105 protein-coding genes, 1 tRNA gene and 3 pseudogenes (1 of these 109 running past the window's edge) are annotated in these 112,300 nt (G+C 73.6%); 62 read left to right on the top strand and 47 right to left on the bottom strand.

Annotated features, from left to right (window positions below; all coding sequences use genetic code 11):
- Positions 1-849 carry the 3' end of an AMP-dependent synthetase/ligase gene (locus F1615_RS19655; RefSeq protein ID WP_149550303.1) on the top strand. The gene continues 1,056 nt to the left of window position 1, outside the view, so only the last 849 of its 1,905 coding nucleotides appear in the window; the start codon falls outside the window, past its left edge; the stop codon is at positions 847-849.
- A 151-nt stretch (positions 850-1,000) separates the two neighbouring features.
- Positions 1,001-1,435, top strand: a complete 435-nt coding sequence (locus tag F1615_RS19650) for an ATP-binding protein (protein ID WP_149550302.1) — start codon at positions 1,001-1,003, stop codon at positions 1,433-1,435.
- Positions 1,436-1,484: 49 nt separating this feature from the next.
- Here F1615_RS19650 and F1615_RS19645 read toward each other — a convergent pair whose 3' ends face one another.
- On the bottom strand, positions 1,485-1,856 hold the full coding sequence (locus F1615_RS19645) for a PRC-barrel domain containing protein (protein WP_149550301.1): 372 nt from the start codon (positions 1,854-1,856) through the stop codon (positions 1,485-1,487).
- Between the two features lie 344 nt (positions 1,857-2,200).
- Between F1615_RS19645 and F1615_RS19640 the strand changes: the two genes are divergently transcribed.
- From F1615_RS19640 to F1615_RS19595, 10 genes are all read left to right on the top strand, one after another.
- Positions 2,201-6,199 (top strand): hybrid sensor histidine kinase/response regulator, encoded by a 3,999-nt coding sequence (locus F1615_RS19640; protein WP_149550300.1) that lies wholly within the window; start codon positions 2,201-2,203, stop codon positions 6,197-6,199.
- A gap of 43 nt (positions 6,200-6,242) precedes the next feature.
- A complete protein-coding gene (locus F1615_RS19635) occupies positions 6,243-8,654 on the top strand; it encodes a SpoIIE family protein phosphatase (RefSeq protein WP_149550299.1) in 2,412 nt (803 codons plus the stop codon).
- Between the two features lie 103 nt (positions 8,655-8,757).
- The gene (locus F1615_RS19630; RefSeq protein ID WP_149550298.1) at positions 8,758-9,150 is read left to right on the top strand and encodes an STAS domain-containing protein; all 393 of its coding nucleotides are present in this window, start codon (positions 8,758-8,760) and stop codon (positions 9,148-9,150) included.
- Between the two features lie 70 nt (positions 9,151-9,220).
- A complete protein-coding gene (locus tag F1615_RS19625; protein ID WP_149550297.1) occupies positions 9,221-10,120 on the top strand; it encodes an STAS domain-containing protein in 900 nt (299 codons plus the stop codon).
- Complete coding sequence (locus F1615_RS19620; RefSeq protein WP_149550296.1) at positions 10,117-10,536, top strand: STAS domain-containing protein; 420 nt, start codon at positions 10,117-10,119, stop codon at positions 10,534-10,536. The genes F1615_RS19625 and F1615_RS19620 overlap by 4 nt, the downstream gene beginning before the upstream one ends.
- Positions 10,536-10,976 (top strand): anti-sigma regulatory factor, encoded by a 441-nt coding sequence (locus F1615_RS19615; protein ID WP_149550328.1) that lies wholly within the window; start codon positions 10,536-10,538, stop codon positions 10,974-10,976. The genes F1615_RS19620 and F1615_RS19615 overlap by 1 nt, the downstream gene beginning before the upstream one ends.
- Positions 10,976-12,043: an ATP-binding SpoIIE family protein phosphatase gene (locus F1615_RS19610; RefSeq protein ID WP_149550295.1), complete on the top strand. Its 1,068-nt coding sequence runs from the start codon at positions 10,976-10,978 to the stop codon at positions 12,041-12,043. The genes F1615_RS19615 and F1615_RS19610 overlap by 1 nt, the downstream gene beginning before the upstream one ends.
- On the top strand, positions 12,040-13,755 hold the full coding sequence (locus F1615_RS19605; protein ID WP_149550294.1) for a PP2C family protein-serine/threonine phosphatase: 1,716 nt from the start codon (positions 12,040-12,042) through the stop codon (positions 13,753-13,755). Before F1615_RS19610 ends, F1615_RS19605 begins: the two co-directional genes overlap by 4 nt.
- A gap of 131 nt (positions 13,756-13,886) precedes the next feature.
- Positions 13,887-15,260: an NAD(P)/FAD-dependent oxidoreductase gene (locus tag F1615_RS19600; RefSeq protein WP_167533797.1), complete on the top strand. Its 1,374-nt coding sequence runs from the start codon at positions 13,887-13,889 to the stop codon at positions 15,258-15,260.
- A 79-nt stretch (positions 15,261-15,339) separates the two neighbouring features.
- A complete protein-coding gene (locus F1615_RS19595) occupies positions 15,340-17,571 on the top strand; it encodes an FUSC family protein (RefSeq protein WP_149550292.1) in 2,232 nt (743 codons plus the stop codon).
- Between the two features lie 22 nt (positions 17,572-17,593).
- On the opposite strand, the gene F1615_RS19590 is transcribed toward F1615_RS19595, so the two are convergent.
- The 4 genes from F1615_RS19590 to F1615_RS19575 all read right to left on the bottom strand — a co-directional run bounded on the left by F1615_RS19590 (position 17,594) and on the right by F1615_RS19575 (position 19,823).
- Positions 17,594-18,022 (bottom strand): hypothetical protein, encoded by a 429-nt coding sequence (locus F1615_RS19590; protein ID WP_149550291.1) that lies wholly within the window; start codon positions 18,020-18,022, stop codon positions 17,594-17,596.
- A 28-nt stretch (positions 18,023-18,050) separates the two neighbouring features.
- Positions 18,051-18,293: a DUF5133 domain-containing protein gene (locus tag F1615_RS19585; RefSeq protein WP_149550290.1), complete on the bottom strand. Its 243-nt coding sequence runs from the start codon at positions 18,291-18,293 to the stop codon at positions 18,051-18,053.
- 40 nt (positions 18,294-18,333) lie between these two features.
- Positions 18,334-19,197: a SigB/SigF/SigG family RNA polymerase sigma factor gene (locus F1615_RS19580; protein WP_149550289.1), complete on the bottom strand. Its 864-nt coding sequence runs from the start codon at positions 19,195-19,197 to the stop codon at positions 18,334-18,336.
- Between the two features lie 185 nt (positions 19,198-19,382).
- Positions 19,383-19,823 (bottom strand): ATP-binding protein, encoded by a 441-nt coding sequence (locus F1615_RS19575; protein ID WP_149550288.1) that lies wholly within the window; start codon positions 19,821-19,823, stop codon positions 19,383-19,385.
- 146 nt (positions 19,824-19,969) lie between these two features.
- Between F1615_RS19575 and F1615_RS19570 the strand changes: the two genes are divergently transcribed.
- The 3 genes and pseudogenes from F1615_RS19570 to F1615_RS19560 all read left to right on the top strand — a co-directional run bounded on the left by F1615_RS19570 (position 19,970) and on the right by F1615_RS19560 (position 22,470).
- Positions 19,970-20,200, top strand: coding sequence for a hypothetical protein (locus F1615_RS19570; protein WP_149550287.1), 231 nt, complete (start codon positions 19,970-19,972; stop codon positions 20,198-20,200).
- Positions 20,201-20,252: 52 nt separating this feature from the next.
- Positions 20,253-21,730 (top strand): annotated as a pseudogene (locus tag F1615_RS36860) (aminotransferase class I/II-fold pyridoxal phosphate-dependent enzyme).
- Between the two features lie 284 nt (positions 21,731-22,014).
- Complete coding sequence (locus F1615_RS19560) at positions 22,015-22,470, top strand: cyclic nucleotide-binding domain-containing protein (protein WP_149550286.1); 456 nt, start codon at positions 22,015-22,017, stop codon at positions 22,468-22,470.
- A 78-nt stretch (positions 22,471-22,548) separates the two neighbouring features.
- Here the strand turns inward: F1615_RS19560 and F1615_RS19555 are convergent, their stop codons facing one another.
- Positions 22,549-23,166 (bottom strand): LysE/ArgO family amino acid transporter, encoded by a 618-nt coding sequence (locus tag F1615_RS19555; protein ID WP_149550285.1) that lies wholly within the window; start codon positions 23,164-23,166, stop codon positions 22,549-22,551.
- A 69-nt stretch (positions 23,167-23,235) separates the two neighbouring features.
- On the opposite strand from F1615_RS19555, the gene F1615_RS19550 reads away from it, so the two are divergent.
- Positions 23,236-24,132: a LysR family transcriptional regulator ArgP gene (locus F1615_RS19550; protein ID WP_149550284.1), complete on the top strand. Its 897-nt coding sequence runs from the start codon at positions 23,236-23,238 to the stop codon at positions 24,130-24,132.
- On the opposite strand, the gene F1615_RS19545 is transcribed toward F1615_RS19550, so the two are convergent.
- Positions 24,098-24,832 (bottom strand): TetR/AcrR family transcriptional regulator, encoded by a 735-nt coding sequence (locus F1615_RS19545; RefSeq protein WP_149550283.1) that lies wholly within the window; start codon positions 24,830-24,832, stop codon positions 24,098-24,100. The genes F1615_RS19550 and F1615_RS19545 overlap by 35 nt on opposite strands.
- 135 nt (positions 24,833-24,967) lie before the next feature.
- Here F1615_RS19545 and F1615_RS19540 point away from each other — a divergent pair, with 135 nt between their 5' ends.
- Both F1615_RS19540 and F1615_RS19535 read left to right on the top strand, forming a co-directional pair.
- On the top strand, positions 24,968-26,188 hold the full coding sequence (locus F1615_RS19540; RefSeq protein WP_149550282.1) for a saccharopine dehydrogenase family protein: 1,221 nt from the start codon (positions 24,968-24,970) through the stop codon (positions 26,186-26,188).
- A 105-nt stretch (positions 26,189-26,293) separates the two neighbouring features.
- On the top strand, positions 26,294-26,545 hold the full coding sequence (locus F1615_RS19535; RefSeq protein WP_149550281.1) for a WhiB family transcriptional regulator: 252 nt from the start codon (positions 26,294-26,296) through the stop codon (positions 26,543-26,545).
- A 22-nt stretch (positions 26,546-26,567) separates the two neighbouring features.
- Here F1615_RS19535 and F1615_RS19530 read toward each other — a convergent pair whose 3' ends face one another.
- The gene (locus tag F1615_RS19530) at positions 26,568-26,777 is read right to left on the bottom strand and encodes a hypothetical protein (protein ID WP_149550280.1); all 210 of its coding nucleotides are present in this window, start codon (positions 26,775-26,777) and stop codon (positions 26,568-26,570) included.
- 137 nt (positions 26,778-26,914) lie between these two features.
- Here F1615_RS19530 and F1615_RS19525 point away from each other — a divergent pair, with 137 nt between their 5' ends.
- Positions 26,915-27,265: a DUF488 domain-containing protein gene (locus F1615_RS19525; RefSeq protein WP_149550279.1), complete on the top strand. Its 351-nt coding sequence runs from the start codon at positions 26,915-26,917 to the stop codon at positions 27,263-27,265.
- Positions 27,266-27,287: 22 nt separating this feature from the next.
- Here the strand turns inward: F1615_RS19525 and F1615_RS19520 are convergent, their stop codons facing one another.
- Both F1615_RS19520 and F1615_RS19515 read right to left on the bottom strand, forming a co-directional pair.
- Complete coding sequence (locus F1615_RS19520; RefSeq protein ID WP_149550278.1) at positions 27,288-28,961, bottom strand: FAD-binding dehydrogenase; 1,674 nt, start codon at positions 28,959-28,961, stop codon at positions 27,288-27,290.
- 17 nt (positions 28,962-28,978) lie between these two features.
- Positions 28,979-29,587, bottom strand: a complete 609-nt coding sequence (locus F1615_RS19515) for a TetR/AcrR family transcriptional regulator (RefSeq protein WP_149550277.1) — start codon at positions 29,585-29,587, stop codon at positions 28,979-28,981.
- A 123-nt stretch (positions 29,588-29,710) separates the two neighbouring features.
- Here F1615_RS19515 and F1615_RS19510 point away from each other — a divergent pair, with 123 nt between their 5' ends.
- The 3 genes from F1615_RS19510 to F1615_RS19500 all read left to right on the top strand — a co-directional run bounded on the left by F1615_RS19510 (position 29,711) and on the right by F1615_RS19500 (position 32,477).
- Positions 29,711-30,349, top strand: a complete 639-nt coding sequence (locus F1615_RS19510; RefSeq protein WP_149550276.1) for an alpha-ketoglutarate-dependent dioxygenase AlkB — start codon at positions 29,711-29,713, stop codon at positions 30,347-30,349.
- Positions 30,350-30,456: 107 nt separating this feature from the next.
- Positions 30,457-31,203: an MBL fold metallo-hydrolase gene (locus F1615_RS19505; protein WP_149550275.1), complete on the top strand. Its 747-nt coding sequence runs from the start codon at positions 30,457-30,459 to the stop codon at positions 31,201-31,203.
- Positions 31,204-31,244: 41 nt separating this feature from the next.
- A complete protein-coding gene (locus F1615_RS19500) occupies positions 31,245-32,477 on the top strand; it encodes a DUF4032 domain-containing protein (protein WP_149550274.1) in 1,233 nt (410 codons plus the stop codon).
- 16 nt (positions 32,478-32,493) lie between these two features.
- Here the strand turns inward: F1615_RS19500 and F1615_RS19495 are convergent, their stop codons facing one another.
- Positions 32,494-33,366, bottom strand: coding sequence for a universal stress protein (locus F1615_RS19495; RefSeq protein WP_149550273.1), 873 nt, complete (start codon positions 33,364-33,366; stop codon positions 32,494-32,496).
- A gap of 59 nt (positions 33,367-33,425) precedes the next feature.
- On the opposite strand from F1615_RS19495, the gene F1615_RS19490 reads away from it, so the two are divergent.
- The 6 genes and pseudogenes from F1615_RS19490 (at position 33,426) to F1615_RS19465 (ending at position 38,958) form a co-directional block, all read left to right on the top strand.
- Entirely contained in the window at positions 33,426-33,779 is a 354-nt protein-coding gene (locus tag F1615_RS19490) for a VOC family protein (RefSeq protein ID WP_149550272.1), read from the top strand.
- A 54-nt stretch (positions 33,780-33,833) separates the two neighbouring features.
- A pseudogene (locus F1615_RS19485) lies at positions 33,834-34,024 on the top strand (UBP-type zinc finger domain-containing protein); the annotation flags it as partial.
- A gap of 106 nt (positions 34,025-34,130) precedes the next feature.
- Positions 34,131-35,450 (top strand): CAP domain-containing protein, encoded by a 1,320-nt coding sequence (locus F1615_RS19480; protein ID WP_149550271.1) that lies wholly within the window; start codon positions 34,131-34,133, stop codon positions 35,448-35,450.
- A 68-nt stretch (positions 35,451-35,518) separates the two neighbouring features.
- A complete protein-coding gene (locus F1615_RS19475; RefSeq protein WP_149550270.1) occupies positions 35,519-36,196 on the top strand; it encodes an AIM24 family protein in 678 nt (225 codons plus the stop codon).
- Positions 36,197-36,278: 82 nt separating this feature from the next.
- Positions 36,279-37,238 carry a threonine/serine dehydratase gene (locus F1615_RS19470; protein ID WP_149550269.1) on the top strand — a complete coding sequence of 320 codons (960 nt, stop codon included), beginning with the start codon at positions 36,279-36,281 and terminating at the stop codon, positions 37,236-37,238.
- A 79-nt stretch (positions 37,239-37,317) separates the two neighbouring features.
- Positions 37,318-38,958, top strand: a complete 1,641-nt coding sequence (locus F1615_RS19465; RefSeq protein WP_149550268.1) for a serine/threonine-protein kinase — start codon at positions 37,318-37,320, stop codon at positions 38,956-38,958.
- On the opposite strand, the gene F1615_RS19460 is transcribed toward F1615_RS19465, so the two are convergent.
- Positions 38,917-40,395, bottom strand: coding sequence for a serine hydrolase domain-containing protein (locus F1615_RS19460; protein WP_149550267.1), 1,479 nt, complete (start codon positions 40,393-40,395; stop codon positions 38,917-38,919). The genes F1615_RS19465 and F1615_RS19460 overlap by 42 nt on opposite strands.
- Positions 40,396-40,467: 72 nt before the next feature.
- Here F1615_RS19460 and F1615_RS19455 point away from each other — a divergent pair, with 72 nt between their 5' ends.
- Entirely contained in the window at positions 40,468-41,439 is a 972-nt protein-coding gene (locus tag F1615_RS19455) for an LLM class F420-dependent oxidoreductase (protein ID WP_149550266.1), read from the top strand.
- 107 nt (positions 41,440-41,546) lie between these two features.
- Positions 41,547-41,972: an SsgA family sporulation/cell division regulator gene (locus tag F1615_RS19450; protein WP_149550265.1), complete on the top strand. Its 426-nt coding sequence runs from the start codon at positions 41,547-41,549 to the stop codon at positions 41,970-41,972.
- Between the two features lie 43 nt (positions 41,973-42,015).
- On the opposite strand, the gene F1615_RS19445 is transcribed toward F1615_RS19450, so the two are convergent.
- Positions 42,016-42,513: a DUF6328 family protein gene (locus F1615_RS19445; RefSeq protein WP_149550264.1), complete on the bottom strand. Its 498-nt coding sequence runs from the start codon at positions 42,511-42,513 to the stop codon at positions 42,016-42,018.
- A gap of 144 nt (positions 42,514-42,657) precedes the next feature.
- Here F1615_RS19445 and F1615_RS19440 point away from each other — a divergent pair, with 144 nt between their 5' ends.
- Positions 42,658-42,996 (top strand): hypothetical protein, encoded by a 339-nt coding sequence (locus tag F1615_RS19440; RefSeq protein WP_149550263.1) that lies wholly within the window; start codon positions 42,658-42,660, stop codon positions 42,994-42,996.
- Between the two features lie 9 nt (positions 42,997-43,005).
- Here the strand turns inward: F1615_RS19440 and F1615_RS19435 are convergent, their stop codons facing one another.
- The 3 genes from F1615_RS19435 to F1615_RS19425 form a co-directional block, all read right to left on the bottom strand.
- On the bottom strand, positions 43,006-43,989 hold the full coding sequence (locus tag F1615_RS19435) for an aldo/keto reductase (RefSeq protein ID WP_149550262.1): 984 nt from the start codon (positions 43,987-43,989) through the stop codon (positions 43,006-43,008).
- Positions 43,990-44,053: 64 nt separating this feature from the next.
- Positions 44,054-44,764: a ribonuclease H family protein gene (locus F1615_RS19430; protein WP_149550261.1), complete on the bottom strand. Its 711-nt coding sequence runs from the start codon at positions 44,762-44,764 to the stop codon at positions 44,054-44,056.
- 30 nt (positions 44,765-44,794) lie between these two features.
- On the bottom strand, positions 44,795-45,589 hold the full coding sequence (locus F1615_RS19425) for a VOC family protein (protein ID WP_149550260.1): 795 nt from the start codon (positions 45,587-45,589) through the stop codon (positions 44,795-44,797).
- A 162-nt stretch (positions 45,590-45,751) separates the two neighbouring features.
- Here F1615_RS19425 and F1615_RS19420 point away from each other — a divergent pair, with 162 nt between their 5' ends.
- On the top strand, positions 45,752-46,657 hold the full coding sequence (locus F1615_RS19420; RefSeq protein WP_149550259.1) for an SGNH/GDSL hydrolase family protein: 906 nt from the start codon (positions 45,752-45,754) through the stop codon (positions 46,655-46,657).
- A 174-nt stretch (positions 46,658-46,831) separates the two neighbouring features.
- Here F1615_RS19420 and F1615_RS19415 read toward each other — a convergent pair whose 3' ends face one another.
- Entirely contained in the window at positions 46,832-47,314 is a 483-nt protein-coding gene (locus tag F1615_RS19415; protein ID WP_149550258.1) for a VOC family protein, read from the bottom strand.
- Positions 47,315-47,527: 213 nt separating this feature from the next.
- Here F1615_RS19415 and F1615_RS19410 point away from each other — a divergent pair, with 213 nt between their 5' ends.
- Together F1615_RS19410 and F1615_RS19405 are read left to right on the top strand one after the other, a co-directional pair.
- The gene (locus F1615_RS19410; RefSeq protein ID WP_149550257.1) at positions 47,528-48,184 is read left to right on the top strand and encodes an ATP-dependent Clp protease proteolytic subunit; all 657 of its coding nucleotides are present in this window, start codon (positions 47,528-47,530) and stop codon (positions 48,182-48,184) included.
- Positions 48,184-48,786 carry a ClpP family protease gene (locus F1615_RS19405; RefSeq protein WP_149550256.1) on the top strand — a complete coding sequence of 201 codons (603 nt, stop codon included), beginning with the start codon at positions 48,184-48,186 and terminating at the stop codon, positions 48,784-48,786. Before F1615_RS19410 ends, F1615_RS19405 begins: the two co-directional genes overlap by 1 nt.
- A 27-nt stretch (positions 48,787-48,813) precedes the next feature.
- On the opposite strand, the gene F1615_RS19400 is transcribed toward F1615_RS19405, so the two are convergent.
- Positions 48,814-49,200, bottom strand: a complete 387-nt coding sequence (locus F1615_RS19400; RefSeq protein ID WP_149550255.1) for a helix-turn-helix domain-containing protein — start codon at positions 49,198-49,200, stop codon at positions 48,814-48,816.
- Between the two features lie 243 nt (positions 49,201-49,443).
- On the opposite strand from F1615_RS19400, the gene F1615_RS19395 reads away from it, so the two are divergent.
- Positions 49,444-50,331, top strand: a complete 888-nt coding sequence (locus tag F1615_RS19395; protein ID WP_149550254.1) for an RNA polymerase sigma factor SigF — start codon at positions 49,444-49,446, stop codon at positions 50,329-50,331.
- A gap of 24 nt (positions 50,332-50,355) precedes the next feature.
- On the opposite strand, the gene F1615_RS19390 is transcribed toward F1615_RS19395, so the two are convergent.
- Positions 50,356-50,811: an ATP-binding protein gene (locus tag F1615_RS19390; RefSeq protein WP_149550253.1), complete on the bottom strand. Its 456-nt coding sequence runs from the start codon at positions 50,809-50,811 to the stop codon at positions 50,356-50,358.
- Positions 50,812-50,956: 145 nt separating this feature from the next.
- Here F1615_RS19390 and F1615_RS19385 point away from each other — a divergent pair, with 145 nt between their 5' ends.
- The 3 genes from F1615_RS19385 to F1615_RS19375 are packed head-to-tail and all read left to right on the top strand — an operon-like array spanning position 50,957 to position 53,300.
- Positions 50,957-51,541 (top strand): PRC-barrel domain-containing protein, encoded by a 585-nt coding sequence (locus F1615_RS19385; protein ID WP_149550252.1) that lies wholly within the window; start codon positions 50,957-50,959, stop codon positions 51,539-51,541.
- On the top strand, positions 51,538-51,972 hold the full coding sequence (locus F1615_RS19380; RefSeq protein WP_167533796.1) for a PRC-barrel domain-containing protein: 435 nt from the start codon (positions 51,538-51,540) through the stop codon (positions 51,970-51,972). The genes F1615_RS19385 and F1615_RS19380 overlap by 4 nt, the downstream gene beginning before the upstream one ends.
- 59 nt (positions 51,973-52,031) lie before the next feature.
- Positions 52,032-53,300, top strand: a complete 1,269-nt coding sequence (locus F1615_RS19375; protein ID WP_149550251.1) for a streptophobe family protein — start codon at positions 52,032-52,034, stop codon at positions 53,298-53,300.
- A gap of 24 nt (positions 53,301-53,324) precedes the next feature.
- Here F1615_RS19375 and F1615_RS19370 read toward each other — a convergent pair whose 3' ends face one another.
- Positions 53,325-53,735 (bottom strand): hypothetical protein, encoded by a 411-nt coding sequence (locus F1615_RS19370; RefSeq protein ID WP_149550250.1) that lies wholly within the window; start codon positions 53,733-53,735, stop codon positions 53,325-53,327.
- A gap of 347 nt (positions 53,736-54,082) precedes the next feature.
- On the opposite strand from F1615_RS19370, the gene F1615_RS19365 reads away from it, so the two are divergent.
- The gene (locus F1615_RS19365) at positions 54,083-54,466 is read left to right on the top strand and encodes a nuclear transport factor 2 family protein (RefSeq protein WP_208818358.1); all 384 of its coding nucleotides are present in this window, start codon (positions 54,083-54,085) and stop codon (positions 54,464-54,466) included.
- Positions 54,467-54,485: 19 nt separating this feature from the next.
- On the opposite strand, the gene mgrA is transcribed toward F1615_RS19365, so the two are convergent.
- Positions 54,486-55,478, bottom strand: a complete 993-nt coding sequence (mgrA, locus tag F1615_RS19360; RefSeq protein ID WP_149550248.1) for an L-glyceraldehyde 3-phosphate reductase — start codon at positions 55,476-55,478, stop codon at positions 54,486-54,488.
- 127 nt (positions 55,479-55,605) lie between these two features.
- On the opposite strand from mgrA, the gene F1615_RS19355 reads away from it, so the two are divergent.
- Both F1615_RS19355 and F1615_RS19350 read left to right on the top strand, forming a co-directional pair.
- Positions 55,606-56,490 carry a LysR family transcriptional regulator gene (locus F1615_RS19355; RefSeq protein WP_149550247.1) on the top strand — a complete coding sequence of 295 codons (885 nt, stop codon included), beginning with the start codon at positions 55,606-55,608 and terminating at the stop codon, positions 56,488-56,490.
- A 27-nt stretch (positions 56,491-56,517) separates the two neighbouring features.
- A complete protein-coding gene (locus tag F1615_RS19350) occupies positions 56,518-57,033 on the top strand; it encodes a mycothiol transferase (RefSeq protein ID WP_149550246.1) in 516 nt (171 codons plus the stop codon).
- On the opposite strand, the gene F1615_RS19345 is transcribed toward F1615_RS19350, so the two are convergent.
- The 4 genes from F1615_RS19345 to F1615_RS19330 form a co-directional block, all read right to left on the bottom strand.
- The gene (locus F1615_RS19345) at positions 56,997-58,085 is read right to left on the bottom strand and encodes an adenosine deaminase (protein WP_149550326.1); all 1,089 of its coding nucleotides are present in this window, start codon (positions 58,083-58,085) and stop codon (positions 56,997-56,999) included. The two genes, F1615_RS19350 and F1615_RS19345, sit on opposite strands and share 37 nt — an antisense overlap.
- A 52-nt stretch (positions 58,086-58,137) precedes the next feature.
- The gene (locus F1615_RS19340) at positions 58,138-58,530 is read right to left on the bottom strand and encodes a VOC family protein (RefSeq protein WP_149550245.1); all 393 of its coding nucleotides are present in this window, start codon (positions 58,528-58,530) and stop codon (positions 58,138-58,140) included.
- A gap of 106 nt (positions 58,531-58,636) precedes the next feature.
- Positions 58,637-60,007: a PI-PLC domain-containing protein gene (locus F1615_RS19335; protein WP_149550244.1), complete on the bottom strand. Its 1,371-nt coding sequence runs from the start codon at positions 60,005-60,007 to the stop codon at positions 58,637-58,639.
- 88 nt (positions 60,008-60,095) lie between these two features.
- The gene (locus tag F1615_RS19330; protein WP_149550243.1) at positions 60,096-60,986 is read right to left on the bottom strand and encodes a glycoside hydrolase family 19 protein; all 891 of its coding nucleotides are present in this window, start codon (positions 60,984-60,986) and stop codon (positions 60,096-60,098) included.
- Positions 60,987-61,294: 308 nt separating this feature from the next.
- Between F1615_RS19330 and F1615_RS19325 the strand changes: the two genes are divergently transcribed.
- The gene (locus tag F1615_RS19325; RefSeq protein ID WP_149550242.1) at positions 61,295-61,735 is read left to right on the top strand and encodes an SPW repeat protein; all 441 of its coding nucleotides are present in this window, start codon (positions 61,295-61,297) and stop codon (positions 61,733-61,735) included.
- Between the two features lie 130 nt (positions 61,736-61,865).
- The gene (locus tag F1615_RS19320) at positions 61,866-62,129 is read left to right on the top strand and encodes a GlsB/YeaQ/YmgE family stress response membrane protein (protein WP_149550241.1); all 264 of its coding nucleotides are present in this window, start codon (positions 61,866-61,868) and stop codon (positions 62,127-62,129) included.
- A gap of 18 nt (positions 62,130-62,147) precedes the next feature.
- Here F1615_RS19320 and F1615_RS19315 read toward each other — a convergent pair whose 3' ends face one another.
- Both F1615_RS19315 and F1615_RS19310 read right to left on the bottom strand, forming a co-directional pair.
- Entirely contained in the window at positions 62,148-63,107 is a 960-nt protein-coding gene (locus tag F1615_RS19315) for an NAD-dependent epimerase/dehydratase family protein (RefSeq protein ID WP_149550240.1), read from the bottom strand.
- A 130-nt stretch (positions 63,108-63,237) separates the two neighbouring features.
- A complete protein-coding gene (locus F1615_RS19310) occupies positions 63,238-64,020 on the bottom strand; it encodes a GNAT family N-acetyltransferase (protein WP_149550239.1) in 783 nt (260 codons plus the stop codon).
- Positions 64,021-64,103: 83 nt separating this feature from the next.
- Between F1615_RS19310 and F1615_RS19305 the strand changes: the two genes are divergently transcribed.
- The gene (locus F1615_RS19305; protein ID WP_149550238.1) at positions 64,104-64,589 is read left to right on the top strand and encodes a nucleoside deaminase; all 486 of its coding nucleotides are present in this window, start codon (positions 64,104-64,106) and stop codon (positions 64,587-64,589) included.
- A gap of 54 nt (positions 64,590-64,643) precedes the next feature.
- Here the strand turns inward: F1615_RS19305 and F1615_RS19300 are convergent, their stop codons facing one another.
- The gene (locus tag F1615_RS19300; protein ID WP_244328789.1) at positions 64,644-65,270 is read right to left on the bottom strand and encodes a chaplin; all 627 of its coding nucleotides are present in this window, start codon (positions 65,268-65,270) and stop codon (positions 64,644-64,646) included.
- A 298-nt stretch (positions 65,271-65,568) separates the two neighbouring features.
- On the opposite strand from F1615_RS19300, the gene F1615_RS19295 reads away from it, so the two are divergent.
- Positions 65,569-67,167 (top strand): alpha/beta hydrolase, encoded by a 1,599-nt coding sequence (locus F1615_RS19295; RefSeq protein ID WP_149550236.1) that lies wholly within the window; start codon positions 65,569-65,571, stop codon positions 67,165-67,167.
- A 4-nt stretch (positions 67,168-67,171) separates the two neighbouring features.
- Here the strand turns inward: F1615_RS19295 and F1615_RS19290 are convergent, their stop codons facing one another.
- Positions 67,172-67,576: a hypothetical protein gene (locus tag F1615_RS19290; RefSeq protein WP_149550235.1), complete on the bottom strand. Its 405-nt coding sequence runs from the start codon at positions 67,574-67,576 to the stop codon at positions 67,172-67,174.
- A 109-nt stretch (positions 67,577-67,685) separates the two neighbouring features.
- On the opposite strand from F1615_RS19290, the gene F1615_RS19285 reads away from it, so the two are divergent.
- On the top strand, positions 67,686-68,780 hold the full coding sequence (locus F1615_RS19285) for a chemotaxis protein (RefSeq protein WP_149550234.1): 1,095 nt from the start codon (positions 67,686-67,688) through the stop codon (positions 68,778-68,780).
- Between the two features lie 297 nt (positions 68,781-69,077).
- A complete protein-coding gene (locus F1615_RS19280) occupies positions 69,078-70,502 on the top strand; it encodes a PP2C family protein-serine/threonine phosphatase (protein ID WP_149550233.1) in 1,425 nt (474 codons plus the stop codon).
- A gap of 19 nt (positions 70,503-70,521) precedes the next feature.
- Here F1615_RS19280 and F1615_RS19275 read toward each other — a convergent pair whose 3' ends face one another.
- Positions 70,522-72,012 (bottom strand): hypothetical protein, encoded by a 1,491-nt coding sequence (locus F1615_RS19275; RefSeq protein WP_149550232.1) that lies wholly within the window; start codon positions 72,010-72,012, stop codon positions 70,522-70,524.
- Positions 72,013-72,246: 234 nt separating this feature from the next.
- On the opposite strand from F1615_RS19275, the gene F1615_RS19270 reads away from it, so the two are divergent.
- A complete protein-coding gene (locus F1615_RS19270) occupies positions 72,247-73,374 on the top strand; it encodes an aminoglycoside phosphotransferase family protein (RefSeq protein WP_149550231.1) in 1,128 nt (375 codons plus the stop codon).
- Between the two features lie 251 nt (positions 73,375-73,625).
- Positions 73,626-75,626: a peptidoglycan recognition protein family protein gene (locus tag F1615_RS19265; protein WP_167533795.1), complete on the top strand. Its 2,001-nt coding sequence runs from the start codon at positions 73,626-73,628 to the stop codon at positions 75,624-75,626.
- A 54-nt stretch (positions 75,627-75,680) separates the two neighbouring features.
- Here the strand turns inward: F1615_RS19265 and F1615_RS19260 are convergent, their stop codons facing one another.
- The 4 genes from F1615_RS19260 to F1615_RS19245 form a co-directional block, all read right to left on the bottom strand.
- A complete protein-coding gene (locus tag F1615_RS19260; RefSeq protein ID WP_149550230.1) occupies positions 75,681-76,178 on the bottom strand; it encodes a hypothetical protein in 498 nt (165 codons plus the stop codon).
- A gap of 95 nt (positions 76,179-76,273) precedes the next feature.
- A complete protein-coding gene (locus F1615_RS19255) occupies positions 76,274-76,894 on the bottom strand; it encodes a CGNR zinc finger domain-containing protein (protein ID WP_149550229.1) in 621 nt (206 codons plus the stop codon).
- Between the two features lie 29 nt (positions 76,895-76,923).
- Entirely contained in the window at positions 76,924-77,856 is a 933-nt protein-coding gene (locus tag F1615_RS19250; RefSeq protein ID WP_149550228.1) for a universal stress protein, read from the bottom strand.
- 146 nt (positions 77,857-78,002) lie between these two features.
- Positions 78,003-78,245 carry a DUF397 domain-containing protein gene (locus tag F1615_RS19245; RefSeq protein WP_149550227.1) on the bottom strand — a complete coding sequence of 81 codons (243 nt, stop codon included), beginning with the start codon at positions 78,243-78,245 and terminating at the stop codon, positions 78,003-78,005.
- 231 nt (positions 78,246-78,476) lie between these two features.
- On the opposite strand from F1615_RS19245, the gene F1615_RS19240 reads away from it, so the two are divergent.
- Both F1615_RS19240 and paaK read left to right on the top strand, forming a co-directional pair.
- Positions 78,477-80,261, top strand: a complete 1,785-nt coding sequence (locus tag F1615_RS19240) for a sulfatase (RefSeq protein ID WP_149550226.1) — start codon at positions 78,477-78,479, stop codon at positions 80,259-80,261.
- Between the two features lie 261 nt (positions 80,262-80,522).
- The gene (paaK, locus tag F1615_RS19235; protein ID WP_149550225.1) at positions 80,523-81,824 is read left to right on the top strand and encodes a phenylacetate--CoA ligase PaaK; all 1,302 of its coding nucleotides are present in this window, start codon (positions 80,523-80,525) and stop codon (positions 81,822-81,824) included.
- A gap of 12 nt (positions 81,825-81,836) precedes the next feature.
- Here paaK and F1615_RS19230 read toward each other — a convergent pair whose 3' ends face one another.
- Positions 81,837-82,415 carry a TetR/AcrR family transcriptional regulator gene (locus tag F1615_RS19230; RefSeq protein WP_149550224.1) on the bottom strand — a complete coding sequence of 193 codons (579 nt, stop codon included), beginning with the start codon at positions 82,413-82,415 and terminating at the stop codon, positions 81,837-81,839.
- 204 nt (positions 82,416-82,619) lie between these two features.
- Here F1615_RS19230 and F1615_RS19225 point away from each other — a divergent pair, with 204 nt between their 5' ends.
- Positions 82,620-84,398: a serine hydrolase domain-containing protein gene (locus F1615_RS19225; protein WP_149550223.1), complete on the top strand. Its 1,779-nt coding sequence runs from the start codon at positions 82,620-82,622 to the stop codon at positions 84,396-84,398.
- A 10-nt stretch (positions 84,399-84,408) separates the two neighbouring features.
- Here F1615_RS19225 and F1615_RS19220 read toward each other — a convergent pair whose 3' ends face one another.
- The 3 genes from F1615_RS19220 to F1615_RS19205 form a co-directional block, all read right to left on the bottom strand.
- Positions 84,409-85,977, bottom strand: a complete 1,569-nt coding sequence (locus tag F1615_RS19220) for a phytoene desaturase family protein (protein ID WP_208818357.1) — start codon at positions 85,975-85,977, stop codon at positions 84,409-84,411.
- 48 nt (positions 85,978-86,025) lie between these two features.
- Entirely contained in the window at positions 86,026-88,290 is a 2,265-nt protein-coding gene (locus tag F1615_RS19215) for a serine/threonine-protein kinase (RefSeq protein ID WP_149550221.1), read from the bottom strand.
- 119 nt (positions 88,291-88,409) lie between these two features.
- Positions 88,410-88,781 carry a ferredoxin gene (locus F1615_RS19205; protein ID WP_149550220.1) on the bottom strand — a complete coding sequence of 124 codons (372 nt, stop codon included), beginning with the start codon at positions 88,779-88,781 and terminating at the stop codon, positions 88,410-88,412.
- A gap of 100 nt (positions 88,782-88,881) precedes the next feature.
- On the opposite strand from F1615_RS19205, the gene F1615_RS19200 reads away from it, so the two are divergent.
- The 9 genes from F1615_RS19200 to fdh all read left to right on the top strand — a co-directional run bounded on the left by F1615_RS19200 (position 88,882) and on the right by fdh (position 99,776).
- Positions 88,882-89,262: a DUF6479 family protein gene (locus tag F1615_RS19200; protein ID WP_149550219.1), complete on the top strand. Its 381-nt coding sequence runs from the start codon at positions 88,882-88,884 to the stop codon at positions 89,260-89,262.
- Positions 89,263-89,600: 338 nt separating this feature from the next.
- Positions 89,601-90,107 (top strand): SigE family RNA polymerase sigma factor, encoded by a 507-nt coding sequence (locus F1615_RS19195; protein WP_149550218.1) that lies wholly within the window; start codon positions 89,601-89,603, stop codon positions 90,105-90,107.
- An 11-nt stretch (positions 90,108-90,118) separates the two neighbouring features.
- A complete protein-coding gene (locus F1615_RS19190) occupies positions 90,119-90,634 on the top strand; it encodes a cellulase (protein ID WP_244328788.1) in 516 nt (171 codons plus the stop codon).
- A gap of 135 nt (positions 90,635-90,769) precedes the next feature.
- On the top strand, positions 90,770-92,068 hold the full coding sequence (locus F1615_RS19185) for a bifunctional glycosyltransferase family 2/GtrA family protein (RefSeq protein ID WP_149550217.1): 1,299 nt from the start codon (positions 90,770-90,772) through the stop codon (positions 92,066-92,068).
- Positions 92,065-93,327: a hypothetical protein gene (locus F1615_RS19180; protein WP_149550216.1), complete on the top strand. Its 1,263-nt coding sequence runs from the start codon at positions 92,065-92,067 to the stop codon at positions 93,325-93,327. Before F1615_RS19185 ends, F1615_RS19180 begins: the two co-directional genes overlap by 4 nt.
- 15 nt (positions 93,328-93,342) lie before the next feature.
- The gene (locus F1615_RS19175; protein WP_149550215.1) at positions 93,343-94,446 is read left to right on the top strand and encodes a CapA family protein; all 1,104 of its coding nucleotides are present in this window, start codon (positions 93,343-93,345) and stop codon (positions 94,444-94,446) included.
- Between the two features lie 80 nt (positions 94,447-94,526).
- Positions 94,527-95,411, top strand: coding sequence for a 4Fe-4S dicluster domain-containing protein (locus F1615_RS19170; protein ID WP_149550214.1), 885 nt, complete (start codon positions 94,527-94,529; stop codon positions 95,409-95,411).
- Positions 95,408-96,412 carry an NrfD/PsrC family molybdoenzyme membrane anchor subunit gene (gene nrfD / locus F1615_RS19165; RefSeq protein ID WP_244328787.1) on the top strand — a complete coding sequence of 335 codons (1,005 nt, stop codon included), beginning with the start codon at positions 95,408-95,410 and terminating at the stop codon, positions 96,410-96,412. Before F1615_RS19170 ends, nrfD begins: the two co-directional genes overlap by 4 nt.
- Positions 96,413-96,518: 106 nt before the next feature.
- A complete protein-coding gene (fdh, locus tag F1615_RS19155; protein ID WP_208818356.1) occupies positions 96,519-99,776 on the top strand; it encodes a formate dehydrogenase in 3,258 nt (1,085 codons plus the stop codon).
- Positions 99,777-99,779: 3 nt separating this feature from the next.
- Here fdh and selD read toward each other — a convergent pair whose 3' ends face one another.
- Complete coding sequence (gene selD / locus F1615_RS19150; RefSeq protein WP_149550211.1) at positions 99,780-100,793, bottom strand: selenide, water dikinase SelD; 1,014 nt, start codon at positions 100,791-100,793, stop codon at positions 99,780-99,782.
- A 57-nt stretch (positions 100,794-100,850) separates the two neighbouring features.
- On the opposite strand from selD, the gene F1615_RS19145 reads away from it, so the two are divergent.
- A tRNA-Sec gene (locus F1615_RS19145) sits at positions 100,851-100,943 on the top strand.
- 38 nt (positions 100,944-100,981) lie between these two features.
- Here the strand turns inward: F1615_RS19145 and F1615_RS19140 are convergent.
- From F1615_RS19140 to F1615_RS19105, 8 genes and pseudogenes are all read right to left on the bottom strand, one after another.
- A pseudogene (locus F1615_RS19140) lies at positions 100,982-102,736 on the bottom strand (SelB C-terminal domain-containing protein); the annotation flags it as partial.
- A gap of 5 nt (positions 102,737-102,741) precedes the next feature.
- Positions 102,742-104,061, bottom strand: coding sequence for an L-seryl-tRNA(Sec) selenium transferase (gene selA / locus F1615_RS19135; protein ID WP_244328786.1), 1,320 nt, complete (start codon positions 104,059-104,061; stop codon positions 102,742-102,744).
- 90 nt (positions 104,062-104,151) lie between these two features.
- Entirely contained in the window at positions 104,152-105,981 is a 1,830-nt protein-coding gene (locus F1615_RS19130) for a thiamine pyrophosphate-requiring protein (RefSeq protein WP_149550210.1), read from the bottom strand.
- A gap of 162 nt (positions 105,982-106,143) precedes the next feature.
- On the bottom strand, positions 106,144-107,163 hold the full coding sequence (locus F1615_RS19125; RefSeq protein WP_149550209.1) for a hemolysin family protein: 1,020 nt from the start codon (positions 107,161-107,163) through the stop codon (positions 106,144-106,146).
- Positions 107,160-108,497, bottom strand: a complete 1,338-nt coding sequence (locus tag F1615_RS19120; protein ID WP_149550208.1) for a hemolysin family protein — start codon at positions 108,495-108,497, stop codon at positions 107,160-107,162. The genes F1615_RS19125 and F1615_RS19120 overlap by 4 nt, the downstream gene beginning before the upstream one ends.
- Before the next feature lie 163 nt (positions 108,498-108,660).
- Entirely contained in the window at positions 108,661-109,686 is a 1,026-nt protein-coding gene (locus tag F1615_RS19115; protein WP_149550207.1) for a hemolysin family protein, read from the bottom strand.
- Entirely contained in the window at positions 109,683-111,020 is a 1,338-nt protein-coding gene (locus tag F1615_RS19110) for a hemolysin family protein (protein ID WP_149550206.1), read from the bottom strand. The genes F1615_RS19115 and F1615_RS19110 overlap by 4 nt, the downstream gene beginning before the upstream one ends.
- A 190-nt stretch (positions 111,021-111,210) precedes the next feature.
- Positions 111,211-112,206 carry an Acg family FMN-binding oxidoreductase gene (locus tag F1615_RS19105; RefSeq protein WP_149550205.1) on the bottom strand — a complete coding sequence of 332 codons (996 nt, stop codon included), beginning with the start codon at positions 112,204-112,206 and terminating at the stop codon, positions 111,211-111,213.
- Positions 112,207-112,300: the final 94 nt, after the last annotated feature.

Genomic DNA, 112,300 nt, shown 5'->3' with positions numbered 1-112,300 from the left:
CTCGGCGGCCGGGTGCGGCGGGGCACCTCCGGCGGCTCACCGCTCAACCGCGACCTCTCCCTCTTCTACGAGGGCATCGGCATCTACGTCCACGACGGCTACGGCCTCACCGAGACCAGCGGCGGGGTGACGATGCAGCCGTTCGGGCGGGAGAAGTCCGGCACCGTCGGCCAGGCGCTGCCGGGCACCGGGATCCGGGTGGCCGACGACGGGGAGATCCTGGTGCGCGGGCCCTCGGTGTTCCAGGGTTACGTGGGCGACGAGGCCGCCACCCGGGCCGCGCTGCGCGGCGACTGGCTGGCCACCGGGGATCTGGGGCGGCTGGACTCCGAGGGCTACCTCACGATCACCGGCCGCAAGAAGGACATCATCATCACGAGCAGCGGCAAGAGCGTGGCGCCGGCTGCCCTGGAGCAGCGGCTGCGGATGCATCCGCTGGTCCACCAGGCCGTCGTCGTGGGCGACAGCCGGCCGTGCGTGGGGGCCCTGATCACGCTGGACCCGGAGTTCCTGGCGGACTGGCGGGCGGCGCTGTCCCTGCCGGGCGACGCGCCGGCCCGGGAGGCGCGGGAGGAGAACGCGCTGCGTGAGGAGATCGCGCGGGCGGTCGCGGCGGCCAACAGCAGTGTGTCGCCCTCGGAGTCGATCCGGGTGTTCCGGGTACTGCCCGAGCCGTTCGACGTGACGAACGGCCTGCTGACGCCGTCGATGAAGCTGCGCCGGGACGAGATAGTGCGGCACTACGCGCTGGAGATCGACGCGATGTACCAGTCGCGCACCCGTCCCGGGCGGTCCCCGGCCGCGGACGCCGCCTCGGGCTGGGACGACTCCGACAACGTGTTCCGCTGAGCGCCGGGGCCGCCTCCGGTCGGTCATGTGTTTGTCACCGACGGCGCCCGGGCATGCGGGCGCGTAGGCTCCCGCGTCGCGGGAACCCACAGAGCGGAGGACGCACAGGACGCGAACCACAGCCCCGCTGTGCCGGGGCACGGAAGGCGAGATGGCAGCCGAGCGGCATGGGGACAGGACACTGGCCGGCGAGGAGATCACGAGCCGCATCGCCAGCTTCCCGGGGGAGCTGCACGATGTGACGGACGCACGCATGGTCGCGGAGGAGTTCCTCTTCGACCTGGCCCGCGTGTCGGCGCCGTCGGCTCCGGAGCACTGGGACGACATCCTCCTGGTGGTCACGGAACTGGCCGCCAACGCGGTCCAGTACGCGCCGGGCCCCTTCCAGTTGCGTCTGCGCAGGACGTTCGACGGGGTGCACGTGGTGATGCACGACACCAGCACCACCGAGCCGGCCCCGCGGCCCTTCCATCCGAACAGCGGGGGCGGCGGGATCGGCTGGCACCTGATCCACACGCTGTGCGATCAGGTCAGTGTCGTCGCGGGCGACCACGGGAAGGACATCCACGTCTTCCTGCCGTGGTGAGCGCGCCCTCCCGGACCGCCGGACCGGCCGCCGTCTCCGGCGGCGGGCCTCACCCGGCGGGCTCCTCGCGGGCGGGCAGCCTGTGATAGTAGTCACCGACCGCGGTGAGGTAGCCCGGGTCCATCGTCTCGCTGTCCGTCTGGAACCGGGGGGCCGCCTTCACCTCGGCCCGGGTGCACGACACCGTCACCCTCCGCTCCCCCGGGTGCACCCCGGTGACGAGACCGACCGGGACCAGGACACTGCGGCCGAACACCCACACACCGGTGTCGACGACGAGGTGCCGCATCCCGTGGTGGTCGGCCTGCCGGTCCACATGGCCGATGGTGCCGTCGCTCGCGACGACGGTGTAGTCCGTCAGGTCCTGCTCCGGAACGCCGCTCAGGCCCGGCGCGTACGACCAGATGCTGTCGATGGGCACTACTCGTTGCCTCCCCGGTGGATGTCTGCCGTGCGGAGCGGACGGCGTCGCCGCCCGCCCGCCTCCACAGCAGCCAATACCCTCCGGGCGCCCGTGCATTCGAAAGGTACGGGCCGGATACCGGGCGCGGTCGGGCCGGCTGCCCCGGCCTCCGCGAAATCGGGCCGGGTACCCGTCCGGAACGAAGCCATGCACGTCCGCCGGGTATTTCCCGGACCGGTTTCGGGGTCGCCCCCACGCTTTGTTCCGCACCGGTCGCGTGGGTTAGCCTGCGGCGTATTTCTCATCGCGCACATCCGTGAACTGCGGAAACGTGCACTGACTCTGCCGGAACGAGGGTGCGCATGACCAGCAAGAGCACCGAGGGGACCGACACGGCTCCGGGGGACGAGGAGCTGAGGCGGCTTCTCGCGGGGCTGACGGCGGTACGGGACGGGGACTTCGGCACCCGGCTGCCGGACGACGCGGACGGCCTCATGGGCGACATCGCCAAGGTCTTCAACGGCATGGTGGACCAGTTGTCGGTGTTCACCTCCGAGGTGACCCGCGTGGCCCGCGAGGTCGGCACCGAGGGGGCCCTGGGCGGGCAGGCGCAGGTGCCGGGGGTCTCGGGCACCTGGGCCGACCTGACGGACTCGGTGAACGCCATGGCGGGCAATCTCACCGCGCAGGTGCGCAACGTGGCCCAGGTGACGACGGCCGTCGCCAAGGGCGATCTGTCGCAGAAGATCACGGTCGACGCCCGCGGCGAGATCCTCGAGCTCAAGAACACCATCAACACGATGGTCGACCAGCTCTCCGCCTTCGCCGACGAGGTCACCCGCGTCGCCCGCGAGGTCGGCACCGAAGGACGCCTCGGCGGCCAGGCCGACGTGCAGGGTGTGAAGGGGACCTGGCGTGATCTGACCCACTCGGTGAACTTCATGGCCGGCAACCTCACCGGCCAGGTCCGCAACATCGCGCTGGTGGCGACCGCCGTCGCCAAGGGCGATCTGTCGCAGAAGATCACGGTCGACGCCCGCGGCGAGATCCTCGAGCTCAAGAACACCATCAACACGATGGTCGACCAGCTCTCCGCCTTCGCCGACGAGGTCACCCGCGTCGCCCGCGAGGTCGGCACCGAAGGACGCCTCGGCGGCCAGGCGCAGGTGCGGGGTGTCTCCGGCACCTGGAAGGACCTCACCGACAACGTCAACGTGATGGCGTCCAACCTGACCGGTCAGGTCCGCTCCATCGCCCAGGTCGCGTCCGCCGTCGGCCGCGGCGACCTGTCGCAGCGGATCAGGGTCGAGGCCGCGGGCGAGGTCGCCGCGCTGGCCGACGTCATCAACACGATGGTGGACACGCTGTCGGCGTTCGCCGACGAGGTCACCCGCGTCGCCCGCGAGGTCGGCACCGAGGGACGCCTCGGCGGCCAGGCCCATGTGCCCGGCGTCGCCGGCACCTGGAAGGACCTCACCGACAACGTCAACTCCATGGCCAACAACCTCACCGGCCAGGTGCGCAACATCGCGCTGGTGACGACCGCCGTGGCCAGGGGCGACCTGTCGAAGAAGATCGACGTCGACGCGCGCGGGGAGATCCTCGAGCTGAAGACCACCATCAACACGATGGTCGACCAGCTCTCCGCCTTCGCCGACGAGGTCACCCGCGTCGCCCGCGAGGTCGGCACCGAAGGACGCCTCGGCGGCCAGGCCGAGGTCGAGGGCGTCTCCGGCACCTGGAAGCGGCTCACCGAGAACGTCAACGAACTGGCGGGCAACCTGACCCGGCAGGTCCGCGCGATCGCGCAGGTCACCAGCGCCGTCGCCGAGGGCGATCTGACGCGCTCGATCTCCGTTGAGGCGTCCGGCGAGGTCGCCGAACTCAAGGACAACATCAACGCGATGGTGGAGTCCCTGCGCGAGACGACCCGGGCCAACCAGGAACAGGACTGGCTCAAGACGAATCTCGCCCGGGTCTCCGGGCTGATGCAGGGACACCGCGACCTGCCCGTGGTCGCCGAGCTGATCATGGACGAGCTGGTGCCGCTGGTGTCGGCCCAGTACGGCGCCTTCTATCTCGCCGAGGAGGGTGACGAGGGTCCGGAGCTGCGGCTCGTCGGCTCCTACGGCTACCCCGACGACGACGGCCGGCCCACCCGCTTCCCCTTCGGCCGCACCCTGGTCGGCCAGGCCGCCCGCAGCCGCCGCACGATCACGGTGGACCAGCTGCCGCCGGACTACGTGACGATCTCCTCCGGGCTCGGCCAGGTGGTGCCGAGCGCGCTGGTGCTGCTGCCCATCGTGGTCGAGGGCCAGGTGCTGGGCGTCATCGAGCTGGCGTCGGTGACCCCGTTCACCCAGATCCACCAGGACTTCCTGGTCCAGCTGATGGAGACCATCGGCGTCAACGTCAACACCATCGTGGCCAACGCCCGCACCGACGAACTGCTGACCGAGTCGCAGCGGCTCACCGCCGAACTGCAGGAACGCTCGGCGGAGTTGCAGGCCCAGCAGGAGGAACTCCAGCGCTCCAACGCCGAACTGGAGGACAAGGCCGCGCTGCTGGCGTCGCAGAACCGCGACATCGAGGCGAAGAACCTGCAGATCGAGCACGCCCGGCAGGAGCTGGAGGCGCGGGCCCAGCAGCTGTCGCTGGCCTCGAAGTACAAGTCGGAGTTCCTGGCGAACATGAGCCACGAGCTGCGCACCCCGCTGAACAGCCTGCTGATCCTGGCCCAGCTGCTCGCCCAGAACCCCTCGCGCAACCTCAGCCCGAAGCAGGTCGAATACGCGCAGATCATCCACTCGGCGGGCTCCGACCTGCTGCAGCTGATCAACGACATCCTCGATCTGTCCAAGGTCGAGGCCGGGAAGATGGACGTCAGCCCCGAGCGTGTGGAGCTGCGCCGGCTCGTCGAGTACGTCGAGGCCACCTTCCGGCCCATGACGATGCAGAAGAGCCTGGACTTCACGGTGACGACGGCCCCGGGTGCGCCGGCGGACCTGCTCACCGACGACTCCCGGCTGCGGCAGGTGCTGCGCAACCTGCTGTCCAACGCGGTCAAGTTCACCGAGCGCGGCAGGGTGGAGCTGCGGATCGAGCCCGCGCCGGACGACGAGGTGCCCAGCGGTGTGCTGCGGGGCGGGCCCGTGGTGGCCTTCCGGGTGCAGGACACCGGCGTCGGCATCCAGGAGCAGCACCTGGAGTCGATCTTCGGCGCCTTCCAGCAGGCGGACGGCACGACGAGCCGCAAGTACGGAGGCACCGGGCTCGGGCTGTCCATCACCCGGGAGATCGCGCATCTGCTCGGCGGCGCGGTCACCGTGGACAGCGTCGCGGGCCAGGGCAGCACGTTCACGCTGTTCCTCCCCGTGGCCCGGCCGGACTTCGAGGACCTGCTGCGGCCCGCGCAGACCGCCGACCAGCGTCCGGCCGAGGTGGCGGCCGACGCGTCGTCCCGGCCCGTGCCGGCGATCGAGTCGGGCGGAACCGCGTCCGGGCAGCGCCCCAGGCGCCTGCTCGTCGTGGAGGAACGGCCCCGGGGTCTGCTGACCCTGGTCGCGGAGAGCGTGGTCCAGGACGTCACCCAGGGCGACGGCACCTCCCGGCCGTCGGTCGACATCATCACCGCCGTCGGTGCCCAGGAGGCGGCCGGCGCACTGGCCGCCGACCCCTGTCACTGCGTGGTGCTGGAGCTCGGCATGGAGGCGGAGGTCACCCGGTTCCTCGAGGCGATGCGCGGCGACTCCGCCCTGGCGAGCGTGCCGGTGCTGGTGCACAGCGGCCACCGGGCCGACGCGGCGGTGGAGGAGAGCGTGCGCTCCCATGCCGAGGGCACGGCCCTGGAGTTCGTGTCCAGCCTCGACGAGCTGCGCGAACGCATCGCCCTGCACCTGTCCGCCGAGGAGCCCGGCGACGTGCTGTCGCTGGTGCGCACCGACGAGGCCCACCGGCCGGCCCCGCAGACCGTCGTGGACGGCTCGTTCTCCGGCCGGACCGTCCTGGTCGTCGACGACGACGCGCGCAATCTCTTCGCCCTGAGCGGTATCCTCGAGCTGCACGGTTTCCGCGTCCTGCACGCGGAGAACGGCCGGGCGGGCATCGAGAGACTCGTGGACAACCCCGAGGTGGCGCTCGTGCTGATGGACGTGATGATGCCCGAGCTGGACGGCTACGCCGCCACGGCCGAGATCCGCGCCATGCCGCAGTACGCGGAGCTGCCCATCATCGCCGTCACCGCCAAGGCGATGCCCGGGGACCGGGAGAAGAGTCTCGCCTCCGGGGCCAGCGACTACGTCACCAAGCCGGTCGACACCCAGGCCCTGATCGCCTGCGTCCGCCGCTGGCTGCCCGCATGAGCCCCGCAGCAGGGCCCCGCAGCCGCCGAGGAGCGTGCGCACCATGAGCATCACGGAGCATCACGACGAGCCACGGCCCGATGTCCGGCTCGACCCCCCGCCGAGGGGACCCGCGGGGGTGTCCGCCGACTCGCCCGTGGGCAGGCTCGCGGCCACCGTGGAGCGGCTCAGCCGCGAGGTGCGGGCGGCGCAGGCCGAGGCCGAGGGCCGGGCGCTGATCGAACTCGCCAAGGGCATCCTGGTCGAGCGTCTGGGGTGCGGTCCCGCACAGGCGGCCCGCCAGCTCACCGAGCTGACGGAGCAGGCCGGGACGACCCAGCTGGAGTTCGCGGTCGAGGTCATCAACCAGGCCGCCCGGGACCGGATGTCGGAGGTGACGGACGCGTTCCTGGCCGCCACCCGGGCCGCCGAGCAAGCGGGACCGGAGCCTGCCGCCGTACGGCTGCGGGCGGCCGAGAGCGGGGCGCTGGCCGCGGACGACACACAGGCCGTGGCCGAGTCCCTCCTCGAACAGGCGCTGCGCCCGCTGGGCGCGGTGGCCGTGGCGATCTGGGCGGCCGGTGCCGACGGGTCGCTCAACCTGGCGGGCAGCGCCGGGTTCTCCCCGGCCGAGGCGGCGCGCTGGTACTACGTACCGCCGGACGTGGCGACGGTCGCCCGGTGCGCGCTGGCGGAGCGTGACGGCCTGTGGATCGGGTCGGCGGCCGAGCGGGGCCTGCCCAGCGTGGGCCGGCACCACTTCCCGGACGGGGGCAGGGCGGCCGTGCCCGCCGGTACCGGAGGGCGCGTGTACGGCGTGCTGGAGATCGTCTGGCCCGCTCCTCTGCCCGAGCAGCCGCCGCAGATCGTCCGCCAGGTGGAGGCCCTGGCCGAGCTGTGCGCGCACACCCTGGAGACGTACACCCCGCCGAGCGGCCCGGTCCGGGAGCCGCAGGCGCTGCCGGACGCGGCGGAGCTGATGGACCTGGCCGACGGGCTGTACGACCCGGCCCTCGTGCTCGTGCCGCACCTCGATCCCTCCGGCAACCTGCTGGACTTCCGCATCCAGCACGTCAACGGCCGCTTCCTCGACCCGGCCGGCCGCCCGCGGGCCATGGTCAGCGGGGCGCTGCTGCTGGAGGCGTACCCGATGGCCGCCGGGCAGAGCGAGCTGTTCCAGCGGATCGAGCGGGTGTACGCCACGGGTGAGCCGTTCCGGGCCCGGCGCATGCATCTGACCGCGCTGGTGGACCAGGTGCCGCTGTCGGCGGTCGCGGACATCAGTGTCACCCGGCACGGCGCCGGTCTGCTGTTCATCTGGCGCATCGAGGACGAGACCGCCCGCCTGGCGAGCCTTCTGCAGCACGCCCAGCGGCTCGGCCGGATCGGCGGCTTCGAGGAGAACCTGCTGACCGGGGAGATCACCTGGAACGGGCAGCTCTTCGACCTGTACGGGCGCCCGGAGTCGAGCCCTCCGGTGCCGCTGGAGGAGCTGCCCGCGCACGCCCACCCGGACGACGCCGTCACCATCGGCCGTTTCCTGCGCACGCTGCTGCACCACAGGCGCCCGGCCTCGGCGGCCTTCCGGCTGCAGCGGCCCGACGGGGTGACCCGGCACATCCGGGTCGTCGCCGAGCCGGTCCTGGACACCGACGGACGGCTGCTCACCACCCGCGGCGCCTACCAGGACATCTCCGCGCAGCACTGGACGGAGGTGGCGCTGGCGGCGACCCGCGACCAGCTGGCGCACACCGAACAGCACGCCAGCGAGCGGGACCGGCTGGCGCTGCAGCTGCAGCGCGCCATCATGCCGCCCGCCCAGGCGCCGCTGCAGGTGCCGGACCTCGACGTGGCCGTCCGCTACCGGCCCGCGGAGGCCGAGCAGCTGGTGGGCGGCGACTGGTACGACGCCGTGGTGCTGCCGTCCGGCCTTGTGCTGCTGTGCGTGGGTGACGTCGCCGGTCACGGCATAGAGGCGGCGACCAGCATGGTCGTCCTGCGCAACGCGCTGCGCGGTCTCGCCGTCACCGGCGCGGGCCCCGGGCAGCTGCTGTCGTGGCTGAACATCGTGGCGCATCATCTGACGGGCGCGGTCACCGCCACCGCGGTCTGCGGCCTGTACGACCCGGCCTCGTGCACCCTGCGGTGGGCCCGTGCGGGTCATCTGCCCCCGGTGCTGGTGCGGGGTTCCGAGGCGGCCCCGCTGCCGCTGGTGCGCGGGCTGCTGCTCGGTGCCGTACCGGAGGCGTCGTACGAGGAGGCGGAGGTGCGGCTGGCCGCCGGGGACAATCTGCTCATGTACACGGACGGGCTGATCGAGCGCCGGGACCTCAGCGTGGAGGAGTCCCTGACCCATCTGCTGTCCACCGCCGCCACGGTTCCGGGCACGCTCGACCAGCGGCTCGACCGCCTGCTGACGTACAGCAGGTCGGACACCGACGACGACACGTGCATCGTGGGGATCCGGGTGGGCTGAGAGCGGTCGCCCCGCTCCGGGCCGCGGAGCGAGGCATGAGTGGGCGATTCGGGGGTACGCGCGGCTGCGCGACCTGAAGCTGATCACCTTGTTGGAGGTACTCGTGCACATTGCCCAGGACCCGTTGTCCGTCGAGGTGACACTGCCGCGTGAGGATGTGGCCCTGCTCACGGTGGAGGGGTACTTGGACGTCGACACGGCGACCGAGTTCCAGCACCACCTGGCCAACCAGCTCCACCACGGCCGCCGGCACTTCCTGCTGGATCTGTCGGCGGTCCCCTTCATGGACTCGTCGGGCATGAACATCATCCTCCGCGTGTACCAGGAGGCGCGTGAACTGCCGGGGAGCGTGCACATCATCTCCCCCACCCCCGCAGTACGCCGCATCCTGGATCTGACGGGGGTGAGCATCACCGTTCCGGTCTCGGAGAGCGTCGAGGAGGCCCTCGAGCGGGTCGACGCGCACCCGCAGGGCCCTGACCGGCCGGAGGCCTGACGGCGACCACGTTTCCCGGTGCCCGAGACGAGCTCGGCGCGACACGACGAAGAACGAGGAGAGGACACAGGTGCCGGAGCACGATACGGGCGGAACACTCGGAACGCCGGAGCAGGAGGTCGCCGGCTTCCTGCGGCGCCGGAGCGAGCAGATCGCCCAGCGGTGGGCCGACGAGCCCCTGTTCCGCACGGTGTTCACGGTCTCGCGCGACGAGGCGGTGGAGGCGGGCAAGGTGGTCGCCGACGCACTCGCCCAGGTCGCCGGCACCCAGCGGGTCGAGGACCCGGACGCCGCGGGCTTCACCGGTGTGCGCGAGCAGCTGGCGCGGATGGGGGCGGCCCGCTCCCGCGCGGGGCTGTCCGCCACCCAGGTGTCGTCCGAGCTGGCCGCGCTGCTCCCGCCGGTGGAGAACCTCCTGGTCGCCGATCTGGAGGGGGTGGAGCCCGAGCGGCTGCGGGAGTGTTCGACGGCGCTCAGCGTGCTGATGGGCACCCTGCGCCTGGTGGCGATGCAGACCGCGCTGAGTGAGGTGCAGGCGCTCACCGACCGGCAGCGGCTCCAGCTCCTCGAGGTGGCGACGCCGGTGATCAAGCTCTGGGACGGCATCGTGGCGGTCCCCCTGATCGGGACGCTGGACAGCGCCCGCAGCCAGGTGGTGATGGAGACGCTGCTGGAGGCGGTCGTCGACCAGCACGCCCGGTTCGCGATCCTCGACATCACGGGTGTGCCGACGGTCGACTCGCTGGTGGCGCAGCACCTGATGAAGACGGTCGCCGCGGCCCGTCTGATGGGCGCGGAGTGCGTGGTGTCCGGTATCCGTCCGGCGATCGCGCAGACCATCGTGCACCTCGGCCTGGACCTCGGCACGGTGAAGACCCGGGCGAGCCTCGCCGACGCCCTCGGGTACTGCCTGCACGAGCTGGGGGCGAACATCGTGAACGCGGCGCCCGACGGTGCGGGCCGCCGGTGAGCGAGGGGTTCTCCCGCCCGGTCGCGGGACACGTGCCGGTCCTCAGGCTCGGGGACGTACTGCTGGTCACCCTGCAGGGGGACCTGCACGACACCATGGCCCACCAGCTCCAGCAGGACCTCTCCGAGACCATCGCGCGCAGCCGGGTCAGGGGGGTGGTCATCGACATCTCCGGCGTGGAGATGGTCGACTCCTTCCTCGGGAGGGTGCTGGCCGAGATCGCTGCCCAGACGGAGCTGCTGGCCGCGCGGACCGTGGTGGCCGGCATGCGGCCCGCGGTCGCCATCACCCTGGTGGAACTGGGCCTGACACTGCCGGGGCTGCGCACCGCGCTCACCACCGAGGCGGCGTTGGAGCTCCTCGCGCAGCCCATCGTCCCGTCACGGGCCGGCGGCGTGCGCGAGGAGAGCCCGTGATGCACACCGGCGCGGGCGTGGAGGCCCGCCTGCCCATCCGGTCGGACATGGACCTGGTGTGGGTGCGTCAGCACGTGCGGCAGGCCGCCGCCGGTCTCGGCTTCGGCCTGGTGGACCAGACGAAGCTGGTGACCGCCGCCAGCGAGCTGGCGCGCAACACCCTGGTGCACGGCGGAGGCGGCCTGATGGAGGCGTCGCACGTCACCACTGGCGGGACCGACGGACTGCGGCTCACCTTCAGCGACACGGGGCCGGGCATCCCCGACCTCGACCGGGCGCTCAGCGACGGTTACACCTCCGGCGGCGGGCTGGGCATGGGGCTGGGCGGCGCCCGGCGACTCGTGCACGACTTCGCGGTCGAGAGCGCCCCCGGTTCGGGGACCACGGTGCGGGTGACCTCGTGGGTGTCCCGGCCGCCGCGTCCGCGCGAGGACGCCTGATGCCCCGCGTCTGGGACGTACCGGTACAGGACCCGACCCGGGTGCGGGACGTCCGGGTCGCGGCGGAGGAGGCCGCGGCCCTCGCCGGGCTGGACGGACAGCGCACCGCCACCGCGTCGCTGGTGGCCACCGAGCTCGCCACCAATCTGGTCCGGCACGCGCAGGCGGGTCAGGTGCTCATCGACGTGGTGGACCCGCCCGTGCCGCGGGAGGGCCGGCCGGGGCGGGCCGTTCAGATCAGCGCGATCGACCACGGGCCGGGCATCGCGGATGTGACGGGCGCGCTGCGCGACGGGTTCTCCTCGGCCGGCTCCCTCGGCGCGGGCCTCGGCACGTGCCGGCGTCTCGCCGACGACTTCGGCCTGCACAGCGTGCCCGGCCGGGGCACCGTGGCGCTGGCCCGCGTGGGCGCCGCCGCCGACCACCCCGAAGGGGGCGACGGCTCCCCGCGGTCCCTCGGTGTGCACGCAGGCGGCGTCAACGTCCCGTTCGCCGGCGCGGACCACTCGGGTGACGCCTGGGCCTGGGTCAGGTCCGGCGACCGGGCGACGCTGATGCTGGCCGACGGGCTGGGCCACGGGATCGAGGCGGCCCGCGCGTCGTCCGCCGCGGTCGAGGAGCTGCGCCACTGTGCCGGGCTGCCGCCCGCCGAGACGCTGCGGAAGCTGCACACCGCCCTGGGCGGGACGCGGGGCGCGGCCGTCGCCGTGGCCCAGCTGGACACCTGGACGGGCCGGCTGCGCTTCGCCGGGATCGGCAACGTGTCGGCCCGGCTGCGGGAGGGGGACCGCTGGCGTTCCCTGCTGTCCCGGCCGGGCATCGTCGGGGTGCACCGGCCGCACACGGTGCGCGAGGACGAGGTCCCCTGGTCCCCCGACAGCCTGCTGATCCTGCACACGGACGGGCTGCCCGGCCGCTGGACGCCGCCTCCGGACACCGGCCAGCCGCCGGCCGATCCGGCGGTGACGGCTGCCGTGACCGTGCGGGACGCGGGCAGTCCCGCGCGCCCGGTGCGGGACGACACCGCCGTGGCCGTGCTGGCCCCGATCCCCGCGGAGCATTCATGACGCGCACCTGGCGGATCGGCAGCGTCACGGACGCGGCACGCGCACGCATCGCCGTCGCGCGGCTGGCGGCGGAGTACGGGGTGCCCACCGTGGAGCGCGCCCGGCTGGCGACGGCGCTCAGCGGCCATCTGCGGCAGTGCCTGACCAAGGGCGGTGCCTGGCTGCTCACCCTGGAGGGGCCGGACGCCCCGGGCGGGGCGGCGGCCCTGCGCGCGGTGGTGACGCCCTCCCCCGACGCGGGCGCCGCCGGCCGTGCCCCGTGGACGGTGACCGTCGCGTGTCCCGAGCCGGGCCGGGCGGCCGACGCGGGCCCGGATACGGAGGACGCGGCGGGCCTGGCGGAGGCGTTGCTCGGCGCCGACGAGGACACGGCCGTGCTGCTGGAGAAGCTGGCCGAGCAGGAGGATCTGGTCGTCTTCCACCGGGAGGAACTGCACCAGACCAACCAGGGCGTCCTGGCGCTGCACGCCGAGCTGGACGCGGCCGGACGGGCGCAGCGGGAGGCGTTCGCCGCCGAGCGCCGGGCGCGCGAGGAGGCGGAGAACGCCCGGCGCAGACTGAGGTTCCTGGCGGACGCGAGCGCAGCGCTCAACGCCTCGCTGAACCACGACGAGATCGTGCGCCGGCTGCCGGAGCTGCTCGTGCCGCGGTACGCCGGGAGCGTCGACGTATGGCTGTTCGACCACGAGGACGACCGGCGCCGGCCCTCCGTCCACCCGGGTGCGGCGGTCCTCGCTGCCCGGACCGGACGTCCGCAGTACGCCGCCGACCATCCCGGGGGCCTGCCAGGCGTGGACGACCGGCCGCCGTCGGCCCTCGATCCGGGGCGGCCCCTGATGTGCCTCCCGCTGGCGGCACGCCGCACGCCGCTGGGTGTGCTGACGCTGTCGCCGCCCGGTGAGCGCTGGGACCCGGACGACGCCGTGATGCTGATCGAGCTCGCCCGGCGGGCCGGCATCGCCATGGACAACGCCCGCCGCTTCGAACACAACCGGGACATCGCCGAGACGCTGCAGCGCGCCCTGCTCACGGACCTGCCCGCGACGCCGGGCCTGAGTCTGGCGGCGCGCTATCTGCCGGCCACGCACGGGCTGAACATCGGCGGCGACTGGTACGACGCGTTCCGGCAGCGGGACGGCAGCCTGATCACCGTCATCGGCGATGTGACCGGGCACGGGCTGCACGCGGCGGTGATGATGAGCCAGCTGCGCACCGCGCTGCGCGCGTACGCCGTCGACGGCGGCGGCCCGGGCAGATTGCTGACCCGGCTGCACGGCTACCTGCGGCATCTCCAGCCGGATCTGTTCGCCACCGCGGTCATCGCGCGGTTCCACCCGGACGAGCACACGCTGACGTGGGCCGCGGCGGGTCATCCGCCGCCGGTGCTGCGGCTGCCCGACGGCCGGGTCCGGGTCCTGGACGCCAAACCGGGGGCGATGCTCGGCATTCCGCTGCAGCAGGACATCGCCGACCACACCGAGCGGCTGACGCCCGGTTCGACGCTTGCGCTCTACACCGACGGGCTGGTCGAGCGGCGGGCCCGGGGCATCGACCCGGGCATCGAACGGCTCGCGGCGGCCCTCGGGGCGTACGGTTCCGCCGAACTGGGCGCGGACCTGGAGGAGTCGGCGGACCGGATCCTGCACCCGCTGCTGAGCGACTCCGAGCGCGACGACGACGTGTGTCTGCTGCTGTGCCATCTGCACGGCTGACGCGGCCGCGACAGGTGTGCCCGCCTGTGCCTCCCGGTGCGTTCCTTCGCCGGTGAGGGCATCGTGGTGCTGAACAGGGGCACGCGTCAGGCATCGACGTCCGAGGCGGACGCCTGGAGCCGCGGGAAGGGATGGACACCGTGACACGACCCAGGATTCTTGTGGTGGGCGCGGGTTTCGCCGGCGTGGAGTGCGTACGGCGGCTGGAGCGCAGGCTCGCCCCGAACGAGGCCGACCTCACACTGGTCACGCCGTTCTCCTACCAGCTCTATATGCCCCTGCTCCCCCAGGTCGCCTCCGGCGTGCTGACCCCGCAGTCGGTCGCGCTCTCCCTGCGCCGCAGCAAGAGGTACCGCACCCGGATCATCCCGGGCGGGGCGATCGGCGTGGACCTGAGGGCCAAGGTCTGTGTCATCCGCAGCGTCAACGGCGAGATCATCGACGAGCCGTACGACTACATCGTGCTGGCCCCCGGCAGTGTCACCCGCACCTTCGACATCCCGGGGCTGACGGACCACGCCTTCGGGCTGAAGTCGCTGGCCGAGGCCGCCTACCTCCGCGATCACGTCATATCCCAGCTGGACCTGGCGGACGCGAGCCACGACCCGGCGGAGCGGGCCTCGCGGCTGCAGTTCGTGGTGGTCGGCGGCGGTTACGCGGGCACGGAGACCGCGGCCTGTCTGCAGCGGCTGACGCACGCCGCCGTCAAGCGCTACCCCCGGCTGGACCCGGGCCTGATCAAGTGGCACCTGATCGACATCGCGCCCAAGCTCATGCCGGAACTCGGCGAGAAGCTCGGGCGCAGCGCCCACGAGATCCTGACCCGGCGCGGCATCGAGATCTCGCTGGGGGTGTCCATCGGGAAGGCGAGCGCCGAGGAGGTCACCTTCACCGACGGCCGGGTGGTACCCACCCGCACCCTGATCTGGACCGCCGGGGTCGTCGCCAGTCCGCTCATCGCCACGCTCGGCGCCGAGACCGTCCGGGGGCGGCTCGCGGTCAACGCGGACATGTGCCTGCCGGGCCACGACGGGGTGTTCGCGCTCGGCGACTCGGCCGCCGTGCCCGACGTGGCCAAGGGCGACGGCGCGGTGTGCCCGCCGACCGCGCAGCACGCGCTCCGGCAGGGTCGGCACGTCGCCGAGAACGTCATCGCGACGCTGCGGGGCCGGCCGACGCGGCCGTACGTCCACAAGGACCTCGGACTCGTGGTGGACCTCGGCGGCACCGACGCCGTGTCCAGGCCGCTCGGCTACGAACTGCACGGTCTGCCCGCCCAGGCGGTGGCCCGCGGCTACCACTGGTCGGCGCTGCGCACCAATGTCGCCAAGACCCGGGTGCTGACCGACTGGCTGCTGAACGCGGTCGCCGGCGACGACTTCGTGCGGACCGGGTTCCAGGCGCACCGGCCCGGCAATCTGCGGGACTTCGAGTACCTCGACGCCTATCTGACGCCGGAGCAGGTCCGGGCGCACGTCGAGGAAGCGGGCCGGGCGGCTCGGTGAACGGTCGGACGGGGGGCGGCCCGCGCCGCGCGGCGCGGGGGTCCGTCCCGGACTGTGCGACGGGGGAGGGTGCGGCGGAGTGAAAGCGGCGGGACGCTCGGGCCGGACGCGGCTGCGGGACCACCTGGCGGCGTCCGACCCCGGTCTGCTGCGGCTGACGGCCGGGCTGCGGACGGTGGGCGCCATCGCTCTGACGCTGGCCGTGCTCGCCTCGCTGGGGTTCGGTGTCACCCGTCTGGTGACGGGGGCCATGACGGCGATGGTCGCCACCTTCGCCATCCGGGAGCGGCAGCGCGGCGCCCAGGCGGTCACGCTGGCCGTCGGGCTGCCGGTCGCGCTGGTGTCGGTGTCGCTGGGCGCGGTGCTCAGTGAGCGGACGGTCGTCGGGGACGCCTTCTTCGTCGTCCTGATCTTCAGCGCGGTCTACGGCCGCCGGTTCGGCGACCGCGGGACCGGACTCGGCCTGATCGGCTTCCAGGTCTACTTCGTGTCCCTGTTCGTCGGTGCCTCCGCCGCTCAGCTGCCGGGGCTGTGGGCGGCCATGACGGTCGCGTTCGCGAGCAGTGCGCTGGTGCGGTTCGCCGTCGTCCCGGTGACCCCCGCCGGTCTGCTCCAGCGGCTGCGCCAGGCCTTCCGGGCCCGGCTGGCCCAGCTGGTCTCCGCCCAGCTGGCGCTGCTCGACGCCGGGCCCGGCGAGGTGGACAAGGCGCTGGAGGAGGTGCGGGAGGGCAACGCCCGGCTGCACGAGACCGCCCTGATGATCCAGACCCGGCTGGAGGAGGGCACGCCCGACGAGTCGACGGCGCGGCTGGTGCAGCGCCGGATCGCGGACGCCGAGATCGCCGCCGAGCGGCTCGGGCTGCTGCTGCTGTCCGCCCGCAGCGCCGAACGGGCGGACACCCTCACCCTGCATCTGCCCGGTGCGCCCGCCCCGGAGGTCGGCCGGCTGCCCGGACCGGAGGAGGCCACCGACCGGTTGCGCCGGGACCTGCTCGCGCTGCGCGCGCTGGTGCTGTGGACGGGGGCGGCGGGGACGGCCGTGGCCCGGATGCGCAACCGGCTGCTCGCCTACCGGGACGAGGAGAACCTGCCGCCCGCCTCGCCGGCCGTGCAGGACGTGTTCCGGGCCGTCGGCGAGACGGCCCGCGCCGTCATGGGCCTGCGCGTCGCCCTGGACGGCCCGCAGGACGAGTCGGACGACAGCCCGGCGACGGCCATGTCCCGGGAGGAACTCGACGCCGAGGACGCCGCCATCGCCGGTGAGGAGACCGAGGAGGCGGAAGCGCGCACAGGGCTGCAGCGGCCCACCACACGCGCCGCCGTACAGGTGGCCGTCGGTTCGACGCTGGCCATCGTCGGCGGCGAGCTGCTGTCCACGGACCGCTGGTACTGGGCGGTGCTGACCTGCTGGATCGTCTTCATCAACACGGCCTCGACCGGCGAGATCCTGGTCAAGGGCTACCGGCGGCTGCTGGGCACGGTGTTCGGTGTCGCCGCGGGGATCGCGCTGGCCGCCGTGGTGGGCGGCCACACTCTGGCGGCGTTCCTGCTGGTGCTGGTGCTGATCTTCCTGATGTTCTACACGGCACCGCTGTCCTACACGCTGATGTCGTTCTTCGTGACCGCGATGCTCGGGCTGCTCTACACCCTGCTGCACACCTACAGCTGGGAGGTGCTGGTGCTGCGCCTGGAGGAGACGGCGCTGGGCGCTGCCTGCGGGGTGGTCGCGGCGGCACTGGTCCTGCCGGTGAACACCGACCGGCGCACCAACGAGCTGCTGGTCACCGTGCTGGAACGGCTCGGCGAGGTCACCGAGGCCGCCGTGGGGCAGCTCAGCGGCGGGCCCGCCGACGACCTGCTCGACAAGGCGCGGGAGCTGGACCAGGCGCTGGGCGACCTGCGCTCCGCCACCCAGCCGCTGACCCACCCGGTCACGCCGTTGCGGGCGCGGCGGACGAACGCGCGCTACGTGGTGGCGCTCCTCGAGACCTGCGCGTACCACGCGCGGTCGCTGGCGGCGACGGCCGAGCTGCTGCCGACCCATCCCTCGATCGCGGCGGACCCCCGGCTGCGCGGAGCGGCGGGGCGCACCGTGCGCAACATCAAGGCGATCGCGGCCCGCGTCGAGGGCGGGGACGACAGCGGGCCCGTCGGGACGGGCCCGAGCATCGCGTCCCTCCTGGGTGACGACGGCACCGCGCGGTACGGCCGTATCACCGGCCGGGTCCTGCGCCATCTGGAACGCCTGGACGAGGCCGTGGTCGGCCTCGCCCGCCCGCTGCACGTACCGGTGTCGGCGCCCGACCGCTGACGCGGCGGACTACCCGGACCGGTCAGAAGTCGGTCGGCAGGCCGCTGGCCTCGGCGATGCCGCGCAGCTCCTCGTTCTGGCGGTGGCGGTCCCTGATGAAGTCGGCGATCTCGCCCAGCCGTGAGGGGTCCGCGGCGGTCGCCGCGTCGGTGACCACCCGGACCGGTCCGGTCTCGTCGACCTCCAGCTCGACCACCTCGTTGTCCAGGCGGCCGGTGACGGCGGTGGCGATGACGAGGGCGGCCTCGTCGCGGACCTCCTGGGGCAGTTCCTCGTCGCCGCCCTCCAGCGCGAGGTCCACACCGGCCAGGCGGTGTTCGTCGATCGCCTCGAGGACCGGCTCCACCACACGAAGCAGAAGCCGGTAGTCCTCGGTGTCCATCCGTACGCGCAGGAGGTCGAGGTAGACGTCCACGGGCCGGCCTTCCGGGGGGATCTCGGATTCGCTCATCCGCTACGGGTTCCCCGCAGCCGGCGAGTCATACGGCGGCCGGGCGGGCGGCCTGCGGCACGTCCGTCTCGTGGGCCGCCAGCCAGCGGTGCGCGGTGCTGAGCGCGGTCCGTACGTCGCGTGTGCCGGTCGACACGCACAGGGTGTACGCCAGGTCGCCGACGCGCGGGTCCGCGACCGCGGGTCCGTCGGTGGTCGCGGTCCCGGTGGCCACCAGGGCCTCGTACTCCTCGACGAGGCGGCGCAGCACGGTGGGGTGAGGCTTCAGCATGTGGGTCGCTTTCTCGCAGTCCTGTCCGGGCGGGCGCGGTTCACGCCGTCGCCGAGTGTCCGCCGGTGCCGCGCGGGCCCTTCCGCTGTCCCATCACGTCGGCGCGCACCCGGGCGCAGCTCCGGCTGATGAGACGGGAGACGTGCATCTGGGAGATTCCCAGCCGGTCGGCGATGCGGCTCTGGGTCATGTCCTCGAAGAAGCGCATGTAGAGGATGGCGCGCTCCCGCTCCGGCAGCCGGCGCAGCCCTTCCTTGGCGGACTCGCGGTCGACCACGACGTCGTACGAGGTGTCCGCGGCGCCGAGGGTGTCGGCGAGGCTGTAGCCGTCGTCGTCGGAGGACAGCTCGGCGTCCAGCGACAGGGTGCTGAAGCTCTCCAGCGCCTCCATACCGGCGCCGACCTCTTCCTCGGTCAGCCCGGTGTGGGCCGCGATGTCCTCGACGGACGGCTCCGGGCTGCCGGGGTTCTGGGTGAGCTCGCGCCGGGCCACCCGCACCTTGTTGCGCAGCTCCTGGACCCGGCGGGGGACGCGCAGGGCCCACATCCGGTCGCGGAAGTGCCGCTTGACCTCGCCGGTGATGGTGGGAACGGCGTAGCTCTCGAAGGCGCCCCGGCTCGGGTCGAACCGGTCGATGGCCTTCACCAGGCCGAGGGCGGCGACCTGCCGCAGGTCCTCGATGGACTCACCGCGGTCGCGGAAGCGGCCGGCGATGCGGTGGGCCATGGGCAGCCACGCGGTGGCGAGCTCGTCGCGGACCGCGTCCCGCTCGGGGCCCTCCTCCAGGGAGGCGAGCCGGGCGAAGAGGGCCGCGGTGTCGGGGGCGTCGTCGTGTCGCCGGCGGGGCGGGGCGGCCGTCGTGTCGGAGGAGCCGGGACGAGGGGCGGACGTGTCAATGAGCATGCGGTTTCGCTCCCGAACGGTGGTTGCAGGGGGACTACCGCGGGACGGGCGCCGCCGGGACACCCGGAGGGTCCTCAGCGGACGTACCGATCCCGCTGGCGCGCCTCCGGTCCGAAGCACGAACCTCCGATTGCCCCCACTCCGGCGGAACAAACTCCGCTTCTTTCGCGGAATCCGCCGAGGGCTCAGGCCAGGGGCACGACCGCGGTGATGCACTTGCCTCCGGCGGGCAGGTCGGACACCCGGATGTCACGGGACAGCCGGCACACGATGGGCCAGCCGTGGCCCCCCGGACGGCTGCGTCCCCGCTGGTCGGTGCGCTCCACCACGACGGGCAGCTCGTCGCTGCGGTCGCTCACGGACAGCCGCACCCCGGGCCCGCTGACGTCGACCCTGAAGTCGGTGACTCCCCCGCCGTGCAGGATCGCGTTGGTGGTGAGCTCGGAGGCGACGAGCAGGACGTCCGCCAGGGCGTCGGTGTCGCAGGCGGTGTGGGTGGCGCGGCAGCGTTCGGACACCGCCCGCGTCACGGCCTCGCGCACCTCGGCCGGACGGGAGGGGAGGGGCGGCCCGGCCCCGCGCCTGCCGGGCAACTCGAAAACTTGTTCGGTCATGTACTCACGCATGCCGCGGCTCCCTGTTCGATCAGCATGGTCACTGAGGAACGCCTCGTAGTTCCCTTTTCGGCTCACCTGTCCCGGTACGGGCAAACCTCTCGGCCGCATCCCGCTCCCCTGTCATTCGTACGGCGCACGGGGGTACGCGTTGTCGTATGACCGATGTGGTGGACTCGGACGAACTGCTACGGCGTATTCAGCGGGCCAGGGCCTGGGCGGCACAGGAGGAGCGGACCTGGCGGGCCCGCGGTGACGAGCTGGGGCGGGAGGATGCCGGCGATCCCGGCGCCGCGCGCGACGCCGCGGTGCGCGGCGTGGCCTACGGGGCGGTCGTGCGGGTGCTGGAGGAGATCCTGACGCCGGGCAGACACGCGGCGAAGGGCTGAGCGGCCGGGGCGCGTGGAACGGCACCGCCCGATCCCGGGCACCCGGCGGCCCATGACGGTCGATCACAGCCGGGCGCCGGTTCTGGAAGCACTGGAGGACTACCACCGCAGGGGGCGGCTGGGATTCACGCCACCGGGTCACAAGCAGGCCCGTGGAGCCGATCCTGCGGTGCGCGAGGTGCTCGGGGACTCCGTGTTCCTGGGCGACGTGCTGGCGACGGGCGGTCTCGACGACCGGCTCACCCGGGGCCGGGTGCTGCAGCGGGCCCAGGAGCTGATGGCCGACGCCGTGCACGCCGAGCACACGTTTCCAGCACGTGCGGGAGTTCCCTGTCGGTCAAGGCGGCGATGCTGTCGGTCGCGGGCCCGCGCGAGAAGCTGCTGATCGGGCGCGACGCGCACAAGTCGGTGGTGTCGGGGCTGATCCTGTCCGGGATCGAGCCCGTGTGGGTGGAGCCGCGGTGGGACGCGGAGCCACCTGGCGCACCCTCCGTCGGCCGTGGACTTCGACCGGGCCTTCGAGGCCCATCCGGACGCCCGCGGGGCGCTGGTGACCAGCCCGACACCGTACGGCGCCGCCGCCGGTCTGCAGGCGGTCGCCGAGGTGTGCCACCGGCGGTCACTCCCGTTGATCGTGGACGAGGCCTGGGGCGCGCACCTGCCCTTCCATCCCGATCTGCCGTCCTGGGCGATGGACGCGGGTGCCGACATCTGCGTCACCAGCATCCACAAGATGGGCAGCGGCCTGGAGCAGGGCTCGGTGTTCCATCTCCGCGGCGACTGGTGCCGCCCGCGCTGCTGGGTATGCGGGCCGATCTGCTGGGGACGACCAGTCCGTCGGTGCTGATCTTCGCGGGACTGGACGGCTGGCGGCGGCAGATGGCCCTCCGCGGCAAGGAACTGATGGGGGCGGCGCTCGACCTCGCGGCCGACGTCAGGACCGCCGTCGAGAAGATCGACGGGATGCACGTCAACGACCGGGACGACTTCTGCGGCTCGGAGCTGGCGGACGACTTCGACCCGCTGCCCTGCGTCATCGACCTGGAGGAGCTCGGCGTGACGGGCTACCAGGGGGCGGAATGGCTGCGCCGGCACCGCAGCATCGACGCGCACCTGGTCGACCACCGCCGGATCGGGGCGCAGATCACCCACGGCGACGACCGGGAGACCGCGGGCGAGCTGTTGTCGGCGCTGCGGGACCTGGGCCGGGCGGCGCGGAACCTGCCCGCGGCGCCGCGGGTGGAGGTGCCGCAGCCGGGCGAACTGCGGATGGAGCAGGCGGTGCTGCCGCGGGACGCGTTCTTCGGTCCGGCCGGGGATGTACCGGTGTCGCGGGCCGCCGCCGGGCGGATCGCCGCCGAGATGATCACTCCGTATCCGCCCGGCATCCCGGCCGTCCTGCCGGGCGAACGGCTCACCGGACCCGTGCTGCGCTATCTGCGCACGGGGCTGGCCGCGGGCATGCATCTGCCCGACCCGTCGGATCCAGGTCTGGACACGGTCCGGGTCGTCGACGAGCGCGCCGGCTGAGAACGGTGAAACAGGTCACGCGCCCCGATTACCCGAACGTCATCTGAATGGTTTATCGTTCACTCATACGTGGTGACGGAGTCGACCCCCCCGTCCTCCGGGCACCACCGCTTACGGCCCTGGCTGGCTTCCCCCGTCCAGCCAGGGCTTTTTCATGCCCGGGCGGGACGAGCGGCCGGATGCGGACATCTCCCGTCCGCCGAGGTGCCCCGAACGGCGGCAGCGGCTGAAATGAACGTAGGGAAAGCACCCGGATCCGATTGCCCGGCGAGGAGCCCCGCGCCATGACCAAAGCGATCAAACTCCTGACCGCCCTGCCCCCTCCGCAACGTGCGCGCCTGATGGAGCTGGCGCGGGAGGTGTCCTTCCCCGAGGACACCCGCATCTTCGAGGCGGGCGGGACAGCCGACCGCTTCTGGGTGATCCGCTCCGGCGCGGTCTCGCTGGACCAGCAGGTGAACGATCTGCACCGGGTGACGGTCGCCGGCCTCGGCGCGGGCGATCTGCTGGGCTGGTCGTGGCTGTTCCCGCCCCACCGGTGGGACTTCGGCGCCGTGGCCTTCAGTCCCGTGCGCGCCTACGAGTTCGAGGCGGCGGCCGTGCTCCGGCTGTGCGAGAAGGACCCCCAGCTGGGGCTGACGCTGGTGCGCAACGTCGCCGAGGTCCTCGCCCACCGGCTGGAGACCACGCGCGGCAAGCTGATGGAGCAGTACGCGATGCACCGGCGCGGGGCGGTGTAGCCGGACGGCGCGGGGCGCCCGCGCCCCGGCGGCTCCCGCCGCCCCCCAGGCGGTCCGGGCGATCCGTGTCCGGGGTCCTCAGGCCCCCGCTACGAGCGTCAGGCCGAGGACGATCATGGTGGCGGCGACCAGTCCGTCGAGCACGCGCCAGGCGGCCGGACGGGCCAGGAAGCGGCTCAGCAGGCGGGCGCCGAAGCCGAGCGCGGCGAACCAGCAGAGGCTGGCCAGTACGGCGCCGAGGCCGAAGGTCCAGCGCAGCGGGCCGTGATCGGCGGCGACCGAGCCCAGCAGGAACACCGTGTCGAGGTAGACGTGCGGGTTGAGCCAGGTCATGGCGAGGCAGGTGAGCACGGCCCGGCGGCGGGAGCCCGCCGCCTCGCCCTCCGTCCGCAGCCCGGCGGTGCCCGGACGGAACACCCGGCGGGCGGCCAGGGCGCCGTAGCAGAGCAGGAAGGCGCCGCCGATCCAGCCGACCGCCGTCAGCGCGCCGGGCCACGCCACGACCACCGCTCCGACGCCGCCGACGCCCAGGGCGATGAGCGCCGCGTCGGACAGGGCGCAGATGCCGACGACGGCGAGTACGGCGTCACGGCGGATGCCCTGGCGCAGGACGAAGGCGTTCTGGGCGCCGATGGCGACGATGAGGGAGAGGCCGGTGCCGAATCCGGCGGCGGCGGTGGCGAGCGAGCTGGTCATGCCGAGGACGCTACGGGCCGCCGTAGGTGCAGTACAGCTAAGGATTCTTACGTACCCTTAGCTGTCGTGATGACAGACCTTCCCCTGGACCAGGTGCGGACCCTCCTCGCGGTGGTGGACGAGGGGACGTTCGACGCCGCGGCCACCGCGCTGCACGTGACGCCCTCGGCGGTGAGCCAGCGGGTGAAGGCGCTGGAGCAGCGCACGGGCAGGGTGCTGCTGCTGCGCACCAAGCCGGTACGGCCGACCGAGTCGGGTGAGGTGCTGGTGCGGCTGGCCCGCCAGGTGGCCCGGCTGGAACGGGACGCGTACGCCGAGCTGGGGCTGAGCGGGGCGGGCGAGCCGACCAGGGTGTCGGTGGCGGTCAACGCGGACTCGCTGGCGACGTGGTTCCTCGGGGCCCTCACCCGGCTGCCGCCGCGGGCACGGCTCTGTTTCGAACTGCGCCGTGAGGACGAGGCCCACACGGCGGCCCTGCTGCGGGAGGGGACGGTGATGGCCGCGGTGACCTCGTCACCGGACCCGGTGCCGGGCTGCTCCGTGCGGCACCTGGGGCGGATGCGCTATCTCCCCGTGGCGCACCCGCGGTTCGCCGCGGAGCATCTCGCCGGCCCGCTGCGGGAGGTGCTGCCCGAGGCGCCGGTGGTCGTGTTCGACCGGCGGGACGACTTCCAGGACGGCTTCGTGCGCCGGCTCACGCGAGGACGCGCCGAGGCGTGCGTACGGCGGCACTACGTACCGACCTCGGAGGGCTTCGCCGAGGCGGTCGCCTCCGGCCTCGGCTGGGGCATGGTCCCGGAGGTCCAGGCGGATCCCCTGCTGCGCGCCGGCCGCCTCACGGTGTTCGCCCCGGACCGCGAGGTCGACGCGCCCCTGTACTGGCAGCAGTGGAAGCTGGACTCCCCCGCCCTGGCGGCGGTGACCGAGGCGGTCACGGGGGCGGCGGCGGAGGCGCTGTACCGCTGACGCCACCCCGCAGGGCGCTCCCGGCGCTGGCCAGGAGCATGTCAAGGGCCGTCGGATAGGCGCTGGTGACCATGCGGGTGGCCAGGAGCGGGGCGGCCTCGGCGATACGGGGGTGGGTGGCGGCGGGGAGGCGGGCGTAGGTCGAACGCCACATGTCCTCGTCGGCGCGCCGCGCGGCGCCGGGCAGCGCCAGGGACGCGGCGTCGAGTGCGGCGAAGGCCAGCGTGGTGTCGATGAACGCGTGGTAGACGCGCACCGTCTCCGGCAGGGCGAAGCCCGCCGTGCGCAGCACCTCCAGCACCGCCTCGTCGGCCGCGAGCTCGTTCGCGCGGCCGGAGACCCGGCTCGCCGTGAGGACCGCCGCCTGCGGGTGCGACAGATAGGCGGCGTGGATGCGCAGCCCGATGGCCCGCAGATCCTCGCGCCACTGCCCGGTCGGGCGCCAGCCGCGCAGTGCCCGGCCGATCAGCGCGTCGCCGATGGCGAGGGTCAGCTCGTCCATGCCGCGGAAGTAGCGGTAGAGGGTGCTCGGGTCGCAGTCCAGGGCGAGACCCAGCCGCCGGGCGGTCAGCCCCGCGCTGCCGTGCTCGTGCAGCAGCCGCAGCGCGGTCTCGACGATCAGCGTCCCGGACAGCACCCGGCCGCTCTTCGTCGGCCTGCGGCGCCGCCGCCGCTCCTCGGGGACCACGCGTTTCGGCATCGCCGTCTCCTCCCGCCGGTCTTATGCCAACGCCATTGACCTTACGCCGTCGCGCGGCGTTGTATCTCCCGTCAAGGGGCCCCGCACACATATCGGTCCATGGGGACCTACGAGGACGAAAGGGAGTGCTCCGTCATGCGTGTACTGCTCGTGGGAGCCGGCGGGGTGGGCACCGCCGTCACCCGGATCGCGGCCCGGCGGCCGTTCTTCGAGCACATGGTCGTGGCCGACCACGACCCGGCCCGGGCCGAGGCGGCGGTCGCCGCGCTCGGCACCGACGGCGCCCGGTTCCGTGCCGAGCGCGTGGACGCCGGAGACGAGGCCGGGGTCGGGGCGCTGCTCGCACGGCACCGCTGCGACGTCCTGCTCAATGCCACGGACCCGCGGTTCGTGATGCCGCTGTTCCGTGCCGCGCGGGACGCCGGCGCCACCTATGTCGACATGGCGATGTCCCTGTCCCGGCCGCACGGCGAACGGCCGTACGAGGAGTGCGGGGTCAAGCTCGGGGACGAGCAGTTCGCGCAGGCCGGCGAGTGGGAGAAGGCCGGTGCGCTGGCGCTGGTCGGCATGGGCGTGGAGCCGGGCCTGTCGGACGTGTTCGCCCGGTACGCCGCGGATGAGCTCTTCGACGTGATCGAGGAGATCGGTGTCCGTGACGGCGCGAACCTCACGGTGGACGGCTACGACTTCGCGCCGTCCTTCAGTATCTGGACCACCATCGAGGAGTGCCTCAACCCGCCCGTGGTCTACGAGGAGGACCGCGGCTGGTTCACCACCGCCCCGTTCAGCGAGCCGGAGGTGTTCGAATTCCCCGACGGCATCGGCCCGGTGGAGTGCGTGAACGTCGAGCACGAGGAGGTGCTGCTCGTCCCGCGCTGGGTCGACGCGCGCCGGGTCACCTTCAAGTACGGTCTGGGCCGCGAGTTCATCGACACGCTCAGGACGCTGCACCTGCTGGGCCTGGACCGTACCGAACCGGTGACCGTGCCCGGTCCCGACGGGCCGGTGCGGGTCTCCCCCCGGGACGTCGTCGCGGCCTGCCTGCCCGACCCGGCCGCGCTCGGCGAGCGGATGCACGGCAAGACCTGCGCCGGCACCTGGGTGCGGGGCGTGAAGGACGGGGCGCCGCGCGAGGTGTACCTCTACCACGTGGTCGACAACCAGTGGTCCATGGCCGAGTACGGCTGCCAGGCCGTGGTGTGGCAGACCGCCGTCAACCCCGTCGTCGCCCTCGAACTGCTCGCCACGGGCGCCTGGTCGGGCACGGGCGTCCTCGGCCCGGAGGCGTTCCCCGCGGGTCCGTTCCTGGACCTGCTGACCGCCTACGGCTCGCCGTGGGGGCTGCGCGAACAGTGACCGCATCCACGCGGTCCTTGTTTCACCGCGGTCCGACAGGTGACCCGAAGAGGAGCAGGACATCCGGAAAGGGTGTGTACCGACTTCGATCGCGGGTGACTTTCGATGGACAACTGGCGGAACAGCGCGGCCTGCAGGACCGAGGATCCCGACCTCTTCTTCCCGATCGGCACCTCCGGACCCGCCCTCATGCAGGCGGAACAGGCCAAGGCGGTGTGCCGGCGCTGCCCCGTGCAGGAGCAGTGCCTGCAGTGGGCGCTGGAGACGGGGCAGTCCATCGGAGTGTGGGGCGGCACGAACGAGACGGAACGGCGTGCGCTGAAGAGGCGTATCGCCGCCCGCCGTTCGTCCGGTTAGCCGGCCGCTCCCCGCGCGGCGCTCAGCGGCGGGTCCGGCGCAGTGGCCCCCAGGGACTGTCCTGGCGGGCCACTTGGCGCTGCGCCTCCCCCGATCGCGTCGAGGCCGTTCCAGCACAGCGGGCGGACGCCGGTGACCCGCGGCGCGTCGTCGGCGGCTCCCGGTCGCGCTCGACCAGCGCGGTGAGCCCGGCGAGCGTGCCGACGGCCGGCGGATCGCCCGTCGCGCCCATGGGCCACCTCCCTGACCACCACGTTCCCAGGCGGCCGGACCACCCGCGCGGCGGGCGGGGAACCGGGCGGCGCACTCGCCGTGCCCGGTCCCGTGCGTCGCAGTAGGCTCGCGGGACACGACCGGAAGGGGCGGACCATGAGCGTGCGCGTGCGGCGTGTCCATGAGGCGCCCGAACCGGACGACGGCGTCCGCGTCCTGGTCGACCGGCTCTGGCCGCGCGGTCTGACGAAGGACGCGGCGCGGGTGGACGAGTGGCCCAAAGGGCTGACGCCGTCGACGGAGCTGCGCCGCTGGTACCACGCGGACGGCGGCTCGTACGAGGAGTTCCGCGAGCGGTACGAGGCGGAACTCGCCGCTCCCGAGGCGGCCGAACTCCTGGAGCACGTGCGGGAGCTGGCGGGCAGGGGCCCGGTGACGCTGCTGACCGCGTCCAAGGACACCGGGCACAGCCACGCCGCGGTGCTGGCCCGCCTCCTCGCGGACTGAGGGGCGGGCCGCACCGCTCGGCCTACGCGGTCTGCTCGGCCGCCGCCCGCCCCGCCGCCCGTCCCGAGAAGAGGCAGCCACCGAGGAAGGTGCCCTCCAGGGCGTTGTAGCCGTGTACGCCGCCGCCGCCGAAGCCCGCCACCTCGCCGGCCGCGTACAGCCCCTCGACGGGCCGACCGTCGGCGCCGAGCGCGCGGGAGTCCAGGTCGGTCTGGATGCCGCCGAGGGTCTTGCGGGTGAGGATGTGCAGCTTGACGCCGATCAGCGGGCCCGCCGCCGGGTCGAGGATGCGGTGCGGGGTGGCCACCCGGCCGAGGCGGTCACCGATGTAGCGGCGCGCGTTGCGGATGCCCTGGATCTGGGCGTCCTTGCTGTACGCGTTGGCCAGTTGGAGGTCGCGGGCCTCGATCTGGCGCCGTACGGCGGCCGCGTCGAGGAGGGGCTTGCCGGTGAGGGCGTTCATCTTCTCGACGAGCTGTTCGACGGTAGGGGCGGTCACGAAGTCCGCGCCGTTGCGCAGGAAGGCGTCCACGGGGCCGGGGGCGCCCTTGCCCAGCACGCGTTCGCGGAGGAATCCGGCGCGGTCCTTCGCGGTGATGTCGGGGTTCTGCTCGGAGCCCGACAGCGCGAACTCCTTCTCGATGATCCGCTGGGTGAGGATGAACCAGGAGTGGTCGTGGCCGGCGATGTCCTCGGTGGTGCGCAGGTGCTTCAGCGTGCCGAGGGTGTCGTAGCCGGGCAGACAGGGCTCGGGCAGCCGGCGGCCGAGGGCGTCGAACCACATCGAGGACGGTCCGGGCAGGATGCGGATGCCGTGCCCGGGCCAGATCGGGTCCCAGTTCCGCAGGCCCTCGGTGTAGTGCCACATGCGGTCCCGGTTGACCAGCCGCACACCCGCGCGGGCGCTGATGTCCAGCATCCGTCCGTCGACGTAGGCGGGGACGCCGGTGACCATCTCGCGCGGCGGGGTGCCCAGCCGCTCGGGCCAGTACCGGCGGACGATGTCGTGGTCGGCGCCGATGCCGCCGCTGGTGACGATCACGGCCTGGGCGGTGAGTTCGAACTCGCCGACCGCGTCACGGCTGGAGGCGACACCGCGCGGTGAGCTGTCCTCCGCCAGTACGGTGCCGCGCACGCCGCGCGCCGCGCCGTTCCCGAGGACGAGTTCGTCGACCCGGTGGCGGTGGTGGAAGGTCAGCAGCCCGTCGCGCGCCGTCTGCCGGGCACGGCGGACGAAGGGTTCGACGACGCCGGTGCCGGTGCCCCAGGCGATGTGGAAGCGCGGCACGGTGTTGCCATGGCCGTCCGCGCGCAGGTCGCCGCGCTCGGCCCAGCCGACGGTCGGCAGGAACGTGATGCCGTGGCCGCCGAGCCAGGACCGCTTCTCCCCCGCCGCCCACTCGACGTAGGCCCGCGCCCAGCGCACGGCCCAGGTGTCCTCGTCGTCGAGCCGGTCGAAGCCCGCGCTGCCCTGCCAGTCGTTCCAGGCGAGGTCGAAGGAGTCCTTGATGCCCAGGCGCCGCTGCTCCGGGGATCCCACCAGGAACAGCCCGCCGAAGGACCAGAAGGCCTGACCGCCGAGGTTGGCGGCGTTCTCCTGGTCGACCAGGGCGACCCTGCGGCCCCTGGCGGTCAGCTCGTGGGCCGCGACCAGGCCCGCGAGGCCCGCTCCGACGACGATGACGTCGGCATCCATGGCGACCGTCCCTTCCTTCATCCGGTGAGCAGCGCGGTCAGCAGTTGTTTCAGCCAGGTCCGGGCGGCCGCGACGTCCCGGTCCAGCAGCAGTTGGGTGGTGACGCCGTCGTAGGCGGCGACCACGGCGTGTGCGGCGCCCTCGGCGTCGCCGAGCACGGCGGGCAGCGCGGTGTGGCCGCGGGCGCGGGCCAGCCGGTCCGCGACGGCCCGCCGCAGCCGCGCACGGTGCTCCAGCAGGCCGCGGGCGACGTCCGGGTCGCGGGCGGCGTGCACCAGGAAGTCGGTCTTGACCAGCAGCCAGTCGCGGTCGAGCAGCAGGACGTCGGTGACGCGGTCCACGGCGGCCGTGACGTCGAGGTCGGGGCCGTCCAGGGCGAGGGCGCCGGACACCTGCTCCGCGATCAGCTCCGCGCGCTGCGCGTACAGGGCGAAGAACAGTTCGTCCAGGTCCGCGAAGTTGGAGTAGAAGGCGCCCCTGGTGTAGCCGGCGGCCTCGCAGACCTCCTCGATCGACACGCGCCCGAAGCCTTTGGCGGCGAACACGGTGAACGCGGCGTCCAGCAGGTTCGCGCGCGTGCGCAGACGCCGCCTGGTGACGCGCCCCGCCGTGCCGCCGACCGCCATGTTCGCCCTCTCGTTCGATACGCGAACGTATCCGATACAGCGGTGTATCGAACAGACCCGGGACGCGGGAACTTCACCACGCCGCCTAGAACATATTTTCGAAACAGGGTTTACGCTGGATCCATGACCACGCACCACCCCCCGGCCCTCCAGGGGTCTCTGTTCGACCAGGCCGACGAGCTGCGGCTCGGCCCGCTCGACGGGCTGCGCCGCACCGCGCTGGGCCGGGGCGCCTGGATCGACGTACTGCCGGGCTGGCTCGGCGGCTCCGACGCCCTCTTCGAGCTGCTGGCCGCCGAGGTCCCGTGGCGGGCGGAGCGGCGCCAGATGTACGACCAGGTCGTGGACGTGCCCCGGCTGCTGTCGTACTACCGCGCGGGCGACCCGCTGCCGCACCCGGTGCTGGCCGAGGCGCGCGAGGCGCTCAGCGCGCACTACGCCGGCGAACTGGGCGAGCCGTTCGCCACGGCCGGACTGTGCTACTACCGCGACGGCCGGGACAGCGTCGCCTGGCACGGCGACCGGATCGGACGGGGCGCACGCGAGGACACGATGGTCGCCATCCTCTCCGTGGGCGCGCCGCGGGACCTGCTGCTGCGGCCGACGGGCGGCGGCGACACCGTGCGCCGGCCGCTCGGGCACGGCGACCTCATCGTGATGGGCGGCTCGTGCCAGCGCACGTGGGAGCACTCCGTGCCCAAGAGCACCCGTGCCGCCGGACCGCGCGTCAGCGTCCAGTTCCGCCCGCGCGGGGTGAACTGACCGGCCGGAAGCCCGTCGCCCCGCGCGGCGGACCCGCCACCCGCCTCCGCACCGTCATCTGCTTTCCTTCTCGCGTCGGACTCAGGCGACTCGGACGCGGGACGGTCATGCGGGCAACAGTGCGGCACGTCACGGACGGCACCCACCTGGTGCACGGCGCGAACACCAACTGGGTGATCCTCACCGAGGGGGACGCCGTCACGCTGATCGACACCGGCTACCCCGGCGACCGCGAGGGACTGCTCGCCTCCCTGGCCGAGGTGGGGAGTTCACCCGAGGCCGTCACGGCCGTGCTGATCACCCACGCCCACAACGACCACCTGGGCTCCGCCGAGTACCTGCGCGCCGCGTACGGCACGCCCGTGTACGCCCACCCGGCCGAAGTCCCGCACGCCCGGCGCGACTTCCTGCACCAGGTGACCGTCGGTCAGGTGCTGCGCAACGGCTGGCGGCCCGGCGTGCTGCCCTGGGCGGCGCACGCGCTGCGCACCGGGGGGACGGCGAACGTGGCGGTCACCGCGCCGGAGCCGTTCCCGGGGCCGGGCCCGCTCGACCTGCCCGGCAGGCCCGTGCCCGTGCACACGCCCGGCCACACCGCCGGGCACTGCGCCTTCCACCTCCCGGACAGCGGGGTGGTGGTGTCCGGCGACGCCCTGGTGAGCGGTCACCCCACCTCGCGGACCGGGGGACCGCAGATGCTGACCGACATGTTCCACCACGAGCGCGCCGCCGCCGTGGCCTCGCTGGACGTCCTCGCCGAGCTGGACGGCGACCTGCTGCTGCCCGGCCACGGCCCGCTGCACCGGGGGCCGGTACGGGACGCTGCACGGCTGGCCCGGGAGCGTGCGCACTAGGGTGAGGTGACGATCACCCGCGAGACGAGGACACCGCAGCCATGGCACTGCAGATCAACGCCACCAACCCGGAGCACCCGGCGCTCCTGTTGGAACTGCCGTGGCACTTGCCGCTGGAGGAGTGGCCGCAGGAGTACCTCGTGCCGCTGCCGCGCGGCATCTCCCGGCACGTGGTGCGCTACGCGCGCGCCGGCGACGAGGTGATCGCGGTGAAGGAGCTCGCCCAGCGGCCCGCGCTGCGCGAGTACGAGCTGCTGCGCGACCTGGACCGGATCGGCATCCCGGCGGTCGACCCGCTCGCCGTGGTCACCGGCCGCACCGACCCCGCCGGGGAGCCGCTGGAGAGCGTCCTGATCACCCGGCACCTCGGCGGTTCGATGCCGTACCGGTCGATGTTCGAGACGACGCTGCGCCCGGCGACCATGCACCGGCTGATGGACGCGCTCGCCGTGCTGCTGGTGCGGCTGCACCTGGCCGGATTCGCCTGGGGCGACTGCTCGCTGTCCAACACGCTGTTCCGGCGGGACGCGGGCGCCTACGCGGCCTACCTCGTGGACGCCGAGACCGGCGACCTGCACCCGGAACTGAGCGTCGGCCAGCGCGAGTACGACCTCGACCTCGCACGCGTCAACATCAGCGGCGAGCTGCTCGACCTGGAGGCCTCCGGGGCGCTGCACCCCTCCGTCGACCCGATCGAGTTCGGCACCGAGATCTGCGCCCGCTACCAGGGCCTGTGGCAGGAGCTGACCCGCACCTCCGTCTACCCGGCGGGCAAGTACCACTACATCGAGCGCCGCATCCGCCGTCTGAACGACCTCGGTTTCGACGTGGCCGAGATGCAGATCGAGCACGCCTCCAACGGCGACACGGTCACCTTCGTGCCCAAGGTCGTCGACGCCGGCCACCACCAGCGGCAGTTGCTGCGCCTGACCGGTCTCGACGCCGAGGAGAACCAGGCCAGGCGGCTGCTGAACGACCTGGAGAGCTGGATGGCCAGCCAGGACGACTACGCGCCGGGCGATCCCCTGGGCGCCCGCCCGGAGGTCCTCGCCCACCGCTGGGTGCGCGAGGTCTTCCGGCCCACCGTGCGGTCCGTGCCTCCCGGTCTGCGCGGGCCGATGGACGCCGCGGAGATCTACCACGAGCTGCTGGAGCACCGCTGGTACCTGTCCGAGCGGGCCCAGCACGACATCGGTCTCGGCACGGCCGTCGAGGACTACATCAGGAACATCCTGCCGAAGGCGCGCGAGACGCTCCAGCCGACGGACGAGTGACCCGGTGCCGTCGGGCTCAGGCCGGCGGCACCACGGCCACGGGGCAGGCCGCGTGGTGCAGGACTCCGTGGGCCACCGAACCGATCCGGGCGCCCACGGCCGTGCGCCGGGCGCGGCGGCCGACGACCATCAGCTGGGCGGTGCCCGCCACCGACAGCAGCACCTGGCCGGCGCTGCCCATCTCCACGTGCTCGACCACGTGCACGCCGGGGTAGCGCTCCCGCCACGGCGCGAGCGCCGCCGCCAGGGCCTTCCGCTCGTACGGCTCCAGTCCCCCGGCCTCGTCGAGGAGCTGGAGCGAGGCGGGGCTGTAGGCGAACACCGGCGGCAGGGTCCAGGCCCGCACGGCGCGCACGGTCGCCCCGCGCCGGGACGCGGTCTCGAAGGCGAAGGCGAGCGCGGCGGCGCTGTCCTCCGGGTCGCCCTGCTGTCCGACCACGATCTCGTGCCCGGCCACCTCGTTCGACGGCCGGTCCCCGGCCCGGACGAACACGACCGGCCGGCCCGCCTCGACGATCACCTGCTGGCCGACCGAGCCGACCAGGAAGCCCATGATCGGCCCGTGCCCACGCGAGCCGAGCACCAGCATCTCCGCGTCGGCGGCGACACCGGTCAGCGTCTCCACGGCGTCGCCCTCCAGGACGTCCGTCGTCACGTCCAGGTCCGGGTGCCGTTCCCGGACGGTGCGCGCCGCCCCGCCGGCCGAGTCGCGCACCCACTGCTCCTGGGTGGCTCTGTCCCCCACGTCCACCGCGTCGCCGGCCTCGAACCGCCAGGCGTGCACCACCCTGAGCGGCAGTCCCCGGCGGACCGCCTCCCGGGCCGCCCAGGCCAGCGCGGCGAGGCTCTCCTCGGTTCCGTCGATCCCTGCCGTGATCGGGCGCGTCATGCGGTTCCTCCCGGTGTCGTGTCCATTGCGCGGGGTCCAGTCTTCCCTACGCTGCCCGCATGACTCTGACGTGGGAGCAGGTAGTGATGGACGCCGCCGATCCGGTGGCTCTCGGGAACTGGTGGTGCGAGGCCCTCGGGTGGGTGGTGGTGAACGACGAGCCCGACGAGTTCGAGATCCGGCCGGCCCCGGACCGTCTGCCGGGGATCGTCTTCGAACCGGTGCGGGAGGGCAAGAGGGGCAAGAACCGGCTGCACCTCGACTTCCGGCCCGACGACCAGCAGGCGGAGGTCGCCCGGCTCCTCGCGCTCGGCGCGCGTCACGCGGACGTCGGCCAGGGCGAGCAGTCGTGGGTGGTCCTGTCGGACATCGAGGGCAACGAGTTCTGCGTGCTGTCCTCCCGCCGCACGTGAGACCCGTCCGTACCCGAGCGGACGGACGCGAACGCACATACGATGGGCAGGGCCTTCATGGCCACCGGGCATCCCGTGGTCCGCAGCTACGAGCCGGGCGAGGCCTGGTTCTGGAACTACGCCACCGACGAGCTGTACGAGTCCGGCCCCGGCCTGGCCCGCCCGTGAGCCACGCGGCCGACCAGCCGGCACCGGGCCCGGCGGGCCGGGTGCCGCGTGACTGGGCCAAGACGCTGCGCCGCTGAGCGCCCGGGCGCGGGAGCGGGCGCGGGAACCCCGCGCCCCCTGCTCGTCGTTGTCCGGACACCCCCACCAGGTCCGTGTCTACGACGACTTCATCAGGGCGGCGTGATGAGCGAGTTGGTCCCCGGCGGCAATCTGGCCCTCCCGGGCGGTGCCGTGTCCGTCCGGGTGCCCGGGCCCTTCGACGTGTCCGCGCTGATCACGGACGACGGCGGAAAGGTGCGCGGCGACGGCGACTTCGTGTTCTACAACCAGCCGTCCGCCCCGGGAGCCCGGCTGCGCGGTGACACGCTCACCGTCGAGCCGGCGGCGCTGCGCCCCGGCGCCACCCGGGTCACGGTGGCCGTCAGCCCCGCCGGCCCCGGCACCCCGCTCAGCGCCCTGCCCACGCCCGTGCTCCTGGTCGCCGACGGCGGCGGACGTCCGCTCGCCCGCTTCTCACCGCCTCCGTGCCGGCAGGAGACCGTCCTGCTGCTCGCGGAGGTCTACCGGCGCGGCGAGGGCTGGAGACTGCGCGCCCTGGGACAGGGGTACGCCGACGGACTGGCCGGACTCGCCCGGGACTTCGGGGTGGACGTGGAGGAGGACGACGGAGGCGTCTCCACGCGGACGGCACCCGTCGCCCCGCCCCGCCCTGGCGCCCCGCCGTCCGCCGGGGGCGGCTTCCTCGATCTGGTGAACTCGGCACGGGCCGCCGCCGGTTGCCCTCCGGTCGCCCACGACGCGCGGCTGGCCGACGCGGCGCGGGAGCACGCCGGCATGATGGCGCGGGGCGGACGCCTGGGCGTCGAGGGTGTGGACGGCGTCTCCGTCCACCAGCGCGTCGTGGCCGCCGGGTACCCGTATCTCGCCGTCGGCGAGCACCTGGTCTCCGGCCCTCCCACCGTCGCCCTGTTCCTGGACCACTGCCTGCGCCACGAGGCGGCCCGCCGCACCGTGTGCGACCCGGTCTTCACCCACGCCGCCGTGGCGTCCGCCGGCGGTGACGGGTCCGGGGACACCTACTGGACGGCCCTGTGGGCCAGCCCGCTCACCCCGGACGGCCTGGACCGCACGGTGGGTGAGGTCGTCGACCTCACCAACCGGGAGCGGGCCGGGGCCGGGCTGCCGCAGCTGTCCCGCGACCCCCTGCTGACGGCGGCCGCGCAGGCGCACAGCGCCGACATGGCGGCCCGCGACTTCTACTCCCACACCGCGCCGGACGGCAGCGGGCCGGGGGACCGGGCCGCCGCCGCGGGCTCGGTGAGGCGGACGATCGGCGAGAACATTGCCTGCGGACAGCGCTCGGCCGCCGAGGTGGTGCGGGGGTGGATGAACAGCCCCGGTCACCGCGCCAACATCCTCAAGGCCGACTTCACCCACCTCGGCGTCGGTTTCGCGGGCGGCGGCCGGTCGGGCACGTACTGGACCCAGCTCTTCGGTGGCTGAGGGCCGAGCGCCCGTGTCGGCCGTACATGATCCTGGCGGAGGGCAGGAGTCCGGGCGAGGATGCCTCCATGAAGGGTGACCTGTTTTCCAGTCAGCACATGGTGCGGCCGGCCACGGCCGCCGGCATGACGATCGAGAACGCCAAGTGCGTCCGCTACACGGTCGACGGCGAGATGCTCGCCCGGCAGGGCGCGATGGTCGCCCACCGCGGCAACCTCCGGTTCGAGCGCAAGGGCCAGGGCGTGGGCGGCATGCTCAAGCGCGCGGTGACCGGCGAGGGGCTGCCGCTGATGGCGGTGCGCGGGCAGGGCGAGGCCTGGTTCGCGCACGAGGCGCAGAACTGCTTCATCGTCGAGGTCGACCCCGGCGACGAGTTCACCGTCAACGGCCGCAACGTCCTGTGCTTCGACGCCTCGCTGTCGTACCGCATCGCGACCGTGAAGGGCGCCGGCATCACCGGCGGCGGTCTGTTCAACAGCGTCTTCACCGGGCACGGCCGACTGGGGCTGGTGTGTGACGGGAACCCGCTGGTCATCCCGGTGTCGCCGCAGTCCCCTGTCCATGTGGACACGGACGCGATCGTCGGCTGGACCGCGGGTCTCGCCACCTCGCTGCACCGTTCGCAGTCGCTGGGCTCGATGCTGCGCGGCGGATCCGGCGAGGCCGTACAGCTGATGCTGCAGGGGGAGGGACATGTCGTGGTCCGGCCCAGCGAGGCGACACCGCACAAGGCCCAGCAGCACTGAACCTCGTTGACCCCGGCCGCCCCGCGAGCCAGGGTGGATCACGGCGCGGATCGCCACCCCCCGCGCCGGAAAGGTGGCAGTCGTGATCGGGATCGCCGACATCGAGACCGCGGCCGGGCGGATCGCCGGGCACGTGGTACGGACGCCGACCGTGCCGAGCCCCGGGCTCTCGGCGCTGCTGGGCGCCCCGGTCACGGCGAAGCTGGAGCTGCTGCAGCGCACCGGTTCGTTCAAGGTGCGGGGCGCGGCGGCGAAGCTGCTGTCGCTGAGCGAGGCCGAGCGGGCCGCCGGGGTCGTTGCGGTGAGCGGCGGCAACCACGGGATCGCCCTGGCGGTCATGGCCGCCGCCCTGGACGTGAAGGCCACGGTGGTGATGCCGCGTTCGGCGCCCGTCCGGGCCGTGGAGATCGCGGAGTCCGCGGGCGCCTCGGTGCGCGTGACCGACGACATGGACGGCGCCTTCGCCCTCATGACGCGGCTCCAGCAGGAGGGGCTGACCCTGGTCCATCCCTTCGACGACCCGGTGGTGATCGCCGGCCAGGGCACCGTGGGGCTGGAGTTCGCCGCGGACGCCGGGGACCTCACGGACGTACTGGTGAGCATCGGGGGCGGCGGACTGATCGCCGGTGTCGCGGCGGCGCTGCGGGCGCTGCGGCCCGGGGTGCGCGTCTGGGGTGTGGAGACCGAGGGCGCGCAGGCGATGTCCGAGGCACTGACGGCCGGCGGCCCGGTGCCGGTGGGGCTGACGTCGATCGTCTCCACGCTCAGCGCCCCGGCGGTGTCCCAGCTCACGTACCGGCATGTCTCGGAGCTGGTGACCGAGGTGCTGGTGGTGCCGGACCGGGAAGCGGTGCGGGGCTCCCTCGACCTCGCGGACCACGCCAAGGTGTGGGCGGAGCCGGCGGCCGGCTGTCTGCTGCCCGCCGCGCGGCGGGTGCTGGAGCGGGTCGGCGAGGGGGCCCGGCTCGGTCTGGTGGTGTGCGGCGGCAACGCCACCACCGGCGACATGATCGCCTGGACGGAACACTTCGAGCTTCGCTGACCCCTCCTTTGAACGGATCCCGCCCGCTCCCCCGTACCACTGGGGACAGCGGGATCCAGCGGTTCGACGAGGGATGGCCATGGGCAGGGCGCACGTCTCCACAGACCAGCCGGTCGGCGGCCGGTACCGGCTGGTCGAGATCACGCATCGTGAACCCAATCGCGTCACCTGGTACGCCGACGACCTGCAGACGGGCCGCCCGTGCCTGGTCACCCGCACCGAACTCCCGCAGGACGCCGGTGAGGCCGCCCGCCGCGCCCCCTCACGCGTCCTGCGGGCCACGGAGACCGTGGCCCGGCTGTGCCCCGGCCGGATCGCCACCGTGATCGACACCCTCGGCGAGGACGGCCTCCTGTGGACCGTCACCGCCTGGATCGACGGCACGCCCCTGGACGAAGTCCTCGCCGAGCAGGGCACGTTCAACCATGTGCGGGCCGCGCGCATCGCGCTGGAACTGCTCGACGTGCTGGACGCCGCGCACGCCGAGGCCGTCACGCACGGCGAACTCAGCCCGGGCCAGGTGTTCCTGTGCGAGGGCGGTCCGGTCGTCGTCACCGGGTTCGGCCTGGCCGGGAGCACGTCGGCGCCGCGGCTCACGGCACCGTCGTACGCCTCTCCGGAGCAGGCCCGCGACCAGCGGATCGGTCCCGCCGCGGACCTGTGGTCGCTCGGCGCGATCCTCTACACGATGCTCGAGGGGCGCCCGCCGTTCCGGGACCGCGGCAGGCCCGAGGCCACGCTGAGGGGGGTGGACCGGCTGCCGCTGCGCAGCCCGGTGCGGTCGGGGCCGCTCACCCGGGTCGTCCAGGGGCTGCTGCGCAAGGACGCGCGGGAGCGGCTGACCCGCCAGGTGGTCCGGGAGGCGCTCACCCGGGTCCTGCGCGAGGACCCGGTCGCCGTCGAGGCGGCCGTGCCCGGCCCCCGGCTGCGCGGCGGGTACACCGCCGGACTGCGCCGCGCGGGCCGGGAGCGGAGCAGGAGGACCATGGTCCTCGGCACCTCGCTGGCCGTCGTCACCGTGGCGGTCGCGGTGCTCGCCGTGACGCGGGGACTGCCCGGCTCGGGCTCGGGCTCGGGCTCAGCCGCCGGAGCGCCGCCCTCGTCGGCGTCCGCGCCGACGGGTTCCGCGCCTTCGGGTTCCGCGCCCTCGGGTTCCGGCGCGCAGGACGGCGGGGACGCCCCCGGTGAGCGGGCCCCGGCCCCGCCGTCCGCCGCCGCTCCGCCCGCCCCGTCCCCGTCGGGCACCGGGGGCCTCCCGCCCGGCTACCGGACCTACCGGGCCCCGGAGGGCTTCTCCGTCGCGCTGCCCGACGGCTGGGAGCGGCTGGACACCTCGCGCGCCTCCGGCCTGGCCTACCGCGTGACCTTCGGCGCCGAGGGCGATCCGCGCACGCTCGCGGTCACCTACAGCGAGCGCGTGGGGACGGACGCCGTGGCCGTGTGGCGGGACGACGTGGAGCCACCGCTGGAGCGGTCCGGCGGCTACGAGCGGATCGGCGCGATCGAGGCGAGGACCTATCAGGGGCGCGAGGCCGCCGACATGGAGTGGTACGCCGAGCACGACGGCACCCGGCTGCGCACCTTCGGCCGCGGCTTCCTCCTGGGCGGCGGGCGCGGCTACTCGCTGCGCTGGACGACCCCGGCCGCCGACTGGGAGGAACCCGCGAGCCGCGAGGCGTTACGGACCTTCCTGCGGACCTTCCGTCCGGGCGCGGACTGAGCCGCGCGGGGCGCGCAGCCTGCTCAGCGGCCACGCGTGCAGCGGGCGGGTGAGCCAGCGCGCCCGGAAGGTGCGGTCGGCAAGGGAGCACACGACGCTCAGACGGTGCGGCGTCTCCAGGAACACCACGTCCACGGTGAGGGTGCCGTCGTCGGTCCGGCCGCCGCTCACGGCGGCCGGGACGGGCTGCTCGGTGACGGTCCACCCCTGTCCGTCGAACCGCGCGTCGAACGGCTCGCCGTCCTCCGTGAGGCGCAGGATCCAGCCGTCGCCGTCCGCAGTGACCTCGGCCGCGGTCAGCTTCGGCCGGCCGGCGCAGATCCCGCCCTCGGGGGCGAACACGGCGCCGGCCCAGTCCGCGGCCCGGTGCGGCGGTACGGGGCCGCCGCCGGCCGGGGGCAGGGCGAGCCCGTCGAGACGCTCGCGCAGAGCGGCGTCCGCGGCCTCCCGGCCGGGCAGCGGCGCGGCGTGGAAGGCGGGCAGGAGGTGCCGCCAGACCAGGTCCAGGTACTCCTGCATCTGCTCGGTGGCCGTCGTCGCGGCGATCACCGCGTCGTGCTCGGGCAGGACGAGGCAGAACTGCCCGTACGCGCCGTCGCCCCGGAATCCGTGCCGGGAGATCCAGAACTGGTGTCCGTAGCCGCGGTCCCAGTCCTGCCGGTCCCCCTCCCCCATGGCGCCGGCGGTCGGTATGTGCGGGCGGGAGGCGCGGGCGACCCATCCCTCGGGCAGCAGCCGCTCGCCCTGCCAGACCCCGTCGTCCAGATAGAGCTGACCGAGCCGCGCGACGGCGTCCGTCGTGGCGTGCAGACCGCTGAAGCCGATCTCGCGGCCGGTGCGGTCCCGCTGCCACCCCGTCGCGCCGATGCCCAGCGGGTCGAACAGCCGGGGGCGCAGGTAGTCGGTGAGCGACTGCCCGGTGACCCGCTGCACGATCGCGCCGAGCGTGTACGTGCACGGCTGGTTGTACGCGAAGACGGTGCCCGGATCGCGCGGGGGCGGCTGGAGCAGGAACCCGCGCACCGGTTCGCCCGGATCGGTGCCGAACGCCGCGTCGACGGTCTCGCCCTCGTGGCCGCTGGCCATGGACGCCACGTGCCGCACCAGGATCGCCCGGCTGCGCGGGTCGGTGATGTCCGCCTCGAACTCCGGGAAGTATGACAGCACCGGGGCGTCGAAGTCGATCAGCCCCTCCTCCTCGGCGAGAGCGGCGGCGGTCGCGGTGAAGCTCTTGCTGAGGGAGTACAGCAGGTGGGGGCGCCGCGCGGTGTACGGCGCCCACCAGCCGGAGGCCACGAGGTGGCCGCGGCGCAGGATCATCAGGCTGTGCGGTTCGATGCCGGGGGCGGCCTCGAGGGCGTCGAGGAAGGCGTGGACACCGGACGCGTCGACGCCCTGGGCGGCGGGGGCGGAGGCGGGGAGAGTGCGGGCGGTCATGGGGCCATCCTGCCCGGGTGGCAGGCGGGTGATCCATCGTTTTCCCCGGGCGCGGCCGGGGACCCGGGCGGCATGGTGCACATCGGATACACAATGATGACCGAGCAGGCCGGTCCGCGTGAGCTGGTCGCGCACGTGGTGCGGGCGGAGGAGGCGGGGTTCGACTTCTCGGTGACCTCGGACCACTACTTCCCCTGGCTGGCGTCGCAGGGTCACTCGCCGTACGCCTGGAGCGTGCTGGGCGCCGCCGCGCAGGCCACCTCGCGCATTCCGCTGATGACGTACGTGACCTGTCCGACGTTCCGCTACCACCCGGCGGTGGTGGCGCAGAAGGCGGCGACGGTGCAGCTGCTGTCCGAGGGCCGCTTCCGGCTCGGGCTCGGCTCCGGCGAGAACCTCAACGAGCACGTGGTGGGCGGCGGCTGGCCGGCCGTGAACGTGCGGCACGAGATGCTCGAGGAGGCGGTGGAGATCATTCGCGCCCTGTTCGGGGGCGGGCACGTGAACCACCGGGGCACCCACTTCGACGTCGAGTCGGCCCGGCTGTGGGACGTGCCGGACGAGCCGCCGCCGATCGGCATCGCGGTGTCCGGGAAGCGGTCCTGCGCCCTGGCGGGCCGGCTCGCCGACCTGGTGATCGCCACGGAGCCCGAGGCGGAGCTGCTCGACGCCTTCGACCGGCACGGCGGGCAGGGCAAGCCGCGGGTGGGTCAGCTGCCGGTGTGCTACGACCCCGACCGGGACGCGGCCGTGGCACGCGCCCACGACCAGTTCCGCTGGTTCGGCAACGGCTGGAAGGTCAACTCCGAGCTGCCGCACCCGGACTCCTTCGCCATGGCGACCCGGTTCGTCCGCCCGGAGGACGTCGCCGGGTCCGTCCCGTGCGGCAGCGACCCGGCGGACTTCGTCGAGGCCGTCCGCCCCTACGCCGAGGCGGGCTTCACCGAGATCGCCCTCGTGCAGATCGGCGGCGAGTCGCAGCCGCGGTACCTGGACTGGTCGGAGAAGACGCTGCTGCCGGCCCTGCGGGACGCGTTCGGCTGACACCGGCCGCGGCGCGGGGTACTGCGTTTCACCCGTAGGGCCGAGCATCTTGCGCGGATGCGGGGTACTAGAGGGCTTTACGTCGGTGACTTCCCGGAGGCCTTCTCGTGAACTCGTTCGTGCACAAGACCCTGGTGGTGGAGCTCCAGGCGGGCGTCACGGATCGCTTTCCCGTACTCGCCCACCTGACTTACGACCCGTCCGACCCGTTCGCCGTCACCGTCGTCTTCAGTCATGACGGCCGGGTGCTCGCCCGCTGGCAGCTGGACCGCGAGATGGTCACCGACGGTCTCACCCGCCCGGTGGGGATCGGGGACGTGCGGCTGCGCCCGGAGTCGCGAGGGGTGGGCAGGGAGCTGCGGATGGAGTTCCTCGGTGAGGCGCACGCCGACGGCGGCCGGCACCACGCGGTGGTGTTCGCCTGGGCCGAGGCCGTCGGCGAGTTCCTGCACGAGACCCGCCGGATGGTCGCGCCGGGCTGCGAGGAGGTCCATGTGGACGACTTCCTCGCGGACGTTCTCGCGGGGAGCTGAGCCTTCGGGCGCGCGGGACCCGGGTCCTCGCGCGCCCACGCCGTCATCGCGTCGTGTGGCGGTACCGGGTCCACATCGGCAGGCCGAACCAGCACAGCAGGTACCAGCCCACCACTCCGGCCACCAGGTAGGGGACGAAGCCGTCGTCGGTGGCCACCCGCAGGATGAGCAGCAGCGAGGAACTGGTGGTGGCGAGCAGGAGCAGCAGGCCGAGCAGAGTGAGCCGGGAGGCCCACCGCACGGCCTGCGGTTTGATGCGCCGTCCGGAGACGAGCCGGTGCAGGGAGACCGGGCCTATGAGCGCGCCGGTGGCGCAGGCGCCGAGGACGACGGTGACGATGTAGATGGTCTGATCGGTGTCGGACAGGTCCGCGTACTTCGGGGTGAACACGACGGTCAGCAGGAAACCGAAGAGGATCTGCACACCCATCTGGGCGACCCGGACCTCCTGGATGAGCTCCGTCCACATCCGGTCCGCTCTCTCGTCCTCGGTCTCGTTGCGACCTCGGCGCCTGACTTCGCCCCGCTCCGTGTCCGACACGGTGCCTCCCTACGTGCGTATCGGTGAGTTCACCACCCCGCCTTCCCCGAAAGCCGCCGTCCTCCCAGGCCGGGTGACGGTTTGGGGGCGAGGGGCACGGTTACACGGACGGCGATGACACCGAGGCCAGGAGGTCGGGGACGCATGTCGGACACCCAGCTCACCGTGACGCTCAGCGGCGGGGACGTCGAGGACGCCCGAGCGGTCGTCCGGGCCCTGGAGGGCGCCTTCGGGGCGCCGGACCAGCGTCCCTCCGAGGAACACGCGACGGTCCGCGTGGCGACGTTCACCGGGGAGGGGACCGGGGACGCCGGGGAGGCGGACGCCGGGTCGCTGTCGGCGCCGGTGACCGTCACCGTGCAGGGCACCCCGGAGGCGGTGCGGCGGGCGAGCGACACCCTCACGCGGTCCTTCACGGCACGCGACGAGGGCGTCGTCTCGGGCGACCAGGAGCAGGAGAGGCAACTGCTCCTCCAGCCGTGATCCGCGCCGCTACCAGCGGGACTCCACCTGGTCCTTGATCCGCCGGTCGTAGAGGTCCCGGATCGCCGTGAGCGTCGCGTCGGACAGCTCCGGCAGCCGGGCGGCGGCCGCGTTGGCGCGAGCCTGCTCGGGCGAGCGGGCGCCGGGGATGACGGTGGTGACGCCGGGCTGCTGGATGATCCAGCGCAGGGCCAGCTGGGCCGGGGTGCATCCCTCGGGGGCGAGCGCGGCGAACTCGGCGGCGGCCTCGACGCCGGTCGCGTAGTCGACGCCGGAGAAGGTCTCGCCCTGGTCGAAGGCCTCGCCGTGCCGGTTGTAGGTGCGGTGGTCGTTCTCGGGGAAGACGGTGTCGCGGGTGTACGCGCCGGACAGCAGTCCGGAGGCGAGCGGGACGCGGGCGATGATGCCGACGCCCGCCTCGCGGGCGGCCGGGAGCACGTCGCGCAGCGGCTTCATGCGGAACGGGTTGAGGATGATCTGCACGCTCGCCACGTTCGGCCGGGCGATGGCGGTCAGCGCCTCCGCGCAGGTCTCGACGCTGACGCCGTAGGCGGCGACGCGCTCCTCCTCCACCAGGGTGTCGAGGGCGTCGAAGACCTCGTCGGCGGAGTAGACGGGGGTCGGCGGGCAGTGCAGCTGCACCAGGTCGACGCGGTCGACGCCGAGGTTGCGCCGGGAGCGGTCGTTCCAGGCGCGGAAGTTGTCCAGGACGTAGTTCCCGGGGATCTGGTCGACCCGGCGGCCCATCTTGGTGGCGACCAGCACATGCAGGTCGGGCCGCCCGCTCAGGAACGAGCCGATGGTCTGCTCGCTGCGTCCGTCGCCGTAGACGTCGGCGGTGTCGAAGAAGGTGACCCCCGACTCGGCGGCGGTCTCGAGCACCGCGAGGGCTTCCTTGTCGTCGACGTCGCCCCAGTCCGCCCCGAGTTGCCATGTGCCGAGACCGACCACGGAGGCGTGCTGTCCCGACCTGTCGAATGTGCGCTCGTCCATGCACGTCAGTCTGTCATCCGGAGCCGCCCGGCCGGGGGGCGGCTCCGCCGTCGCGGGTGCCCGCTCAGACGCTCTGGGCGGTCCGGCACTCGGGGTGGCCCCAGCCCTTGTCGTTCTTGGCGATGGGCTCGCCTGCCGCGTAGGACCGTCCGCACGGGCAGCGGCCCGGGAACTTCGCCTTGATGGTGCGGGAGGACGAGCCGCCGCCGCGCTGCCGGGGCGCCCTGGCCCCGCCGGAGCCCCGCTTCGCGGCGCCGCCCGCCGGGCGGTCCGGGGCGGCCGGCGGCTCGGGCGAGCCCAGCGCGCTGCCGGCGTCCTGCTGGGCGGTGGCCGCCTGGCTGGCCGCACGGTCGGCGAAGTCGTTGAGCCGGTCGCCGTCGACCTGGTGGGCGGGGACGTAGCGGAACTCCACCGAGCGGTTCTGCAGGAGGTCGTCGATGCGGACGACGAGTTCCTGGTTGGCGACCGGTTTGCCGGCCGCCGTGCGCCAGCCGTTGCGCTTCCAGCCGGGCAGCCAGGTGGTGACGGCCTTCATGGCGTACTGCGAGTCCATCCGCACCTCGAGCGGCACGGCGGGGTCGGTCGCCGCCAGCAGCCGCTCCAGGGCGGTGAGTTCGGCGATGTTGTTGGTGGCCGTGCCGAGCGCGCCCGCCTCCCAGCGGACCGGCGTCTCGGACGCGTCGGCGACCACCCAGGCCCAGCCGGCGGGCCCGGGGTTTCCCTTCGAAGCCCCGTCGCACGCGGCCACAACACGTTCACGCATGCGCCCGATCATGCCATGAGCGGGCGGGGAGCCCCGCCCCGCTCAGTCCACGTCGGTCGTCTTCGGCGTCTCGCCCGTGGTGGCCGTGATGTCGATCACGGAGAAGTCCGCGCCCTGGGGGTCGCTGATCGCCGCGAACCGTCCGAACGGCGTGTCCATCGGGCCGAAGCGCAGCACCCCGCCGCGCCCGGTCGCCCGGGCCACCGCCTCGTCGCAGTCCGCGACGGTGAAGTAGACGTTGATGTACGGCGGCACCTCGGGCGGGAAGTCGTCCGTCATCCGCATCCGGCCGAGCACGCTGCGCTCCCCCAGATCGTAGATCCGGAAGTCCGGCTCGTCCTCGAACCGCTTGGAGCGGTAGGAGAAGACGGCGGGGAAGAACGCGTCGGACTTCTCCGGCTCCCGGGTGAAGACCTCGGCCCAGCAGTAGGCGCCCGGTTCGGCCATCGCCTGGAACCCCTCGTGGGTGCCGGCCTGCCAGAGACCGAAGACGACCCCGCCCGGGTCGCGGGCGAGGCACATGGTGCCGAGGTCGCCGACCCGCATCGGCTCCATCAGCAGCTCGCCGCCGTTGTCCCGGATCCGCGCGGCGGTCGCGGCGGCGTCCTCGGCCGCGAAGTAGAGGCACCACTGCGAGGTGCCCTCCTGTCCGGGCATGGGCGGTACGACGGCCGCCACCGCCTTGCCGTCGGCGTAGGCCTGGGTGTAGTTGCCGAACTCCGACGACATCTCACCGAAGGTCCAGCCGAGGACGTCACCGTAGAAGCTCTTGGCTGCCTCGATGTCGTCGAACATCGCGTCGGCCCAGCACGGGGCCCCTTCGGGTGGTACGTCCATGGCTGCGGCCCTCTCCGGACGGGTGGTCGGTCCGGTTCCTCACGCTAGCCACCGCACCCACCGCCCGCGCGCCGGGCGGCCGTCGGCGCACGGCACGTCTTCCCCGACGGCCCCGGCTGTGCTTGCCTGGGGAGCCGTTTCGCCGGACGGGGGAGCCGCCGTATGCGCAAGCCGTGGATCGTGTCCGTGGTGCTCGCCGCCGCGCTGCTCGGCGCGTGCACCGACCCGTCGTCCGGGCCCGAGGACGGTCCGCCGGCGCCCGCCTCGCCCAGGCCGTCGTCCACCACGCACCAGCGGCCCGCCGCCACCGCCCCGGCCCTGGACCCGCCCACGGTGTTGTACCTCGGGGACTCCCTGGCGATGGAGAACCAGAAGGTGCTCGGAGCGCAGCTGCGCGGACGGCTCCACGCCCGCTACACGAGCGCCCCCTACTCGGGCACCACGCTCTGCGACTACCTGGAGGGCTCCTCGGAGCGGTCCCTCGTGCCGGCGTCGGACAAGGCCGCGGCGCTGGTGCGGACGCTGCGGCCCGACTACGTGGTGCTGCAGTTCTGGGGCAACGCCTGGGGCTACACGCCGTGCATGGACGGGATCACCTACGACGCCTCGGAGGAGCGGTACCTCGAGCGGTACGCGGCCGACGCGCGGCGTCTGACCGAGCAGATCCGGTCGGCGGGCGGGGGCGATGGGCCGCGGATCGTCTGGGTGCTGCAGGGCCCGGATCCGATCACCCCCGACCGGGTGCGCCGGGTGAACGCGCTCTACGAGCGGCGGGCCGCCGGCTCCGGCGACCTCGTGGCCGACGCGGGAAGGACGGTGAGCCCGGCGGGGGCGCGGTACACCTGGACGCGGTACCTGCCGTGCGACGCCTACGAGCGTGCCCACCCGGAGTACTGCACCCGGCCCGGCGGCGACCGGACGGCCCTGCACCGCAACGACGACTACCTGCACTTCTGCCTGGCCCCCACGACGTCCACCCCGAAGCCGTGTCCGGTCCGGTCACCGGGGATCCTGCGGATCGCGCGGGAGATCACCCGCGTGATCGGGGACCACGCGCGCACGGACTGACCGGGGGCGCGACAACCGTTCGGCCCGGTGCCGGGCGAGGCACGCGGGCGCGGGTGGGGTCCGTCCGCCCGACCGGTGCCGCCGGCGCGGGTCCGGGCACGCCGTCCCCCACTCCCGCGCCGGACGGGCCCCGGCGCGGGAGTGCGCGCCGCCGGTCCCGCTCCGTCCCCGGCCTCACCCGCCCGCGTACGCCTCCTCCAAGGCGGCGAGGTCGAGCTTGCCCATCGACATCATGGCCTTCATGGCGCGGTCGGCCTTCCGCCGGTCCGGGTCGCTGATCATCTCGGTCAGCCGCACCGCGTTGACCTGCCACGAGACGCCGAACCGGTCCTTGAGCCAGCCGCAGGGGCCGTGCTCGCCGCCGCCCTCGACGAGCTTCTCCCAGTAGTGGTCGATCTCCGTCTGGTCGGCGCAGTCGAGCTGGAAGGAGATCGCCTCGCTGAACGTGAACTCGGGCCCGCCGTTCAGGGCGACGAACTTCTGGCCGTTGGCCGTGAACTCGACGGTGAGCACGGAGCCCTCGGCGCCGGGCGCGGCGCCGGTGTTCCGGACGACGTCGCCGAGGGCGGCGTCCTTGAAGACCGAGACGTAGAAGTTCGCCGCCTCCTCGGCCTGGCCGTCGAACCAGAGACACGTGGTGAATCCGTCGGTGGTCATGAGTACCTCCCGGGTGGGGGAACGCGGTCACGGGTGTCGACTTCTCGGCGCCGCGAAACTCATCGCCGCGGGCGGCATCGGGGGCGGGCGGGCCCTCTGCCCGTGGCGAATCTGCCGCGGGCAGAGATCTCCCCGCCCGCCGCGCCGGCCGGTCGACAGTGGGTGACACGCGGTCACCCGGCCGCGTTCCGACGAGCGACACCAGGAGCGCCGATGTCTCCACTCACCGCCGGCCCGTGGCCGGCCCCGCTGCCCCGGGCCGAGGACGGCGACACCCCGCCGGCCCCGTTCGACGACCGGCTCGCCGCCCAGTTGCTGGCCCAGCGGATCGTGCTGCTGGGCACGCAGGTCGACGAGGTCTCCGCGAACCGGGTCTGCGCGCAGCTGCTGATCCTGTCCGCGGAGGACCCGCGCACGGACATCGGCCTGTACGTCAACAGCCCCGGCGGCTCGGTGCACGCGGGACTGGCCATCTACGACACGATGCGGCTGATCCCCAACGACGTCTCCACCCTGGCGATGGGCTTCGCGGCCAGCATGGGCCAGTTCCTGCTCTGCGTCGGCACGCCGGGCAAGCGCTACGCCCTGCCGAACGCGCGCATCATGATGCACCAGCCGTCGGGCGGCATCGGGGGCACCACCGCCGACATCGAGATCCAGGCGCAGAACCTGGAGTTCACCAAGCGGACCATCGAGCGGATCACCGCCGAGCACACCGGGCAGACCCCGGAGACCATCTCCCGGGACGGCGACCGGGACCGCTGGTTCACGGCCGAGCAGGCCCGGGAGTACGGGATGGTCGACCGGGTGGTGGAGTCGCTGGACGACATCCGCCCGGCCGCGACACGGCGCAGGATGGGGCTGCAGTGATGGGGACTTACACGATTCCGAACGTCGTCGAGCAAACGCCGCGGGGCGAGCGGTCCTACGACGTGTTCAGCCGGCTGCTGTCCGAGCGGATCATCTTCCTCGGGACCGAGATCGACGACGGCGTCGCCAACGTCGTCATCGCCCAGCTCCTCCATCTGGAGTCGGCGTCCCCGGAGAGCGAGATCGCGGTCTACATCAACTCCCCCGGCGGCTCGTTCACCTCGCTCATGGCGATCTACGACACGATGGCGTTCGTCCGGGCGCCGATCTCGACCTTCTGCGTCGGGCAGGCGGCCTCGACGGCGGCGGTGCTGCTGGCCGGCGGGGACCCGGGGCGGCGGTTCGTCCTGGAGCACGCGCGCGTGCTGCTCGGGCAGCCGGCCACGGGCGGGGCGCGCGGCACGGCGTCCGACCTGTCGCTCCGGGCCAAGGAGATGGTGCGGATCCGCGCCCAGGTCGAGGAGGTGCTCGCCCGGCACACGCACCACGACGTGGCGACGCTGCGGGCGGACATGGACCGCGACAAGGTGTTCACCGCGCGGGAGGCCGTGGCGTACGGCCTGGCCGACGAGGTGCTGACCCGGCGCCTCGTCGCGGTGTGAGGCGCCGGGCGGTGCGGCGGGCCCGGGTCAGGCGGCCAGGCACAGTCCGTTGTGCGCGGAGCCGGACACGCCCCGGGGGCCGGAAGCCCGCCGGGCGGTGACGCGGACGAGCTCTCCGTGGGCCCGGGAGAGCAGGTCGCCGAGACCGAGGCCGAGCGCCTGGGCGGCGGCCGCGAGGACCTCCGAGGAGGCCTCCTTGCGGCCCCGCTCCACCTCCGACAGGTAGGGCATGGAGATCCGGGCCTCGTCGGCGACGTCCTTGAGCGTCCGCTCCTGGGCGAGCCGCTCCCTGCGCAGCACGTCGCCGACGAGGTCGCGCCACAGGGGTTCTCTGGGCGCGGGGGCCGGCGCGGCCGGGGCCGGGGCCGGTCGCAGGGTGATGACGCGGGCGTCGTTCGGGATGGGATTGGTCATTTCACCAGCCTAGGAATTCCGGACCGGAGGGGAAGGGAGCGGCGTTCCGCCCTGAGTGAAGGCGGTCCGGGACCGTGCCGGGCTGCCCCGCGGGGTCCTTCGGCGTACCCTGGGACGCAGGCGTGACAACCCGTGCGCGCCGTGTTTTCGAGCCACTCGAAAATCGGTGGGCATGGGTCGCTGAGAGCTGGGTACTCGCGAGGCTCAGGCACAGGGCAGCCGTGACGTTCGTGGGGAGAGGTAATGAAGACCGCCGTGATCCGGTCGCAGGCACAGGTAGTCGACGGGCAGACCGAGGCCGGGACCGGAGACGGAACCCCGCGGGGCGTGGTGGACCCGCGCACCGTCGCACCGCGCGACGCCAGGGAGCTTTCCCGCCAGTTCTTCCGTCGCATGGCGGAGCTGGAGGAGGGCACGCACGAGTACCAGTACGCGCGCAACACCCTCGTCGAGATGAACATGTCCCTCGTGCGGTTCGCGGCCGGCCGGTTCCGCGGCCGGGGCGACGACATGGACGACATCGTGCAGACCGGCATGATCGGCCTGATCAAGGCCATCGACCGGTTCGAACTGTCGCGCGAGGTCGAGTTCACCTCCTTCGCGCTGCCGTACATCGTCGGTGAGATCAAGCGCTTCTTCCGTGACACCACGTGGGCCGTGCACGTGCCGCGCCGGCTCCAGGAGCTGCGCGTGGAGCTGGCCAAGGCCCGCGAGGAGCTCGCCAGCCGGCTGGACCGGGAACCCACGGTCGCCGAGCTGGCCACGCTGATGAACATCACCGAGCGACAGGTCGTCGAGGGACAGATCGCCGCGAACGGGTACAACTCCTCGTCGCTGGACGCCGCGCTCACCGGTGACGGCCCGGAGAACGGCGAGTCGGTCCTCGCCGACTTCATCGGGGTCGAGGAGGAGGGCCTGCGGCTCGTCGAGGACTTCCACGCGCTCGCCCCGCTCATGGCGGAGCTCAGCGAGCGCGACCGGGAGATCATCCACCTGCGCTTCGTGGAAGAGGCGACCCAGGCGGAGATCGGTGAGCGTCTCGGCTGCTCGCAGATGCACGTGTCCCGTCTGATCAAGCGGATCATCGCCCGTCTGCGCGAGGGCATGCTCGGCGAGCTCGGCTGCGCCTGACCGGGTGGGGGACGCCGGGGCCGGTCAGCCCGCGTCGAGGCCGATCACCGCGCGCACGCGCTTGCCGACCGGCACCCGCTCCACACCGACGTCCCGGGCCAGCGCCCGGACGATCTCCAGACCGTGCCGCCCGACGCGCTCGGGGTCCCGGGGGAAGACGCGGGGCAGGGTGGCACTGCTGTCGTAGACAGCAACGGTGACCGAGGTGTCCGTGCCCTCCAGCTCGAGGATGTACGGCCCGTCGCTGTGCCGGTCCGCGTTGGTGACCAGCTCACTCACCACCAGCAGCACCGCGCCGTCCGTCCGCGCGTCGACGGCCGCGCACCACTCGGTCCTCAGCTGCTGCAGGAACTCCTTGGCGAAAGCCCGCGCGTCGGCGATGCATCCGGGCTCGCCCGTGAAGTGTGCCGCTCGCCGCAGCGGTTCCACGGGCACGTCGAAACCAGTCGGTATCACTGCCCCGTCCAGGTGGTAGATCATGCGTGTTCTCTCTGCGAAGCCGGATCGGCCGGACGATCTGCACCAGTCCTGGTACCCCGAGTCCGACGGCACAGTCCACCCCGATCGGTGTCCGGCCCGGCGGACGGGGAACCCGCAGTCCCGAGGCCGGCTGGGAGGGCGTGCCATGAACGGACTGACGGCGGTGCGGAGCCTGGCGACGCTGCCCGTGGTGACGCTGGGCGGCGATGTCGTAGCTCATGTCAAGGACACGGTCTTCGACACGTCGGCCGTGCGGGTCGCGAGCTTCACGCTCACCGGCCGGACCCTGTTGTCGGGACCCCTGCCGCGCGACCTGCCCTGGCCCGCGGTGCACTGTCTGGGCCCTGACGCGGTCATGATCCGCGACGCGGGGGCGCTGTGCGACCTGCCCCTGTCGATGGCGCGCCGCGACGCCGTGCGCGGGCGGCTGCTGGGAGCGCAGGTGCTCACCGAGGACGGCGAGGCGGTGGGCACGGTGCTGGACGTGCTGGTGGAGGCCGGCACCAGTGGCCGGCTCGTCGCCTTCCGGCTCGCCGCGAACCGTGAACTGGTGCACGGCTCCCGGCACCGCCGGCACCGGGTGTACGTGCCCAGGGGCGAGGCCCTGAGCGTCACCGGCCGGGCCCTGGTGATCCCCTCCCACGCGCGGACGTACGTCACCGACGACCTGCCGGCCTTCGTGGCCCGCGTCGGCGAGCGGCACGACCGCGGGAGGGGGGTGGCGTCATGATGCTGTTCTCGCGGGTCCGGGGGCTGCCCGTCCTGACGCCGGGTGACGCGGACCGTCTGGGCGAGGTGCGGGCGCTCACCGTCGACTCGGCGCCCTGGCGGGTCACGTCCGTCCGCATGGGACGCGGACGGCTGCGCAGGGGGGCCGTGGTGCCGTGGAGCGCCCTGCGCGCGGCCGGGCCCGACATGCTGATCGTGCGCCCGGCGGGGGGCCCCAAGGAGGTTCCGGCCCACCACGAGCTGATCGGCAGCAGGGTGCTCACGGAGTGCGGCGAGGAGCGCGGCACGGTGCTCGACGCGGCGTTCGATCCGGTCACCGCCCGCATCGAGGCGGTGCTGACGACGCGCGGCGAGCTGCCGCCCGAGCGTCTGCTGGGTCTCGGCGACCACGCCCTGGTGGTCCGCACCGGCCGCGCGCACCACCGGGTGTAGTACGACGCGTACGGACCTCCCGGCGGGCGCCGTCGGCCCGGGCTGCTTAGCGTGCAGACGTGAGCGCACGCACCTCCTCCGGCCCCGCGGTCGCCCGTCATGGCTGGGCGCACGCCCTTGTCGCGGTCCTCTGCGGTCTGGCCGCCATGGGGGTGGTGGCGGCCCTCGGACTGTGGGCGGCGGGAGCGGCGGACCTCCCGGGCGGTGCCTTCCCCCAGGTGGTCGCGGCGACCGTGGTGACGGCCGTCGGCGGCACGGTGGAACTCTCCGGGGACGCCGGCGGGCTGGCCGGCACGGAGGGCGGCCTGGCGGTCATCCCGCTGTCCGTCACGCTCACCGGGGCGCTCGTCGTCGGCTGGTGCTTCCTGCGTCCGCTGCGTCACCGGGCAGTCGCCGGAGCACCCGAGCTGGCCGGGTGGGCCGCGAGGATCGCCGTGGTGTGGCTGCTCGCGCTCCTCGGTCTGGCGCTCGCCGCCCGGCACAGCTTCGAGATCTCCCTCGGGGACGGTCCGCTCGGGGACCTGGGTGAGCTGTTCGGTTTCCGGCCGGTGGTCGGCTTCGCCGCCGATGTGCCGCTGACCCTCCTGATCGGCCTGGTGTGGCTGGCGGGGGTGCTGGTGGTCGCGCTGACGGTGTCCCCCGGCGCGCCACTGCCGGCCGGGCTGCTGCGTCCCGGGGCGTCGGCGCGTCCGGCGGCGCAGGCGATGGTGCGGCTGCTGCTCGCCGCGGTGGCCGTCGCTCTGGTCGTCGCGCTGGTCGTGGCCGCCACCCGGGGCCACCCGGTCGAGACGTTCGCCGTGATTCTGCTCGGGCTGCCCAACGTGGCCTGGCTCGCGCTGACGGTCGGGCTCGGTGCCACGTGGGACGGCAGGGTGGAGGGGCCGTTCGGGCTGCCCATGCCGCATGTGCTCGACGAGGTGCTGCGCACGCCGGACGTCTCGGAGCTGAACCTGGGCACACTCGTCGAGCGCGACGGCGGCGCGTGGTGGTGGCTGCTGGTGGCGGACGCGTTGCTGCTCCTCGCCGTCGCGTTCGTGGCGGCCCTGGCCCCGCCGGACGTACGGGTGTGGCAGCACTCCGTGCGCATGGCGGTGGCGCTGGCGCTGACGGTGCTGATGATCTGCCTCATGGCCCGCGTCTCCGCGCGGGTCGGGCTGTCCGTGCTCGGCATCGGTGATCTGGGCGAGGGGTTCTCCGGGGAGGTGCTGCTGGAGCCCAGAATGTGGAGCGCCCTGGGGCTGGCCCTGCTGTGGGGGCTGGTCACCGGCCTCGCCGGGGCGTCGGCGGCGCGTGCGGTGCGCCGGCGGGGCGGGGCGGCGGACGGCTGACCCGGCCGGGTGGGCCGGATCCGGTCAGGCGACCGGGACGCCGAGCACGCGGGCGGCGCGCTGCATGCGCAGGGCGTCCACCGATTCGGCCAGCAGTTCGTACTCGGTGGTGTCGTCGCCGGTGGCCATGCGCACCATCCGTCCGGCGGCGAGCGCCTCGGCCACCTCCTCCTGCCGGGCGACGTCACCGCACCAGGCGCGCAGCACGGCGGGTACGTCGGGCACGCCGTCGGGCACGGGGACGAGCGCGCCCGGCGGTACGAGCTCGGCGTCGGGCCGCGGGTCGAGCCGCTCGGCGATCCAGGAGGCGCGGTCGCGCAGCCACCACAGGGCGAGGGCGAGCGTGGGCGCCCGGTAGGTGCCCAGGGGTACGCCGATGCGCCGACCGTCGCAGACCCCGTACGCCGTGACGTGGCACAGGAATTCGTCGTGCACGTTCCCTCCCCCGCTGCGTTGCGTGCCTGCCGGTACGGGCCGGCCGCCCGCCCCGTGGGCTCGCGTGCTGTGCGTGAGGGCGCCGTCGCGCGGTGTGAAGCGCTCTCGTTGTCGAGTATGTTCACCGCTGAAACACTGTCACCATGTGTTTCCGGCCAGTCTCCTGGCATATTCACGGCGGCGGCTGGCCGAAACGGCGCGGAGGGCGGCGGAGGGCGGGGCCGGCGGGCCGCATGACCCCGGAGGTAATCGACCGGGGCCGCCCGGCGCGGGCAGGGTGTGCGTACCGGGTCACCGCGACCGGAACCCGGCGCCCACCAGCAGACACGACCTCCCAGGAGATCACCGTGACCACGCACACCCACGACTACGACGCCGTCGTCGCCCGCTACTTCGAGGCCTGGAACGCCGACGGCGACCGCACCCGCGCCGAGACGGTCGCCGAGGTCTGGACCGCGGACGGGCGGTACACCGACCCGCTGTCCGACGCCACCGGCCACGAGGCGATCACCGCGGTGATCGCCTCGGCGCGCGAACAGTTCCCCGGCTTCGTCTTCCGGCTCGTCGGGGACGTCGACGGGCACCACGACACCGCGCGCTTCTCGTGGGAACTGGTGAACGAGGCGGACGGCTCGGCTCCCGTGGCCGGATCGGACGTGGCCACGCTGGATGCCGGGAGCCGGGTCCGTGCCGTGTACGGCTTCCTGGACCGGGTCCCCGCGGGGGCGTGATCCCGGTCGGCAGGTGTGGCTACCGCTGCACGGCCGCGTCGATGCGCTTGAGCTCGTCCTCGGTGAAGTCGAGGTTGCGGGTGGCGGCCACGCTGTCCTCCAGTTGCCGCGGGCTGCTCGCGCCGACCAGGGCGGAGGTCAGGCGGCCGCCGCGCAGCACCCAGGACAGCGCCATCTGCGCCAGGCTCTGGCCGCGGGAGGCGGCGATCTCGTTGAGCGCGCGCAGCCGGCCCACCAGCTCCCCGGTGAGGGCGTCGGTGTTGAGGAACGGGCTGTCGCTCGCGGCCCGGGAGTCCTCGGGGATGCCGTCGAGGTAGCGGCCGGTGAGCAGGCCCTGCTCCAGCGGGGAGTAGGCGATGGAGCCGATCCGGAGCTCGTCCAGGGCGTCCATCAGGCCCTGGTCCTCCGGGCGGCGGTCGAGCATCGAGTAGCGCGGCTGGTTGATCAGCAGCGGGGTGCCCAGCTCGCCGAGGATGCGGGCGGCCTCGCGGGTCTGCTCCGCCGAGTAGTTGGAGACGCCGACGTACAGCGCCTTGCCCTGCTGGACGGCCGTGTGCAGGGCGCCCATCGTCTCCTCCAGCGGAGTCTGGGGGTCGAAGCGGTGCGAGTAGAAGATGTCCACGTACTCCAGGCCCATCCGGCTCAGGCTCTGGTCCAGCGAGGACAGCAGGTACTTGCGCGAACCCCATTCGCCGTACGGACCCGGCCACATCAGGTAGCCGGCCTTGGTGGAGACGACCAGCTCGTCGCGGTAGCGCGCGAAGTCCGCCGTCAGCGCCTCGCCGAAGGCCGACTCGGCCGCGCCGGGCGGCGGCCCGTAGTTGTTGGCGAGGTCGAAGTGGGTGATGCCCAGGTCGAAGGCGCGGCGCAGGATGGCGCGCTGGGTCTCGGCCGGACGGTCGGGTCCGAAGTTGTGCCACAGGCCGAGCGAGAGCGCGGGGAGCTTCAGGCCGCTGCGTCCGGTGCGCCGGTAGGGCATGTCCGCGTAACGGTCGGGGTGGGCGGTGTACAACGCGACTCCAGAGGGGTTGGCACACGTCTTGGCAGTTCCGTCGAACCACCGCCCCACTCTGTCGTGACCTGCGTGCAGTGGTCCAACAGAAGAATCCGATGGAATTCAGCGGATACGCTTCTCAATCATGGAACTGCGTCACCTCCAGCACTTCGTCGCCGTCGCCGAGGACCAGCACTTCACCCGCGCGGCGGAACGGCTGATGGTCTCGCAGTCGGGCCTGTCCGCGTCCATCCGCGCGCTGGAGCGCGAGCTGCAGACGCCGCTGTTCGTGCGGACGACCCGCCGGGTGACCCTCACCGAGGCGGGGCGGGCGCTGCTCGCGGAGGCCGAGCGGATCCTGGCGCAGGTGCGGGCGGCGCACGAGGCGGTGGCCGCGGTGCAGGGTGTGCTGCGCGGCACCCTCGCGCTGGGCACCGAGCAGTGCATCGCCGGGGTGAACGTGGCTCGGCTGCTCGCCACGTTCCGGCGGCTCCACCCGGACGTGGAGATCCGTCTGCGGCAGTGGGGCTCGGCCGCGCTGGCCGAGGAGGTCGCGGCGGGCCGGCTGGACCTGGCCTTCGCCTACCGGACCGGGGCCGACCCGGAGCATCTGCGCTCCGTGCCGCTGACCGGCGAGCCGATGACCGTGCTGTGCCATCCGGACCACCGGCTCGCGCGGGCCGGGGTGCCGCTCACGCCGCACGACCTGGCCGACGAGGTCTTCGTCGACTTCCACCCCGACTGGGGCCCGCGCCGCGCCACCGACGCCGCCTTCGCCGCGGCGGGCGTGCGGCGCACGGTGGCGCTGGAGGTGAACGACGTGCACAGCCTGCTCGACCTGGTCGACGAGAACCTGGGCGTCGCCGTCGTGCCGCGGCACTTCCGGCACAAGCGCGAGGCGCTCACCGCGCTCCCGCTGAAGGGCACGGGGGAGGCGGCGTACGAGACGGTCGCGCTGGTGCCGTCCCCGCGGGCGACCAGTCCGGCGGCGCGGGCGCTGATGTCCCTGTTGCGCGACGGGGGCGCGTGAGGCGCGCGGATGCGCGAGGGTGGACCCATGCATGCCAAGGACATCCTCATCGACGGCTTCGGCCGCATCCACGAAGAAGTCCACGCCGCCGTCGAGGGCCTCGACGCCGACGGGCTCAACGCCCGTCCGGGCCCCGACGCGAACTCCGTCGCCTGGCTGGTCTGGCACCTGACCCGGGTCCAGGACGACCACGTCGCGGACGCCTTCGGCCTCGACCAGGTCTGGCTCTCCGGGGGCTGGGAGAAACGCCTGGGGCTCGGCCTGCCGCGCCACGACACCGGGTACGGCCACAGCTCGGCGAAGGTCGCCAGGGTGCGGGTCGACTCCGGCGACCTGCTGACCGGCTACCACGACGCGGTGCACGAGCAGACCCTCGGTGCCCTGCGCACGCTGACCGCCAAGGACCTGGAGCGTGTCGTCGACGAGCGCTGGGACCCTCCGGTGACCCTCGGCGTACGGCTGGTCAGCGTCCTGTCCGACGATCTCCAGCACGTCGGACAGGCCGCCTACGCGCGCGGACTGGTGCGCAGCGCCGCGTCGTAGCCGGGCAGGACCACGTCCCGCAGGAGCGCGTTGCGCTCGTCGAAGGGCAGGAACGCGCTCTTCACGGCGTTCACCGTGACGGTCCGCAGGTCGTCGAGCGTCCAGCCGGCCTGCTCGGCCAGCAGGGACATCTCCCGGGTCATGGTGGTGCCCGAGACCAGGCGGTTGTCGGTGTTGAGGGTGACGCGGAAGCCGAGGTCCTTCATCGCGGTGATCGGGTGCCCGGCGATCGAGGTCGCGGCACCGGTCTGGAGGTTGGAGGTGGGGCACATCTCCAGGGCGATCCGGCGGTCGCGCACCCAGCCGGCGAGGCGGCCGAGCTTGCCGTCCACGATGTCCTCGGTCAGGCGCACCCCGTGCCCGACGCGCTGGGCGCCGCACACCTGGAGTGCCTGGTGGATGCTGGGCAGTCCGTGGGCCTCACCGGCGTGGATGGTGAACGGCACGTTCTCGCGGCGCAGGTGCTCGAAGGCGGCGAGGTGGTCGGCGGGCGGGAAGCCGTCCTCGGCGCCGGCGATGTCGAAGCCGACGACCCCGGCGTCCCGGAAGGCCACGGCCAGGTCGGCGGCCTCGCGGACCCGGTCGAACATCCGCATGCCGCACAGCAGCGTGCCGACGCGGACGGGCGTCCCGGCGGCGGCCGCCTTGGCCATGCCGGCCGCGAGCCCTTCCTGGACGGTCTCCACGACCTCGCTCATCGTCAGCCCGCCCCGGGTGTTCAGCTCGGGGGCGTAGCGCACCTCGCCGTAGACGACGCCGTCGGCGGCGAGGTCGAGCACGTACTCCTCGGCGGTCCGCAGCAGGCCCTCGCGGGTCTGCATCACGGCGAGGGTGTGCTCGAAGGTGGCTATGTAGCGGACCAGGTCCCCGGAGTTCGCGGCCTCGACGTACCAGGCGGCGAGTTCGTCGGGGTCGGTGGTGGGCAGGGTGTGGCCGGCCGCCGCCGCGAGCTCCACCACGGTGGCGGGGCGCAGGCCGCCGTCGAGGTGGTCGTGCAGGACGGCCTTGGGCAGGCTGCGGATCAGATCGTTGTCTACGCGCGTAGCGGTCATGGGCACGGGCGGGGCCTTCCTTGAGCAGGCGGTTCTGAGCGGCGGGAGGGGGTCAGCCGAGGGGCTGGAGCAGGTCCCAGCGGTTGCCGTACAGGTCCTGGAAGACGGCGACCGAGCCGTACGGCTCATGGCGCGGCTCCTCCAGGAAGGTCACCCCGGCGGCGGTCAGGCGAGCGTGGTCGCGGGCGAAGTCGTCGGTGTGCAGGAAGAAGCCCACGCGTCCGCCGGTCTGGTCACCGACCCTGGCCCGCTGCGCCTCCCCCTTGGCGAGGGCGAGCAGCAGACCCGTGCCGGTGTGCCCGGCGTCCGGTTCGACGACGACCCAGCGGCCGCCGTCCGGCCGGGGCGTGTCCTCGGCGAGCCGGAAGCCGAGGGCCCCGGTGTAGAAGCGGATCGCCTCGTCGTAGTCGTCGACGACGAGGGTGACCAGGGGAATGCGTCTCATCGTGACCTCTCGCACGGGGGGATTGACGGGAGAGGTTATACGTAAAACCACCGTGGGCGCCACTCCCCTTCCGGGGCGGTTTCCCGGAAGGGGACCGGCGAGGCGGCTACGGGTACGTGTAGGTGTTGAGGTCGGCGACGGCGGCCGCGGGGCTGCCGAGGTCGTAGCGGTCCACGGCGAGGTAGTTGGGCTTCTTGCGGGCGGCCGGCAGGCAGAACCGGCGGGCACGGTCGGCGAGCTTGGAGTTGTCCGTGCCGGCCGTGGAGGAGACCGCCGCGTCCCGGAAGTGGTTCATGACGAACAGCGGGCGGAAGCCGGGCTCGGTCCGGGTGAGCGGGACGGGGGTGCCCGCGTCGTCCCAGCGGCTGTAGCAGGACCAGTCGGAGGCGCCGACGCCCGGCCCCATGGACCAGTGGTTCTCGACGGTCCACTCGCGCTGGTACATCACGCCGTAGGTGTCCCGGGTCAGTCCGGCCGCCCGGTCGGCGGCCCGGCTGTGGTCGGTGAAGATCAGCAGCCGCTGTCCGGCTGCGGTCAGCTGCCCCAGGGTCGGCCAGCCGTTCTCGCGCACACCGGTGCGGTCCGGCCGGTACAGCACCTCCGGCAGCCCCTGGACGCGGTCGAGTTCCGCGCGCAGCACGCCCGGGTCGACGTAGTCCTCGAGGAACACGGTGACGAACTGGTCGGGGTGGGCGCGCAGGAAGTCGACGATCCGCTGGAGGTCCACCCACAGGGCGACGGGCCTGCGGACGAGGGTGCAGCTGTTGTGGCAGAGGATCGCGCCGTCGGGGGTCTGGTGGATGTCCAGCATGAAACCGCGTACGCCGTCGGCGAGTTGGCGTTCGATACCGCGGGTCTGGTTGGGGAAGAGGTCGACGAAGGGCGGGGCGAAGCCGCCGTCGGCTCCGTTGGCGTAGGCGTTGTGGGCGGTGAGGAAGGTGACCTGGTCCAGGGTGCGCTGCCCCTGGGGCGGCATCGGGCGGGTGACCGGGTCGACCGGGGTCAGGTACCAGGCGGCGAGGTCGCCCGTGCCGGCACCGACCGCGAGCGGTGCGGGGTGGCCCCCGCCGGGGGGTTTCGGGACGACGGTGAAGCGGCGGTCGGTGCCGGGGACGGTGAGGGTGAACCGGTCAGCGCCCGCGGGGGCGATCTCCCAGCGCGCGTCGGGGCTCGCGCAGGCGACGGTAGCGGCCCGGTCGCCGGTGCGGCCGAGGCAGGTGCCGGGGCTGTCGGCGATCTCCAGGGTGCCGTCGGCGCGCAGGTTCCACTGCTGGTGGTCCTCGTTGCCGCGCGGTCCGTGCTGTTCGACCGCCCCCGAGCCGGCGGCGGCGTTGAGTCCGGTCGTCGCGCTCTGGACGTAGTAGGCGCCGGGCGCCGGAGCGGCGTCCACGGCTGCGGCGGGTGCCGGTGCCACGACCGTCGCGGCCAGCGCGGCGGCCGAGACGGTCGTGGCGATCAGGGCGTGGGGGGTGCGCATGGTGGATGCCCTTCGTCCGGGTACGGCCGGGCGCGCGCCCGGCCGAGCGGATGGTCAGGGGCATGACACCACGGAGCACGGTCCCGCGTCAGCAGTACAGGTTGCCGCCGGGTGACGTTCCGAGGATCTGGGCGAACTGCTGATACTTGGTCACCCTGCTCTGCACCTGCGCCGGGTTCCTGCCGTCGCACTCGAGGGAGCCGTTGATGCTGCGGATCGTCTGGCCGAAACCGGCCTGGTTGACCATGGCGTTGTGCGGGGTCATGGTGCCCGGGCCGGACTGGGTGTTCCAGTACCACAGGGCCGTCTTCCAGGCCACGGCCGCGTCGTTCTGCACCAGCCAGGGATTGTTGAGCAGATCGATGCCCAACGCGTCACCCGCGGCCTTGTAGTTGAAGTTCCAGCTGAGCTGGATCGGTCCGCGGCCGTAGTACGCGGCCTGCCCGGCCGGGCAGCCGTACGGCTGACCCCAGTCGCAGTAGTGCGGGTAGTTGGCGGTGTTCTGCTCCACCACGTGCACCAGACCGCCGGTCTCGTGGCTGACGTTGGCCAGGAAGGCGGCGGCCTCCTGCTTCCTCACCGTGTCGCCGCCCGTGTTGGCGAAGCCGGGGTAGGCGCTCAGGGCGGCGGTGAGACCGCTGTAGGTGTAGAACGGATTCCGGTTCGGGAACATCTGGTTGAACTGCGCCTCGCTCACGACGAAGTTCCCGACGGGCGTGCCGGGGCCGTTGTCACAGGCGTAGGGCTCCCAGTACCAGGTACTGATGACCGGGTCGTAACCCGGGTTGGCGTGCTCGGCGACGTACGCCTTGCCGTCGGTGTAGCGCACGATGTCACCGGCGTTGTACGACTTTCCGGCCACCCAGCTCGGATAGCTGGAGCAGGCGGCGGCGGAGGCGGTCGCGGCGGGGAGCAGCACCGGGGCACTGCCGGCGAGGACCAGGGCGGCCGTCACGGCGGCGATGCGGCGTCTCGACAAGGGATCAACTCCTTTGCGGGAGACGGCCGCTCCCGGGCGAGGACATGCCTGAGTGGGGCCTCGCCCGCACGCGCCGGCGGGGCCGGTCACGGCAGTGGGGGCGGCCGTGGTGGGGGGTGTGGGGCACACTCAACCGCCTTGGTCTGTACCAGTCAAGGGTTTAGACCAGTCATGGGGCGGGACGGTTGGCCGGAAACGGCGCCGAGCTCTACACATAAAAGGGAAATAAGCGCAGAATGAGACGTACGCGGCGCTTACCGCATACCGCATCAGACGCGGTCAGGCCTGCTAGTCAAAGGAGACGACCCATGGCCAACGTCTCGCACACCCGCGGTGACATCACGAGCCACCCCGACGCGCCGGAGATGCGGGCACGGTACGACCGCATGCTCGGCGGTCGTGATGTGGCCCTCGTGGACGGGCCGGTGTTCCTGCTCGGCCTCTACTGTGCGGTGTCCCCGTGGATACTCCACTACACGACGAGCCAGCCCGCCCTCGTGCCCCACAACCTGATCGTGGGCATCGCGATCGGCCTGCTCGCCCTGGGGTTCACCGCGGCCCCGGCCCGCATGTACGGCCTCAGCTGGGCCATGTGCGCCCTGGGCGCGTGGATGATCATCTCTCCGTGGATCGTCGGGGACGGCCCCGACGCCGGGGTGATCTGGAACAACATCGTGATCGGCGCCCTCGCCGTGGTCCTGGGCGCGGTATGCGCCGCCACGGCGGCCCGGAGCACGGCCAAGTCCTAGCCGGCCCGCCCGGGGCACCGAGCGCCGGTCCGCGCCTGCCGCGGGCCGGCGCTCTCCCGTGCGGGGCGACTGTCCTCGCGGCACGGGGGCAGACGCATGGCAGCTTGAGGACACGAGGAAAAGGGGCGACATGGAGATCGACGGCATCATCAGCGCGATCGTCATCGGCATTGTCATCGGTGTCCTGGGACGACTCGTGGTCCCGGGCCGCCAGCGCATCGGGATCCTGTGGACGATCGTCGTCGGCATCGTGGCCGCCCTCATCGGTTCGGCGATCGCCGCGGCCCTCGGCGTGGCGGACACCAAGGGTGTCGACTGGGTGGAGTGGCTGATCCAGATCGGTCTCGCCGCCGTGGGCGTGGTGGCGCTGGACCGCTCCAAGGCGGGTCGCTGACCGCGTTCGACGGCTCCGTCAGCGACCGGACAGCCACTGTTCGTACCAGCCGACGGTGGCGTCCACGGTCTGCTCCAGCGGGGTCGGCCGGACGCCGAAGGTCCGCTCGAAGGCCGAGGAGTCCATGATCTGCGGTTCGGTGTGCTGGTAGAACATCTCGGCGTACTCGGCCATGAACACCTCGTCGAACGGGCCGAAGGGGCGTGGCTCCCGCAGGACCACGACCTCCAGGGGGCGGCCGACCCGCTTCTCGATCATGGCGAGGATCTCGCGGGTGCTGACGGCGGGCGCGGTGGGCAGGTGCCAGACCCGCCCGTCGCCCTCCGGACGTTCGCCGAGGGTGGCCAGCGCCACGGCGACGTCCTCGATCGCCGTGTAGCTGTGCGGCAGGTCGATGTCACCCAGCGCCAGCACCTCGCCCCCGGTGAGCGCGCCCGGGAACACGGCCCCGCCCAGGCTCGAGTTGAGCACCCCGGGGCCGACGAAGTCGGCCGAGCGGCCGAGCACCACCCGGGCGCGGCCCTCACGGTGCGCGGCGAGATACCGGTCGTCCAGCTCCGCCCGCATCCGGCCCTTGCGGGTGGTCGCCCGCCAGGGGGTCTCCTCGGTCATCACCGCTCCCCCGGTCTCACCGTACGGGTAGAGGGTGTCGAGGACGACGAGCCGGGCTCCGGACTCCTCGACGGCGGCGAGCACGGCCTTCTGCACTCCGGGCATCACGTCGGCCTGCAGCTGATAGGCGACGTTGACGCAGTGGTACACGACGGCCGCACCGGCGGTGGCCGCCCGCGCGCCGTCGGCGGTGGCGACGTCGGCGGCGTACCGCCGCACCCCGTCGGGCGCGGGCCCCTCACCCCTGCGGTCGACGAGGCGGACCGGGTGGCCCCGGCGGGCGAGTTCCCGCGCGAGGGCGGTTCCGGCGGGACCGGAGCCGAGCACGGCGTGCAGGGGGCGGGAGTCCGGGGCGGCAGTGGGCATGACGGTCTCCTGGGTCGGGGACGGGGCCGAACACTTATCGACCCTCACTTCTGTTAGAGACTCTAACTCGCGCGATGGGTGATAGCAAGCAGCCCCGGTGCGGCCGCGGGCGGGCAGGAGTCGCGGCGCCCTACGGCGCGGGCACGTACACGTAGGGAGTGGTCGTGGTGAGGGCGGCGAAGCCGAGGCGTTCGAGGATCGGGCGGCTGTGGGCCGAGGCGTCGACCTGGAGGTAGCGACAGCCGTGGTCCGCGGCGACCCGGGCCCGGTGGGCCACCAGAGCCCGGTAGATGCCGCGTCCGCGCCAGTCCCGGACGGTGCCGCCGCCCCACAGTCCGCCGAACCGGGCACCCGGAACCAGCTCCAGGCGGGCGGCGCTCACCGGCTCCTCGCCGGCCAGGGCCAGAACGGCGACGGCGGTGTCCGGGTCGGCGGTCAGCCGGTCGAGCAGGTGCCGGCGGAGCCGGGAGGCGTCGGTCCCGAACACCTTCTCGTGCACCCCGGCCACCTGGCCGACGCCCGCCCGGTCGGTGACGGGCACGACGCGGACGCCCTCGGGCGGCTCGGTGCCGGGGTCGAGGCCGTCCACCTCGGCGATCATCAGCGTTTCGTCCGGCCCTGGCGTGAACCCGGCCGCCACGAGCCGCTGCCCGAGGTCGGCCGGGAGGTCATGGCCGTACAGCTTCCATTCGAACTCGCGGCCGAGCCCGGTGAAGTGCGCGATCTGCTCCGCGATCGCCGCGTCCGCGTCCGCCGTCCCGAGGGCGGACCACACGACGCCGTTCCAGCCGTGCGCGGAGCAGGTCTGGCGCACCACGCCCCCGACGCGTTCCACCCGGGCGCCCGGGCCGTCGGGCCGTGCCCCCTCGCGCATGTCACGGTCGAACAGGGCGAGCACGGCGGCGTGATCCATGCGGGCGAGTCCACCATGGGCCGGAGCCGGGGGCAACGGGATTAAGGTTGCTGTCGATCACGCCGTCGCGAGGAGGCCGGACCATGGTCGTGAAGGATGAGGAACTGCCGTACCTGCGGCGCTGCGTGGAGCTGGCGGCCGAGGCGCTGGAGTCCGGTGACGAGCCGTTCGGTTCGGTCCTGGTGTCCGGCGACGGCACGGTGCTCGCCGAGGACCACAACCGCGTGGCGTCCGGGGACCGCACCCGTCACCCCGAGTTCGAGCTGGCGCGCTGGTCGGCGGCGCACATGTCCCCCGCCGAACGGGCCGCGGCCACGGTGTACACCTCCGGGGAGCACTGCCCGATGTGCGCCGCCGCGCACGCCTGGGTGGGCCTCGGACGCATCGTGTACGTCGCCTCCTCCGAGCAGCTGGCGTCCTGGCTGACGGAACTGGGGGTGCCCGCCCCGCCGGTGCGGACGCTGCCCGTGTCCGAGATCGCCCCGGAGGTGGCCGTGGACGGGCCCGTTCCGCACCTGGCCGAGCAGGTGAGGGAGTTGCACCGGCGCTTCCACCACGGACGCGGCTGACCCGCGGGGCCCCGCCGGGCGGCGCGGGCGGGACCCGTCGTCTCCCCGGGCGGTCTAGAAGTCCGTGCGCGGGCGGGCGCGGCGGTACAGGGCGACTCCGCCCAGGAAGAGGGCGGCGCCGGTGGCGAGCACCGGGAGCGTCCGGTCGGCGCCGGTGTCGGCGAGGGCGACGGCGTCCCGCGGGGCCGTGTTCGGCGCCGGGTCGGGGAGGGTGCGCGGCGGCGTGGACGGCCCGGGCGCCGGTTCCGCCGGGCGGCCGGGCCGCTCGTCCGGGTGGTTCGTGGAGGTGTTGCCGGTGGACGCGTTGCCGGCGCCGATCACGTTCACGCTGTTCCCGCTGACGTCGGCCGGGAGGTCCACCGGCAGCTGCACCCCGTTGCCGGACACCACGCCCGGGGAGTCGTGCGTGTCGCTCGCCGCCGCCGCTCCGGCGGCGGTGCCCGTGGGGCCGCTCCGGTCCCCGGCGTCCTCGTTGACGCAGGTGTTGCCCGCGGCGGGGCTGAGGAGTCCCACCACGTTCACCGTGTTCCCGCACACGTTCACCGGGAGGTGCACCGGGAGCTGGACGGTGTTGCCGGACACCACCCCGGCCGAGCCGGCCGCGACGCCCTCCGCCCCGGCGTCGGCGTACGCCGGCACCGCCAAGGCCATCGCGCCCGACGCGGCGGCGACGGCGATCACACCGTTTCGGGTAACCCGTCCCATAGGTTCCCTGCCCTTCCAGACTTGGTCGCGGGCGCTCGCCCGCACCGGATAGAACGCGGCTGCGGCAATCGGGTTATGGCTCATCCGTATGCCGCAGCCGGTTCACCCCATCGGGGGTCCCGTCGCTCGAACTCCGGGCAAAGGCCGTCGAACTCGCGCCGCACGAACACGCGGCCCGGGCGCCCCCGGTGCCGCCGCCGGGCCGACGGGCGGCAGCACCGGGGCACGCTTATGGTGGGCGAGGGCGCCGGTCGGGGCGTCCCTGGAGGCATCGATGCTGGCCAAGCTGTCCGAGCGACCCCTGGTCCGGCGCTGCGTGGTGCGCCCCTCGGTCCGGCGCTGCGCGGCCGCCGGGGCGGTCGGGCTGGCCCTTCTCGCCACGGGGCTGACCGCCACCGGCCGCACCGGGCCGGACCTCGACCGGTTCTACGACCAGGAGATCGAGTGGTCGGCCTGCGAGGGCACGGAGCTGCCGGACGACCTGCAGTGCGGGACGGTCACCGTGCCCCTCGACTACGCCGAGCCCCGGAAGGGCACCCTGGAGCTGGCGCTCGCCCGCTACCGGGCCTCCGACGAACCGCGCGGCTCGGTGGTGCTGAACTTCGGCGGCCCGGGCGGATCGGGGGTGCTGGGACTCGCTCACGGCCGCAAGGACTTCCTGGGGCTGACCGACGACTACGACGTGGTCTCCTTCGACCCCCGTGGCGTCGGCCGCTCCTCACCGGTCAGCTGCGGCACCGATGCCACCAGCCGGGCGCTGGAGGCGACCGACGGCGAGGAGATGGCCGATCCGCGCGAGGCGCTGCGGCAGTTGCGCGAGGTGGCCGCCGCGTGCGCCGAGCACTCCGGCCCCGTGCTCGAGCACATCGGCACCGTGGACGTCGCACGCGACCTGGACGTGATGCGCGAGGCGCTCGGCGACAAGAAGCTCAACTACCTGGGGTTCTCCTACGGAACCCGGCTCGGCGCGGTGTACGCGGCCCGGTTCCCGGAGAAGGTGGGACGTCTGGCGCTGGACGGCGTCGACACGCTGACGGAGCCGCTGGCCGAGCAGGGGCTCGCCACCGCGCGCGGACAGCAGACCGCGCTGGAGAACTTCCTCACGTGGTGCACCGAGGAGCTGGCCTGCCCGTTCGGGCAGGACGCGCGCGACGCCCGCGAGCAGGTCGTGGAGCTGGTCGCCTCGCTCGACGAGAACCCGGTGCCGACCGACTTCGGTTACGAGTTCACCGGTCAGGACCTGGCCGGTGCCATCGGACAGGGCCTTTACACCAAGGAGATGTGGCCGGTGCTGCAACAGGCGCTCGCCCAGCTGATGGAGGGGGACACCAGCGGGGTGGAGGCCCTGGCGACCGGCGGGGCGGCTCTGCCCGCGCCGCAGCGGGCCGACGACCCCCTCGTCGACCCCGAGGACATCCCGCTGGACAACCTGCCGGCGGCGCTGATGGCGGTGAACTGCGCGGACGATCCCGACCGTCCGGACGCCGAGCGGCTGAGCCGGGACCTGGCCCGGCTGCGGGCCGCCTACGAAGAGGCCTCGCCGGTCTTCGGGCCGTACCGGCTCGCCCAGGTGGTCCTGTGCTACGGCCGGCCGAAGGGCACCGACTACATCCGGGAGAAGGTCAAGGACCTCGACACCCCGAAGATGCTGCTGGTCGGCACCCGGGGCGATCCGGCCACGCCGTACCGCTGGACGGTTCAGACCGCCGAACGGCTCGGCACCCCGGCCGTGGTGCTGGACAACCGGAGCGAGGGCCACACCGGCTACGGCTCGTCCGAGTGCGTCCACCGCAAGATCGACGACTTCCTGCTGTACGGTTCCCTGCCGCCGAGCGGCAGTTCCTGCGGCTCCGAGGACGACGGCCGCCTCTGACCCCCTACCCGGAGGCCACGGACCCGTACTCCCCGCCGCCGTCCCGGCCGAGGTGCCGGCGCAGCGTTCCCACGGCCTGAGCGGCGTCGGGCACGGAGACGGCCAGGCGGACGAACGGCACCGGGTGCCGGAGGTCCACGACCACCGCCGGCACCCCCGCGCGCACGGCCACGAAGTCCCGTCCGAGCGGATGCTCCCGTTCCCCCACGCAGAAGCGGCCCGGACGGCAGCGGCCGGTGACCGGCGTGCCCCGCATCGCGCGCCACCAGTCGGGTTCCACGCCCGCCGCCCGCACCTCGGCCAGGGGGACGACCACCGCACGGCGACGGGCCAGGAGCGCCTCCCGCCACGACAGGCGGACGACGAGTGTCCGCACCTCCGCCCGCCGTTCCACGTCCAGGTGCGCCATGGCGGTCACCTCCCCCACCAGCGTGCACCCGCGACCGTTCCGGCCCCACTCGCGCACCGAGGCCTTTGCCCCAAATGCCCTACCGCGGAATCCGCCCTATGGTGCTGTCATGGAGCACGATCTGAGTCCCGCGACCCTTGCCGAGCTTCGCCGCCCGCGCCCCTACCCCGCGGTGTCCGTGCTGACGCCCACGCACCGGCGCGATCCCCTCAACACCCAGGACGCCGTCCGGCTGCGCAACGCGGTCGCCGAGGCCAAGAAGCGGCTGGAGGCCGATCCCGCGGTCACCCGGGACCGGCGCGCCGATGTGTCCCACCACCTCGACCGGGCCCTGACCGAGGTCGACCTGGCGCACTCCGCGGACGGCCTGGTGATCTTCGCCGCCCCGGGCGAGCACCAGGTGTGGTCCCTCGCCCGCAGTGTGCCCGAGCGTGTGGTCCTCTCGGACACCTTCCTCACCCGCAACCTCGTCTCCGCCCACACGGCGGAACGGCCCTTCTGGGTGCTGTCCGTGTCCGCCGACCGGGCGACCCTGTGGAGCGGCGGTGCGGACCGGGTCGCCGAGGAGCGCGCCGGCGGCTTCCCGCTGATCCGCGAGGAGCGGAACTTCGACCCCGAGCGGCAGGAGCGGGTCGGCGACCAGCCCAGCAACTTCCGCGACGAGGACACCCGGCGGTTCCTGCGCGAGGCCGACGCGGCGATGGGCGCGCTCCTGCGCCGTCACCCGCGTCCCCTGTACGTCACCGGTGAGCCCGCCGCCCTGTCCCTGCTCTGCGAGGCGGGCGGTGCGACCAGGGACGCCGTGCACGTCCCGCACGGCGGGCTGGCGCACGGCACGCACGAGGCGGTGTGGCAGGCCGTGCGGCCGGTGCTCGAGGACGAGGCACGCAAGAGCGCCGAGGACGTGGCCCGGTCCCTGGAATCGGCCCGGGGGCGCAAGGAGTTCGCGGCCGGGGTCGACGAGCTGTGGCAGAGCGCCCGGGAGGGCCGGGTCCGGCTGCTGGCCGTCGAGGAGAACTACCGGATCGCGGTGCGCGACGCCGGTGACCACCTGATCGTCGCCGAGGACGGCGACCTGCACGCCCGCGAGGACATCGTGGACGAGATCGTCGAGCAGTGCCTGGAGACCGGCGCCGAGGTGCGCTTCGTCCCGGACGGCGCCCTCGCGGACGCGGACGGGATGGCGGCGGTGCTGCGCTACTGAGTGCGGGCCACCCGCCGGTCACCACACGAACACACACCTGACCGTCGAACGTGTGAATGAGTGACGCCCCGTTTTCCGACGGGGCGTCATATCGCTTGCGTATCATGGGAGTTGGGGCGCCGATCGCGTCCCTCGCGGATACCCCCGGGTAACCCCGCGAAGACGGTGGCATATGCCACGGGCACCGCCTTATCGTGTGTTGCCGAATCCCTTACGGGCCGTCGCGGGCTGTGCGACAGTCGTAGCGGTCCCTTCCGTCCGTCCGAAGGCCGAACCGTTCCCGCATCGGAGTGCGTCATGCCGTCCCACCTCTCCGCGGACCGTCCAGCCGCACAGCCGCCGGGACACGGCCCGGTCGACGCGCTCATCTCGCAGACCCGGCGACTCAAGGGCGACGTGGACGCCGTACTGCGCGGCACGCCGGCCGACGGGACGGACCCGCGGGAGCGCTGGCAGCGCGCGCTGTACGACCTGGCGCTGCACCACCTCGACGACCTGGACCAGCATCTGGCGCAGCTGCGGGACGACCCGCTGTCCGCGCCCGGTCCGTCCGGTCCCGGCGCCGCCGTACCGCCCGCACGGCGGAACGACTCCCTGCTCAGCCGGGTCGGCAGCGCGGAGTGGAACCTGCTCACGGACGAGGTGAGCTGGTCCGGCGAGCTGTACCGCATCCTGGGCCGCGACCCGGCCGCTCCCCCGCTCACCCTCGACGAACTGCCGTCGCTGGTGCTCGACGAGGACCGGCCAGGACTGACGGCGATGGTCACGGGCTGCCTGGTCGACGCCCGGCCCATCGACGGGGAGTTCCGCGTCCGGCGCCCGGACGACGGTGTACGGACCGTGCACATGATGGGCGAGCCTGTCCTCGGCACCGACGGCAGCACCGCCTCGATGTGGGCGGTGCTGCGCGACGTCAGCGAACTGCGCCGCTGCCGCAGGGAGGTGAGCGAGACCCGTGACTCGCTGCACCACCACCGGCGGGCCGCCGCGCGGACCGAGCACCGGCTCGCGGCCGAACTGCAGGAAGCCGTGCTGCCACCGTGGCGCGGCTCCCTGCGGCTCCCGCACGACGGGCCGCGGGCCCTGGACGTCGCCGCCGCCCAGCTGCCGCCGTCGGCGCACGCCCCGCTCGGCGGCGACTGGTACGACGCCCTGGACCTGTCCGACGGCACCACGCTGCTCAGCGCCGGGGACCTGACCGGTCGCGGGGTCGGTGCGGCGTCCCGCAAGGCGATGCTGCTCGGCGCCGTGCGCGGGATGGCCATGACCGGCACCGAGCCGGGCCCGCTCCTCGCCTGTCTGAACCGGTTACTGGACGCCACCGTGCGGCCGGCCCCGGGCAGCGCCGTCTGCCTGCGCTACCGGCCCGCGACCCGCTCACTGGTGTGGGCGCAGGCCGGACACCCCGCCCCGCTGCTGTTCCGCGGCGGGACGGGGCGGGCGCTGGACGCGCCGCGGGGTGTGCCGCTGGGCGCCGCCCCGGGCTCCTCCTACGGACAGGCCGAGGAGACCCTCGAGGCCGGTGACGTGCTGCTGCTGCACACCGGCGGGCTGGTGCCCGGACACGCCGGAGCCACCGCCGTCCACCGGCTCCTCGGCCTGGCTCCCGGATTCGCCGCGGCCCGCACCGCGCAGGACTGCGTCCGGGCGGTCGCAGAGGAGTTCGGCGAGAGGGAACGCGAGGACCACGCCTGCGTGCTGGTGGCCCGGGTCGCCTCCTAGCGCCCCCGGGACCGGGCCCTCACGCCCGGGTGCTGCCGCCCTTGCCCCGCGGCCTGGGCAGCGCCAGCTCGATCTCCTCCCTGAGTTCCTGGATCCTCGGGTACGACGCGTACTCGGCGGTGAGCCGGTACATCTGACGCAGCCGGTCCCAGGTGCGGCGCGAGGAGTTCTGCCCCATCGACACCAGGGCCAGGCGCGCGAACCGGTCCGCCTGTTCGGGATCGTCCGCGATGAAGCACGCGGACGCCATCGACAGGAAGTCGAAGATCTTCGACCGCTGCTGGGCGTCGACCCGCAGTGCCAGCGCCTTGTCCGCGTAGTGCTGTGCGTGCGCGGCCGCGTCCGGCTCGAACTCCGCGAGCGTCCGGTAGGCCAGGGCCTGCATGCCGTACAGGTCCGCCTCGTTGAACAGCTGCATCCAGTTCGGCGGTGGCACGTCCCCCTTGTCGGAGACGAACAGGTCCTCGGCACGGCCCAGGGTGCGGCGCATCGCCTGCCCCTTGCCCATGGACGCCTGCGCCCAGGCCTCGATGGTGTGGAACATGGCGCGGGTGCGCGGCAGTACCTCCTCGCCCGAGCCGGACTGGGCGAGCTTCATCAGGTCCATCGCCTCGTCGGGCCGCCCGAGGTGCACCATCTGGCGGGCCGCCCGGGACAGCGCCTCACCGGCACGGGGCCGGTCACCGCCCTCCCGGGCCGCGTGGGCGGCGATGACGAAGTACTTCTGAGCCGTGGGTTCCATGCCGACGTCGTGCGACATCCAGCCGGCGAGGACGGCGAGGTTGGCGGCGACGCCCCACAGGCGCCGCTGGAGGTGGGGTGGGTGGTGGTAGGCGAGCATCCCGCCCACCTCGTTGAGCTGGCCGACCACCGCCTTCCGCTGGAGGCCGCCGCCCCGGGCGGCGTCCCACGCGCGGAACACCTCTACGGAGCGCTCCAGTTCCTCGATCTCCTGCGAGCCGATGGGGGCGGCCTCGTAACGGTCGAACCCGGCGGGTTCGGCGTGCAGGGGGTTGTCGAGCCGGGGAGCGTCGGCGGTCAGGGCCGGATCGGTGTGCAGCCAGTCGTGCATGGCGCTGCTGAGTGCGGAGCCCGCGGTGAGCGCTGCGCCCGCGCCCACCAAGCCGCGTCGGTTGAGCATGAGGTCCATTCCCGTGAATTCGGTGAGGACCTCGGCTGTCCGCTCGGGCGCCCACGGCACTCCGTCGGGATGTTCCGCACTCCCGCCGCGTGGCCGTTTCCCCGTACGCCCGTGCCGGACCAGACCGAGGTCCTCGATGGTCACGACACGGCCGAGACGCTCGGTGAACAGAGCCGCCAGCACCCGCGGTACGGGATCGCGCGGGATCTCTCCCATGTCGATCCACCGCCGCACCCGGGAGGTGTCGGTCGCCAGCTGGGGGTGGCCCATGGCCGCCGCCTGCCGGTTGACCAGCCTCGCGAGTTCGCCCTTGGACCAGCCGGCCAGGCCGAACAGGTCCGCAAGCCGGGTGTTGGGTTGTCCGCTCACGTCAAGCCCCCAGGTTCTCGGCTGAGTTGACAGTAGCCCGGTGGGGGTTGCCGGGCGACTATTCGCCAGGGTTCGCCAGGGTGCGCCAGATGGTGTGCCAGGGGCCAACGGGTGTCGAGTAGGAACGCGCCACCACGACCCCGTCGCCGCAGGGACATTCCCCCAGGGTGCGCCGGGCGGCCGGGCCGGGTGGTGCGATGACGTCGCAGGCACACGAAGGGATCTGTATCACCCATGTACGCAGCATCGTCCTCCGTGTCCGCCCCGCCCCGGCCGCTGCGTCCGCGTCCGTCGGACAGCGGCCCCTACCTCTCCCCCGCGCGACCGGCGGCCCCCGTGTTCGGTGCGGGCGGCGCACGGCGCACCGCGGGACCGGGCACCCAGCCGCTCAGCGGGAGGCTCGACCTGTCCGGCCCGCAGGGCGCCCAGTTGCGCACCGCGCTCGCCTCGGTGCACCGCATCTGCCCGGAGTTCGCGCCGGTGCAGGTGCTGCGCCGCACCGGCAGGTCCGTCCTTCTGGTCGGCACCACCGGCCGGACCACCGCGGTCGCCAAGTGCTTACTGGACCACTCCCCCGAGTGGAGTGAGCGAATCCGTCACGAGATAGGGGCATACCGCTCGTTCGTCCGGCACCGCCCGCCTGTGCGGGCGCCCCGGCTGATCGCGGCGGATCCGGACAACTGCACGCTGGTGATCGAGCGGCTGCCCGGCCGGGTGGCGGCGCTGCAGCGGCACCCGGCCGAGGCGCCACCGCGCGCGGACATCAGGGCGGCGCTCGGAGCGATCTGCCGGCTGAACTCCTGGCGGCCGCCGGCCGGGACGTTCGGCGCGCCCCTGGACTACGCGGCGCGCATCTCCCGGTTCCACGAGCTGGGGCTGCTCACCGACCGGGACCTCGGCGACCTGCAGAAGCTGCTGCACGGCATCGCGCTGGCGACCGGGCGGCAGGGCATGGGCCAGTTCTGCCACGGCGACGCCCTGCTCTCGAACATCCTGATCTCACCGGCCGGTCCGGTGCTGGTGGACTGGGAGCACGCGGGCTGGTACCTGCCGGGCTACGACCTGGCGACGCTGTGGTCGGTGCTCGGGGACGCGCCGGCGGCCCGGCGCCAGATCAGCCAGATCGCCCAGGCGGCGGGTCCCGCCGCACGGGACGCCTTCCTGGTGAATCTGATGCTGGTGCTGACCCGGGAGATCCGTACCTACGAGACGGCCGTGCAGCGCTCGATGCAGGAGACCGCACCGGCGGCCCACCCGGGTGCGACGCCGTCCGGCGAAGAACAGCGCCTGATCCTGCGCCGCCTGCACGACGACTGCCAACTGGCCCGCCGGGCCGTACGGGCGGCGGTCGGCACACGCTGACACCGGACGACTGCCCGCAGTGGGCCGCCACGCGGGCAGCCGGGACGCACCACCCACGAACTATTGGCGTACACCACTGACGCACCGCAGGCCCCGCCACAACCCGCCACGAAACAACCGCACACCCCGACTGACAAGGGAATTCACGCCTCCCTGGGCATGATTGACGGATGATCGGCTGACCGGTACCACTACACGCACCGCTCGGCTCCGCACGGCGCATCGTGCCCCGTCCGTCCCAGGAGGCTGCATTGCGACCACCCGCCACCGACCCCGGCCCCACGGCCGGGCCGTCACGACGCGCCACCCTCCCCCACTCTCGGCTTCGCTCGAGCGGGGGGACCCCCATCGCCCTGCGCGCCCTCGCCGCGGCCGCCCTGACGCTGCCCCTGCTGGGCGCGGCACCCACCCCGGCCCCGCCGCCCACCGCCCACTTGCAAGAAGCGTTCGCCGCCGCGTCCGCCGAGTACGACGTGCCGCGGAGCGTGCTGATGGGCGTCTCCTACCTGCAGTCCCGCTGGGACGCGCACGGCGGGGCCCCGAGTGTGACCGGTGGCTACGGGCCGATGCACCTCACGGACGCCCGCGCCGCGCTCGCCGCGGCCGAGCACCACGGCGAGGGCACCGAGGACCCCCGCGGCGACGACGCCCGCCCACCACTGCGCCCCGAGTCGCGGGCCCCGCGCACCGACGAGCTCCCGGACCGGCTCACGACGCTGCCCAGGGCGGCACGACTGACCGGACTGAGCCCCGGACAACTGCGCGCGGACCCGGCAGCGAACGTGGCGGGCGGCGCCGCGCTGCTGGCCGAGGCGCAGCGACGGCTGGGCGAGCCCTCCAGCGAGGACCCCGCGGACTGGTACGCGGCGGTGGCGCTCTTCTCCGGCGCCGACGACAGGGCCTCGGCGGCGGCGTACGCGAACGACGTGTACGAGGTGATCCGGGCCGGCGAGCAGCGGGTCACGGACGCGGGACAGCGGGTCGCCCTGGCCGCCCGCCCCGGGCTCGCGCCGGACACCTCCGCTCTGGCCCGCGCCGGACTGCGCACCGCCTCCGCCGCCGGGACCGAGTGCCCGAGGACGGTGTCGTGCGAGTGGATCCCCGCTCCGTACGAGGAGTTCGGGGACGGCGACTACGGCAACCACGACCTGGGGAACCGCCCCGCCTCGCAGCCGATCCGGTACATCGTCGTCCATGACACGGAGGGCGCCTGGGAGGGCGTCCTCGACATGGTGCAGGACCCCACCTATGTGTCCTGGCAGTACAGCCTGCGCTCCACGGACGGCCACATCGCCCAGCACGTGAAGGCGAAGGACGTGGCCTGGCACGCGGGCAACTGGTACGTCAACGCGGGGTCGATCGGCCTGGAGCACGAGGGCTTCCTGGCGGAGCCCGACGCCTGGTACACCGAGGCAATGTACCGGTCCTCGGCCCGGCTGGTGAAGTACCTCGCCGGGAAGTACGGCATTCCGCTGGACCGGCAGCACATCCTCGGCCACGACACCGTGCCCGGGCCGACCTCGGCGACCGTTCCCGGGATGCACACCGACCCCGGACCGTACTGGGACTGGCGGCACTACTTCGAACTCCTCGGCCGCCCCCTGGAGGCGACGGCGGGCAGGCACTCCGGCGTGGTGACGATCCGGCCCGACTACGCCGCCAACCGTCCGGTCTTCACCGGCTGCGAGAGCGCGGGCGAGCCCTGCGCGACGCACGGGTCCAGCGCCGTGCGGCTGTACTCCGACCACGACGAGAGCTCCCCGCTGATCCGGGACGTCGGGCTCGGCCGGGCCCCCACCACGGGGGTGAACGATCTGTCCTCGCGGGTCTCCACGGGCCAGCAGTACGCGGTCGCCGACCGCTGGGGCGACTGGACGGCCATCTGGTACCTCGGCCAGAAGGCCTGGTTCAGGAACCCGGGGAAGAACCCGGCCGCGGTGCCCGCGAAGGGCGAGGTCGTGACCCCGCGGAAGGGTCTCGACTCCGTGCCGGTGTACGGCAGGGCGTACCCCGAAAAGGAGGCCTACCCGGAGGGCGTGCCGGCGCAGGCGGTGTCGCCGCTGCCGTACACGATGCTCAAGGGCCAGAAGTACGTCACCGGCGGCAAGGTGCCCGGCGAGTACTACTACGCGGTGACCTTCGACGAGGCCTCGCACCGGGTGGTACGGGGCAAGGACCTGTACTACGAGATCCAGTTCGGCCACCGGGTCGGCTTCGTGCGCGCGGCCGACGTGACGGTGAAGTCCTCCTAGCGGCACGGACGGCGCGGCACGGGGGCCGGGTTCCCACGGGATCCGGCCCCCGTGTCAGCCCTGCTGGAACAGTTCCGCGGGCAGCGGCTTGAGGAGGGTGTACAGGTCGTCGGTGATGGGGCGGTCCCAGGCGGCGATGGTCACCAGGACGTTGTCGCTGCGGTCGAACTGCACACAGGAGATCCGGCTCTCGGAGAGCTTGACGCGGCGCACGATCAGCAGGTTGTCGCCCTGCATCACCGGCACGTCCTCGGTGCCGACGACGGTCACCTCCTCGTCGTTCTCCAGCGCCAGCAGCAGTTGTCCGACCTCGAAGGGGACCTCGCCCTCGGGGACGTCCCGGGCCGGGGAGCCCTCGGGCAGATTGCCGATGATCATCGCCGGGCCGCGGCCGCCGAACAGGTCGTACCGCAGGAACACGCCCTGGCAGCTTCCGTCGGGGGCGGGCAGCAGCCCGGCACCCAGGTTGCCGGGCCAGTCGCCCGGGTCCATGGCCAGTACGTCGAAGTCGGGCCCGGCGGGGGTGGCACTGCGGCGGCGGAGGAACGACATGCGGCCATGGTACGTGCCCGGACCGGCGTTCGGGCGCTCGGGCGACGGCCGCCGGGGCCAGGGGAAGTCCGGCACACGCCCCGCGGCGACGCGGCTCATGTGCCGGGCACCCCCTGCCCGGCCCGCCGGTGCCGCTCGTGGTGGCGGGCCACCCGGGCGCGGTTTCCGCAGGACGGCCTGCACCACTCCTGGCGCGGGTGTTCCTTCAGGAAGTAGCGGACACAGCGCGGGGCGTGGCAGGCCCGCAGCCGCTCCCGGTCGGGGCCCGCGAGGAAGCCGATGGCGGCCTGTGCGAGCGTGGCGGCCGGATCGTGTCCGCAGTCCGGAACGGGCCGCCGCCGTTCGACGGGGCCGTCGCCCTCGGCCCAGTCGAGGACCGGGACGGTGGGGGTGCGGGCGGCGGCCTCGTTCAGCCGCCGCAGCGCCTCGGTCACGGGCAGGAGGCGGGCCGCGTCCGCGGGGCTCGGCCGGGCGGGGCGTACGGCGTGCGCGAACAGGGTGCGCAGGGCGGTACGGAGGTCGCGGACGGCGGTGAGGTGGGTGATCCCGGCGACGAAGTGCTCCGGACGGGGGAAGGCGTCCGGGCGGGCGCGCACCCAGGCGGTGAGGGCAGAGGGCTCGGTCAGATCGTCGGTGACTCCGCCGTCGCCGTCGTGGCGGACGGTGAGGGCGAGGTCCAGCGCGAGCCGGGCGTCCCTGGTGATCGAGTCCCGCATGCGGTTAATGATAAGGGGGGCGACACCCATTAGCGCTCCGGTGTGACCGCGCGCGGCTCCGCATCCTCCGCCGGGTTCGGTGGCACGACCACCACGGGGCTCGCCGCGTGGAGCAGTACCGCCTGGGTGACCGAACCCATCATCCGCGCGGGCGCCAGCAGGCGACGGCGATGGCGCCCCACGACGACCAACTCCGCGTCCTGCGACGCCTCGACCAGGTGACCGGCGGCATCGCCCGGCAGCACGTCGGTCTCGGCGGTGACCTGGGGGTGCCGTTCCCGGTGCGCGGCCAGGAAGCCCTCGGCGAGGGTGCGCGTCTCGTGCTCGACGGCGTCCTGGTCGATCTCCGGCGGCGGCATCTCCCCCGGCAGCATCCAGGTCTGCAGCGGCCACGGATACGCGGCGACGATCCGGAGCCGGACACCGCGCAGGGCGGCCTCGGCGAAGGCGAAGGCGAGGGTCGCCTCGTCGGGACTGTCGGCGTGCAGGCCGACCACCACGGGCCGGCCGGACCCGGACGGCGCGCCCCCGCCGTCCTCGCCACGGGGCCGGGGCACCACCACGACGGGACACTCCGCGTCGCGTGCCGCCGACAGTGAATTGGAACCGAGCAGCAGACTGGCGAACCCGCCGCGCCCGCGGGAACCCAGCACCAGCAGCCGTGCCGTCGCCCCCGCCTCCGGCAGCAACGCGCCCGGCGCGCCCTCCAGCGCGACGTACTCCACGGCGGGGAGCGCGGCCTCCTTCGCCAGGTGGCCGCGGACCTGGTCGAGAACCGGGTCCTCGCCGGGGTCGGGCGGCCCGGCGGCCAGGACCTCGGGCTGCGCCCAGGGGGCGTACTGGCGCACGTGCACCACGCGCAGCGGGGCCTCGCGCCGGCGGGCGGCGTCGAGGGCCCACTCCAGGGCACGCAGGCTGTCTTCCGATCCGTCCACCGCCGCGACGACCGGCTGGGTGCTCATAGTTCCTCGCCTCCGGAGTACGACCTTCGCCTTCCCCGGGCCAGCCTGACTCAGGCACGGCGCGGCAACGGCGCTTCAGCTCGCGTGTCCGGAAAAACGCGGGGAACACGTCGCCGCGGCCGGCCGTCCCCCGACGGCCGCCCCGCTCACGTCAGGTCGAACTCGCCTTCGCGCGCTCCCGACACGAACGCGCCCCACTCGGCGGGCGTGAAGATCAGGGAAGGGCTCTCCGGGCGGCCACTGTTGCGCATGGCGATGAAACCCTCCACGAAGGCGATCTGGACATCGCCCAGGCCCCGGCTGCTGGACTGCCACTGTGCGTTGCTGAGGTCCAGGTCCGGCTTGTCCCAGCCCCTGAGCGGGCGCTGCTGGGTGGTGCTCTCGGCCACGTCCGTGCTCCTCCCGATTCGTCGTCCGCGGTCAGCCTAGCGACCGGGTCCTGCCCCCGACAGGCCGCGGGAAGAGTACCGGTGCGTCCCGGGGCGTCCCGGGGGGGCGGGGTAAACAGGGACGGCGCGGCTTGAACCCCTGGCGGCGGGCGTCCGTACTGGTGGGGGCGGGCCCGCTCACCGGGCGCCGTTCGCCATGCCGTCGCAGTACCGCACGGAAGGACCCTCCGGGTGTCGCTCTTCATTCGCTCCCGCCGGCTGCCGGACGCCACCGAGGGCGGAGCGGACCGGGACGGCGACCCGGCCGCGCCGGAGGAGGCCGTCGGGAGCACGCCGGACGCCACGCCGCCGGGCTGGTTCGGCTGGCGCCGCCGCTGGCCCCGTACGGCGCGCGGTGTCACCGTCGGGACCACCGTCCTCGCCGGGGCCCTGGTGCTGGCCGCGCTTCTCCTGCCCAACCGCGTGGAGCGGGTGGGACCGGTGGCGTTCCTCCGGCTGCCCGCCGAGGGGATCCTCCTCGCGGCGCTGCTGCTGGCGCTGCCGCCGAGGTTCCGGCGGATCACGGCGGTCGTCGCGGGGGTGCTCCTCGGTCTGCTCACCGTCCTGAAGGTCGTGGACATGGGCTTCTACCAGGTGCTGGCCCGGCCCTTCGACCTGGTGCTCGACTGGATCCTGCTCGACGACGCGGCCGACTTCGTCCGGGAGTCGTTCGGTCGGGGCGGGCAGGTGCTCGCCGTGATCGGCGTGATCGTGCTGTTCCTGGCCGTGCTGGTGCTCATGACGCTGGCGACGGTCCGGCTGACCGGCCTGATGGTCCGCCACCGTCCCGTCGCCACCCGTACGACGCTGGTCCTGGGCGTCGTGTGGATCACCTGCGTCACGCTGGGAGTGCAGAACTCCGGCGTGCCGGTCGCCGCCCGGAGCAACGCGGACATGCTGGGCAACCGGGTGGAGCAGGTGCGGGCGGGGCTGCGCGACGCGCGGGTCTTCGAGAAGCAGGCCGCCGTCGACGCCTTCGCGAAGACGCCGCCGGACCAACTGCTCACCGGGCTGCGCGGCAAGGACGTGCTGTTCACGTTCATCGAGAGCTACGGCCGGGTGGCGATCGACGACCCGGCGATGGCGGAGCCGGTCGACGCGGCGCTGAGGGACGGCACCAGGAGGCTCGAGGACGCCGGTTTCGCCTCCCGCAGCGGCTGGCTGACCTCCCCGGTGACGGGCGCCGGCAGCTGGCTCGCCCACTCGACCTTCCTGTCCGGACTGTGGATCAAGAACCAGCAGCGCTATCGCTCTCTGACCACCAGTGACCGCATGACCCTCACCAACTACTTCCGCAAGACGGGTGACTGGCGCACCGTCGGGATCGTGCCCGGGGTGCGGCGGGCCTGGCCGGAGGGCGAGTTCTTCGGCCTGGACCACATCTACGACTCGGAGCACCTCGGCTACCGCGGGCCGTACTTCAGCTGGACCCCCGTGCCCGACCAGTTCAGTCTCGAGGCCTTCGAACGCCTGGAACACGGCAGGAAGGACCGCGAGCCGATCATGGCGGAGATCATCCTCGCCTCGAGCCACAATCCCTGGTCCCCGATCGCGCGGATGATCGACTGGGACGATCTCGGTGACGGCTCGGTGTTCCACGGGATCAAGAAGGAGGGCACGGATCCCAAGGAGGTCTGGAAGGACCCGGACAGGGTGCGCACCGAGTACCGGCGCGCGATCGAGTACTCACTGCGCAGCCTCACCGAGTGGGTCCAGCGGTACGGCGACGAGGACACGGTCCTGGTCTTCCTCGGCGATCACCAGCCGGTGCCCACCGTCACCGCGGGGGACACCGGCAAGGACGTGCCGGTCACCATCGTGGCCAAGGATCCCAAGGTGCTGGACCGGGTGGCCGGCTGGGGCTGGACCGACGGTCTGAAGCCGGCTCCGGACGCTCCGCGCTGGGGCATGGACAAGTTCCGCGACCGCTTCATGACGGCGTACGGACCGCGGGGCGAGGACGCCGCCGCGCCGTGAGCGGCTCCGCCACGCGCCCCGCGAACCACTACGCCGGCAGGGGGGTTCGCCCCCGCCGCCCCTTCCCGTCCCCCCGGGGGCGCTGCCCCCGGACCCCCGCTCCTCGAACGCCGGAGGGGCTGACTTCCAGCCCCTCCGGCGCGGGAAGAAGCACGGGCCGCGCTCTTGCCCCGGGCGACGGTGGCCTGACTTACTGATCCCGGAGGATCGACCGAATGATCGGTCGTCCGGCTGTGCGCGACGGTTGAGGGGAAGGTGCTGATGACGGAGGCGGCGGACCTGCTGGACCCGGCGGAACGGCTCGGCCCGGAGGAACTGCGGGCGCTGCAGCTCGAGCGGCTGCGGAGCTCGCTGCGGCACGCGTACGAGCGTGTGCCGTTCTACCGTGAGTCCTTCGACAGGGCGGGCGTCCACCCGGACGGCTGCCGTTCGCTGTCCGATCTGGCCCGGTTCCCGTTCACCACCAAGGCGGACCTGCGGGAGAACTACCCGTACGGGATGTTCGCCGTGCCGCGCGACCGCGTCCGCCGCATCCACGCCTCCAGCGGCACCACCGGCCGCCCCACGGTCGTCGGCTACACGGAGGGCGACCTGTCGATGTGGGCCGACCTGGTGGCCCGGTCGATCCGTGCGGCGGGCGGCCGGCCCGGTGACACGGCGCACGTGGCGTACGGCTACGGCCTGTTCACCGGTGGTCTGGGCGCCCACTACGGGGCCGAACGGCTCGGCTGCACGGTGATTCCGGCCTCCGGCGGCATGACGTCCCGTCAGGTGACGCTGATCCAGGACCTGCGGCCGTCCGTCATCATGGTGACGCCGTCCTACATGCTCACCCTGCTGGACGAATTCGAGCGGCAGGGCGTCGATCCCCGCTCGACCTCGCTGCGCGTGGGGATCTTCGGCGCGGAGCCGTGGACGGAGCGGATGCGGCAGGAGATCGAGGAGCGGTTCGCGATCGACGCGGTCGACATATACGGGCTGTCGGAGGTGATCGGGCCGGGTGTCGCGCAGGAGTGCGTGGAGACCAAGGACGGTCTGCACATCTGGGAGGACCACTTCTTCCCGGAGGTCGTCGACCCGCTCACCGGTGAGGTCCTCCCGGAGGGCGAGCGGGGCGAACTGGTCTTCACCTCGCTCACCAAGGAGGCGATGCCGGTCGTCCGGTACCGGACGCGGGACCTGACGCGTCTGCTGCCGGGCACCGCCCGGGTGTTCCGGCGGATGGAGAAGGTCACCGGGCGCAGCGACGACATGGTGATCCTGCGCGGGGTGAACCTCTTCCCCACGCAGATCGAGGAGATCGTGCTGCGCACCCCCGGCGTGGCACCCCACTTCCAGCTCCGTCTCACCACCCGGGGCCGGCTCGACCGGCTCACCGTCCGCGCCGAGGCCCGTCCGGACGCGGACGCGGCGACGCGGGAGACGGCGGCACGGTCCATCGTGGCGGCCGTGAAGGACGGCATCGGGGTCTCGGCCGACGTGGAGATCGTCGATCCGGAGACGCTGGAGCGTTCGGTGGGCAAGATCCGGCGGATCGTGGATCTGCGCGAGAAGCGGGGCTGACGGCCTGCCCGGCTACGCGGCGTCCACGATCCGTTCGACCGCGGCCGTCACCAGCCGCTCGCGCTCTTCGGGAGCGAGTACGTCCGGCAGGGTGAGCTGTTCGACGATCAGCCAGTTCAGGGCGAGGTACAGGAGCTTGACGGCCGTCGCGTCGCCGGGGAGGCCGGAGGCCTCGTGATAGCTGAGATTGGCCGCGAGGTCGGCACGGACCCGCTCGGTGAGCACCCTGCGCAGTTCGGGCCGGCGGGTGGCCTCCAGGCGGAGCTCGAGCAGTGCGAGGTAGCCGGTGCGGAACGAGGCGATGCGGCTGACCAGTTCACGCATCAGCGCGGCGTAGACCTCCCGGTCGCGCCCGGCGGCCTGCTGCCTGGCCACGGTCTCCTCGTCGGGCTGGAGCCGCTCGTAGACGCGGGCGCCCGCCTGGGTGAGCAGGTCGTCGCGCGAGGTGAAGTAGTTCGACGCGGTGCCCAGGGGCACGGCGGCCTCGGTGTCCACCGCCCGGAAGGTCAGGCCCCGGGCGCCGTCCCGGGCCAGCACCTCGATCGCCGCGTCCACCAGTGCGGCCCGCCGCTGCTCGTTCCGTCTCACCACTGCCACCACTCCGTCCGCCGGCATCCACCACACCACTCCAGGCAGAGTACTACGAGCGGAGTTATCCACCTCGGGGCGGATCTCCCCGGCTGCCGCGCACGCCCCATTGACACATCCGGTACATGACAGGAAAGTTTCACTCCGCACGGCGGTCCCGAAAAATACCTTCAGCCCTCGCAAGGGCCCCGAGACGGGAGGAACCCGATGACGGACGAAGGGGCCGGAGGCATCACCCGGCGGCAACTGGGCGCGGGCGCCATGGCTCTGGGGGGCGCGCTGACCTTCGCGGCCCTCCCGGCCGACCCGGCCTCGGCCGCCCGGCCGGCGCGCGGCCCCCGTACGACGCTGCGGCACGGATCGGCCCGGCGCGCCGGACTGCTCGCCGCTCCTCTGCGCCAACTCGTCACCGACGCCGAGGCGTTCCTCGCACCGTCCCCCAGGCACCCCTGGTACGCGGGCGCCGTCCTGCTCGCCGGACGCGGTGGCACGGTCGCGCTGCACCGGCCCCTCGGCATGGCGGTGCGCTACCGGGCGTACGACGAGGTGACGGACACCGGCGTGGAGTTCCCGGCGGACCGTCAGATCCCCATGACCGAGGACACCGTCTTCGACCTGGCCTCGGTGTCGAAGCTGTTCACCTCGATCCTCGCCGTGCAGCAGATCGAGCGGGGCACGCTGGAACTGGACGCGGCGGTCGCCTCGTACCTGCCGGACTTCGGGCGTGCGGGCAAACAGGACGTCACGATCCGTCAGCTGCTGACGCACACCTCGGGTTTCCGCGCGTGGATCCCGCTGTACAACGCGCCCACGCCGCAGGAGAAGGTCCGGCGCGTCTACGACGAGGCGCCGGTCAGTCCGCCCGGGACCGCGTATCTGTACTCGGACCTGAACCTGATCTCGCTCCAGCTGGTCCTGGAGCGGGTCACCGGCCGCACGCTCGACGTCCTCCTGCACGACGGGATCACCGGCCCGCTGGGCATGCGCCGCACCCGCTACAACCCTCCCGCCTCCTGGAAGCCGCGGATCGCGGCGACGGAGGACGCCCGCAGGCCGTGGTCCGGTCTCGACCGGGGGCTGGTGTGGGGCGAGGTGCACGACGAGAACGCCCACAGCCTCGGCGGCGTCGCGGGGCACGCCGGCGTGTTCTCCAACGCCTGGGACCTGGCGGTCCTCGGCCGGACGCTGCTCAACGGCGGTGCCTACGGCCGGGAACGGATCCTGACGCCGGAGTCGGTGGAGCTGATGTTCACGGACTTCAACACCGCCTTCCCGGGGGACGAGCACGGTCTGGGCTTCGAGCTCTACCAGCACTGGTACATGGGCGCGATGGCCACCCCGCGCACGGCGGGCCACACCGGTTTCACCGGTACCTCCCTGGTGCTCGACCCGACGACCGACTCGTTCCTCGTCGTGCTGGGCAACTCCGTCCACCCCGTGCGCAGTTGGCGCTCCGGTTCCGCTCCCCGCGTGGCCGCCGCGAACCAGCTCGCCCGCGCGGTGCCGGTCCGGCCGGCCCGGGGCCGTACCGCGTGGTTCTCCGGAATGGCCGGATCGGCGACGGCGACCCTCACCCTGCCCGCGCTGGACACCTCGTCCGGCGGGGCCCGGCTGCGCTGCTCACTGTGGTGGGACACCGAACCCCGCGCCGACGTCCTCGTCCTGGAGGCCGCCGCGGACGACGGCACGGCCTGGCAGCCGGTGCCGTTCACCACGAAGCGGCGGGGCGGGGAGACCGAGCACCACCCCTCGGGCACGGCCACCGGCTGGTCCGGCCGCGTCTGGCACGACCTCACCGCGCACCTGCCCGCCGCGCGCGGCCTCACCGTGCGCTGGCGGTACACGACCGACCGGCTCTACGCCGGGCGCGGCGCCTACGTCGACGCGGTGCGCGTCGAGGCGCCCGGCGGCCGGCTCTTCGACGAGACACGCCCGGCGGACGCGGCACGGGTCCGCGCCGAGGGCTGGACCCGGTCGGCCGACTGAGCCGGGGCCGTCAGCCCTCCCCCGCCTCCAGGACCGCCATGGCCGCGTTGTGGCCCGGCACGCCGCTCACCCCGCCGCCGCGCACCGCGCCCGCGCCGCACAGCAGCACGTTGGTGTGCCGGGTCTCCACGCCCCAGCGGCCGGTGCCGTCCTGGGCGTGGGGCCAGGAGAGTTCGCGGTGGAAGATGTTGCCGCCGGGCAGCCCGAGATCGCGCTCCAGGTCCAGCGGGGACCGGGCCTCCAGACACGGGCGCCCGTCGGCGTCGGTGGCCAGGCAGCCGGCCAGGGGCTCGGCCAGATGGGCGTCGAGCTGGGCGAGGGTCGACGTCAGCAGTTCCTCACGCACGGCGTCGTTGTCCCGCTCGAACAGCCGGGCGGGGGTGTGCAGTCCGAACAGGGTGAGGGTCTGGTAGCCCCGGGCGGCCGGCTCCGGGCCGAGGATCGTCGGGTCGGTGAGCGAGTGGCAGTAGATCTCGGAGGGCGGCGCGGCGGGCAGCTCGCCGGCGGCGGCCTGGGCGTGGGCGGCGGCCAGCTGCCCGTACCCCTCGGCGATGTGGAAGGTGCCGGCGAACGCCTCGCGCGGGTCGACGGAGGTGTCGCGCAGCCTGGGCAGCCGCTCGAGGAGCATGTTCACCTTGAGCTGGGCGCCCTCGGCCCGGGGCGGGGGCTCGTCGCCGGTGAGGGCGGCGAGTTCCTGCGGGGACGCGTTGACCAGGACGTGCCGCGCGGTGGCCACGCCCTCGCCGTCGGCGGTGCGGTGGGTGACCTCGGCCGTACGGCCGTCGGTGTCGATGCGCACCGCACGGTGTCCGGTGGCGATGACCGCGCCGGCGGCGCGGGCGGCGTCGGCCAGCGCGTCGGTGAGGGCGCCCATGCCGCCGACCGGGACGTCCCAGGCGCCGGTGCCGCCGCCGATGACGTGGTAGAGGAAGCAGCGGTTCTGCTTCAGGGACGGGTCGTGGGCATCGGCGAAGGTGCCGATGAGGGCGTCGGTGAGGACGACACCGCGCACCAGGTCGTCGGCGAAGTGGTCCTCGACGGCGACGCCGAGGGGTTCCTCGAAGAGGATGCGCCAGGCCTCGTCGTCGTCGACCGTGCGGCGCAGCTCGTCGCGGGTGGGCAGCGGTTCGGTGAGGGTCGGGAAGACCCGGCGGGCGACCCGGCCCGTCATCTCGTAGAAGCGCTGCCAGGCGCGGTGTTCACGGTCGGAGCCGGTGAGGCGGGCGAAGGCCTCGCGGGTGCGCTGCTCGCCGCCGCCGACGAGCAGCCCGGTGGGCCGCCCGCCGCGTTCGGTGGGGGTGTACGAGGAGATGGTGCGGGTGCGCAGCCGGAAGTCGAGCCCCAGATCCTGGACGATCTTCCGGGGCAGCAGGCTGACCAGGTACGAGTACCGGGACAGCCGTGCGTCGACGCCGGCGAACGGGCGGGTCGAGACAGCCGCCCCGCCGGTGTGGTCCAGCCGCTCCAGCACCAGCACGGAGCGCCCGGCCCGGGCGAGGTAGGCGGCGGCGACGAGGCCGTTGTGGCCCGCGCCGACGACGACGGCGTCGTACGTCCGGGAACCCTCGGGTGCGGTCATGGTTCTTCGTAACACGTGATGATCCGCACCGGCCAGACGCGGTCCGCGTCACGCGCCTCCGGCCGCCCCCTGCTGCCGCAGTGCCGCCACCCTGCGGTAGAGCCCCGCCGCCTCCTTGCCGCGGCCCAGCCGCTCCAGGCAGTGCGCCTCGTCGTTGCGGGCGGCGAGGGTGTCGGGGTGGTCCGCGCCGAGGACCCGCTCGCGGGCGTCGGCCACCGTGCGGTACTCGGTCAGCGCGTCCGCCCAGCGGCCCAGCCAGCCCAGCCCGACGGCGACCTCACGGCGGCTGACCAGGGTGTCCGGGTGGTCGGCGCCGAGGACCCGCTCGCGCAGCGCGCACACGTCGCGGGACTCGGCGAGGGCGTCCACCCAGCGGCCGAGGCGGCCGAGGTTGACGCCGATGCCGTGCCGGGCGCGCAGGGTCTCGGGGTGGGTGGGTCCCTGCACGCGGGTACGGTCCTCGACCAGGCGGCGGTAGAGGTCGAGTGCCTGGGCGGTGCGGCCGAGCCGGCCCAGGCCGATACCGGTCTCGTAGCGGGCGGCGAGGGTGTCGGGGTGGTCCGGACCGAGCGCCCTGGCACGGGCGTCGGCGACCTCGCGGTAGGTCTCCAGGGCCTCCGTCCAGCGGCCCAGCCGTCCCAGGGTGTAGGCGACCTCGTACCGGGTGACGAGGGTGTCGGGGTGCTCGGGGCCGAGCACCCGGGCGCGGGCGGCGGCCACCTCGCAGGCCATGCCGTGCGAGTCCTCGAGGCGCCCCAGCCTGCTGAGGTTGAAGGCGAGGTCGTGGCGGCAGCGCAGGGTGTCGGGGTGGTCCGGCCCCATGGTCCGCTCGCGGGCGGCGAGTACCGACAGGTAGACCTGGTGGGCGTCGAAGGGGCGGCCGAGCCGGGCGAGGACGTAGGCCATCTCCTGGCGGGCGGCCAGGGTGTCGGCGTGGTCCGGGCCGAGCACGCGGATGCGGGCCCCGGTCACCCGCTTGTACGCGCGCAGCGCGTCGGCGGCGCGGCCGGTGCGGCTGAGGGAGAACGCGACCTCGAAGCGGCTGGCGAGGGTGTCGGGGTGGTCGGGTCCGAGGAGGTGCTCCCGTTCGGCGGCGACCGCGCGGTGCACCTCGCCGGCCTCCGTCCAGCGGCCGAGGCGTCCCAGGCTCAGACCCGCGTCGTGGCGTCCGGCGAGGGCCGCCAGGGCCTCCCGCGACGGGGTGGGCCGCTCCTCCGGCGCGGGCTGCGCGCGGGCGCCGGTGGCGGGGCGGGCGATCCACTCACCCGACAGGCCGCCCGCCGGGTCGGGGGGCGCGGTGCGCAGTCCGGCGCCGGCCGCCCTGTGCCCGGAGGTCATGCCGCGCGTCCAGGACGGCAGCCGGGCCGCGCGCCCCGCCGGTCCGGGCTCGTCCGCGCGAGGTGCCCCGGCCGCGCGTCCGGGCGGGGCGGCCGGGGCCGGGGTGGCCGGCGCCGCGGCCGGGGCCGCGCGCAGCGCGCCGATCCGGTCGGCCACTTCGCGGGCGCTGTCCGGGCGCCCGCCCGGCTCCTTGGCCAGCAGGTCCAGGATGATCCGCTCCAGGCGTTCGGGCAGTTCGGCGCGGTGGCCGCGGGGCGGCCGGGGCGGGGTGTCGCGGTGGCCGACGAGGATCGCCCAGGCGTCGTCGAGGTCGAACGGCGGTACGCCGGTGGCGATCTCGTACAGCACGCAGCCGAAGGAGTACAGGTCGCTGCGCCGGTCGACCTCCGAGCCGCTGATCTGCTCCGGCGACATGTAGTGCGGGGTGCCCATGGCGATGCCCGTGCCGGTCAGCCGGGAGGTGAAGCCGATGTCGTGGCCGAGACGGGCGATGCCGAAGTCGCAGATCTTCACGGTGCCGTCGTCCAGCCGCACGATGTTGGCGGGCTTGAGGTCCCGGTGCACGACGCCCTGGTCGTGGGTGTAGGCGAGGGCCGCGGCGACCTGGCCGGCGACCTCCACCACCTCGTCGACGGGCAGCGGGTGCTGCTTGTTGTCCTCCAGGAGCTGGCTGAGGTTGCGGCCCTGGAGCAGTTCCATCACCAGGTACAGCACGCCCTCGGACTCACCGAAGTCGTGCACGACGGTGATCCCCCGGTGCTGCAGGGCGGCGGCGACCCGGGCCTCGCGCCGGAACCGCTCGCGCAGCACACGTCCGAACGACTGGTCGTGCTGCGGGCCGGCAGGTTTGAGGCACTTCACCGCGACCTGACGGCCCAGTGACTCGTCCCGCGCCCGCCACACCTCACCCATGCCGCCGCGTCCGATCCGGTCGAGCAGCCGGTACCGGCCGTGGATCAGCCTGCTGTCCCCCATCTCCTTCGCCCGCCCCCGTCGCAGTCCGCCGCGCCCTCCCCTGGCTCGTCCAGTATGGCGACAACTCGCCCGCGTTTGTACGGTGCCGGACGCGCGGCTCCCGCGGCCCGTGGGCCCGGTCAGTTCAGGGTGACGAGGAACTCCGTGCAGGCACGGGCGCAGGTGCGGCAGGCTTCCGCCGTCCCTTCCGCCCCGGAGTAACCGTCGAACGCCCGCGCGCTCTCCAGGCACACCTGCCGGCACCACTCGACCTGGATCCGGATGGTCGCCTCGTCCACCTGGTTCTGCTCGGACAGCATGCGGCAGGTCGCGTCGCAGACCTCCGCGCACATGATGCCCTTGCGTCGTACGAGTTCCTGGTTCTCGGAGCCGTCCGGGTCGACCAGGCCGGCTCGCGTCGCGCAGGCCCGTGCGCACTCGGTGCAGGCCTGGGCACAGGCGAAACGGTCTTCCAGGAACCGGAACAGCTCCTCCTGCGATGTCGTGGTCACACCGCGCGGGTTGCCGCGACCCCGGAGGTCAAACGTCGGCGCGGTCCGGTGACGGCGAGGTGAGCCGGTTCGCGGCCCGGACCGGGGGTACCCGCGAGCCATGATGAACACCTCATGGATGGAGACGGCCGACCTCGCGGCGAGCCGCGGCGCCGTCGGCGCCGGGCTGGCGGTGGCGGCCGTGGTGGTGGTGGCCCTGCTGATCGGCATGTTCGTCCTCGGCAGCCGCCGGGTCGGGAACAGCAGGACGCGCAGGCCCGCGCCCGAGGAGCAGCCCCGCATGCCCGAGGGGGGCCCGGTCCGCGAGGTGCGGGAGCAGCGTGCGCCGGACGAGATGCCCAGGAGCGACGAGCGCCTGACACCGCACGAGCTGAAGGGCCACGGCAACGCCGGCAGCCGCACCGGCGCGCCCCAGGAACGGCCCCGCTGGGACGAGGGCGGCAGCGGTTCGTTCGGCAGCGGCGGACCGGGCCGCAGCTGACCGTCCCGCGCCGGCGAGCACTGCCGGCGCCACGCACCGTCGTACAGAGGGACGTGAGCACCATGGCCGATCCAGGACGCGACACCCCGTTGCCGCCGCACGGCACCCCGGACCAGCGGGGCAGGCCGAAGGGCGACCGTACGTAGACGGGCGGGCCACCGCCCGTCGCACCGGGGCGGGTTGTGTGCCCGTCGACCGCAGGAATGCGGTCGACGGGCACACAACCCGCCCCTTTCGCATGCGCAGTGAGGTGGATCACAGGGCTGTGGTGCATCGTTCCGCGGGGTCCCGGGCCTTTGTGTGGGTGTAAGGGGTTGTTCGCACGCGGGGCGGTGGGGATGGAGCGGTTTCGGGCCGACGGCTTCGACGAGTTCGTGGCTGGCCGCTGGTCGGCGCTGCTCCATGTCGCGCGTCTGCTCACCGGCGGCGACCGGCAACGCGCCGAGGACCTCGTCCAGGAGGCCCTGGTGAAGCTGTGGTTCGCCTGGCCGAAGGTCGCCGAGCAGGCACCGGAGGCGTATGTGCGTCAGGTGCTGGTGCGGATGGCGGCGCGTTCGGCCCGGCGGCGATGGTGGGGGGAGCGTCCGGTGGGGGAACTGCCCGACCGGCCCGGACCGGGTGACGTGTCCGCGGCCGTCGCGGAGCGCTCGCGGCTGGAGGCCGCCCTGGCCCTGCTGCCTCCCCGGCAGCGGGCCGCGGTGGTGCTGCGCTACTGCGAGGACCTGCCCGAGAGCCAGGTGGCCCAGGCCCTCGGCTGCCCCGTGGGCACCGCCCGCTCCCACGCCTCGCGCGGGGTGGCGCGCCTGCGGCAGATCCTGTCCGACTCCGTCAGGCCCGTGGGGTGAGGGGAGAAGCGATGGACGACTTCGAGCGCGAGCTGACGCGCATGATGCGCGACAGCCGGCAGCCGGCTCCCTTCGGGCCCGGGCACCGGGCGCGCCTGTACCAGGGCATCCGGGTCCGCCGCCGGTCGCGGGTGCTGTGGCGGGCCGGCGGCTCGGCCCTCGCCGTGGCCGGGCTGAGCGTCGGGCTGGCCCTGCTGCCCGGCACCGGGTCCCGTTCCCTGCCCGCCGACCGCCCGCCCCTGCCGGCGACCAGTCCGACGCCGCCCCCGCGGTCCCCCGGGCCCACCTCCGCCCCGAGCCCGTCCCTCCCGCCCACGGGCACGGCCGGGACCACGTACCCGGGGACCACGTACCCCGGCACCACGGCGCCCGAGTACGACGGCACACCGACCTTCCCGCCGTCCGACACGCCCGACGCGAGCATGCCGGCGACGACCGCGCCCCCGCCACCGGTCTCCACGGAGCCGCCGGTCGCACCACCGTCGACGGAGCCGGACCGGAGTCCCTCCATGACCGCCGGCGGCTGACGACCCCACCGCCCCGTCCCCGGGCGATCCCGCCCGGGCCGTTCACCCGACCATCAGCCGGGCGCCCTCGGCATGCCCTCGGGGCCCGCCCGGGCCCTGTCGTGCCCCGCGCCGGAAAGAGACCGTGAATCCGTCATGAGAACCGCGAGGCGGCCGGCACCGACCGGCCGCCGCACATCCGAAGCGTCCGCGTCCCGGGTGGCCCTGCCGCGCCGTGCCCCGCTGTCCGCGCCCCACCCGGACCCCGTCCTGGACGTGGTGGTGCCCGTGCACAACGAGGAGAACGACCTGGAGTCCTGTGTCCGGCGGCTCCACGCCCACCTGACGGGGACCTTCCCCTACCCGTTCCGGATCACCGTCGCCGACAACGCCAGCACGGACCGCACCCCGCGGATCGCCGAACGGCTGGCCCGGGAGCTTCCCGGGACACAGTGGCTGCGGCTGGCCGAGAAGGGACGCGGCCGCGCCCTGCACACCGCCTGGTCGCTCTCGCCCGCCCCGGTGCTCGCCTATCTGGACGTGGACCTGTCCACGGATCTCGCGGCCCTGCTGCCGCTGGTGGCGCCGCTGATCTCCGGGCACTCGGACATCGCGATCGGCACCCGCCTGGCACGCGGCTCCCGGGTGGTGCGCGGGCCGAAGCGGGAGATCATCTCCCGCTGTTACAACGGGCTGCTGCGCGGCACCCTCGCCGTGGGGTTCAGCGACGCCCAGTGCGGCTTCAAGGCCGTACGGCGGGACGTCGCGGAGCGGTTGCTCCCGGTGGTCGAGGACCGGGAGTGGTTCTTCGACACCGAACTGCTGGTGATCGCCGAGCGCGCCGGGCTGCGCATCCACGAGGTGCCTGTGGACTGGGTGGACGATCCCGACAGCCGGGTCGACATCCTCTCCACGGCGCTGGCCGATCTGCGCGGCGTGGCCCGGCTGGGGCGCGCGCTGACCCGTGGCCGGCTGCCCCTGGCCGCGCTGCGCCGCGCCGAGACCCTCGACGAGGCCGCCGGGCTGCCGCCCGCCCTGGTCCCCCAGCTGCTGCGCTTCGCCGCCGTCGGGACCGCGTGCACCCTGCTCCATCTCGTGCTCTTCGGCGTGCTCCGGCCCGCGGCGGGCGCCCAGGCGGCCAACGCGCTCGCTCTGCTGGCCGGTGCCGTAGCCAACACCGCCGCGAACCGGCGGCTCACCTTCGGGGTGCGGGGCCGCGACGGGGCACTGCGCCACCATCTCAAGGGCCTGGTGGCCTTCCTCGCGGGCCTCGTCCTCACCGGCGGTTCGCTGGCCGTCCTGCACCGCGCCGCACCCGGAGCCGGCTCCCGCGCGGAGCTGCTGACACTGGTCACCGCCAACCTCGCCGCGACCCTGCTGCGCTTCCTCCTGCTGCGCGCCTGGGTGTTCCCCGGCCACCGCTCCCGCCGTACGACAGGATCCTCCGCCTCATGACCACCGCCCAGGCCGGGCCGGCCACGTCCGCGCCCCTGCCCCGCGTCCCCCCGCCGCCCGCCCCGTCCCCGCGCGAGCGGCTGCGCCGCGCCGCCGCGCACTGCGGGCCCGTCCTCGCGGTGTACGGCGTGCTGAAGCTCGTGGGCTTCGCCGTCTTCATGTTCCTGCTGGACTCGGCCGGCGACTTCCGCGAGAAGCACCCGCGGTTCGGCGGGGGCGCGCACACCTGGGACGTCCTGGGCAGCTGGGACGGCTGGTGGTACCAGCAGATCGCCCTGCACGGCTACGACCCGGCGCTGGAGCCCGTCCCCGGCGCCACCGGTCTGATCACCCTGAAGGGCAACTCGGCCGCGTTCTTCCCGCTGTACCCGGCGCTGATGCGGATGGTCTCGGAGGTGACCGGCCTCGGCCCGTACGGCGCCGGCATGACCGTGTCGGTCGCCTTCTCGTTCGTCGCGGCGCTCGGCATCCACGCCGTCACCACGCGGCTGGGCGGGCACAGGGCCGGTCTGGTCGCCGTCGGGCTGTGGGCGGTGTGGCCCGGTTCCGGCGCCGAGTGGGCGGTGTACTCCGAGTCCCTGTACACGGCACTGGCCGCGTGGGCCTGCTGGGCCGTGATGACGCGCCACTGGCTCACCGCGGGGGCGCTGACCTTCACCGCCGGGCTCGCCCGGCCGACGGCGGTCACCCTGGTCGCCGCGCTCGCCGTCGCCGGACTGCTCGCGGTGCGGCGACGGGGGGAGGGCCTCGGGCGCCCGCTGGCCGCGGTGGTGATCGCCCCGCTGGGCATGGCCGGCTACCTGGGCTGGGTGGGGCACCGGATGGGCGACTGGGGTGGCTACAACAAGCTCCAGGACGGCGCCTGGGGCCACAGATTCGACTACGGCCGGCACAGTTTCGACGTGCTCACCTCCGTGCCCGTGGGTCACTTCGACTACCTGTTCGCGATGCCGATGGAGGACGTGATCGGCGTCGGGGTGGTGCTGCTGGTGCCGGTGCTGACCGTGCTGCTGGTGCGGCTGCGTCCGCCCGCCGTCCTCGTGGTCTACACGGTGCTGTCGTACCTGATGGTGATGGCCACCCAGCAGTACTTCGGCAACGTCTCCCGCTATCTGCTTCCCCTGTTCCCGCTGTTCGTCCCGCTCGCCGTGGCGATGAGCCGCCTGGGGTGGCCGTCGCTGGCCGCGGTCCTGGGTACGGCGGCCATGGCCTCGGGGTCGTACGCGGGTTATGTCCTGTTCGAGCTCGGCGTGCCCTAGGCCTACCGTGGAGGGATGGCTGCCGGCGCGGTGACGCTGTTCCTGTGCGGCGACGTCATGCTCGGGCGTGGCGTCGACCAGATCCTGCCGCACCCGGGCGACCCGGCGCTGCGGGAGGAGTACGTCCGCGACGCCCGCGACTACGTGGGCCTCGCGGAGGCCGTGAGCGGCCCCGTTCCCCGTCCGGTCCCCTTCGCGTGGCCGTGGGGCCGGGCCCTGCGGGTGCTGGAGGAGGCCGCCCCGGACGTGCGGATCGTCAATGTGGAGACGTCGATCACCCGCAGTGACGTGTTCGCGCCGGGCAAGGCCGTGCACTACCGCATGCACCCGGCCAACGTGCCCGCTCTCGCGGTGGCCCGTCCCGACGTGTGCGTCCTGGGCAACAACCATGTGCTGGACTTCGGCCGCCCGGGACTCCGGGAGACGCTGGACGTGCTGGACGGCGCGGGCCTGAGGGCGGCGGGCGCGGGGCGGGACGCCGACGCGGCGTACGCGCCCGCGATGGTCCCCGTCGAGGGCGGCCGGGTGCTGGTGTTCGCCCTCGGGACGACGTCGAGCGGCATCCCGCCGGGCTGGGCGGCCACGGCGGACCGGTCCGGCGTGGCGTACCTCGCGGAGCCCTCGGTCCCGGCGGCCGAGGCGGTCGCCCGGCGGGTACGGCGGACGAAGGGGCCGGGGGACGTCGCGGTGGTGTCGGTGCACTGGGGTTCGAACTGGGGCCACCACGTCCCCCGGAGCCACGTCCGCTTCGCCCACGCCCTGGTGGACGGCGGGGTCGACGTGGTCCACGGCCACTCCTCGCACCACCCCCGCCCGCTCGAGGTGTACCGCGGCCGGGCGGTCCTGTACGGCTGCGGCGACTTCGTCGACGACTACGAGGGCATCTCGGGCCACGAGGAGTTCCGCGACGACCTGCGGCTCGCGTACCTGCTGTCGCTCGACGGGGACACCGGCCGGGTGGCCGGCCTGCGGATGGTGCCCCTGAGGGCCCGGCGGTTGCGGCTCGAGACCGCCGCGCCGGACGAGCGGGTCTGGCTGCGGGAGACCCTCGACCGGATCAGCGGCGCGGACGTCGCACTGGACGCCGACGGCACGCTCACCGTGGCCCTCCCCCGGTGACCGTTTCGGCCGGTCCCGGCGGGGGCACCCGGGCCCGGCCGAGGCAGGCAGTCCCCGTGTGCGAGGCAGGAGGTCCCCGTATGACGGACGACATCGCGCGAGCGGCCGGGCACACCGATCCGCCGCCCCGCATGGGCTTCTTCACGGACACCTCGGTGTGCATCGGGTGCAAGGCGTGCGAGGTGGCGTGCAAGGAGTGGAACGCCATCCCCGAGGACGGCCTCGAGCTGACCGGCATGTCCTACGACAACACCCAGGGCCTCGGCGCGAGCACCTGGCGGCACGTGGCCTTCGTCGAGCAGCGCACGCCGCCGCCCGGCGCGGCGCACGGGGGCGCCCCGGACGACGTCGACGTGTTCGACGCCGCCCGCAACCTCACCGGCTCCCCCGGGGGCGGCGAGGTGCGCTGGCTGATGGCGTCCGACGTGTGCAAGCACTGCACGCACGCCGCCTGCCTCGACGTGTGCCCGACGGGCTCGCTGTTCCGCACCGAGTTCGGCTCGGTCGTCGTGCAGGAGGACATCTGCAACGGCTGCGGCTACTGCGTGTCCGCCTGTCCGTACGGTGTCATCGAGCGCCGGCCCGAGGACGGACGCGCCTGGAAGTGCACCCTGTGCTACGACCGTCTCGGCGTGGGCATGGAACCGGCCTGCGCGAAGTCCTGCCCGACCGAATCCATCCAGTTCGGCCCGCTGGAGGAGCTGCGGGAGCGCGCGGCGGGCCGGCTGGCGCAGTTGCACGCGGCCGGGGCCGGCGACGCCCGCCTGTACGGGGAGGACCCGCGCGACGGGGTCGGGGGCGACGGCGCGTTCTTCCTGCTGCTGGACGAGCCGGAGGTGTACGGGCTGCCGCCCGACCCGGTCGTCACGACCCGCGATCTGCCCGGCATGTGGCGGCACGCGGCGGCGGCCGCCGTCTCGCTCGCCGCACTGGCCGTCGCCGGCTTCGCCGGGAGGCCGCGGTGAGCGGGGGCTTCCGGGACGGGGCGCGGGACGCCGGGCGCCGGCGCCGCCGGGGGCGCGGCGAGCAGGCCGTGGTCCCGGACGCCGAGTTCGCCTCGTACTACGGCAGGCCGGTCCTGAAGCGGCCGGAATGGAAGCCGCTGGACGTCGCGGGCTACCTCTTCCTCGGCGGCCTCGCCGGGGCGTCGTCGCTGCTGGCCGCCGGGGCGGACGTCACCGCCCGGCCCGCGCTGGCCCGCACGGCGAAGCTGGGTGCGGCGGGGGCGATCGCCCTGTCGCTGGCGGCACTCGTGCACGACCTGGGCCGTCCCGCCCGCTTCCTCCTCATGCTCCGCGTCTTCAAGCCGACGTCCCCGATGAGCATGGGGTCGTGGCTGCTCGCGGGCTACGCGCCGCTCACGATGGCCGCGGCCGCCGCCGAGGTGTCGGGCAGGTACCGGACCGCGGGTGCCGCCGCCACGGCGGGCGCCGCCGCCCTCGGCCCCGCGGTGGCGACGTACACGGCCGTGCTGATCTCCGACACCGCCGTGCCGTCGTGGCACGAGGGGTATCGCGAGATGCCGTACGTCTTCGCCGGGTCCGGCGCCACCGCGGCGGCGGGTCTGGCCCTGGCCGCGGTGGAGCCCGCGCAGACCGGACCGGCCCGCCGTACGGCCGTCCTGGGCGCGGTGCTCGAACTGGGCGCCCTCCGGCTGATGAGGCGGAACATGGGGCAGGCGGCCGAGGCGTACGAGGAGGACCGGCCGCGGGCGTGGCTGCGCGCGGCGGAGGTGCTCACGGCCGGCGGCGCCGCGCTGGCGGCCGGCGGCGCCGCGCTGGCGGCCGGCGCGGCCGGCCGCGGCCGGGTGCTCACCGCACTCGCCGGCACGGCCCTGCTGGCCGGTTCCGCGGCCCTGCGGCTCGGCGTGTTCCACGCCGGCGTGGTCTCGGCCGAGGATCCCCGGTACACGGTCGTCCCCCAGCGGGACCGGCTGACGGCCCGGTCGCGGACCGGGGAGCCGTAGCCGCCCGTCACGGGCGCGAGCGGAGGCCGGTCCCGCGGCCTGATTGGCGGGCGCGGGCGCGGGTACCCCGCCCTGGCAGAACGCGTACGGCGAAAGGGCAGGCGTCATGGGCGTGCGCACCTGGATCGATTCCTGGCCGGTCTACCGCCAGCTCACGGGCACCGACCCGCTGGGCCGGGGCGCCGCCGCCAAGAGCGGGCCCAGTGGGCGGCTCGCACCCCGGGTCGCCACGGCGGACCGGGTGGTGAAGTCGGTCTGCCCGTACTGCGCCGTCGGGTGCGGCCAGAACGTGTACGTGGAGGACGGGCGCGTCACCCAGATCGAGGGCGACCCCGACTCCCCCGTCTCCCGCGGCCGGCTGTGCCCCAAGGGAGCGGCCAGCCTGCAGCTGACCACCGGGGGCGCGCGCGAGCACCGGGTGCTGTACCGGCGTCCGCACGGCACCGGCTGGGAATCCCTCGGCCTGGACACGGCGATGGACATGATCGCCGACCGGGTGATCGAGGCCCGCCGGGCGGGCTGGCAGTGGGAGGTCGACGAGACCCGCACCCGGCGCACCCTCGGCATCGCGAGCCTGGGCGGCGCCACGCTGGACAACGAGGAGAACTACCTGATCAAGAAGTTGTTCACCGCCATGGGGGCCGTCCAGATCGAGAACCAGGCGCGCATTTGACACTCCTCCACCGTTCCCGGTCTGGGAACCTCGTTCGGCCGCGGCGGCGCGACCACCTTCCAGCAGGACCTGCAGAACTCCGACTGCATCCTCATCCAGGGCTCGAACATGGCCGAATGCCATCCGGTCGGGTTCCAGTGGGTGATGGAGGCCAAGGCCCGCGGGGCGAAGGTGATCCACGTCGACCCCCGGTTCACCCGCACCAGCGCGATGGCCGACCTGCACGTGCCGCTGCGGGCCGGTTCGGACATCGCCTTCCTCGGCGGGATCGTCAACCACGTCCTGCGGACCGGCGCGTACTTCCGGGACTACGTGGCCGCCTACACCAACGGGCCCGTGATCCTGAGGGAGGACTTCCGGGACACCGAGGACCTGGACGGCGTGTTCTCCGGGTTCGACGCCGGGAACCGGGGCTACGACCCGAGCAGCTGGCAGTACCGGGGCGTCGACGTACAGGCGGCTTCCGGGCAGCGCGACCTGCGGTTCGAGAAGCTCAACGAGTCCCCGGCCGTCCCGGAGGCGGCACGCGGCGAGTCCCACGGCGCCGGCGGGCCCACGATCGGGGAGGGCGAGCCGGAACGCGACGAGACGATGACCCACCCCCGCTGCGTCCTGCAGGTCCTCAAGCGGCACTACGCCCGCTACACGCCTGAGATGGTGGAGCGGATCTGCGGTGTTCCCCAGGACCTGTTCCGCCAGGTGTGCGACCTGGTCACCGAGAACTCCGGACGGGACCGCACCACCGCCCTCGCGTACGCGGTCGGCTGGACCCAGCACACGGTCGGTGTGCAGTACATCCGCGCGGCGTCCGTGCTGCAGAGCCTGCTCGGCAACATCGGCCGTCCCGGCGGCGGCATCCTCGCGCTGCGCGGGCACGCCTCGATCCAGGGCTCGACGGACATCCCCACGCTGTTCAACCTGCTGCCCGGCTACATCCCGATGCCCCACGCCCACCAGAAGCAGGACCTGGACGCCTTCGTCCGGGCCGACGCCGCGCCCAAGGGCCACTGGGGCAACATGCGGGCCTATCTGGTGAGCCTGCTCAAGGCGTACTGGGGCGACGCGGCGACCGCCGAGAACGACTTCTGCTTCGACTACCTGCCGCGGCTGACCGGCTCCCACTCCACGTACGAGACCGTCATGGCCCAGCTGGACGGCACCTGCAAGGGCTACTTCCTGATGGGCGAGAACCCCGCGGTCGGTTCCGCCAACGCCAAGCTGCAACGCCTGGGCATGGCCAACCTGGACTGGCTGGTGGTGCGGGACTTCTCCCTCATCGAGTCCGCCACCTGGTGGAAGGACGGTCCGGAGACCGAGACGGGCGAGCTGCGCACCGAGGACATCGCCACGGAGGTGTTCTTCCTGCCGGCCGCCGCGCACACCGAGAAGGACGGCAGTTTCACCAACACCCAGCGGCTGCTGCAGTGGCACCACCAGGCCGTCGAGCCGCCCGGTGAGGCGCGCAGCGACCTCTGGTTCACCTTCCACCTCGGACGGATCGTCCGGGAGAAGCTCGCCGCGTCCACCGATCCGATGGACCGGCCGCTGCTCGACCTGACGTGGGACTACCCGACCTCCGGTGCGCTCGCCGAACCGGACGCCGAAGCCGTGCTGGCCGAGATCAACGGCCGTGACGCCGAGGGCGCCCCGCTGTCGGGCTCCGAGCAGCTCGCGGACGACGGATCCACCTCCTGCGGCTGCTGGATCTACTGCGGGGTGCACGCCGGCGGCGTCAACCGGGCCGACCGCCGTACCCCCGGCGACCGGCAGGACTGGATCGCCGCCGACTGGGGCTGGGCCTGGCCGGCGAACCGCCGGGTGCTGTACAACCGGGCCTCGGCCGACCCGGACGGCAGGCCGTGGAGCGAGCGCAAGGCCCTGGTGTGGTGGGACGCGGAGCGGGGCGAGTGGACCGGGCACGACGTCCCCGACTTCACGAAGGACAAGCCGCCCGGCCACGTGCCGGCGAAGGACGCGACCGGCCCCGAGGCGCTGTCGGGAACCGACGCGTTCATCATGCAGGCCGACGGCAAGGCCTGGCTGTTCGCGCCGTCCGGTCTCACCGACGGACCGCTGCCGACGCACTACGAGCCGCAGGACTCCCCGTTCCCCAACCTGCTGTACGGCAGGCAGCGCAACCCGGTACGGCATCTGCTGCCGCCGCACGCGGACAACCGCTACCAGCCCAGTGCGGGAGAGCCCGGCAGCGAGGTGTTCCCGTACGTCGCCACCACCTACCGGCTGACCGAGCACCACACGGCCGGCGGCATGTCCCGCTGGCAGCCCTATCTGGCCGAGCTGCAACCGGAGTTCTTCTGCGAGGTGCCACCGGGGCTCGCGGCCGAGCGGGGCCTCACGCACACCGGCTGGGCGACGATCGTCAGCGCCCGCGCGGTGATCGAGGCACGGGTGCTGGTCACCGACCGCATGGCGGCGCTGACCGTGCACGGCCGCCGGCTGCACCAGGTGGGGCTGCCCTACCACTGGGGCCCGAACGGCTACAGCACCGGGGACGCCGCCAACGAGCTGCTGCATCTGTCCCTCGACCCCAACACCCACATCCAGGAGGCCAAGGCGTTCGCCGTGGACATCCGGCCGGGGCGCCGTCCGAGGGGCCCGGCCGCCCGGGAGCTGGTACTGCGCTACCGGGCGCGGGCGGGCATCGACGCGGAGACCGGGACCGAGCTGTGAGGCTCACCTCAGGACGACGGAGTGCGCGCCCCTGGGGACGAGTTCCCCGACGACCGTGGCGCCCGGCACCTCACCCGCCACCAGCAGCCCGCCCGAGGTCTGGGCGTCGGCCAGGAGCAGCCGGGTGTCCTCGTCCGCCGGCCCGAAGTCGGTGAACGGCGTCACCCAGTCCAGGTTCCGCCGGGTGCCGCCGCTGACGTAGCCGTCCCGCACCGCCTGCCGGGCCCCGTCGAGGTAGGGCACGGCAGCGGTGTCGATCACGGCGGTGACGCCCGAGGCGCGGGCGAGTTTGTGCAGATGGCCGAGGAGGCCGAAGCCGGTGATGTCGGTGGCGCAGGTCGCCCCGGCGGCCAGGGCGGCGGCGGAGGCGTCCCGGTTGAGGGCCACCATGGTGGCCACCGCCTGCGCGAACCGCTCGCCGGTGGCCTTGTGCCGGTTGTTGAGCACGCCCAGGCCGAGCGGTTTGGTGAGCGACAGCGGCACCCCCGGGCGGCCGGTGTCGTTGCGCAGCAGCCGGTCCGGGTCCGCGAGGCCGGTGACGGCCATGCCGTACTTGGGTTCCGGGTCGTCCACGCTGTGCCCGCCGCCCACGTGGCAGCCCGCCTCGGCGGCGACGTCCAGTCCCCCGCGCAGCACTTCCCGGGCCAGCTCGAAGGGCAGGACGCCCCGGGGCCAGGCCAGGAGGTTGACGGCGAGGACGGGGCGCCCGCCCATCGCGTACACGTCGGACAGGGCGTTGGCGGCGGCGATGCGCCCCCAGTCGTAGGCGTCGTCGACGACGGGGGTGAAGAAGTCGGCGGTGGACACCACGGCCCCGTGCCGGCCCGGCAGGGCCACCACGGCCGCGTCGTCCCCGGTGGCGAGCCCGACCAGGAGCGAGGCGTCACCGGCGGCCGGCACCGGTCCGGCGAGCCCGGCGAGCACGTCCTCCAGTTCTCCGGGCGGGATCTTGCAGGCACAGCCGCCTCCGTGGGCGAACCGGGTGAGACGTACGGGCGCTTCGGGCGGGGAGTGCATGTGCCTGGCTCCTTGTCGGTTGATCGGGTGGGTGAGCCGGTAGCCTGGGCGGGCGGTGGAGGCGTGTGGGTGCCTGGTGGCCCTCCCGGTCTTCAAAACCGAGGTGCCCGGGGATCTCGGGCAGGCGGGTTCGATTCCCGTCCGCCTCCGCTCCCCGCGTCGCCGGCCGCGCAGCGCCGGCGTCGGTCGTCCACCCGTTCGGTCAGGCCCCGCTCGTCCAGGAACTCCAGCAGCGGCACGGCCACCCGGCGGGTGGTGTCCAGGGCCCGCCGGGCCTCGCTCGGGGTGAACGGCTGGGGAAGTCCGCGCAGTACGGCGACGGCGCGGGTGTCCGCGCCCGGCAGCAGGACGATGCCGTCGGCGACCCGCAGCAGCGCGCCCGCCGTGACCGCGGCGGCCAGTTCCCTGCGGCCGAGCCCCAGTTCGTCCAGCCGTCCGGCCTCCGGGGCGCGGAAGGGCGAGCGTGCGAGGTCCGCCCGCAGCGTGTCGACGGCGGACCGGACCGGCGGCGGAAGGGCTGGGCCCTCCTGTCCGGGGGCGTGCAACCGCCCGCGGCTCCGCCGCAGCGGCACCGTCCCGGGGACGTCGGCGAGGGCGTCGACCAGGGCACGGTCGGGCAGACCGAGCAGCCGCCGGGCCGCCTCGGTGGGGAGTCCTGGGTCCAGCGGACGGCCCGCCGCGTGGCGTTCCACCTCGGCGCCCAGACGGTCCCGCAGCGCCGCCCAGTGCTCCGGGTCGGCCAGCCAGTCCCCGGCGACGGGCGGCGCGGGCGCGGGCACTCCCATGGCCTCCAGCTCGGTCCGGCGGACGAGCCGGCGCCGGGCGAGTTCGGCCGTGCCGTCCGGGCGGCCGGTCATGCCCGCGAGTTCGGCCGCCCTGGCCCGGGCCGCGCCGCGCCGGGTCAGTTCCGGCGGCCGGACGTCCAGCACGGTCACCCCGCACGGCGAGCGCCGCCGCCCGCCGGGTTCCCGCAGCACAGCCCGGTCGCCGATCCGCAGGGGCAGCCGGCGGGCGGACGTCAGTCTGGCCGTGTCCGCGCCGAGCGGCCGTACGGTCACCGGCACGGCGGCGGTGCCGAGGTGCAGGGTGGTCTCACGCGGGAGGTCCTCGACGGGCGTTCCGGTGACCCGGACGTCGAACGTCCTCGTGAGCAGCCAGCGGTCCGGCGTCCACAGCGCCCGGCCCCGGCCGAGTACGGCGTCGGGGGCACCGTGGACATTGACCGCCACGCGCGCCACGCCGACGGCGGCGGGCCTGTCCTCCCGCAGGCACTGCAGCCCGCGCACCCGCAGTTCCGTCGTGCCGTCCCCCGTCACCAGCCGGTCGCCGACCCGCAGGGTGCCCGCGCCGAGGGTGCCGGTGACGACGGTCCCGTGGCCGCGCACGGTGAAGGCGCGGTCGAGCCACAGCCGTACGGGCGCGTCGGCCGGCGGGACGGGCAGCTCACGCACCAGCCCGGCGAGTTCCTCGCGCAGTTCCCCGAGTCCCCGGCCCGTCACCGCGCTCACGGCGACGGAGGCCACCGGGCCGAGGGAGGTGGCGGCCATGCGGGCGACGGCGTCCTCGCGCACGGGTTCGGGATCGGCCAGGTCGCTGCGGGTCACGGCGAGCACGGCGTGGCGCACGCCGAGCGCCTCCAGGATCTCCAGGTGCTCCTGCGACTGCTCCTGCCAGCCCTGGTCGGCGGCCACCACGAACAGCACGGCCGGCACGGGCCCCACGCCCGCCAGCATGGTGGCGACGAACCGTTCGTGGCCCGGGACGTCGACCAGGGCCAGGTGCTCGCCGTCCGGCGGGTCGAGCCGGGTCCACACGAAGCCGAGGTCCAGGGTGAGGCCCCGGCGCCGCTCCTCCTCGAACCGGTCGGGTTCCATTCCGGTCAGCGCCCGGGCCAGGGCCGACTTCCCGTGGTCGACGTGCCCCGCGGTGGCCAGCACCCGCATGCCCGCTACCTCCCCCCGACGGCACGGACCGCCCCGGCGAGGCGGTCGTCGTCCTCCGCCGGCACCGTCCGCAGGTCGAGCAGGCACCGCCCGGCCTCCAGGTGCCCCACCACGGGGACCGGTCCGGTGCGCAGCGGGGCGGCGTACCGCCCGGGCAGGGACAGGGCGGCGCTCGGCAGGGTCACCCCGGGCGCCCCGCCGCCTCCCACGGCCGCCTCGCTCGCGACGGCCCGTGCGTCGATGCCGTCGGCGCCCAGCACGGCGGCGAGCCGCTCGGCCCGCCGCCTCAGCGGTTCCGGCGCGGCGGTGAGTGCCTCACCGGTCGGGGTTCCGGGGCCGGTCAGCGTGGCCTCGAGGGCGGCCAGGGTGAGTTTGTCCACGCGCAGGGCGCGGGCGAACGGATGCCGGGACAGGGTGGTGATCAGGGTCTGGCGCCCCAGGAGCAGCCCGCACTGGGGTCCGCCCAGCAGTTTGTCGCCGCTCGCGGTGACGAGCGCCGCCCCCGCCGTCAACTGGGTCCGGGCGTCGGGTTCCTCGGGCAGCAGCGGATGCGGGGCGAGCAGCCCGGACCCGATGTCGACGACCACCGGGACGCCCAGCGGGGCGAGTTCGCCGACGGTCGCCGCGCGGGTGAACCCGGTGATCCGGAAGTTGGAGGGGTGCACCTTCAGCACGAAGGCGGTGTCCGGGCCGACGGCCTCGGCGTAGTCGCCGGCCGTGGTGCGGTTGGTGGTTCCCACCTCGCGCAGCCGGGCGCCCGTGGAGACCAGCAGGTCGGGCAGGCGGAAGCCGTCGCCGATCTCCACCATCTCCCCCCGGCTGACGACGATCTCCCGCCCGGCGGCGAGCGCGGTGGCGGCCAGCACCAGTGCGGCGGCCCCGTTGTTGACGACGTGCGCGGCCTCGGCGGCCGGTACGGCGGCGCGCAGGGCGGCCAGGGCGGTGCGGCCCCGGCGGGCCCGGACGCCGGTGCGCAGGTCGAGTTCGACGTCGGTGGGCCCGGCGGCCTCCTGCACGGCCTGCCGGGCGGCCGCCGAGAGGGGGGCCCGGCCGAGGTTGGTGTGCAGCAGCACGCCGGTGGCGTTGATCACCGGCCGCAGTCCGCCGGCCGACCGGGGCAGCAGGGACACCGCCGTGTCCGCCACCGCGTCCGGCGGTACGGCGCCCTCGCGTGCCCGCTGCTGGGCGCGGTGGACCGCCGACTTCACCCGCGCCGTGCCCAGCCGGAGCGCGGCCTGGAGCAGACGCGGATCGCGCAGCACGGCGTCGGTGCGCGGAATCCGCCGCCGTACGTCCGTGTCCGCGCCGGTGTCCGTGGGGTCCACCCTCTCCTCCGTTCGGCCCGGCCGCCGGGCGGCCGGTCCTTCATCGTCCACCAGCGCCCGCCGCCGGGAACACGACACGCCGGAGCAGGCTCACCCGTCCGCGCTGTCACCGGCCCCGGCGCCGGGGCGGTCGCGACGGTGCCGGGAGCCGGGCAGCATCTCCTGCACCTTGGCCTTGAGGCCCTGCCTGACCATGGAGGCGCGGTCGCTGTCGCCCTTGAGCACGGCGGAGGCCGCGGCCGCGATCTGGTCCGGCTCGGCGTGCGGGGGGACGGGCGGCACGGCGGGGTCGGTGCGGAAGTCGATGACGAAGGGCCGGTCGGCGGACAGCGCCCGGTCCCAGGCGGCCTCGACCTCCTCCGGCTTCTCCACACGCACGCCGTCGAGCCCGATCCGCTGCGCGATCCCCGCGTACGGCAGATCGGGAATGTGCTGCGACTCCTCGAACTGCGGTGCCCCGGACATCGCCCGCATCTCCCAGGTGACCTGGTTGAGGTCGCCGTTGTTGAGGACGGCGACGACCAGTCGCGGATCCGCCCAGCCCCGCCAGTACTTGGCGGCCGTGACCATCTCCATCATGCCGTTCATCTGCATGGCGCCGTCCCCGACGAGGGCGATCGCGGGACGGTCCGGGTGGGCGAACTTCGCGCCGATGGCGTACGGCACGCCGGGGCCCATGGTGGCCAGGGTGCCCGAGAGGGAGCCGCGCATCCGTCCGCGCAGCCGCAGGTGGCGGGCGTACCAGTTGGCGGCGGAACCGGAGTCGGCCGTGACGATCGCGTCGTCGGGGAGCCTGCCGTCGAGGGCGTGGACCACGTACTCCGGGTTGATCGGGTCGGCGTCCACGGCGGCGCGCCGCTGCATGACCTCCCACCAGCGGGCGACGTCCTTCTCGATCTTCTCGCGCCAGGCCCGCTTCTTCTTCCGGCGCAGACGGGGCAGGAGCCGGCGCAGTGTCTCCGCGGCGTCGCCGACGAGGTTCACCTCGAAGGGGTACCGCAGGCCGATCATGTGCGGGTCGATGTCGATCTGCACTCCCCGCGCCTGGTCCAGCTCCGGCATGAACTGGGTGTAGGGGAAACTGGAGCCGATCATCAGCAGGGTGTCGCAGTCCCGCATCAGCTCGTACGAGGGCCGGGTGCCGAGCAGGCCGATGGCCCCGGTGACGTAGGGCAGGTCGTCGGGGAGCACGTCCTTGCCCAGCAGCGCCTTGGCGACCCCCGCGCCGAGGACGTCCGCCAGTTCCTCCACCTCGGGGCGGGCACCGCGGGCGCCCTGTCCGATGAGGACGGCGACCTTCTCACCTGCGTTGAGGACCTCGGCGGCCCGTTCGATGTCGGCGTCGGCGGGGACGGAGGCGTAGCGGCCGAGGCCCATGCTCGACGGCACCATCTTGAAGGCGTGCGTGGGCGGGCTGTACTCCAGTTGCTGCACGTCGGCGGGGATGATGACGGCGGTGACGGTGCGCCGGGCGTAGGCGGTGCGGAAGGCGCGGTCGATGAGGTTCGGCAGCTGCTCCGGCACCGTCGCGGTCTCGCAGAAGTCGGAGGCGACGTCCTTGTACAGGCTCTGCAGGTCCACCTCCTGCTGGTAGGAGCCGCCCATCGCGCTGCGGTCGGTCTGCCCGACGAGCGCGACGACGGGGACGTGGTCGAGCTTGGCGTCGTAGAGGCCGTTGAGCAGGTGGATGGCGCCGGGCCCGGAGGTGGCCGCGCAGACGCCGGCCCGGCCGGAGAACTTCGCGTAGCCGACGGCCTGGAACGCGGACATCTCCTCGTGCCGGGACTGCACGAACCGCGGGTTGTCGTCGGCTCGTCCCCACGCCGCCAGCAGGCCGTTGATGCCGTCGCCCGCGTACGCGAAGACGTGGTCCACCTCCCACTCGCGCAGCCGCTGGAGTATGTGATCGGAAACCTGCATGGGGGCCATCGACCTTCCGTTCCGCTGATGCGCGCCCGCCGGACCGGCGGCGCCTCACGCTGCCAGGGGATGAACGGGTGCCGTGCGGAGCCCGGCGCAAACGTCGACCGCGCGCACCGGGGACGGGTTCCGGTGCGCGCGGTACGACGGGCCGTGCCGCCGCTATGCGGCCTGTGGCTGCAGGAAACGGGCCAGCAGGTCGTCCAGACTGACCACGCCGGTGAGGGCTCCGGAGCCGTCGCGGACCACGGCGAGCGAGGACCGGCGGCGGCGCAGCAGGTCGATCGCGTCGGCGACCGTCGCGTCCTCGGTCAGCCCGGGCACGGGGCGGGCCAGCGCACGGGCGGCGGCGGCCCGGCCCCTGGCGCGGGCCACCACGGCGTCGCGGGCGTGCACCGAGCCGAGGACCGTGCCGTGTTCGCGGACCAGGAGCCGGGTGCGGTCCCGGGCGGCCGCCACGCGCAGGATCTCGTCGAGGCCGTCGGCGCCGTCCACCCAGACGATCTCGGCGGCGGGCACCTGCAGGTCCCGTACCGGGGTCTCGGGTTCGGTCAGCGAACGCGTCAGCAGCTCCGAGTCCGTCTCGCTGATCAGGCCGAGCCGCTCGGACTCCGTGACCAGGTGGGTGAGCTGCTCCCGGTTGTGCACCGAGGCCAGCTCGTCGCGCGGGGTGACGCGGCACAGCCGTACCAGGGCGTTGCTCACCGCGTTGAGCAGCCGGATCAGCGGCCGTACGGCCTTCACCACGGCCCGGAAGGGCGGTGAGAGCAGCATCGCGGACCGCTCGGGGTGGGCGATGGCCCAGGACTTGGGGGCCATCTCGCCGACCACCATGTGCAGGAACACGACCACGATCATGGCGACGGCGAAGGCGATGCCGTAGCTGAGCGCACTGGGCAGGCCCAGCGTGTGCAGCAGCGGGTCGAGTTCGTGCGAGATCGCGGGCTTGGACACCGAGCCCAGGCCCAGGGTGCAGACCGTGATGCCGAGCTGGGCTCCGGCGAGCATGAGCGACAGCTCGCGCATACCGGCCAAGGCCGATCCGGCGCCGCGCCGGCCCTCGGCCGCGGCCTTCTCCATGCGGTGCCGCTTGGCGGCGACCAGCGCGAACTCGGCGGCCACGAAGAATCCGCTGCCGATCAGCAGCAGCACGGTGACGAAGAGCGCCATCGGGAAACTCATGCCTGCTCCTCCGTCGCCGGGTCCTGCAGCTGCATCCGCACGCGTTCGGGCACGTGCCGGTCGAGGGTGCGTACGCCGATCACGGCGGTGCCCCCGCCGGGCAGCTCGACCGTGAGCCGGTCCCCGATGGCCGGGAAGCGGCCGAGCCGGTCGACGATCAGGCCGGCCACGGTGTCGTAGTCCTCCTCCTCGGGCAGCTCGACGCCGGTGGCCTCGGCCACCTCGTCCAGCCGGCGGCCGGCGTCCACCAGCCAGCCGTCGCCGTCCGCGACGGCGACCTCGGTGACGGTGTCGGACTCGTCGGCGATGTCGCCGACCAGTTCCTCGGCGATGTCCTCGTAGGTGACGATGCCGGCGACGCCTCCGTGCTCGTCCAGGACGACCGCGAACTCGTCGCCGCGTTCCCTCATGTGGGTCACGGCGTCGGGCAGCGGGAGGGTGTCGGGCAGCAGCAGCGGCCGCCGGGCGACCGCGCCGGCCGTGGTGCCGTGCAGACGCTCCGCGGGCAGGCGCATCAGCTCGGCCACGCCGAGGACGCCGCCGACGTCGTCGGGGTGGTCGCCGAGCACGGGGTAGTTGGAGTGGCCGTGCCTGGCGATCAGGTCGACCGCTTCGGCGGCGGTGGCGTCCCTGCGGACGAAGACGGCGTCCACGCGGGGCACCATCACCTCGTCCAGTGTCCGGTCGGAGAACTCCAGGGCGTGGTCGAGCAGGGTGGCGGTGTCCTTGGGCAGGGCGCCCTGCTCGTGGGACTCGCCGATCAGGTGCCCCAGTTCCTCCAGCGTGGCGCCGTGGTGCAGCTCCTCCACCGGTTCGATGCCGGCCCGGCGCAGCAGCCTGTTCGCCGTCGCGTCGAAGACGTGCACGACCGGTCCGACGACCTTCAGGTAGGCCAGCGTGGAGCCGGCCAGCGCCTTCGCCAGCCGTTCCGGTACGGCGATGGCGAGGTTCTTCGGGGCCAGCTCGCCCAGCACCATCTGGACGACCGTGGCCAGCACGAAGGCCAGCACGACGGCGATGCCGCTCACGGCGGCGTCGGGGATGCCAAGGCCGGACAGCGCGGGCCTCAGCAGCGCGGACACCGACGGCTCGGCGATGAAGCCGACCACGAGTCCGGTCACGGTGATGCCGAGCTGGGCGCCGGACAGCATGAACGACAGCCGTTCCAGCACCTTCAGGGCGCGTGCGGCCTTCCGGTCCCCGGAGTCGGCCTCACGGGCCAGGGCGAGGCGGTCGGCGGAGACGTAGGCGAATTCCTGGGCGACGAAGTATCCGGTGCCGGCGGTCAGCACGAACACGCCCAGCAGTCCCAGGAGGGCGTTCGCGGCACTCATCGAACACCATCCCGCCGTGTGCCGTGCTCAGGGGTCGCCTGGCGGGATGGTCGGGGACTGTGCCCCGGGGGGTCCGTCGGTCTGGCGGACAAGGACGTGCTCCTTCTTCGGGTGTACGGGATGTCAACGCTCCCGGCCGGGTCCGTGTTCCCGGCCGGGGCGGTCAGGCGGTGGCCGGTGCCGCGGGACCGACCAGTTCGGACAGCACGTCCTCCATGGTCACGAAGCCGATGACCGTGCCACTCTCCCCGACGGCGGCGGCGAGGTGGCTGCCTTCGGCCCGCAGGGCGGTGAGCGTGTCGTCGAGCGGGGTGTCGATGCGCACCCGGGTCACCTTGTGCAGCGCGCCGCGCGGGAAGGGACGGTCGCGGTCGGCGGCGCCGAGGGTGTCCTTGATGTGCAGGTAGCCCAGGACGGCGCCGTCGGGGCCGGTGACCGGGAAGCGGGACAGGCCCGCCTCGGCGGCCAGCCGTTCCAGCCGGGCGGGGGTGACGGTGTGCTCGACGGTGCGCATCCGCTGCGCGGGGACGAGGATCTCGCCGACCGGCCTGGTGCCCAGCTCGAGCGCGTCGCGCAGCCGCTCCCCGTCGGCGGGACCGAGCAGGCCGGCCTCGCTGGAGTCGACGACCATCCGGGCGAGCTGGTCGTCGGTGAAGACCGACTCGACCTCGTCCTTCGGCTCCACGCGCAGCAGCCGCAGCAGGACGTTGGCGAAGGCGTTGATGCCGAAGACGACCGGCCGCAGCGCCCGGGTCAGCGCGACCAGCGGCGGGCCCAGCAGCAGGGCGGTGGGCACGGGCGCGGCGAGCGCGATGTTCTTGGGCACCATCTCGCCGATCAGCATGTGCAGATACGTGGCGACGGTCAGGGCGATGACGAACGCGATCGGGTGCACCAGGCCGTGCGGGATGTGGACCGCCTCGAAGCCGGGTTCCAGCAGGTGCGCGATGGCGGGTTCGGCGACCGCGCCGAGCACCAGGGAGGAGACGGTGATGCCGAGCTGGGCGGTGGCCATCATCGCGGACAGGTGTTCCAGCGCCCACAGCGTCATCCGGGCGCGCTTCTCGCCCGCCTGGGCACGGGGTTCGATCTGGCTGCGGCGCACCGAGATCAGGGCGAACTCGGCGCCGACGAAGAACGCGTTGGTGAGCAGGGTCAGGGCGCCGACGGCGAGCTGCAGGGCGGTCATCGGGCTCCCTCCACGACCGGGTCGAGTCCGGCCGTGGCCGGTTGGGTGAGGCGTATGCGGTCGGCGCGGTGGTGCTCGACCTCCAGCACGTCGAGCCGCCAGCCGTCGAGGTCCACGACGTCCCCCTTGGCGGGGATGCGGGCCAGGCGGGTGGCGATCAGCCCGGCGACGGTCTCGTAGGGGCCGTCCGGCGCGATGAGTCCGATGTCCGTGAGCCGGTCGAGGCGGACGCTGCCGTCCGCCTCCCAGACCGCGCGCCCGTCCTCCGTGGCGGGGGCGGGCGCCAGGTCGGGCACCTCGAGGGGATCGTGCTCGTCGCGGACCTCGCCGACGACCTCCTCGACGATGTCCTCCACGGTGGCCACGCCCGCCGTGCCGCCGTACTCGTCGATGACCACGGCCATGGTGCGGTGCGCCCGCATCCGTTCCAGCAGCCGGTCGGCGGTCAGGCTGTCGGGAACGAGCAGGGGCGGGGTGGTCAGCTCGGTCACGGGCGTACCGGGCCGCCGCTCCGGCTCCAGGGCGAGTACGTCGCGGATGTGGACGGTGCCGACCACCTCGTCGAGGCTGTCGCGGTAGACCGGGAAGCGGGACAGGCCGGTGGCGTGGCTGAGGGCGGCGGCGTCGGCGGCGGTGGCGTGCACCTCCAGGGCTCTGACGTCGACCCTCGGGGTCATCACGTTCTCGGCGGTGAGCTCGCTCAGGTGCAGGGTGCGGACGAAGAGTTCGGCGGAGTCCGCCTCCAGGGCGCCCTCGGCCGCGGAGCGCCGGGCCAGCGCGCCCAGTTCCTCGGGGGTGCGCGCGGAGGCCAGTTCGTCGGCGGGCTCCAGGCCGAAGCGGCGTACGAACCGGTTCGCGGTGGTGTTCAGGTGCCCGATGAACGGGCCGAAGGCGGCGGTGAACGCGCGCTGCGGTGCCGCGACCACCTTCGCGACCGCCAGGGGCCGGGAGATGGCCCAGTTCTTCGGGACCAGCTCCCCGACCACCATCAGCACGACGGTGGACACCGCCACGCCCAGCACGGTCGCCGCCGTCGGGGCGGCGCCGCCCAGCCCGGCCGTCCGCAGCGGCCCGCGCAGCAGCGCGGCGAGGGAAGGCTCGGCGAGCATGCCGATCACCAGGGAGGTGACGGTGATGCCGAGCTGGGCGCCGGACAGCTGCAGCGTCAGGCGCCGTACGGCGCCCAGCGCGCTCGCGGCTCCGCGCTCGCCGGCCTCGGCGGCACGCTCCAGGTCACCGCGCTCGACGGTGGTCAGGGAGAACTCGGCCGCGACGAACACCGCGCAGGCCAGGGTCAGCGCCAGTGCGAGCAGGAGCAGCAGGACCTCGGTCACCGTGCCACCCCCGTTCCCTCGCTGGCCGTACGGCGCGGACGGGCGGTGGTGGCACGGCTGCTACTGGGAGGATCACCCATCGGGGGACCGTCGCTCCTTCTCGGACGTGTGGACGACATCTGGTGTGAAAGCAGGATGGCCTGTTTCTACGCCAACTGTAAAGGAGCCGCAAAGTCACGTCGGCGGTCGGTCAGGTGATCTCCAGTACGTCCTTCACGGGGCGGCGGGGGGTGGCCGGTCCCCGCGGGCCGTAGCCGAGGCGCAGCACCATGTGCACCTGCCCGGTGCCCGTGGCCGGATCGCGGGCCAGCAGGCGCAGTTCCGGCGCTTCCAGGGCGTGCGAGGTGAGGGAGGTCGCCAGGTCGGCCAGGGTGGCCTCCAGCAGGACCCGTTCCAGTGCCTGCCCGGCGCGCAGCCAGTCGGCGGGGCCTTCGCCGCGGGTGCTCAGCAGGGCCAGGTGCGGAAGGTTCTCGAACACGGTGGTGCCGCGGTCGGCGACCCTCCTGCGGCCGGCGAAGTCCCGGACGGGGGCCCTGCCGCCCTGCTTGCGGGGCCCGAACGCGTACTCCGGGATGCCGTCGACGGCGGTGTGCGCCTCCTCGCCCAGCCGGGTCCAGCGGAGCACGTCCTCGTTGGCCTCGCGGTCCATGACGTCCCGGTTCTCCGCGTCACGGACCAGGTCGAGCACGGTCTCGGCGTGCCAGGAGCCGGGAAAGAGCAGCACGGCGCCCTCGCGGGCCGCGGCCGCCTCCAGGGCGGCCCGCACGTCGCCGGGGATGTCCTTCTCGGCGAAGGGGTGACGGCTGGTGTGCCGCTGCCGGACGGCGGGGTGCAACCGGCTCAGTTCCGTGTCCGCGGGGCGGTGCGGGAGCGGTGCGGACAGCCGGACGGCGGCGAGCAGCAGGGGATCGCCGGGCTCGGGCAGGAGGGTCGTCTCCGTGACGAGGTCGGCGTGCGCCGCGGCGACCCGCAGGTTGAACAGGGCCGCCCCGCAGCCGAGGTGCAGCGACCGGTTGTCGGGATCGGAGTGGGGCATCGCCCGTTCGGGGTCCGCACGCAGCAGCAGGAGGTGCTCCGCGCTCAGGTAGCGGAAGCGCCACGGTTGGGCGTTGTGCATGGACGGTGCCGTGGTCGCGTCGGACACGAGTGTGGTCACCGTCTTGTTGTCGAGTGGTCGCGAAGCCATGCCGTCCTCCTCGCACCCGGCCGGTGAGCCCGGCTCCCGGCTGTGTGGGCGGGTTCCCTGTTCCGTTCCCTGCTACCAGGGTCTCCCGCGCCGT

This window comes from Streptomyces marokkonensis (assembly GCF_008312835.1).
In the GTDB taxonomy this organism is placed as follows: Bacteria; Actinomycetota; Actinomycetes; order Streptomycetales; family Streptomycetaceae; genus Streptomyces; species Streptomyces marokkonensis_A.
Note: the sequence above shows the minus strand (reverse complement) of the source record. Positions and strands in the feature narration are given on the sequence as shown.

Coding starts and splice junctions, on each gene's coding strand:
- F1615_RS19305 (WP_149550238.1), top strand. CDS start 64,104: ATGGTCGTGAAGGATGAGGAACTGCCGTACCTGCGGCGCTGCGTGGAG.
- F1615_RS19410 (WP_149550257.1), top strand. CDS start 47,528: ATGTCTCCACTCACCGCCGGCCCGTGGCCGGCCCCGCTGCCCCGGGCC.
- F1615_RS19250 (WP_149550228.1), bottom strand. CDS start 77,856: ATGAGCACCCAGCCGGTCGTCGCGGCGGTGGACGGATCGGAAGACAGC.
- F1615_RS19105 (WP_149550205.1), bottom strand. CDS start 112,206: ATGGCTTCGCGACCACTCGACAACAAGACGGTGACCACACTCGTGTCC.
- F1615_RS19280 (WP_149550233.1), top strand. CDS start 69,078: ATGCCGTCCCACCTCTCCGCGGACCGTCCAGCCGCACAGCCGCCGGGA.
- paaK (WP_149550225.1), top strand. CDS start 80,523: ATGACGGAGGCGGCGGACCTGCTGGACCCGGCGGAACGGCTCGGCCCG.
- F1615_RS19585 (WP_149550290.1), bottom strand. CDS start 18,293: ATGCTGAAGCCTCACCCCACCGTGCTGCGCCGCCTCGTCGAGGAGTAC.
- F1615_RS19600 (WP_167533797.1), top strand. CDS start 13,887: ATGGACACCGTGACACGACCCAGGATTCTTGTGGTGGGCGCGGGTTTC.
- F1615_RS19310 (WP_149550239.1), bottom strand. CDS start 64,020: ATGGATCACGCCGCCGTGCTCGCCCTGTTCGACCGTGACATGCGCGAG.
- F1615_RS19480 (WP_149550271.1), top strand. CDS start 34,131: ATGAGCGAGTTGGTCCCCGGCGGCAATCTGGCCCTCCCGGGCGGTGCC.
- F1615_RS19555 (WP_149550285.1), bottom strand. CDS start 23,166: ATGACCAGCTCGCTCGCCACCGCCGCCGCCGGATTCGGCACCGGCCTC.
- F1615_RS19315 (WP_149550240.1), bottom strand. CDS start 63,107: ATGCCCACTGCCGCCCCGGACTCCCGCCCCCTGCACGCCGTGCTCGGC.
- F1615_RS19120 (WP_149550208.1), bottom strand. CDS start 108,497: ATGAGTGCCGCGAACGCCCTCCTGGGACTGCTGGGCGTGTTCGTGCTG.
- F1615_RS19380 (WP_167533796.1), top strand. CDS start 51,538: ATGATGCTGTTCTCGCGGGTCCGGGGGCTGCCCGTCCTGACGCCGGGT.
- F1615_RS19550 (WP_149550284.1), top strand. CDS start 23,236: ATGACAGACCTTCCCCTGGACCAGGTGCGGACCCTCCTCGCGGTGGTG.
- F1615_RS19390 (WP_149550253.1), bottom strand. CDS start 50,811: ATGATCTACCACCTGGACGGGGCAGTGATACCGACTGGTTTCGACGTG.
- F1615_RS19290 (WP_149550235.1), bottom strand. CDS start 67,576: ATGGCGCACCTGGACGTGGAACGGCGGGCGGAGGTGCGGACACTCGTC.
- F1615_RS19220 (WP_208818357.1), bottom strand. CDS start 85,977: ATGACCGCACCCGAGGGTTCCCGGACGTACGACGCCGTCGTCGTCGGC.
- F1615_RS19340 (WP_149550245.1), bottom strand. CDS start 58,530: ATGAGACGCATTCCCCTGGTCACCCTCGTCGTCGACGACTACGACGAG.
- F1615_RS19525 (WP_149550279.1), top strand. CDS start 26,915: ATGAGCGTGCGCGTGCGGCGTGTCCATGAGGCGCCCGAACCGGACGAC.
- F1615_RS19640 (WP_149550300.1), top strand. CDS start 2,201: ATGACCAGCAAGAGCACCGAGGGGACCGACACGGCTCCGGGGGACGAG.
- F1615_RS19570 (WP_149550287.1), top strand. CDS start 19,970: ATGACCGATGTGGTGGACTCGGACGAACTGCTACGGCGTATTCAGCGG.
- F1615_RS19590 (WP_149550291.1), bottom strand. CDS start 18,022: ATGAGCGAATCCGAGATCCCCCCGGAAGGCCGGCCCGTGGACGTCTAC.
- F1615_RS19170 (WP_149550214.1), top strand. CDS start 94,527: ATGACGGACGACATCGCGCGAGCGGCCGGGCACACCGATCCGCCGCCC.
- F1615_RS19545 (WP_149550283.1), bottom strand. CDS start 24,832: ATGCCGAAACGCGTGGTCCCCGAGGAGCGGCGGCGGCGCCGCAGGCCG.
- F1615_RS19175 (WP_149550215.1), top strand. CDS start 93,343: ATGGCTGCCGGCGCGGTGACGCTGTTCCTGTGCGGCGACGTCATGCTC.
- F1615_RS19130 (WP_149550210.1), bottom strand. CDS start 105,981: ATGCAGGTTTCCGATCACATACTCCAGCGGCTGCGCGAGTGGGAGGTG.
- F1615_RS19425 (WP_149550260.1), bottom strand. CDS start 45,589: ATGGACGTACCACCCGAAGGGGCCCCGTGCTGGGCCGACGCGATGTTC.
- F1615_RS19345 (WP_149550326.1), bottom strand. CDS start 58,085: ATGACCGCTACGCGCGTAGACAACGATCTGATCCGCAGCCTGCCCAAG.
- F1615_RS19580 (WP_149550289.1), bottom strand. CDS start 19,197: ATGCTCATTGACACGTCCGCCCCTCGTCCCGGCTCCTCCGACACGACG.
- F1615_RS19395 (WP_149550254.1), top strand. CDS start 49,444: ATGAAGACCGCCGTGATCCGGTCGCAGGCACAGGTAGTCGACGGGCAG.
- F1615_RS19200 (WP_149550219.1), top strand. CDS start 88,882: ATGATGAACACCTCATGGATGGAGACGGCCGACCTCGCGGCGAGCCGC.
- F1615_RS19465 (WP_149550268.1), top strand. CDS start 37,318: ATGGGCAGGGCGCACGTCTCCACAGACCAGCCGGTCGGCGGCCGGTAC.
- selD (WP_149550211.1), bottom strand. CDS start 100,793: ATGCACTCCCCGCCCGAAGCGCCCGTACGTCTCACCCGGTTCGCCCAC.
- F1615_RS19115 (WP_149550207.1), bottom strand. CDS start 109,686: ATGACCGCCCTGCAGCTCGCCGTCGGCGCCCTGACCCTGCTCACCAAC.
- F1615_RS19400 (WP_149550255.1), bottom strand. CDS start 49,200: ATGACCAATCCCATCCCGAACGACGCCCGCGTCATCACCCTGCGACCG.
- F1615_RS19455 (WP_149550266.1), top strand. CDS start 40,468: ATGGTGCACATCGGATACACAATGATGACCGAGCAGGCCGGTCCGCGT.
- F1615_RS19225 (WP_149550223.1), top strand. CDS start 82,620: ATGACGGACGAAGGGGCCGGAGGCATCACCCGGCGGCAACTGGGCGCG.
- F1615_RS19180 (WP_149550216.1), top strand. CDS start 92,065: ATGACCACCGCCCAGGCCGGGCCGGCCACGTCCGCGCCCCTGCCCCGC.
- F1615_RS19325 (WP_149550242.1), top strand. CDS start 61,295: ATGGCCAACGTCTCGCACACCCGCGGTGACATCACGAGCCACCCCGAC.
- F1615_RS19420 (WP_149550259.1), top strand. CDS start 45,752: ATGCGCAAGCCGTGGATCGTGTCCGTGGTGCTCGCCGCCGCGCTGCTC.
- F1615_RS19635 (WP_149550299.1), top strand. CDS start 6,243: ATGAGCATCACGGAGCATCACGACGAGCCACGGCCCGATGTCCGGCTC.
- F1615_RS19435 (WP_149550262.1), bottom strand. CDS start 43,989: ATGGACGAGCGCACATTCGACAGGTCGGGACAGCACGCCTCCGTGGTC.
- F1615_RS19185 (WP_149550217.1), top strand. CDS start 90,770: ATGAGAACCGCGAGGCGGCCGGCACCGACCGGCCGCCGCACATCCGAA.
- F1615_RS19490 (WP_149550272.1), top strand. CDS start 33,426: ATGACTCTGACGTGGGAGCAGGTAGTGATGGACGCCGCCGATCCGGTG.
- F1615_RS19355 (WP_149550247.1), top strand. CDS start 55,606: ATGGAACTGCGTCACCTCCAGCACTTCGTCGCCGTCGCCGAGGACCAG.
- F1615_RS19615 (WP_149550328.1), top strand. CDS start 10,536: ATGCACACCGGCGCGGGCGTGGAGGCCCGCCTGCCCATCCGGTCGGAC.
- F1615_RS19605 (WP_149550294.1), top strand. CDS start 12,040: ATGACGCGCACCTGGCGGATCGGCAGCGTCACGGACGCGGCACGCGCA.
- F1615_RS19650 (WP_149550302.1), top strand. CDS start 1,001: ATGGCAGCCGAGCGGCATGGGGACAGGACACTGGCCGGCGAGGAGATC.
- F1615_RS19500 (WP_149550274.1), top strand. CDS start 31,245: ATGGCACTGCAGATCAACGCCACCAACCCGGAGCACCCGGCGCTCCTG.
- F1615_RS19515 (WP_149550277.1), bottom strand. CDS start 29,587: ATGGCGGTCGGCGGCACGGCGGGGCGCGTCACCAGGCGGCGTCTGCGC.
- F1615_RS19255 (WP_149550229.1), bottom strand. CDS start 76,894: ATGCGGGACTCGATCACCAGGGACGCCCGGCTCGCGCTGGACCTCGCC.
- F1615_RS19495 (WP_149550273.1), bottom strand. CDS start 33,366: ATGACGCGCCCGATCACGGCAGGGATCGACGGAACCGAGGAGAGCCTC.
- F1615_RS19510 (WP_149550276.1), top strand. CDS start 29,711: ATGACCACGCACCACCCCCCGGCCCTCCAGGGGTCTCTGTTCGACCAG.
- F1615_RS19535 (WP_149550281.1), top strand. CDS start 26,294: ATGGACAACTGGCGGAACAGCGCGGCCTGCAGGACCGAGGATCCCGAC.
- F1615_RS19195 (WP_149550218.1), top strand. CDS start 89,601: ATGGAGCGGTTTCGGGCCGACGGCTTCGACGAGTTCGTGGCTGGCCGC.
- F1615_RS19575 (WP_149550288.1), bottom strand. CDS start 19,823: ATGCGTGAGTACATGACCGAACAAGTTTTCGAGTTGCCCGGCAGGCGC.
- F1615_RS19285 (WP_149550234.1), top strand. CDS start 67,686: ATGGAGCACGATCTGAGTCCCGCGACCCTTGCCGAGCTTCGCCGCCCG.
- F1615_RS19610 (WP_149550295.1), top strand. CDS start 10,976: ATGCCCCGCGTCTGGGACGTACCGGTACAGGACCCGACCCGGGTGCGG.
- F1615_RS19215 (WP_149550221.1), bottom strand. CDS start 88,290: ATGGGGGACAGCAGGCTGATCCACGGCCGGTACCGGCTGCTCGACCGG.
- F1615_RS19560 (WP_149550286.1), top strand. CDS start 22,015: ATGACCAAAGCGATCAAACTCCTGACCGCCCTGCCCCCTCCGCAACGT.
- F1615_RS19125 (WP_149550209.1), bottom strand. CDS start 107,163: ATGAGTTTCCCGATGGCGCTCTTCGTCACCGTGCTGCTGCTGATCGGC.
- F1615_RS19190 (WP_244328788.1), top strand. CDS start 90,119: ATGGACGACTTCGAGCGCGAGCTGACGCGCATGATGCGCGACAGCCGG.
- F1615_RS19415 (WP_149550258.1), bottom strand. CDS start 47,314: ATGACCACCGACGGATTCACCACGTGTCTCTGGTTCGACGGCCAGGCC.
- F1615_RS19520 (WP_149550278.1), bottom strand. CDS start 28,961: ATGGATGCCGACGTCATCGTCGTCGGAGCGGGCCTCGCGGGCCTGGTC.
- F1615_RS19530 (WP_149550280.1), bottom strand. CDS start 26,777: ATGGGCGCGACGGGCGATCCGCCGGCCGTCGGCACGCTCGCCGGGCTC.
- F1615_RS19270 (WP_149550231.1), top strand. CDS start 72,247: ATGTACGCAGCATCGTCCTCCGTGTCCGCCCCGCCCCGGCCGCTGCGT.
- F1615_RS19260 (WP_149550230.1), bottom strand. CDS start 76,178: ATGTCGTTCCTCCGCCGCCGCAGTGCCACCCCCGCCGGGCCCGACTTC.
- F1615_RS19385 (WP_149550252.1), top strand. CDS start 50,957: ATGAACGGACTGACGGCGGTGCGGAGCCTGGCGACGCTGCCCGTGGTG.
- F1615_RS19335 (WP_149550244.1), bottom strand. CDS start 60,007: ATGCGCACCCCCCACGCCCTGATCGCCACGACCGTCTCGGCCGCCGCG.
- F1615_RS19475 (WP_149550270.1), top strand. CDS start 35,519: ATGAAGGGTGACCTGTTTTCCAGTCAGCACATGGTGCGGCCGGCCACG.
- F1615_RS19460 (WP_149550267.1), bottom strand. CDS start 40,395: ATGACCGCCCGCACTCTCCCCGCCTCCGCCCCCGCCGCCCAGGGCGTC.
- F1615_RS19440 (WP_149550263.1), top strand. CDS start 42,658: ATGTCGGACACCCAGCTCACCGTGACGCTCAGCGGCGGGGACGTCGAG.
- F1615_RS19405 (WP_149550256.1), top strand. CDS start 48,184: ATGGGGACTTACACGATTCCGAACGTCGTCGAGCAAACGCCGCGGGGC.
- F1615_RS19320 (WP_149550241.1), top strand. CDS start 61,866: ATGGAGATCGACGGCATCATCAGCGCGATCGTCATCGGCATTGTCATC.
- F1615_RS19430 (WP_149550261.1), bottom strand. CDS start 44,764: ATGATCGGGCGCATGCGTGAACGTGTTGTGGCCGCGTGCGACGGGGCT.
- F1615_RS19540 (WP_149550282.1), top strand. CDS start 24,968: ATGCGTGTACTGCTCGTGGGAGCCGGCGGGGTGGGCACCGCCGTCACC.
- F1615_RS19295 (WP_149550236.1), top strand. CDS start 65,569: ATGCTGGCCAAGCTGTCCGAGCGACCCCTGGTCCGGCGCTGCGTGGTG.
- F1615_RS19350 (WP_149550246.1), top strand. CDS start 56,518: ATGCATGCCAAGGACATCCTCATCGACGGCTTCGGCCGCATCCACGAA.
- F1615_RS19505 (WP_149550275.1), top strand. CDS start 30,457: ATGCGGGCAACAGTGCGGCACGTCACGGACGGCACCCACCTGGTGCAC.